93 protein-coding genes, 6 tRNA genes and 1 pseudogene (1 of these 100 running past the window's edge) are annotated in these 109,027 nt (G+C 63.8%); 61 read left to right on the top strand and 39 right to left on the bottom strand.

From position 1 onward, the window contains the following. Positions 1-299: 299 nt before the first annotated feature. From imuA to NCT32_RS08430, 3 genes are all read left to right on the top strand, one after another. The gene (gene imuA, locus NCT32_RS08440; protein WP_061121059.1) at positions 300-1,163 is read left to right on the top strand and encodes a translesion DNA synthesis-associated protein ImuA; all 864 of its coding nucleotides are present in this window, start codon (positions 300-302) and stop codon (positions 1,161-1,163) included. Beyond that, on the top strand, positions 1,108-2,715 hold the full coding sequence (locus tag NCT32_RS08435; RefSeq protein ID WP_061121060.1) for a DNA polymerase Y family protein: 1,608 nt from the start codon (positions 1,108-1,110) through the stop codon (positions 2,713-2,715). The genes imuA and NCT32_RS08435 overlap by 56 nt, the downstream gene beginning before the upstream one ends. An 82-nt stretch (positions 2,716-2,797) precedes the next feature. Further along, a complete protein-coding gene (locus NCT32_RS08430) occupies positions 2,798-6,193 on the top strand; it encodes an error-prone DNA polymerase (RefSeq protein ID WP_250490094.1) in 3,396 nt (1,131 codons plus the stop codon). Here the strand turns inward: NCT32_RS08430 and NCT32_RS08425 are convergent. After that, the gene (locus NCT32_RS08425; RefSeq protein WP_061121061.1) at positions 6,187-7,125 is read right to left on the bottom strand and encodes an SDR family oxidoreductase; all 939 of its coding nucleotides are present in this window, start codon (positions 7,123-7,125) and stop codon (positions 6,187-6,189) included. The genes NCT32_RS08430 and NCT32_RS08425 overlap by 7 nt on opposite strands. Next, positions 7,122-7,328 carry a heavy-metal-associated domain-containing protein gene (locus NCT32_RS08420; RefSeq protein ID WP_061121062.1) on the bottom strand — a complete coding sequence of 69 codons (207 nt, stop codon included), beginning with the start codon at positions 7,326-7,328 and terminating at the stop codon, positions 7,122-7,124. Before NCT32_RS08420 ends, NCT32_RS08425 begins: the two co-directional genes overlap by 4 nt. Positions 7,329-7,425: 97 nt before the next feature. Between NCT32_RS08420 and cueR the strand changes: the two genes are divergently transcribed. Together cueR and NCT32_RS08410 are read left to right on the top strand one after the other, a co-directional pair. Continuing rightward, the gene (cueR, locus tag NCT32_RS08415; protein WP_061121063.1) at positions 7,426-7,812 is read left to right on the top strand and encodes a Cu(I)-responsive transcriptional regulator; all 387 of its coding nucleotides are present in this window, start codon (positions 7,426-7,428) and stop codon (positions 7,810-7,812) included. 234 nt (positions 7,813-8,046) lie between these two features. Then, positions 8,047-8,193: a DUF3563 family protein gene (locus NCT32_RS08410; protein WP_075644455.1), complete on the top strand. Its 147-nt coding sequence runs from the start codon at positions 8,047-8,049 to the stop codon at positions 8,191-8,193. Positions 8,194-8,288: 95 nt separating this feature from the next. On the opposite strand, the gene NCT32_RS08405 is transcribed toward NCT32_RS08410, so the two are convergent. Continuing rightward, entirely contained in the window at positions 8,289-8,687 is a 399-nt protein-coding gene (locus NCT32_RS08405; RefSeq protein WP_061121064.1) for a DUF305 domain-containing protein, read from the bottom strand. A gap of 112 nt (positions 8,688-8,799) precedes the next feature. On the opposite strand from NCT32_RS08405, the gene NCT32_RS08400 reads away from it, so the two are divergent. Next, complete coding sequence (locus tag NCT32_RS08400) at positions 8,800-9,168, top strand: hypothetical protein (RefSeq protein ID WP_061121065.1); 369 nt, start codon at positions 8,800-8,802, stop codon at positions 9,166-9,168. 12 nt (positions 9,169-9,180) lie between these two features. On the opposite strand, the gene NCT32_RS08395 is transcribed toward NCT32_RS08400, so the two are convergent. Next, positions 9,181-10,026, bottom strand: coding sequence for a 23S rRNA (adenine(2030)-N(6))-methyltransferase RlmJ (locus NCT32_RS08395; protein ID WP_061121066.1), 846 nt, complete (start codon positions 10,024-10,026; stop codon positions 9,181-9,183). 289 nt (positions 10,027-10,315) lie between these two features. On the opposite strand from NCT32_RS08395, the gene NCT32_RS08390 reads away from it, so the two are divergent. From NCT32_RS08390 to NCT32_RS08325, 14 genes and pseudogenes are all read left to right on the top strand, one after another. Next, on the top strand, positions 10,316-11,110 hold the full coding sequence (locus NCT32_RS08390; protein WP_061121067.1) for a 3-hydroxybutyrate dehydrogenase: 795 nt from the start codon (positions 10,316-10,318) through the stop codon (positions 11,108-11,110). Between the two features lie 15 nt (positions 11,111-11,125). Beyond that, entirely contained in the window at positions 11,126-12,370 is a 1,245-nt protein-coding gene (locus tag NCT32_RS08385; RefSeq protein ID WP_061121068.1) for a patatin-like phospholipase family protein, read from the top strand. A 117-nt stretch (positions 12,371-12,487) separates the two neighbouring features. Beyond that, a complete protein-coding gene (locus NCT32_RS08380; RefSeq protein ID WP_061121069.1) occupies positions 12,488-12,970 on the top strand; it encodes a low molecular weight protein-tyrosine-phosphatase in 483 nt (160 codons plus the stop codon). Positions 12,971-13,110: 140 nt separating this feature from the next. After that, positions 13,111-13,638 carry a Fe-S cluster assembly transcriptional regulator IscR gene (gene iscR / locus NCT32_RS08375; protein WP_061121070.1) on the top strand — a complete coding sequence of 176 codons (528 nt, stop codon included), beginning with the start codon at positions 13,111-13,113 and terminating at the stop codon, positions 13,636-13,638. A gap of 86 nt (positions 13,639-13,724) precedes the next feature. Beyond that, positions 13,725-14,948 (top strand): IscS subfamily cysteine desulfurase, encoded by a 1,224-nt coding sequence (locus NCT32_RS08370; protein WP_061121071.1) that lies wholly within the window; start codon positions 13,725-13,727, stop codon positions 14,946-14,948. A gap of 36 nt (positions 14,949-14,984) precedes the next feature. Beyond that, positions 14,985-15,413, top strand: coding sequence for a Fe-S cluster assembly scaffold IscU (gene iscU / locus NCT32_RS08365; RefSeq protein WP_061121072.1), 429 nt, complete (start codon positions 14,985-14,987; stop codon positions 15,411-15,413). 80 nt (positions 15,414-15,493) lie between these two features. Next, entirely contained in the window at positions 15,494-15,817 is a 324-nt protein-coding gene (gene iscA, locus NCT32_RS08360) for an iron-sulfur cluster assembly protein IscA (RefSeq protein WP_061121073.1), read from the top strand. An 81-nt stretch (positions 15,818-15,898) separates the two neighbouring features. Then, entirely contained in the window at positions 15,899-16,429 is a 531-nt protein-coding gene (gene hscB / locus NCT32_RS08355) for a Fe-S protein assembly co-chaperone HscB (RefSeq protein ID WP_061121074.1), read from the top strand. Between the two features lie 36 nt (positions 16,430-16,465). Continuing rightward, complete coding sequence (gene hscA / locus NCT32_RS08350) at positions 16,466-18,331, top strand: Fe-S protein assembly chaperone HscA (RefSeq protein ID WP_250490093.1); 1,866 nt, start codon at positions 16,466-16,468, stop codon at positions 18,329-18,331. 48 nt (positions 18,332-18,379) lie between these two features. Continuing rightward, the gene (gene fdx / locus NCT32_RS08345) at positions 18,380-18,721 is read left to right on the top strand and encodes an ISC system 2Fe-2S type ferredoxin (protein ID WP_061121076.1); all 342 of its coding nucleotides are present in this window, start codon (positions 18,380-18,382) and stop codon (positions 18,719-18,721) included. A 14-nt stretch (positions 18,722-18,735) separates the two neighbouring features. Further along, positions 18,736-18,933 carry a Fe-S cluster assembly protein IscX gene (gene iscX / locus NCT32_RS08340; RefSeq protein WP_061121077.1) on the top strand — a complete coding sequence of 66 codons (198 nt, stop codon included), beginning with the start codon at positions 18,736-18,738 and terminating at the stop codon, positions 18,931-18,933. Positions 18,934-19,254: 321 nt separating this feature from the next. Next, a complete protein-coding gene (locus NCT32_RS08335; RefSeq protein ID WP_061121078.1) occupies positions 19,255-22,077 on the top strand; it encodes a xanthine dehydrogenase family protein molybdopterin-binding subunit in 2,823 nt (940 codons plus the stop codon). Next, positions 22,074-22,646, top strand: coding sequence for a (2Fe-2S)-binding protein (locus NCT32_RS08330; protein ID WP_061121079.1), 573 nt, complete (start codon positions 22,074-22,076; stop codon positions 22,644-22,646). Before NCT32_RS08335 ends, NCT32_RS08330 begins: the two co-directional genes overlap by 4 nt. After that, a pseudogene (locus tag NCT32_RS08325) lies at positions 22,643-23,876 on the top strand (c-type cytochrome). The gene NCT32_RS08330 and the pseudogene NCT32_RS08325 overlap by 4 nt, the downstream one beginning before the upstream one ends. 74 nt (positions 23,877-23,950) lie before the next feature. Here NCT32_RS08325 and NCT32_RS08320 read toward each other — a convergent pair. Then, a complete protein-coding gene (locus NCT32_RS08320) occupies positions 23,951-24,895 on the bottom strand; it encodes a patatin-like phospholipase family protein (protein WP_061121117.1) in 945 nt (314 codons plus the stop codon). 205 nt (positions 24,896-25,100) lie between these two features. Between NCT32_RS08320 and gltX the strand changes: the two genes are divergently transcribed. The 7 genes from gltX to NCT32_RS08285 all read left to right on the top strand — a co-directional run bounded on the left by gltX (position 25,101) and on the right by NCT32_RS08285 (position 28,043). Beyond that, positions 25,101-26,510, top strand: coding sequence for a glutamate--tRNA ligase (gene gltX, locus NCT32_RS08315; RefSeq protein ID WP_061121081.1), 1,410 nt, complete (start codon positions 25,101-25,103; stop codon positions 26,508-26,510). 148 nt (positions 26,511-26,658) lie between these two features. Then, positions 26,659-26,734 (top strand) — tRNA-Ala (locus tag NCT32_RS08310). Between the two features lie 161 nt (positions 26,735-26,895). Further along, positions 26,896-26,971: transfer RNA gene (locus NCT32_RS08305), tRNA-Glu, on the top strand. 71 nt (positions 26,972-27,042) lie between these two features. After that, positions 27,043-27,119 (top strand) — tRNA-Asp (locus tag NCT32_RS08300). A 72-nt stretch (positions 27,120-27,191) separates the two neighbouring features. Next, a tRNA-Glu gene (locus NCT32_RS08295) sits at positions 27,192-27,267 on the top strand. A gap of 71 nt (positions 27,268-27,338) precedes the next feature. Next, positions 27,339-27,415: transfer RNA gene (locus tag NCT32_RS08290), tRNA-Asp, on the top strand. Positions 27,416-27,578: 163 nt separating this feature from the next. Then, a complete protein-coding gene (locus NCT32_RS08285) occupies positions 27,579-28,043 on the top strand; it encodes a GNAT family N-acetyltransferase (protein ID WP_061121082.1) in 465 nt (154 codons plus the stop codon). Positions 28,044-28,061: 18 nt separating this feature from the next. Here NCT32_RS08285 and NCT32_RS08280 read toward each other — a convergent pair whose 3' ends face one another. After that, positions 28,062-28,904, bottom strand: a complete 843-nt coding sequence (locus NCT32_RS08280; RefSeq protein WP_061121083.1) for a helix-turn-helix domain-containing protein — start codon at positions 28,902-28,904, stop codon at positions 28,062-28,064. A gap of 150 nt (positions 28,905-29,054) precedes the next feature. Here NCT32_RS08280 and NCT32_RS08275 point away from each other — a divergent pair, with 150 nt between their 5' ends. Beyond that, on the top strand, positions 29,055-29,471 hold the full coding sequence (locus NCT32_RS08275; RefSeq protein ID WP_061121118.1) for a gamma-glutamylcyclotransferase: 417 nt from the start codon (positions 29,055-29,057) through the stop codon (positions 29,469-29,471). A gap of 102 nt (positions 29,472-29,573) precedes the next feature. Here the strand turns inward: NCT32_RS08275 and NCT32_RS08270 are convergent, their stop codons facing one another. Beyond that, positions 29,574-29,819: a hypothetical protein gene (locus tag NCT32_RS08270; RefSeq protein ID WP_250490092.1), complete on the bottom strand. Its 246-nt coding sequence runs from the start codon at positions 29,817-29,819 to the stop codon at positions 29,574-29,576. 234 nt (positions 29,820-30,053) lie between these two features. Beyond that, the gene (locus NCT32_RS08265) at positions 30,054-30,689 is read right to left on the bottom strand and encodes a YdcF family protein (RefSeq protein WP_250490091.1); all 636 of its coding nucleotides are present in this window, start codon (positions 30,687-30,689) and stop codon (positions 30,054-30,056) included. Between the two features lie 353 nt (positions 30,690-31,042). Here NCT32_RS08265 and NCT32_RS08260 point away from each other — a divergent pair, with 353 nt between their 5' ends. After that, positions 31,043-31,354, top strand: coding sequence for a hypothetical protein (locus tag NCT32_RS08260; protein WP_061121086.1), 312 nt, complete (start codon positions 31,043-31,045; stop codon positions 31,352-31,354). A gap of 237 nt (positions 31,355-31,591) precedes the next feature. On the opposite strand, the gene NCT32_RS08255 is transcribed toward NCT32_RS08260, so the two are convergent. Next, on the bottom strand, positions 31,592-31,849 hold the full coding sequence (locus NCT32_RS08255; protein WP_061121087.1) for a hypothetical protein: 258 nt from the start codon (positions 31,847-31,849) through the stop codon (positions 31,592-31,594). Between the two features lie 264 nt (positions 31,850-32,113). Continuing rightward, positions 32,114-32,515, bottom strand: a complete 402-nt coding sequence (locus NCT32_RS08250) for a transposase (RefSeq protein WP_014191699.1) — start codon at positions 32,513-32,515, stop codon at positions 32,114-32,116. A 422-nt stretch (positions 32,516-32,937) separates the two neighbouring features. Here NCT32_RS08250 and NCT32_RS08245 point away from each other — a divergent pair, with 422 nt between their 5' ends. The 9 genes from NCT32_RS08245 to truB all read left to right on the top strand — a co-directional run bounded on the left by NCT32_RS08245 (position 32,938) and on the right by truB (position 45,288). Next, positions 32,938-33,840 carry a LysR family transcriptional regulator gene (locus NCT32_RS08245; RefSeq protein ID WP_061121119.1) on the top strand — a complete coding sequence of 301 codons (903 nt, stop codon included), beginning with the start codon at positions 32,938-32,940 and terminating at the stop codon, positions 33,838-33,840. Positions 33,841-33,913: 73 nt separating this feature from the next. Next, complete coding sequence (locus NCT32_RS08240; protein ID WP_061121088.1) at positions 33,914-35,149, top strand: pyridoxal phosphate-dependent aminotransferase; 1,236 nt, start codon at positions 33,914-33,916, stop codon at positions 35,147-35,149. A 356-nt stretch (positions 35,150-35,505) separates the two neighbouring features. Further along, positions 35,506-36,468, top strand: a complete 963-nt coding sequence (gene scpB, locus NCT32_RS08235) for an SMC-Scp complex subunit ScpB (protein ID WP_061121089.1) — start codon at positions 35,506-35,508, stop codon at positions 36,466-36,468. Between the two features lie 129 nt (positions 36,469-36,597). Next, the gene (gene rluB / locus NCT32_RS08230) at positions 36,598-38,478 is read left to right on the top strand and encodes a 23S rRNA pseudouridine(2605) synthase RluB (RefSeq protein ID WP_061121090.1); all 1,881 of its coding nucleotides are present in this window, start codon (positions 36,598-36,600) and stop codon (positions 38,476-38,478) included. 377 nt (positions 38,479-38,855) lie between these two features. Further along, on the top strand, positions 38,856-39,314 hold the full coding sequence (gene rimP, locus NCT32_RS08225) for a ribosome maturation factor RimP (RefSeq protein ID WP_061121091.1): 459 nt from the start codon (positions 38,856-38,858) through the stop codon (positions 39,312-39,314). Beyond that, entirely contained in the window at positions 39,311-40,786 is a 1,476-nt protein-coding gene (gene nusA / locus NCT32_RS08220) for a transcription termination factor NusA (protein ID WP_061121092.1), read from the top strand. Before rimP ends, nusA begins: the two co-directional genes overlap by 4 nt. A gap of 93 nt (positions 40,787-40,879) precedes the next feature. After that, positions 40,880-43,864: a translation initiation factor IF-2 gene (gene infB, locus NCT32_RS08215; RefSeq protein ID WP_061121093.1), complete on the top strand. Its 2,985-nt coding sequence runs from the start codon at positions 40,880-40,882 to the stop codon at positions 43,862-43,864. Between the two features lie 95 nt (positions 43,865-43,959). After that, positions 43,960-44,346 carry a 30S ribosome-binding factor RbfA gene (gene rbfA / locus NCT32_RS08210; RefSeq protein WP_061121094.1) on the top strand — a complete coding sequence of 129 codons (387 nt, stop codon included), beginning with the start codon at positions 43,960-43,962 and terminating at the stop codon, positions 44,344-44,346. A 3-nt stretch (positions 44,347-44,349) separates the two neighbouring features. Beyond that, a complete protein-coding gene (gene truB / locus NCT32_RS08205; protein WP_061121095.1) occupies positions 44,350-45,288 on the top strand; it encodes a tRNA pseudouridine(55) synthase TruB in 939 nt (312 codons plus the stop codon). 57 nt (positions 45,289-45,345) lie between these two features. Here truB and NCT32_RS08200 read toward each other — a convergent pair whose 3' ends face one another. From NCT32_RS08200 to NCT32_RS08185, 4 genes are all read right to left on the bottom strand, one after another. Next, positions 45,346-46,905: a DHA2 family efflux MFS transporter permease subunit gene (locus NCT32_RS08200; RefSeq protein WP_061121096.1), complete on the bottom strand. Its 1,560-nt coding sequence runs from the start codon at positions 46,903-46,905 to the stop codon at positions 45,346-45,348. Between the two features lie 13 nt (positions 46,906-46,918). Next, positions 46,919-48,166, bottom strand: coding sequence for an efflux RND transporter periplasmic adaptor subunit (locus NCT32_RS08195; protein WP_061121097.1), 1,248 nt, complete (start codon positions 48,164-48,166; stop codon positions 46,919-46,921). 51 nt (positions 48,167-48,217) lie between these two features. Further along, positions 48,218-49,744: an efflux transporter outer membrane subunit gene (locus NCT32_RS08190; RefSeq protein WP_061121098.1), complete on the bottom strand. Its 1,527-nt coding sequence runs from the start codon at positions 49,742-49,744 to the stop codon at positions 48,218-48,220. A 75-nt stretch (positions 49,745-49,819) separates the two neighbouring features. Beyond that, a complete protein-coding gene (locus NCT32_RS08185) occupies positions 49,820-50,335 on the bottom strand; it encodes a MarR family winged helix-turn-helix transcriptional regulator (protein WP_061121099.1) in 516 nt (171 codons plus the stop codon). Between the two features lie 310 nt (positions 50,336-50,645). Between NCT32_RS08185 and typA the strand changes: the two genes are divergently transcribed. From typA to NCT32_RS08155, 6 genes are all read left to right on the top strand, one after another. Continuing rightward, positions 50,646-52,472 carry a translational GTPase TypA gene (gene typA / locus NCT32_RS08180; protein ID WP_061121100.1) on the top strand — a complete coding sequence of 609 codons (1,827 nt, stop codon included), beginning with the start codon at positions 50,646-50,648 and terminating at the stop codon, positions 52,470-52,472. Between the two features lie 318 nt (positions 52,473-52,790). After that, positions 52,791-55,649: a 2-oxoglutarate dehydrogenase E1 component gene (locus NCT32_RS08175; RefSeq protein WP_061121101.1), complete on the top strand. Its 2,859-nt coding sequence runs from the start codon at positions 52,791-52,793 to the stop codon at positions 55,647-55,649. Positions 55,650-55,732: 83 nt separating this feature from the next. After that, on the top strand, positions 55,733-57,031 hold the full coding sequence (odhB, locus tag NCT32_RS08170; protein ID WP_061121102.1) for a 2-oxoglutarate dehydrogenase complex dihydrolipoyllysine-residue succinyltransferase: 1,299 nt from the start codon (positions 55,733-55,735) through the stop codon (positions 57,029-57,031). An 86-nt stretch (positions 57,032-57,117) separates the two neighbouring features. Next, complete coding sequence (gene lpdA / locus NCT32_RS08165) at positions 57,118-58,548, top strand: dihydrolipoyl dehydrogenase (protein ID WP_061121103.1); 1,431 nt, start codon at positions 57,118-57,120, stop codon at positions 58,546-58,548. 84 nt (positions 58,549-58,632) lie between these two features. Next, positions 58,633-59,730 (top strand): cell division protein ZapE, encoded by a 1,098-nt coding sequence (gene zapE / locus NCT32_RS08160; protein ID WP_250490090.1) that lies wholly within the window; start codon positions 58,633-58,635, stop codon positions 59,728-59,730. A 143-nt stretch (positions 59,731-59,873) separates the two neighbouring features. Beyond that, entirely contained in the window at positions 59,874-60,266 is a 393-nt protein-coding gene (locus NCT32_RS08155; RefSeq protein ID WP_061121120.1) for a transposase, read from the top strand. Positions 60,267-60,344: 78 nt separating this feature from the next. On the opposite strand, the gene NCT32_RS08150 is transcribed toward NCT32_RS08155, so the two are convergent. The 9 genes from NCT32_RS08150 to NCT32_RS08110 form a co-directional block, all read right to left on the bottom strand. After that, positions 60,345-60,809 carry a DUF2147 domain-containing protein gene (locus NCT32_RS08150; protein ID WP_061121105.1) on the bottom strand — a complete coding sequence of 155 codons (465 nt, stop codon included), beginning with the start codon at positions 60,807-60,809 and terminating at the stop codon, positions 60,345-60,347. A gap of 88 nt (positions 60,810-60,897) precedes the next feature. Continuing rightward, positions 60,898-61,686, bottom strand: a complete 789-nt coding sequence (surE, locus tag NCT32_RS08145; protein WP_250490089.1) for a 5'/3'-nucleotidase SurE — start codon at positions 61,684-61,686, stop codon at positions 60,898-60,900. An 82-nt stretch (positions 61,687-61,768) separates the two neighbouring features. Further along, entirely contained in the window at positions 61,769-62,011 is a 243-nt protein-coding gene (locus NCT32_RS08140; RefSeq protein ID WP_061121107.1) for a hypothetical protein, read from the bottom strand. Between the two features lie 194 nt (positions 62,012-62,205). Further along, entirely contained in the window at positions 62,206-63,105 is a 900-nt protein-coding gene (locus NCT32_RS08135) for a DUF1571 domain-containing protein (protein WP_250490088.1), read from the bottom strand. Between the two features lie 16 nt (positions 63,106-63,121). Continuing rightward, on the bottom strand, positions 63,122-64,873 hold the full coding sequence (locus NCT32_RS08130) for an AMP-binding protein (RefSeq protein ID WP_250490087.1): 1,752 nt from the start codon (positions 64,871-64,873) through the stop codon (positions 63,122-63,124). A gap of 64 nt (positions 64,874-64,937) precedes the next feature. After that, complete coding sequence (locus tag NCT32_RS08125; protein ID WP_250490086.1) at positions 64,938-66,257, bottom strand: acetyl-CoA C-acetyltransferase; 1,320 nt, start codon at positions 66,255-66,257, stop codon at positions 64,938-64,940. Beyond that, positions 66,254-67,159 (bottom strand): MaoC family dehydratase, encoded by a 906-nt coding sequence (locus NCT32_RS08120; protein WP_250490085.1) that lies wholly within the window; start codon positions 67,157-67,159, stop codon positions 66,254-66,256. Before NCT32_RS08120 ends, NCT32_RS08125 begins: the two co-directional genes overlap by 4 nt. Before the next feature lie 12 nt (positions 67,160-67,171). Further along, on the bottom strand, positions 67,172-68,599 hold the full coding sequence (locus tag NCT32_RS08115; RefSeq protein ID WP_250490084.1) for a 3-oxoacyl-ACP reductase: 1,428 nt from the start codon (positions 68,597-68,599) through the stop codon (positions 67,172-67,174). 67 nt (positions 68,600-68,666) lie between these two features. Next, positions 68,667-71,171 carry an acyl-CoA dehydrogenase gene (locus NCT32_RS08110; RefSeq protein ID WP_250490083.1) on the bottom strand — a complete coding sequence of 835 codons (2,505 nt, stop codon included), beginning with the start codon at positions 71,169-71,171 and terminating at the stop codon, positions 68,667-68,669. Between the two features lie 382 nt (positions 71,172-71,553). Here NCT32_RS08110 and NCT32_RS08105 point away from each other — a divergent pair, with 382 nt between their 5' ends. Together NCT32_RS08105 and NCT32_RS08100 are read left to right on the top strand one after the other, a co-directional pair. Next, a complete protein-coding gene (locus NCT32_RS08105; RefSeq protein WP_061121113.1) occupies positions 71,554-71,976 on the top strand; it encodes a hypothetical protein in 423 nt (140 codons plus the stop codon). A 193-nt stretch (positions 71,977-72,169) separates the two neighbouring features. Next, positions 72,170-72,640: a helix-turn-helix domain-containing protein gene (locus NCT32_RS08100; protein ID WP_143756429.1), complete on the top strand. Its 471-nt coding sequence runs from the start codon at positions 72,170-72,172 to the stop codon at positions 72,638-72,640. A 45-nt stretch (positions 72,641-72,685) separates the two neighbouring features. Here NCT32_RS08100 and NCT32_RS08095 read toward each other — a convergent pair whose 3' ends face one another. Continuing rightward, entirely contained in the window at positions 72,686-73,906 is a 1,221-nt protein-coding gene (locus NCT32_RS08095; protein WP_061121115.1) for an MFS transporter, read from the bottom strand. 353 nt (positions 73,907-74,259) lie between these two features. Beyond that, positions 74,260-74,346: transfer RNA gene (locus NCT32_RS08090), tRNA-Leu, on the bottom strand. 243 nt (positions 74,347-74,589) lie between these two features. Between NCT32_RS08090 and rnr the strand changes: the two genes are divergently transcribed. The 6 genes from rnr (at position 74,590) to rpiA (ending at position 80,856) form a co-directional block, all read left to right on the top strand. Beyond that, on the top strand, positions 74,590-77,055 hold the full coding sequence (gene rnr / locus NCT32_RS08085; RefSeq protein ID WP_061120394.1) for a ribonuclease R: 2,466 nt from the start codon (positions 74,590-74,592) through the stop codon (positions 77,053-77,055). Positions 77,056-77,157: 102 nt separating this feature from the next. Further along, entirely contained in the window at positions 77,158-77,901 is a 744-nt protein-coding gene (gene rlmB, locus NCT32_RS08080; RefSeq protein ID WP_061120393.1) for a 23S rRNA (guanosine(2251)-2'-O)-methyltransferase RlmB, read from the top strand. A gap of 51 nt (positions 77,902-77,952) precedes the next feature. Further along, positions 77,953-78,852, top strand: a complete 900-nt coding sequence (locus NCT32_RS08075) for an HNH endonuclease (RefSeq protein WP_086961402.1) — start codon at positions 77,953-77,955, stop codon at positions 78,850-78,852. 41 nt (positions 78,853-78,893) lie between these two features. Beyond that, positions 78,894-79,694, top strand: coding sequence for an N-acetylmuramoyl-L-alanine amidase (locus NCT32_RS08070; protein WP_061120392.1), 801 nt, complete (start codon positions 78,894-78,896; stop codon positions 79,692-79,694). A gap of 11 nt (positions 79,695-79,705) precedes the next feature. Further along, positions 79,706-80,101: a SirB2 family protein gene (locus NCT32_RS08065; protein WP_061120391.1), complete on the top strand. Its 396-nt coding sequence runs from the start codon at positions 79,706-79,708 to the stop codon at positions 80,099-80,101. Between the two features lie 65 nt (positions 80,102-80,166). Continuing rightward, positions 80,167-80,856: a ribose-5-phosphate isomerase RpiA gene (gene rpiA / locus NCT32_RS08060; RefSeq protein ID WP_061120390.1), complete on the top strand. Its 690-nt coding sequence runs from the start codon at positions 80,167-80,169 to the stop codon at positions 80,854-80,856. A gap of 57 nt (positions 80,857-80,913) precedes the next feature. On the opposite strand, the gene NCT32_RS08055 is transcribed toward rpiA, so the two are convergent. From NCT32_RS08055 to NCT32_RS08045, 3 genes are all read right to left on the bottom strand, one after another. Next, a complete protein-coding gene (locus NCT32_RS08055; protein ID WP_061120402.1) occupies positions 80,914-82,335 on the bottom strand; it encodes an undecaprenyl-phosphate glucose phosphotransferase in 1,422 nt (473 codons plus the stop codon). A 33-nt stretch (positions 82,336-82,368) separates the two neighbouring features. After that, a complete protein-coding gene (locus NCT32_RS08050) occupies positions 82,369-83,115 on the bottom strand; it encodes a Crp/Fnr family transcriptional regulator (RefSeq protein WP_014191659.1) in 747 nt (248 codons plus the stop codon). A 1,014-nt stretch (positions 83,116-84,129) separates the two neighbouring features. After that, positions 84,130-85,158 (bottom strand): DUF1839 family protein, encoded by a 1,029-nt coding sequence (locus NCT32_RS08045; protein ID WP_061120389.1) that lies wholly within the window; start codon positions 85,156-85,158, stop codon positions 84,130-84,132. Positions 85,159-85,535: 377 nt separating this feature from the next. Here NCT32_RS08045 and NCT32_RS08040 point away from each other — a divergent pair, with 377 nt between their 5' ends. The 4 genes from NCT32_RS08040 to NCT32_RS08025 all read left to right on the top strand — a co-directional run bounded on the left by NCT32_RS08040 (position 85,536) and on the right by NCT32_RS08025 (position 89,774). Next, positions 85,536-86,069 (top strand): GNAT family N-acetyltransferase, encoded by a 534-nt coding sequence (locus tag NCT32_RS08040; RefSeq protein ID WP_061120388.1) that lies wholly within the window; start codon positions 85,536-85,538, stop codon positions 86,067-86,069. A 181-nt stretch (positions 86,070-86,250) separates the two neighbouring features. Beyond that, positions 86,251-87,402 (top strand): glycosyltransferase family 4 protein, encoded by a 1,152-nt coding sequence (locus NCT32_RS08035; RefSeq protein ID WP_061120387.1) that lies wholly within the window; start codon positions 86,251-86,253, stop codon positions 87,400-87,402. Positions 87,403-87,873: 471 nt separating this feature from the next. Continuing rightward, positions 87,874-88,626, top strand: coding sequence for a FadR/GntR family transcriptional regulator (locus tag NCT32_RS08030; protein WP_061120386.1), 753 nt, complete (start codon positions 87,874-87,876; stop codon positions 88,624-88,626). A 143-nt stretch (positions 88,627-88,769) separates the two neighbouring features. Next, on the top strand, positions 88,770-89,774 hold the full coding sequence (locus NCT32_RS08025; protein WP_061120385.1) for a Gfo/Idh/MocA family protein: 1,005 nt from the start codon (positions 88,770-88,772) through the stop codon (positions 89,772-89,774). A 44-nt stretch (positions 89,775-89,818) separates the two neighbouring features. Here NCT32_RS08025 and NCT32_RS08020 read toward each other — a convergent pair whose 3' ends face one another. From NCT32_RS08020 to NCT32_RS07995, 6 genes are all read right to left on the bottom strand, one after another. Further along, entirely contained in the window at positions 89,819-90,478 is a 660-nt protein-coding gene (locus NCT32_RS08020; protein ID WP_061120384.1) for an amino acid ABC transporter permease, read from the bottom strand. Positions 90,479-90,602: 124 nt separating this feature from the next. After that, a complete protein-coding gene (locus tag NCT32_RS08015) occupies positions 90,603-91,403 on the bottom strand; it encodes a transporter substrate-binding domain-containing protein (protein WP_250490082.1) in 801 nt (266 codons plus the stop codon). Positions 91,404-91,516: 113 nt separating this feature from the next. Then, positions 91,517-92,539, bottom strand: coding sequence for a quinone-dependent dihydroorotate dehydrogenase (locus tag NCT32_RS08010; RefSeq protein WP_061120382.1), 1,023 nt, complete (start codon positions 92,537-92,539; stop codon positions 91,517-91,519). A 94-nt stretch (positions 92,540-92,633) separates the two neighbouring features. Beyond that, the gene (locus tag NCT32_RS08005) at positions 92,634-93,461 is read right to left on the bottom strand and encodes an arginyltransferase (protein ID WP_061120381.1); all 828 of its coding nucleotides are present in this window, start codon (positions 93,459-93,461) and stop codon (positions 92,634-92,636) included. Between the two features lie 115 nt (positions 93,462-93,576). Continuing rightward, positions 93,577-94,308, bottom strand: coding sequence for a leucyl/phenylalanyl-tRNA--protein transferase (gene aat / locus NCT32_RS08000; protein WP_061120380.1), 732 nt, complete (start codon positions 94,306-94,308; stop codon positions 93,577-93,579). 44 nt (positions 94,309-94,352) lie between these two features. Beyond that, entirely contained in the window at positions 94,353-94,898 is a 546-nt protein-coding gene (locus tag NCT32_RS07995) for an NUDIX hydrolase (RefSeq protein ID WP_035501055.1), read from the bottom strand. Between the two features lie 244 nt (positions 94,899-95,142). On the opposite strand from NCT32_RS07995, the gene glp reads away from it, so the two are divergent. The 3 genes from glp to moaE are packed head-to-tail and all read left to right on the top strand — an operon-like array spanning position 95,143 to position 97,095. Next, complete coding sequence (gene glp, locus NCT32_RS07990) at positions 95,143-96,366, top strand: gephyrin-like molybdotransferase Glp (protein WP_409219272.1); 1,224 nt, start codon at positions 95,143-95,145, stop codon at positions 96,364-96,366. Next, positions 96,363-96,620: a molybdopterin converting factor subunit 1 gene (gene moaD / locus NCT32_RS07985; RefSeq protein WP_061120378.1), complete on the top strand. Its 258-nt coding sequence runs from the start codon at positions 96,363-96,365 to the stop codon at positions 96,618-96,620. Before glp ends, moaD begins: the two co-directional genes overlap by 4 nt. 1 nt (position 96,621) lies before the next feature. After that, entirely contained in the window at positions 96,622-97,095 is a 474-nt protein-coding gene (moaE, locus tag NCT32_RS07980; RefSeq protein WP_061120377.1) for a molybdopterin synthase catalytic subunit MoaE, read from the top strand. A gap of 6 nt (positions 97,096-97,101) precedes the next feature. Here the strand turns inward: moaE and NCT32_RS07975 are convergent, their stop codons facing one another. After that, positions 97,102-97,644: a group III truncated hemoglobin gene (locus NCT32_RS07975; protein WP_061120376.1), complete on the bottom strand. Its 543-nt coding sequence runs from the start codon at positions 97,642-97,644 to the stop codon at positions 97,102-97,104. 301 nt (positions 97,645-97,945) lie between these two features. On the opposite strand from NCT32_RS07975, the gene NCT32_RS07970 reads away from it, so the two are divergent. Next, positions 97,946-98,443 carry an Rrf2 family transcriptional regulator gene (locus NCT32_RS07970; protein ID WP_061120375.1) on the top strand — a complete coding sequence of 166 codons (498 nt, stop codon included), beginning with the start codon at positions 97,946-97,948 and terminating at the stop codon, positions 98,441-98,443. A gap of 179 nt (positions 98,444-98,622) precedes the next feature. Next, positions 98,623-101,220, top strand: a complete 2,598-nt coding sequence (clpB, locus tag NCT32_RS07965) for an ATP-dependent chaperone ClpB (protein WP_250476718.1) — start codon at positions 98,623-98,625, stop codon at positions 101,218-101,220. Positions 101,221-101,389: 169 nt separating this feature from the next. On the opposite strand, the gene NCT32_RS07960 is transcribed toward clpB, so the two are convergent. The 4 genes from NCT32_RS07960 to NCT32_RS07945 all read right to left on the bottom strand — a co-directional run. Beyond that, a complete protein-coding gene (locus tag NCT32_RS07960; RefSeq protein ID WP_061120373.1) occupies positions 101,390-101,851 on the bottom strand; it encodes a YidB family protein in 462 nt (153 codons plus the stop codon). Between the two features lie 153 nt (positions 101,852-102,004). Further along, complete coding sequence (locus NCT32_RS07955; RefSeq protein WP_061120372.1) at positions 102,005-102,589, bottom strand: helix-hairpin-helix domain-containing protein; 585 nt, start codon at positions 102,587-102,589, stop codon at positions 102,005-102,007. A gap of 207 nt (positions 102,590-102,796) precedes the next feature. Continuing rightward, positions 102,797-105,007, bottom strand: coding sequence for a penicillin-binding protein 1C (gene pbpC, locus NCT32_RS07950; protein WP_061120371.1), 2,211 nt, complete (start codon positions 105,005-105,007; stop codon positions 102,797-102,799). Positions 105,008-105,011: 4 nt separating this feature from the next. Continuing rightward, a protein-coding gene (locus NCT32_RS07945) for an Ig-like domain-containing alpha-2-macroglobulin family protein (RefSeq protein WP_061120370.1) crosses the window boundary here: on the bottom strand, positions 105,012-109,027 show its 3' portion. The gene runs 2,020 nt beyond the window's last position; the window shows 4,016 of its 6,036 coding nt (coding positions 2,021-6,036); its start codon lies off the right edge, out of view — the gene reads right to left on this strand; it ends in the stop codon at positions 105,012-105,014.

The following is a 109,027-nucleotide window of genomic DNA, read 5'->3' as shown; positions in this document are numbered from 1 at the left end:
GCCGATGATAGTGCGGATACCCGTGTGAAAGTAGGTAATCGTCAGGCTCCTCATGCGATAAACAAAAACCCCACCCCGCAAAGGTGGGGTTTTTGCGTTTGGAAGCGCGAAAACGCTGGTAATCCCATCGCAATTTCCTGTCTTATTCTTCGCCCTTGTGCTTCGTAACGAGCCTTCGGCACCTCCAGATGTTTACCCGCCCTCAAAAAAATACTGTATAAATATACAGTAAAACCAAAGACCGCCGAGTGCTCGCACCGTGAGCAGGCCCTTGCATTCGCGCTGGACGGGGAAAACTCATGGGTGCAGCACTTTCATTGCTCGACATCGGGCTGACATCGCATCTGCAGCGTCAGATCTGGCAGGGCAGTCCGATCAACGATCCCGAGTCGAACATCATCTCGAGCGGATTCCGGACGCTTGATCTGGCCTTGCCCGGCGCTGGCTGGATGCCCGGCACAGTCACCGAGTTACTGATCGAAGAGAGCGGCGTGGGCGAAATCAGATTGCTCGCGCGCACGCTTCGAGAACTGACAGGGGGCAAAGATCGCTCCGTCATCTTCATCGCGCCACCGTGGAAGCCCAATCTGGCCGCGCTTCGGGCGATGAAAATCGCGGTCGATAAACTGGTCTGGGTCAAGGCGCCCGAAGATCAGGTGCTCTGGGCCGCAGAGCAGTCGCTGAAGCAGGAAGGCATCGGCGCTGTGCTGATCTGGCTGCCTCAAGTGCGTCCGGAAGCACTGCGGAGGCTGCAAGTCGCCGCTCAGGAAGCGCAGTCGCTGGCGTTCCTGTTCCGCCCGCTCAAAGCGGCGAAGCAATCATCCGCCGCGCCATTGCGCATGGTCTGCAAACCGATACTCCCCGCCAGCGCACAGACGATGAACCGTCGCGAATGGATGCAAGCCGTCATGCTCGAAATCGACATCATCAAGCGGCGTGGCCCACTGTTGGGCAAGCCGCTGCGATTGAGCTTGCCGCTGCAGATGCCTGCTCTGCCCGAACATATTCGTCGTGCGCATCAGGCAAGGAAAGCACGAGAGGTCAAACATGTTGTGGATAGCGGTGACATTGCCGCTTTTATCGCTCGAAGCAGTCAGGCCGCCCTCGATGCCCTCGACATCGGGGAATTCGATCTCGCCTGGAGCAACATCGACGCCGAATGACATTCGCGCCAGCGATATCGATCAGCCATGCTTCGCGCTCGCGGATCACGCGCGCATCCTGATGCCCGATCTCGTCGCGTTTCGGCTCGGCGTGCGGCCCGGCAGCACGCGCTCGCATGCGTTCGCGCTGGCGCCGCAACTGACGCTGCTCGCCATCGACATGCGTGAAGAGCAAAACGCGCTCGAAGCTGTTGCGCTGGCGTTGCTCGCGTTTTCGCCCAAAGTCGTGCTGGCCCATGCGAATACGGTGCTGCTCGAAGTTGGCGCGAGCATGCGGCTCTTCGGCGGCTTGCGCGCATTGCTGTCCAAGGTGACATCGACGGTAAAAGGATGCGGTTTCACCTCGCGCATGGGCTGCGCGCCGACGGCGTGGGGCGCATGGCTGCTGGCTCACGCGCGCACGCGTCGTGTTACGCGGCGCGTACGCATCGTGAAAGAGACGACGCTCGTCCATGTGCTCGATGCGTTGCCCGTATCGCTCATCCCGTCGGCGCATTCGCACGGCAACGTGTTCGAGCAGATCGGCTGCGCAACGCTCGCCGATTTGCGTCGTCTGCCGCGCAAGGGCGTCGCGCGACGGTTCGGTCAGGGCATCCTGCAATGGCTCGCGCAAGCATATGGACAGGCACCCGATCCGCGCGAGGCGTTCTGCGCGCCGGCGTCGTTCGAGGCTCGGCTCGAATTGCAGGCGCGCGTGGAAAGCGCCGAGGCGTTGCTGTTCGCCGCCCGCCGGCTTGTGTTGCAACTCGCCGGCTGGCTGAGCGCGCATCATGCGGCGGTCAGTGAATTTTCGCTCTTGCTCGAGCACGAGTTGGCTGCCCGTCACGCGCCGAAAACGTCGACATTCAAGGTAGCCTGGGCCGTGCCGACGCGCGAAGCCGATCACATCCTCTGGCTGCTGCGCGAGAAACTGAATCAGACGACGCTCGCAGCGCCCGTGATCGAGATGAAGCTTCTTGCCGACAAGGTCAGCGAGCATGCGCCGCCGGCCGAGACCTTGTTTCCGATGCCCGGTTCCGACAGCGAATCGATGGCGCAACTGCTCGAACGTCTGAGCGCGCGGCTCGGCGCCGAGAACGTCGTGCAGCTGGTCGCGCGAGACGATCATCGGCCCGAAGCGGCGATGACAGTCGAAGCTTATAAGCCTGCAAGCGAGACGAAGCCGAAGCGCGGGAAGAAATCGTCAAAGACGCAAGTGGCAAAAGCAGATACGCCGACCGAAACCGAACCCGAGGCGCAAATCGAGGCGCAAACCGAGGCGCAAACCGAATCCGGCGGGCCGCTCGAGCTTCCCGATCGGGCCGTTCCCTCGCAGCCGCGCCCGTCGTGGATACTCGAGACACCGCAAAAGCTGATCTTGCGCAACGAGCGCCCGTTTTACCGACGCCCGCTGAAGCTGATCAGCCGGACCGAGCGCATCGAGGCGGGATGGTGGGACGGCAATGGTGTCCAGCGCGATTACTACGTCGCCGCCGACGATCGCGGCCGCATGTTCTGGCTTTATCGCGAACGTCTCACCGGCAGTTGGTTCCTGCACGGTTTTTTCGGATGATGCCGCCGTGGATGATTTGAACGACATCATCGGCCTCGATGAAGATGACGAAGGCGACGACAAGGCCGCGGTTCTCGGCGCGATGTCGGCCTCGGCGCTGTTGCCCGGTTATGCCGAACTGCATTGCCTGAGCAACTTTTCGTTTCTGCGCGGCGCATCGCATCCGCAGGAACTGGCCGCGGCAGCGCTCGAGCACGGCTATACCGCGCTCGCGATCACGGACGAATGCTCGCTCGCGGGCGTCGTGCGTGCGCATGCCGCGATCAAGGACATCGAAGCGAAGGCGCGCGCCGACGCCGAAGCCGCGCAGCTTGCAGGCGAGCCGCCGCCCAAAAAGCAGGATCTGAAACTGATCATCGGCAGCGAACTGCATCTCACCGATGCCGACGGCGAGCCGTTCTGCACGCTCATCGCGCTTGCGACGAATCGGGCGGGCTACGGCAACCTGTCGGAGCTCATTTCGCACGCGCGCGCTCGTTCGCCCAAGGGCAGTTACAAGATAGGCCCGGAGGACTTCACGGACCCCGCCGCGTCATCCAACGCGGCGGATCTGCGCGGCGATATTGCGCATCTGAAGCACTTGCCGGATTGCATCCTGATTCTCGTGCCGCAGAGATCGGCGACGCTCGCCGATACGCTCGACCGCGCGCACTGGCTGGCCGGCTTTGCCGCGAGGCGTGCGTGGCTCGCGCTTGAGCTCTGGCAGGACGGTAGCGACGACGAGCGTCTTGCTTCCTGTCGTGTGATCGCCGAAGCGAGCGGATTGCCGCTCGTCGCGGCGAGCGGCGCGCTGATGCACGCGCGCTCCCGCAAGCCTTTGCAGGACACGCTGACCGCGATCCGCCTGAACCGGCCTCTTGCCGAATGCGGCTACGCGCTCGAAGCGAACGCGGAGCGACATCTGCGCACGCGGTTGCGCATCGGCGCGCTGTATCCAAAAGAGGCGATCCGGGAAACGCTGAAGGTGGCGGCCCGCTGCACCTTCAATCTCGAGGAACTCAAATACGAATACCCCGAAGAGCTGGTGCCGCCCGGCGAGACGCCCGCGAGCTATCTGCGCAAACGCGTGATCGCGGGCGCGCTGCAACGCTGGCCGAACGGCATGGATGCCGAGACGATCGGTCTCATCGATAAAGAGCTGGCGCTCGTCGCCAGGCTGGAATACGAGAAGTACTTCCTGACTGTCTATGACATCGTCGCCTTTGCGCGCAGCAAGGGCATTTTGTGTCAGGGGCGAGGCTCGGCGGCGAACTCGATCATTTGCTATTGCCTGTTCATCACCGAACTCGATCCGGTCCGGATGGGCTTGCTGATCGAGCGCTTCATCTCGCAAGCGCGCAACGAGCCGCCCGATATCGACGTCGATTTCGAGCACCAGCGGCGCGAGGAAGTCATCCAGTACATCTATCAGAAGTATGGGCGGCATCGCGCGTCGCTGGCGGCGTCGCTCATCACGTATCACACGCGCAGCGCGCTGAAGGATGTCGGCAAGGCGCTCGGGCTCGATGCGTCGCTGATCGAGCGCATCGGGAAGTCGCAGCAGTGGTGGGACGGACCGTCCGCGGTGGCGGGTTATCTCAGGGAAGCGGGCTTCAGCGACGATTCCCACGTCACGAAGCATCTCATCCGTTTGACGCGCGAACTGCGAGGCTTTCCGCGGCATCTGTCGCAGCACGTCGGCGGTTTCGTGATCGCGCGGGAACGCTTGTCGCGGCTCGTGCCGATCGAAAACGCCGCGATGAAAGACCGCTGCGTGATTCAGTGGGACAAGGACGACATCGATCAGCTGAAGCTCCTGAAAGTGGACGTGCTCGCGCTCGGCATGCTGTCGGCGATCCGGCGCGCCCTCGAATTCGTCGCGCTGCGGCGCGGCGTGCCGGGTTTCGGGCTGTCGCATATTCGCCGCGAGGACAAGGCCGTCTACGAGATGTGCTGCCGCGCGGACACCATCGGCGTGTTTCAGATCGAATCGCGCGCACAGCAAAGCATGCTGCCGCGCTTGCGGCCGCAGAAGTACTACGACCTCGTGATCGAAGTGGCGATCGTGCGGCCCGGCCCGATTCAGGGCGGCATGGTGCATCCGTATCTGCGCCGCAAACAGGGACTGGAAGAGGAGGAGTATCCGAAAGAGGAGCTACGGCCGGTGCTCGGCCGCACGCTCGGCGTGCCGATCTTTCAGGAGCAGGTGATGAAGCTCGCGATGGTTGCGGCGGGCTACACGGCGGAACAGGCCGATCAATTGCGCCGGGCGATGGCCGCGTGGCGTCGCGGCAGTCATCTGGAGAAATATCAGGCCGATCTCATGAAGAAGATGCTTGCGCGCGGCTACGAGCACGATTTCGCCGCGCGTGTGTGCAAGCAGATCGAGGGATTCGGCGAATATGGCTTTCCGGAGAGTCACTCGGCGAGCTTCGCGCTGCTTGTTTATTTCAGCGCGTGGATCAAGCGTTACGAGCCCGCCGCGTTTCTGGCCGGTTTGCTGAACAGCCAGCCGCTCGGGTTCTATTCGCCGTCGCAACTCGTGCAGGACGCACGGCGTCACGGCGTGCCGGTGTTCGCGCCCGATGTTTCCCTGAGCGATTGGGAATCGGTGCTGGAAGCGCGGTCCGGTAACGGCGAGCGCGTCGTGTTCGATGCCGGCAAGGAGCGGCGGCGTCAGCAGTTCTATGGCGCGGCCGCGTCGGATCGCGTGTTTCGGAAGACCGTGCGACGAGCGGCGCGCAGCTTTAGAAAGCGCGTCGAGCTGGATGGACGGCAATACGGCGCGAAAGGGCCGGGCGTGCGGATCGGCCTGCAACTGATCAAGGGTCTTCCGCAAGCGGCGGCCGAGCGGATCATGGCAGCGCGCGCGCAGGCGCCCTTCGTCGATGTCGACGATCTCACGCGCCGTGCCGCCTTGTCGCGACGCGAACTCGAAGCGCTCGCGGCGGCCAATGCGCTCGCGAGCATCGCGGGGCATCGGCGTCAGGCGTGGTGGGCGGTCACGGCGCAACAGCGCGCGCCGGAATTGCTGCGAGATGCGCCGATGAGCGAGACGCCGCTCATGCTGCCGGAAGCATCGGAAGGCCGCGAAATCGTCGACGACTACGCGAGTCTCGGACTCACGCTCAATCGTCATCCGCTCGCGCTGTTGCGCGGCAAGCTTGCGCGCCTGCGTTTCAAGACCGCCGCCGAACTCGCGGAAATCAGAAACGGACGCGTCGTGCGGGCGTGCGGCATCGTGACGGTGCGGCAAAGGCCAGGCACGGCGAACGGCACGATCTTCGTGTCGATCGAGGACGAAACCGGTGCGATCAACGTGATCGTCTGGCCGGGCCTCGTCGAGAAACAGCGCAAAGTGCTGCTAGGGGCGTCGCTGCTCGGCGTGCACGGCGTCTGGCAAATGGACGGCGACGTGCGTCATCTCGTGGCGCAACGGCTCGAAGACCATAGCGCGCTGCTCGGCCGCCTCGCCGCCCCCAGCCGCGATTTTCACTGATCCGGCATGCCCGGATAGTTCTCGAGCAGTCTGGCAATCGCGCTATCGAACGGCGTACGCCGGCCGATGCCCAGCGCATCCAGCCGGCCGGAATCGAGATGACAGTCGCGCGGGCGCGGCGTCGTGTCAGCAGGCGTGCGTTGCGCGACGAGTTTTGCGTCCACTTTCAATGCCCGCGCGATGCGTTGGGCGATGTCGAACTTCGTCATCGGTTCGTCGCCGGACCATTGCGTGATGCCGGAGATCGTCGCGCCCTTCGCGTGATGTTCGAGCATGCCGCGAATCACCGCGGCGACATCGGGCGTGAAAGTCGGATAGCGCGTCGCCCAGGCGTCCATCGACGCGGGCGGGCTCGCCGGATCGGCTGATTTGACGATGGCGGGCGTGAGGCTCGTCACGGCCGATTCGTTCCAGTCCGTGAACGGACCATAAAGCAGCGGCAGGCGCAGCACGCAGGACGCCGGGTCGCTCGCGAGCAACGCGCGTTCGCCGTCCAGCTTGCTCTGTCCGTAGGCGTTGAGCGGCGCGGGCGCATCGTCGGGAAAATAGGGCGGGGCGGTGCCGTCGAACACGTAATCGGTCGAGATCGACAGGACCCACGCACCGAGCGCGCGCGCTTCGCTCGCGATCACGCTCAACGCATCGACGTTCAGTGCGCGTGCACGCGCCGGATCGTTTTCGCAGATGTCCGGACGCCGTTCCGCCGCCGCGACCACGATTGCATCGGGCGCGAACTCACGAAAGAAGGCGGACACGGCGTCTCGGTCGAGCAGATCGAGTTGCGCGTTCTGTGCGTCGGCGCGGCTGTGGGCCGTGCGCACGATGCGCCATTGTCTCGCGCCGGTCGCGCTTGCCAGTTCGCCGGCGATGGCGCGTCCCAGCAATCCGGACGCGCCGATAAGCGCGACGGTGAAATCCTCGCTCCTTCTCATGCCGACGCGACGCCGACGACGGTATAGCCGGCCTCGTCGATGGCTTCCTTCAGCGCGTCGTTCGACTGCCCGGACTCGACGGCGACCGTGCCGCGCTCCAGATCGACGCGAACCTGCGCCTGCGGATCGATTTCCTGGATCGAGCGCGTGACGGCCGCGACGCAGTGCTGGCAACTCATGCCCTGAACTTCGAACTCGGTCATTGCGATTTCCTCTTTAAAAAGCCTGGATTAACGTCATCGTATACCTTCCCATCATGGGAAGGTGTAGAGTCGGGATGACATTTTTTCAGGAGCGAACATGAACATCGGTGAAGCGGCCCGTGCCTCGGGCGTGACGGCGAAGATGATCCGCTACTACGAGAGTGTCGGCTTGCTGAATCCGGTCGGGCGGACGTCGTCGGGATATCGCGTGTACGGTGATCAGGAGGTGCATGCGCTGCGCTTTGTACGACAGGCGCGCCGGCTTGGCTTTCTCGTCGAAGACATCCGTAAGCTACTTGCTTTATGGCAGGACCGCTCGCGGGCGAGCGCCGAAGTGAAGTCGATCGCACTGGAACATGTCGCGGAACTGGACCGGCGAATCGCCGAATTGACGGAAATGCGCGACACGCTGTCGCACTTGGCGGCCCACTGCCACGGCGATACACGACCGGACTGCCCGATCTTGGACAATCTGTCGCAGTAGACGCACCAATTCGGTGCGTAAATAGGCGCCTGATTTTCAAGACCTGGTAATTGTCCGAAAAATCAGAACCTTAGGCAATAATTTACACTGCACCATTCCGAAACTGAATGCACAGTATTCAAGCATTTCACTACCCGGGCGCGGACGTTCTCCTCTATAATCCGGGTATTCCCTAGTGCGGGTAATCCCTGACCCGAAAATGCCAGGGATCTTTTAAAGACCTTGGAGAACACCATGTTTGCATTCCTGATCGAAAAACTGAGCTTTTGGTTCGAAGCCGCCGAGCAGCGTCGCCGTGAAGCGTACCTTGCTCAATCCACGGACATCGTCCAGCTCGAACAGCGTATCCGATCGCTCGAAACGAACGGCTATAACGCGTAAGCGTTCCGTTCTGGCGTGGAAAAACGCCAACGTGAAAGTTGGAAAGCCCCGCATTGCGGGGCTTTTGCTTTTCTGCTCGATGCGCGTCGCAGAGTTCAATGCTTCGTCGGGTGCTGCTCCACCCACTGCTTCATGAACGCGATTTCCTTTTCCTGCGCGGCGATGATGTCTTTCGCCAGCTTGCGGAGCTTCGCGTCCTTGCCGTACTTCAATTCGACCTTCGCCATTTCCACCGCACCCTGATGATGCGGAATCATGTGCGCGACGAAATCGCGGTCGGCGTCTCCCGTGTACTCGACGCCAGTCATGCCCGACATCATTTTCTGATCGGCGGCCTGGAAGGCGGCGGTCGACGAGACGTCCGTGGGCTTCGGCGCGTGCTGTTCCATGTTCATGCCGGGCATCGCATCGCTCGACGGCGCGGCGGGCTGTGCTATCGCGCATGCGCTAGAGAGGGCGGTGAAGATGGCAAGCGCGATTCGTTTTGATTTCATCGTATCTCCTGTGAAGAGGGCGATTGCGAACTGCATATGAGTCGGAACGCCTAGCCTAAAGCTTGCCACCGGGGTAAGGTAAAGCAGTTTCGTCTACATAAAAGAGCGCGCGATGCCAGGCCACATCAACACGACGAATATTCGCATTCAGGATCGCGTCGCAAGAGCCGCATGGGTTTGCGGCCTGCTCGCCGCAGCGTTGCTCGGCTCGCAATCGACGTTCGCCAAGCCAGGCGGCGAGCCTCTCGTGCTCGATACGCAAACCGGCATCCATAGCGGCGTGAGCGGAACCGTGCTTCAGAGCGGACCGCTCGGCGGTCCCGGCATGGTGCCGATGGCAACATTGCCCGGGCCGCCGCAGGAAGCGGAGCCGCCGATCGTGGTTTCGCCCTACGTCGAGTACTCGACCGGGCAGAGCACTGTGCCCGCGCCGCCCGGGGGAAGCCCCCGCCCACGCGTTCCGCGCACGCCTCGTCCCTGACGATCGCCCGGTTCAGTCCGCGCGATGCTCCAGCTTGAACGACGCGTGCTCGTCCTCGCCGAGCGCGTTGACGAGATAGGGCAGTGCACCCTTCAATTCTTTCGCCAGCGTGTACGGCGGATTGATCACGAACATGCCGCTGCCGAAGAGGCCGAAGCCGTCCGTCGGCGGTTTTTTCACAATCAAGGCGGCATGCAGCCAACCCTTCGGCTGGATGGCCTTCAACTGATCGGCGAAGCGCTGCGACTCGATGCGCGTGACGATCGGATACCAGACCGCGTATGTCCCTGTCGCAAAGCGCTTGATGCTCTCCTCGAGACACGTGAGCGTCCGAGCGTAGTCGCGCTTGTCCTCATATGACGGGTCGATCAGCACGAGCGCGCGGCGCGGCGGTGGCGGCAGGAGCGCCTTGATGCCGTCGAAGCCGTCGCCTTCATAGATCATCGCGCGCCGGCCGGCGTCCCGGAAATTGTGGCGCAGCACGTCGATCTCCGTGCTGTGCAACTCGAAAAGCCGCATGCGATCCTGCTCGCGCATCGTGCGCCAGGCGAGATAGGGCGAGCCGGGATAAAACTGCAGGCCACCGTCGGGATTCAGTGCATTGACTTCATCGACGTAGTCGGCGAGGAGCGGCGGCAGGTCGTCCCGATCCCGAAGTTTCCCGATCCCCGTTTGGAACTCCGCGTTTTTCGTCGCGAAGCCTTCAGTGAGCGAGTAGACGCCGGCGCCGGCGTGCGTGTCGATATACCAATACGATTTGTCCTTCATGCCGAGATGGCGAAGCATCTGAATGACGATTGCGTGTTTCAGCACATCGGCGTGATTGCCCGCATGAAAGGCGTGACGATAACTGAGCATGACAAGAGGCCTGCGCGGGGCGCGAAAAAAACCGGAATGAAAAGGGGCGGGGAAGGGAGCCTATTCTAGCCGACGCCGCCCGGCGCACGAGTCGTGACGCCCCGCTTACGCTGCGGCGCACTGCATCCTTCATGCACAATAGCCGCTCCCGGACATTCATGAACAGTCGACCGAACGGCATAGGCATTCTCATGTTTCGCAGGCGTTTTCCTATGCCGAACGGCCAGCTTGATGGTCGTGCCGATGGATGTTGTCATTCCTGATGTCTTCCACTGGATAGGAGGTTCGCATGTCATCAAACGGAAAGCTCGACGGCAAAACCGCGGTCGTGACGGGCGCAGCGAGCGGCATCGGCCGGGCGATCGCATTCACGCTCGCGGGCGCGGGCGCTGCGGTTGCCATCGCAGACCTGAATCAGGCGGGCGCCGACGCCGTCGCCGCGGAAATTCGCGGCAACGGCGGCAAGGCCATCGGTATCGCGATGGACGTGACGAACGAAGACGCGGTCAATCAGGGCATCGATCGCGTCGCGTCGGAACTCGGCTCGGTGGACATCCTTGTGTCGAATGCGGGCATCCAGATCGTCAATCCGATCGAAAACTACGCATACGCCGACTGGAAGAAGATGATGGCGATTCATGTCGATGGCGCGTTCCTCACCACCAAAGCCGCGCTGAGACACATGTACAAGGACGATCGCGGCGGCGTCGTGATCTACATGGGTTCCGTGCATTCGCACGAGGCGTCGCCGCTCAAGTCGGCGTATGTCACCGCGAAGCACGGCTTGCTCGGCCTCGCGCGCGTGCTCGCCAAGGAGGGCGCGAAGCATAACGTGCGTTCGCACGTCGTCTGTCCGGGCTTCGTGCGCACGCCGCTCGTCGACAAGCAGATTCCCGAGCAGGCGAAGGAACTGAAGATCAGCGAAGAGGAAGTCGTCAAGCGCGTGATGCTGGGCGGCACCGTGGACGGCGTGTTCACCACCGTCGAGGACGTCGCGCAGACCGTGCTCTTTCTGTCCGCGTTCGAAACGGCGGCGCTGACGGGGCAATCGTTCGTCGTGAGCCACGGCTGGTTCATGCAATAAGGGAGACGACGGGCAATGTCGGAAATCGAGAACGAAGACACGCTACGTCGGGGCAATGCCAGGAAAGCAACGAACGATGCCGCGTCCGCATCCGTCGTGGAACGCGCGCCGTCCCGCATCCACTTGCCGCCCTACGAGACGATCGCGCTGATGCTGCAGGGCGGAGGCGCGCTCGGCGCCTATCAGGCGGGCGTCTATCAAGGGCTCCACGAGGCGGATATTCATCCGAACTGGATCGCCGGCATCTCGATCGGCTCGCTCAACACGGCGATCATCGCGGGTAATGCGCCGGAGCATCGCGTGACGCGTCTCCTGGAATTCTGGGAGACGATCTGTCAGCCGGCATACGGTTTTCCTTTGCCAGCCTTCGTCGAGCGCGCGCTTTTCGATTCCGCCGATGAGATTCGCAAGGCGTTCACCGCGATGCAGGCATTCGGCGCGGTCGTCGAAGGGCAGAAGGGTTTTTTCGTTCCGCGCTTTCCGCCGCCGTCGCCGATCGCGTCGAGCTCGCCGCAAACCGCGAGCTACTACGACACGACGCCGCTCAAGGCCACGCTCGAGCGTCTTTGCGATTTCGATCGGATCAACTCCGGCGAGACCCGCGTCTCGGTCGGCGCCGTGAACGTCGCGACCGGCAATTTCGCCTATTTCGACAACACGCAGGTCGAGTTGCGCGCCGAGCATTTCATCGCATCGGGCGCCTTGCCGCCGGGTTTCGCCGCAGTCGAGATCGATGGCCAGTTCTACTGGGACGGCGGCCTCATGTCGAACACGCCGCTCTACGAGATCGCGCAGGCAACGCCGCGGCGCGACACGCTCGCCTTCCAGGTCGATCTGTGGAGCGCGCGCGGGCCGGTGCCGGACAGCATCGTCGATGTCATGGGACGCGTGAAGGACGTGCAGTTTTCGAGCCGCACGCGCCTCGTCACGGATCAGATGCAGCGCTCGCAGCGCTACCGCAATGTCCTGCAGCACGTGCTCGACCTCGTGCCCGAAGAGGTTCGCAAGAATGATGAATGGTGCAGGCTTGCCGCCGAACTGGCGTGCTCGAAGCGCTACAACATCGTTCATCTGATCTACCGGCAAAAGGAATACGAGGGCCATTACAAGGACTACCAGTTCGGCCTCTCGACGATGCGGGAACACTGGGAAAGCGGTCTCGCCGATATGCGCCGCACGCTTGCGCATCGCGACTGGCTCGACATGCCTAACGGCGAATCGCGTTTCATCACACACGACATCCATCGCGACGAGCAATGAATGCGTTCCGCACCGCCCGATTGGGCGGGAAAGTGTGCCACTTTGTATAATCGCGCACGCATTCCGGCGGCTTGCCTCGGCGACGTCGCCGGGCGTCACGACTCTTTCCGGCTTTAGATGAACTCGATCGCGATCTGCTTCGTCTGTCTCGGCAACATCTGCCGCTCGCCCAGCGCCGAAGCGGTGATGCGTGATCTCGTCGAGCGCGCGAAGCTGGCCGGGCGCATCGTCGTCGATTCGGCCGGCACGGGCGACTGGCACATCGGCGAGCCGCCCGACGAGCGCGCCCAGAAGGCCGCGAAGAAGCGCGGCTACGATCTCTCGACACTGCGCGGACGTCAGGTCGCCGCCGCCGATTTCGCGCGTTTCGATCTGTTCATCGTCATGGACGACGCCAACGCCGCCGCCTTGACGGCGATCTGCCCGCCCGAACATCGCGGCAAGATCCGCCTGCTCATGGAGTTCGCCACAGGCGATGACAGCCGCGTCGTCGTCGATCCCTATTTCGGCGGCGAAGATGGTTTCGAAAAAGTGCTCGATCAGTGCGAGAACGCGTGCCAAGGTTTGCTGAACGCCTTGCGTGCCCAATTGAGGGCTTGACGGCCATCGCCCGACGGCCCGCCGTGCGAGTGCGAAAAAACCAATTAAAAAGCTACTTATCTCGTCCGGGATACTTGACTAAAACTGTGGGATATTTATACTTGACGAAAATCATCGAGTATTAGCGGTAGCCCCCAATTATGAGACTCACCACGAAAGGCCGTTTCGCCGTAACGGCGATGATCGACCTGGCGTTGCGCCAGGAGCAGGGCCCGGTGACGCTGGCAGGCATCAGTCAGCGCCAGCGCATCTCGCTTTCATATCTCGAACAGCTCTTCGGCAAGCTGCGGCGGCATGAGATCGTCGAATCGGTTCGCGGACCGGGCGGCGGTTACAACCTTGCGCGCCGTGCGGAGAACGTCACGGTGGCCGACATCATCATCGCGGTCGACGAGCCGATCGACGCCACGCAATGCGGCGGCAAGGGCACGTGTGAAGGCACGAAGCAGCACGACGGCCACTGCATGACGCACGAGCTCTGGGCGACGCTCAACCAGAAGATGGTCGAGTATCTCGATTCCGTCTCGTTGAAGGATCTGGTCGACCAGCAGCGCGCACGCGAAGGTTCGTCGGCGGTCCTGCGCGACCGGCGCGCCGAGTCGGCTGGCGTCGAGGCCGCGCGCGTCGCGCCCAAGGGGCCGAATTCCATTTTCAACCTGGCCGGATGACATTGAACGCTGCGCCGGCACGAGAGCCGGGCGCGCAGATAGAAGCATCACAGCCAAGAGCTTTGACCGATTTCCCGGAGCGACTGATGAACAACGATATTCCCCACCTGCCCATTTACATGGACTACAGCGCGACGACCCCCGTCGATCCGCGCGTGGTGGACAAGATGATCCCGTATCTTCGCGAGCAGTTCGGCAATCCGGCCTCGCGCAGCCACCAGTACGGCTGGGATGCGGAGCGTGCGGTCGAGGAAGCGCGCGAGAACGTCGCGGCGCTCGTCAACTGCGACCCGCGCGAAATCATCTGGACGTCGGGTGCAACGGAATCGGACAACCTCGCGATCAAGGGCGCCGCGCACTTCTACAAGAGCAAGGGCAAGCACATCATCACCGTGAAGACCGAGCACAAGGCCGTGCTCGACACCACGCGTGAGCTGGAGCGAGAAGGTTACGAAGTCACGTATCTCGACGTGAAGGACGACGGTCTCATCGATCTGGACAAGTTCAAGGCGGCGATCCGCCCGGACACGATCCTCGTCTCGGTGATGAGCGTGAACAACGAGATCGGCGTGATTCAGGACATCGAGGCGATCGGCGAGATCACGCGTGAGAAGGGCATCATTTTCCACGTCGATGCGGCGCAGGCCACCGGCAAGATCGAAATCGACCTGCAAAAGCTCAAGGTCGACCTGATGTCGTTCTCGGCGCACAAGACGTACGGCCCGAAGGGCATCGGCGCGCTGTACGTGCGCCGCAAGCCGCGCGTGCGCATCGAGGCGCAGATGCACGGCGGCGGTCACGAGCGCGGCATGCGTTCGGGCACGCTCGCGACGCATCAGATCGTCGGCATGGGCGAGGCGTTTCGCATCGCGCGTGAAGAAATGGCAACGGAAAACGAGCGCATCCGCATGTTGCGCGACCGTCTGCTGAGAGGCCTGAAGGACATGGAAGAGGTGTACGTCAACGGCGACATGGAACGCCGTGTGCCGCACAACCTCAATATCAGCTTCAATTTCGTCGAGGGTGAATCGTTGATCATGGCGGTGAAGGATGTCGCGGTGTCGTCGGGATCGGCGTGCACGTCGGCATCGCTGGAGCCGTCGTATGTGCTGCGTGCGCTCGGTCGCAACGACGAACTCGCGCACAGCTCGATCCGCTTCACGGTCGGCCGCTTCACCACCGAGCAGGATGTCGACTACGTGATCAACCTGCTGAAGACCAAGATCGCAAAGCTGCGCGATCTGTCGCCGCTCTGGGAAATGCACAAGGACGGCATCGACATCTCGACCATCCAGTGGGCCGCGCACTGAGCGACGCGCGTCACCGAATAAAGGAGAGTTTGAATCATGGCTTATAGCGACAAGGTTCTGGACCACTACGAAAACCCGCGTAACGTTGGCTCGTTCTCGAAGGACGACGACACCGTCGGCACCGGCATGGTCGGCGCGCCGGCGTGCGGCGACGTGATGAAGCTGCAGATCCGCGTGGGCGCGGATGGCGTGATCGAGGACGCGAAGTTCAAGACCTACGGCTGCGGCTCGGCGATCGCATCGAGTTCGCTCGTCACCGAATGGGTGAAGGGCAAGACGCTGGATCAGGCACTGACGATCAAGAACACGCAGATCGCCGAGGAACTGGCGCTGCCGCCTGTGAAGATCCACTGCTCGATTCTCGCGGAAGACGCGATCAAGGCAGCGGTTGCCGATTACAAGCAGCGTCATGGCGTCGCGGCGCCCGAAGCGCAGGCAGTGGAAGCGAAACAGCACGCGGCGTAACGACTGAAGCGAGCGCCGCGCATGAGCGCGGCGCCGCGATGAGCCGGCGAAGCACGGTAAAGCGAAGAGAAGCGAAGACTATGGCAATCACGTTGACGGATAAAGCGGCACAGCACGTGCAGAAGTATCTGATGCGGCGCGGCAAGGGCGTCGGCCTGCGGCTGGGCGTGCGCACGACGGGCTGTTCGGGTCTGGCGTACAAGCTCGAATATGTCGATGAACTCGCGCCCGAAGACACCGTGTTCGAGACGGCGGGCGTGAAGATCGTGATCGATCCGAAAAGTCTTCCGTATCTCGACGGCACCGAGCTGGACTTCGCCCGCGAAGGTCTGAACGAAGGCTTCAAGTTCAACAACCCGAACGCGAAGGACGAGTGCGGCTGCGGCGAATCGTTCCGCGTTTGACGCGAATCACGCCGGCGGTATCGGCAAAAGAGGCGGCGCGTGCCGCCTTTTTCATTCGCACACTGAAACCATAGACATAGCATGGCCTCGCTCACCGACAGTCACTTCGATCTCTTCGATCTGCCGCGAACCTTCGCCGTCGATCCGCAGAAGCTCGACGACGCATATCGCACCGTGCAGGCGCAAGTGCATCCGGATCGTTTCGCCGCGGCGGGCGACGCGCAGAAACGTATCGCGATGCAATGGGCCACGCACGCGAACGAGGCCTATCAGACGCTGCGCGATCCCCTCAGGCGCGCGCGCTATATGCTGTCGCAGCGCGGCATCGACGTCGGCGCGGAGAACAACACTGCGATGGAGCCCGCCTTCCTCATGCAGCAGATGGAATGGCGCGAAAATATCGAGGATGCCGCGAACGCGAAGAACATCGGCGCGCTCGAAGCGCTGCTCGACGAATTGCGTGAGGAAGAGCGCGTGCGTTTCACGAAGCTCGAGGCGCTGATCGACAGCGGTTCCGATCAGGCCGCGGGCGAGGCGGTACGGCAGTTGATGTTCATCGAACGCGTGGCTCATGAAATCGGCACGCAAATCGAACGGCTGGAACACGCGTAAGACGAGTCAGCCGCACCCAACCCCATAAGACCAAAGATGGCTTTACTGCAAATCTCAGAACCCGGCATGGCGCCGGCGCCGCATCAACGGCGCGTGGCGGTCGGTATCGATCTCGGCACGACGAACTCGCTCGTCGCGGCCGTGCGCAGCAGCGTGCCCGAAGCGCTGCCGGACGAGGGCGGCCATGTGCTGCTGCCGTCGGTCGTGCGCTATCTGGAGAAGGGCGGGCGGCGCATCGGCCGGACCGCGAAGGAAGAAGCCGTCACCGATCCGCACAACACGATCGTATCGGTCAAGCGCTTCATGGGCCGCGGCAAGAGCGAGGTCGAGGGCGCGGAGAACGCGCCGTACGATTTCATCGACGCGCCCGGCATGGTGCAGATCCGCACGATCGACGGCGTGAAGAGCCCGGTCGAAGTATCGGCGGAAATTCTCGCGACGCTGCGGCACCGCGCGGAAGATACGCTCGGCGAGGATATCGTCGGCGCGGTGATCACGGTGCCCGCCTATTTCGACGAAGCCCAGCGGCAGGCGACCAAGGACGCGGCGAAGCTCGCCGGCCTGAACGTGCTGCGGCTCCTGAACGAGCCGACCGCGGCCGCGATCGCCTACGGTCTCGATAACGGCTCCGAAGGCCTCTTCGCCGTCTACGACCTCGGCGGCGGCACCTTCGACCTGTCGATCCTGAAGCTCACGAAAGGCGTCTTCGAAGTGCTCGCGGCGGGCGGCGATTCCGCCCTCGGCGGTGACGATTTCGACCACGCGCTGTATCGCCATGTGCTGGAGCAGGCGGGCGTCACGCTCGATGTGCCGGAGGACGTGCGCCTCATGCTCGATCGCGTGCGCTCGGCCAAGGAAGCGCTCTCGGACGTGCCCGAGACGCGCGTGCAGGCGACGCTGTCCACGGGCGTCGAAATCGACGTCGCCGTGAGCGAAGCGCAATTTGCCGCGCTGGCCGAATCGCTCGTCGCACGCACGCTCGGGCCGACGAAAAAAGCGCTGCGCGACGCGAAGGTCACGCCCAAGGACATCAAGGGCGTCGTGCTGGTCGGCGGCGCGACGCGCATGCCGGTCATCCGCCGCGCGGTCGAGGCGTTCTTCGGCCAGCCGCCGCTCGTCAATCTCGATCCGGATCAGGTCGTCGCGCTCGGCGCCGCGATCCAGGCCGACCTGCTCGCCGGCAACCGCCGGGGCGAAGGCGACGACTGGCTGCTGCTCGACGTGATTCCGCTGTCGCTCGGCGTCGAAACGATGGGCGGCCTCACCGAAAAGATCATCCCGCGCAACTCGACGATTCCCACCGCGCGCGCGCAGGATTTCACGACCTTCAAGGACGGCCAGACCGCGATGGCGATTCACGTCGTCCAGGGCGAGCGCGAGCTCGTGTCCGACTGCCGTTCGCTCGCGCGCTTCGAGCTGCGCGGCATTCCGCCGATGGCGGCCGGCGCCGCGCGCATTCGTGTGACCTATCAGGTGGACGCGGACGGCCTGCTTTCCGTGTTCGCGCGCGAGCAGGCGTCGGGCGTGGAGGCGTCGGTGGTGGTGAAGCCGTCGTACGGTCTTGCCGACGACGAAGTCGCCCGCATGCTCGAAGAGAGCTTCAAGACCGCCGAAACGGACATGCACGCGCGTGCGTTGCGCGAGGCGCAGGTCGAAGCGGAGCGTCTCATCGAAGCGACGCACGCCGCGCTCGAGACCGATGGCGAACTGCTCGACGACGAAGAGCGCGCCGAGATCCTGACGCTCGTGACCGCGCTTGCGGCGCTTGCGAACGGCGATTCGGTCGAGAAGATCGAAGAGGCCACGAAAGCGCTCGCGACCGGCACCGACGAGTTCGCCGCGCGCCGCATGAACAAGAGCATCCGCCGCGCGCTCGCGGGCCGCAAGCTCGACGACGTCTGATCGTCGCGCAGTTATTGAACAAAGAAGCATTTACGGAAAATCAGCCCCATGCCTCAAATCGTTGTGCTGCCTCACGTGGAGCTATGTCCGGACGGCGCGGTGATCGACGCCGACGTGAGCAAGAGCATCTGCGACAACCTGCTGGAACACGGCATCGAGATCGAGCACGCCTGCGAGAAATCGTGCGCGTGCACGACGTGCCACGTCATCATCCGGGAAGGATTCAACGCGCTCGAGCCGTCCGAGGAGGACGAGGACGATCTGCTCGACAAAGCGTGGGGTCTCGAACCGACATCGCGGTTATCATGTCAGGCAATGGTGCCTGCCGACGAGGATCTGGTGATCGAGATCCCGCGGTACTCCATCAATCACGCCAAAGAAAATCACTGACAGGAGGCTCGCCCATGAAGTGGACAGATACTCAGGAGATCGCGATGGCACTCACCGACGCGCATCAGGATATCGATCCCCAATATGTGCGTTTCACTGACCTGCATCGCTGGATTACTGAACTGGACGGTTTCGACGACGATCCGGAAAAATCCAACGAGAAGATTCTGGAGGCGATCCAGGCGGCGTGGATCGAGGACGCGGATTACTGACCCGGTCCTGCCTGCATTTCTCGAAAGGCGGCTCTTGCGAGCCGCCGTTTTTGTTTTCATCCGCGACTTTCCAAACATCCGCAACGCATTTCATGTTTGACAGAACTTGACGTTGCGCGCGTTGTTGCCCCTTCCCCTGCGACTTAAAATCGCCCCCGCTGCGCGTCGGCAACTAATGTCGATGCGCTGAATCACGCGTCCGGAAAGGAATCGCCCGCGTGGCAGTGCTTCGCATTGCAAACAAATTTCACATTGCCGAACTGGCGGCGGGCCACGGTCCCGCTGCGGACGATCCGCTGGCGATCACTTGGGGAGAAGTAAATGGGGAAACTCGGCCTGTCGAGGCGCGGTTTTCTGAAGGCGAGTGCGCTCGCTGGCGTGTCGGTGTTCGTAGCGCCGCTCGGCAGCCGTGCGTTCGCCGCGTTGTTCGAAGAAAAGATTCTGACTCCCGTTCAGTGGGATGCGACGAGCGGCGGCGCGAAGTTTCGCATCGACGGTATTGCGAAGGTGACGGGCGCGAAAGTATTCGCGCGCGATGTCCGCGCCGCGGACATGCCGCATTGGCCGAAAGAGCAATCGCACGCAATGATCCTGCGCACGACGCGCGCCGATTGCATCTATGAAGGTTTCGATCTCTCGATGCTCGACGGCGGCCTCGCGCCCGATCGCATCGTCACGGCGGACGATCTCGCGCGCGACAAGCTCGCGTTCCCCGCCTTCTACGGCGATGACATGCTGCTGCCCGCCGGCAAGACGCCGGCGTATCTCGGGCAGGCGGTCGCGATCCTGATCTATCGCGATTTCGCGCGCTTTCGCTTCGCGAAGGACAAGCTCCAGTTCCGCGAAGGCGTCATCCGTTACGGCGCGACGACCGGCCCGCTCGAGCGCGACCCGTGGGCGGCGTTCCGCTTCCTGCGCGTCGGCGGCAAGACGCCTTACGACGACGATACCTTCTCGAGTCTGAAGGACACGCCGCTCTTCCCGCACATGATGAAGAAGCGCGAGCCGGTCTGGGCGAGCGCCGCCGAGCACGGCAAGCTCGACGAGCAGGGCGTGTTCCATGCGAACGCAATCGCCGAAGCGCTCGATCACCCACCGGCGGAATGGCTCGTCGTCGATCGCGATTACCGCACGCAATCCGTCGACACTGCTGCGCTCGAACCCGACAACGCGAATTGCTGGTACGACGCGGCGACGCAATCGCTGCACATGGTCATCCCGACGCAAGGCCCGCATGAAGTGGCCGAAAGCGCGATCGAGATGACGGCGAAGTCGCATTTTCCGGTGAAGAACCTGTTCCTGCATCCGTGCTATACGGTCGGCTACGGTTCGAAGGACCACTACAACATGCCGTTCTACGGCCTCCTCGCGTCGCTGTACGGCGACGGCCGGCCGGTGCGTCTCGCCAACGACCGCTTCGAGCAGTTCCAGTGCTCGCTCAAGCGGCACGCGTTCGACATGCGCTATCGCATGGCGATCGACCGGAAATCGGGGCTGATTCAGGCGTTCAAGGGCGATTTCGTCGCCAACGGTGGCGGGCGCTGCAACTTCTCGCCGTCGGTCGCGATGGTCGGGGCGACGGCGGCCCAGTCCATCTACTACATCCCGAAGAGCGATCTGACCGCCACCGCGATCGCATCGCGCGCGGTGGACGCCGGCTCGGCGCGCGGCTACGGCACGCTGCAGAGCATGGCGGCGACCGAGATGATGATCGACGACATCGCGCAGACGCTCGACATGGACCCAATCGAGCTGCGCCTGAAGAACGTGATGCGCACCGGCATGAAGAACACGCAGGGCGCGATTCCGGCGGGCGCCGTGCGCGCCGAGGACGTGCTTCGGCGCGCGCAGGCGCATCCGCTCTGGACCGAGCGCAAGAAGCGCAAGACGGAATACGAAGGGACGCACCCAGGCAAGCGCTACGGTGTCGGTTTCGCGTGTACGCAGAAGGACTTCGGCACCGGCGCGGAGAGCGCGTTCGCGAAGATCGAATTCACCGCCGATGGCCGCATCGCGCTGCATCACTCGGGCGCGGAGATCGGCACCGGTGCGTCGACATCGCAGGCGCTCGCCTGCGCGAAATGGCTCGGCAATCCCGCGGCCGACGTTCACATGGCGACGATCGACTGGACGGACCTGCCTGTCGTCACGAGCGGCGATCCGTACATCATGTCGCAGGCCGAGCAGGATCGCCTGAGCGCGAATCCGCGCTGGTCGCCCACGTACATGTCGCCGGCGAGCGCGACGAATTCGGCGTTCTATTTCACGCACGCGACGCGCGAAGCGGCGCGCGTGGTCTTCCGTCACGGCATCTGGCCCGCGGCGCTCGCGATCTGGGGGCAGGGCATCGGCGGCGGTCAGGCGATGTCGTTCGTCGTGCGCATCGAAGACGCGCGCTGGACGGACGGCAAGCTGTCCGCCGACGGACTCGAGCCGATTCCTTTCGAGCAGCTCGCGAAGAAGGCGTACGAGCTTGGGCTCGTCACGGGCGCGGCCGTGCACACGTTCAATCGCTGGCAATGGAGCGAGGCGCAGTTCGACATCGCGGGCGAAGTCGAGCGGCTTCCGATCGACGGCCTTTCGCTGCGCTTCGGCGGCGGTAAGGCTAAAAGCGCGGCGAAAGCCACGGGGAACGGCTACACGGTCCTCGACCGCAAGCGCGTCTTCATCCCGCCCGTGCAACGCAACAACGCGGCGGTCACGTACTACAGCGCGCTTGGCACGCTCGTCGAACTCGCCGTGACCGAATCGAGCGGCGAGGTCGAACTGCTTTCGCATCATTCGATCATGGAGTGCGGCAATCAGATCGCGCCGCAACTCGTGTCGGGCCAGTTGCAGGGCGGCATCGCGATGGGCATCGGGCACGCGCTGCACGAGTATCTGCCGCTCTACGAAGACGGCCCGAGCAACGGCACCTGGAACTTCAACCGCTATCACCTGCCGCTCGCGAGCGATGTCGCCGTGTGGAAGCAAACGGGCGAAGTGCTGCCGCCGCTGTCCGAAACCGATCCGCCGAAGGGCATCGCCGAAGTGGTGATGATTCCGGTGGTCGGCGCCATCGTCAACGCGATCGCGCACGCGATCGGCCATCGCTTCACCGATCTGCCGGTGACGCCGCAAAACATTCAGGAGGTGCTCGCATGACGGCCATCCAATCCGCCGCGGGCGTTGAATCGCGCGCACTCTCGATGACGATCAACGGCGAAAAGGTCGGCCCAATGCAGGTGCCCGCCGGTCTGTCGATGATCGATTTTCTGCACGAGTACGCCGGGCTCACCGGCTCGCGTCTCGGATGCGGTCAGGGCATCTGCCACGCGTGCGTGGTGATCGTCGACCACGCCGACGGAACCAGCGAGGAAGTGCGCACGTGCATCAACGGCGCGCATTTCTTCGACGGCAAGACCGTGCGCACGGTCGAAGGGCACGCCAAGCGCAACGAGCAAGGCGAAGTCGTCGAAATGTCGGCGGTGCAGCAGAAGTTCCTCGAGCACTTCAGCTTCCAGTGCGGCTATTGCACGCCGGGCTTCGTCAACGCGACGACCGTGCTGATCGAAAGGCTCAAGCGCAATCCGATCGCGAAGGAGCAGATCGAAGCGACGATCATGGAGGCGCTGAACGAGCACATCTGCCGCTGCACCGGCTACGTGCGCTACTACGAAGCGGTCAAGGATCTCGTGCTTGCCACGCCCGGACTCGTGAAGGACGCCGCATGATGAGATCGATCCTGACCCGTCTCGTTGCGCCGCTAGCGGCGGCATCCTTCGTGCTCGCCGGTTGCGGCGGTCAGAACGATGTCGCGGCGCCGCCGAAAACCTCGCCCGAGCAGATCGCGCGCGGACGCTATCTCGCGCATGCCGCCGATTGCGCCGCGTGCCACACGGCGCATGGCGGCGCGCCGTTCGCGGGCGGCGTGAAGCTCGAATCGCAATTCGGCACGTTCTACGGCACGAACATCACGCCTGATCCGAAGCACGGCATCGGCATGTGGAGTTCCGATGAATTTTTCCGCGCGCTGCATGACGGCGTGACGGCGAAGCACAAGCTCTCCCGCGATGCCGTACACGTCGTATCGGCAGATGTCGCGCGAGGACAGCGACGCGACCTACGCGTACCTGATGACGCAAAAGCCCGCGGCGGTGCCGAACATCGATCCCGATCTGAAGTTTCCGTACAACGTGCGCTTCGCCGTGCGCTTCTGGGACATGCTGTTCCTGAAGGACACGCTGCCGGATGCATCGTCGGGACAATCGGCCGACTGGACGCGAGGGCGCTATCTGGCCAACGCACTCGGCCACTGCGCGGAATGTCACACGCCGCGTGGCGCGTTCGGGCAGATGCAGGACGCGAAGACCTTGCAGGGCGGCGGGGTCGGACGCATCGGCGCACCTGACATCACGCCGTCCGCGCTCGCCGCGCGCGGCTGGACGGGCGCGGATCTGCAGGCGTTCTTCGCAACCGGCGTGGCGAAGCAAGGCTCCGCGTTCGGTGAGATGCATCCCGTGGTCTATCTGAGCACGCAGCATCTGAGCTCGGAGGACTTGCGCGCGCTCGCGACCTATCTGCTCGGCGACGCGCCGCCGGAAGCCGCACCGCGCGCCACCGTGAAGATCGACGACACGGCGAAAGTGTCGGCGGGCCGCGGTCTCTACCTCGATTCGTGCGCGGGCTGTCACGGGATCGACGGTCAGGGCAAGCCGCATGTCGCGGTGGGCATGGACGGCAACTCGACCTTGCGCGAGGCCGACCCGCGCAACGTCATCACGTCGATTCTCGATGGCCTCGAGGCGCAGCGCTTTCCGGGCGTGGAGAACATGCAGGCCATGCCGGGTTTCGCCGGAACCTATGGCGATGAGCAGATCGCGCAGCTCACGAACTATCTTCGCGTGACGTGGGGCGGACAGCCCGGCGATGTGACCGCCGACAAGGTCAAGTCGCTGCGCTAACTCCAGACGCTCCAAAAAAAACGAGGCCACGCGATATTGCGTGGCCTCGTTGCATTGGGCGCGCGACGAAGGGATCAGACTCGCGCGCCGCGCTCCGCAAGCTGGCGCTGCAGCGTCGGCCACATTTTGGCGACCGCTTCCTCGCCCGCGAGAATCGACGCGTTGCGCTGGCTGAAATCGCTGCTGCTCATCGCCATGAGATTCGGGCGAATCACCGCGTTCGCGTATTTGTCGAGTTCATAGGCCTTGATGGTCTGGCCCATGATCGTGAAGGTCTGCATCAGCACGTCGAACGAGCTGGACGTGAGCCCGGTTTCCGGCCGCGCCGAGATGTCGACCGCGATCACGAAGTCGGCACCCATCTTGTGCGCGAACGCTGCCGGCACGGGACTCACGAGCCCGCCGTCGACATACTCGCGATCGCCGATCTTCACCGGTTCGAAAATCGACGGCACGCTGCACGACGCCCGCACCGCGATGCCCGTGTTGCCGCGCTGGAAAAGAATCGGCTGACCGCTCTTCAGATCCGTGGCGACGATGCCGAGCGGCTTCGCCATCTTTTCGATCGGACGGTTGTCGAGCGTCTTGTTCAGGTAGTTTTGCAGCGCGACGCCCTGCAGGATGCCGCGCGTGCGAAAGGGCATCGCCCAGTCGCTGATCGAGGCTTCGTCCATGGTCAGCGCGAGCTTGTTGATCGCGATGCCGCTCATCCCCGATGCGTACAGCGCCGCGATCACCGAACCCGCGCTCGTGCCCGCGACGAGATCGACGCGCACGTTGCGCGCTTCCAGCGCCTTGATCACGCCGATATGCGCGAAGCCGCGCGCGGCGCCGCCGCCGAGCGCGAGACCGATGCGCATCGGGCGCTGCGGCTCCGTGTTCGCCGGCGGCGCGACCGGTGTGCCGGAGGCGGTCTCGCCTGACACGCCGCCCTTCGTGGTCGTACAGGCGGCGAGAATGGACGATGCGGCCGCGAGCGAGAACGCGCGCCGCGAAAGACGGGGTGACGATGAATTCAAGGTGTGCTCCGGCGATGCAGCGGGTCCCGGGCGGCCCGTCCGTGCGGGCGTTGCACACGGGCGTTGCGGGAGATCGAAAAAAGCGCGCACATCATAAAACAAAAGGCGCGCGGACCGGCGCAAAGCGGTCGGCGAGTATAATTTCGTCTCATTTTGAGCGGAATCCGAGCGCGAGCGCGCACCGCCATTCATCGAGCAAACAGCAATGACCACCCAAGTCCGTACCCGCTTCGCACCGAGCCCCACCGGCTTCATCCATCTCGGCAACATCCGCTCCGCGCTCTATCCGTGGGCGTTCGCGCGCAAGATGAAGGGCACCTTCGTGCTGCGCATCGAGGACACCGATCTGGAGCGCTCCACCGATGCATCGGTCGATGCGATTCTCGAAGGCATGGCGTGGCTCGGACTCGATTACGATGAAGGCCCGTTCTATCAGATGCAGCGCATGGACCGTTATCGCGAGGTCGTCGCGCAGATGATGGAGAAAGGGCTCGCTTACCACTGCTACATGTCGACGGAAGAACTTGACGCGCTGCGCGAGCGGCAGCGCGCCGCCGGCGAAAAGCCGCGCTACGACGGCACGTGGCGTCCCGAGCCGGGCAAGGTGCTGCCGCCGATTCCGGAGGGCGTCAAGCCGGTCGTGCGCTTTCGCAATCCGCTGACCGGCGCGGTCGCCTGGGACGACGCGGTGAAAGGCCACATTGAAATCTCGAACGAGGAACTCGACGATCTCGTGATCGCGCGTCCCGATGGCACGCCGACCTATAACTTCTGCGTGGTCGTCGACGATCTCGACATGAAAATCACGCACGTCATCCGCGGCGACGATCACGTGAATAACACGCCGCGTCAGATCAACATCCTGCGCGCGCTGGGCGGCGAAGTGCCGGTGTACGCGCACCTCCCGACCGTGCTGAACGAGCAGGGCGAGAAGATGAGCAAGCGCCACGGCGCGATGAGCGTGACGGGCTATCGCGACAACGGCTATTTGCCCGAGGCGGTGGTGAACTATCTCGCGCGCCTCGGCTGGTCGCACGGCGATGCCGAGATTTTCTCGCGTGAGCAGTTCGTCGAATGGTTCGATCTCGAGCATCTCGGCAAGTCGCCGGCTCAGTACGACCACGACAAGCTCAACTGGCTCAACGCGCATTACATCAAGGAAGCGGACAACGCGCGGCTCGCGGAGCTGACCCGGCCGTTCCTGCTGCAGGCGGGCATCGATGCGGCTGCCATCGACGGCGGCGCGCCCCTCGATCAGGCGATCGCGCTCCTGAAGGATCGCGCATCGACGGTGAAAGAGATCGCCGATAACGCCGCAATGTTCTATCGCGAGCCTGCCATCGATCCGGACGCGTTCGCGCAGCACGTCACCGATGCTGTGCGTCCGGCCATCGCAGACTTGCGTGCGGCGCTCGCGGACGTCGAGTGGAGCAAGGAGGCGATCGCGGCGGCGCTCAAGGCGACGCTCACGGCGCACAAGCTCAAGATGCCGCAACTCGCGATGCCGGTGCGCTTGCTGGTCGCGGGCACGACCCATACGCCATCGATCGACGCGGTCCTGATGCTCTTCGGTCGTGAGACCGTGTTGAAGCGTCTGGAGAAGGCGAACGGCTGACGCGCAACGGCGGATGGCTCGCGGCGGCCGCCGCGCGCCATCCATTGCGCGCATCGGCGTCAGGCGAGACAAAAAAGTTTCACTTAAGTCGTCAGAAGGTATTTACAGCTTAAAAAACGCCCTATACAATCTCGTTTCTGTTCTGCAAGGGGGTATAGCTCAGCTGGGAGAGCGCTTGCATGGCATGCAAGAGGTCAGCGGTTCGATCCCGCTTACCTCCACCAAAGAACAGGTGAAGTAACGCGAAGCTGGTTGTCCGAAAACGGAAGTCGCAAAAAATACTTCACAAGCAACGCGAAGTTGTTTAGAATCTCGGTCTTCGCTGATTGGCGGCAGTAAGTGAGTCAATAAGCGGAGCGTGGTAAAGACAGAATCACAAGTTTCTGTCCCCTTCGTCTAGAGGCCTAGGACATCACCCTTTCACGGTGAGTACAGGGGTTCGAATCCCCTAGGGGACGCCAGAACATCGGCGGCTGCTAGTAGAAAGCGCTGCAAGGCTCGCAGGTGACACGGCGGGTCGATGAAGAGAAGTGGAGCGGTAGTTCAGTTGGTTAGAATACCGGCCTGTCACGCCGGGGGTCGCGGGTTCGAGCCCCGTCCGCTCCGCCAACACTTGCGAGCAGGAACACTCCGGCTAATGAGAGCCGGTTTTTTTTCGCCGCAGGCTGCGTAGAAGTTGAAGTCCCCTTCGTCTAGAGGCCTAGGACATCACCCTTTCACGGTGAGTACAGGGGTTCGAATCCCCTAGGGGACGCCAGAACATCGGCGGCTGCTAGTAGAAGCGCTGCAAGATTCGCAGGGTCACGCCGCGAATCGATGAAAAGAAGTGGAGCGGTAGTTCAGTTGGTTAGAATACCGGCCTGTCACGCCGGGGGTCGCGGGTTCGAGTCCCGTCCGCTCCGCCAAATCGTTGTGCGAAAAATCCAGCCTGTCGGCTGGATTTTTTTTGCCTGCTCGCCGGGACGATCCCTCAAGTACGCGTTCGATCCGCACTCGACCGTAATAATGGCCATTGCCAGCCCGCGCGCACTGTCTTAGTGTTTAGGCACTTGTTCTCGTGCCCGTGCGATGCTCGATCCGACCGAAGACCTCTCGCTCTATCAACTGCGCCAGGCGACCATGGCGGACTTCGCCTTCGCCGAAGCGCTCACGCACGACAACATGGTCGGTTATTACCGGCGTCATAACCTCGTGTGGCGCGGCGATCTCTTCCTCTCGAGCTGGCGCGAGTCAGAGAATTTCATCCTGCAGGCGGACGGCATTCCGATCGGCGTCATGCGCGTCACCGAGGAAGACAATTCGCTGCATATTCGCGACGTTCAAATTGCACCGGGTTATCGCGGGCGCGGAGCCGGAACGTTCCTGCTCAACACGGCGCATCGCTGGGCGAGAGCGCGCGGGCTCGCCGAATGTCAGTTGCGCGTGTTCGTCGATAACCCGGCGGCGCGTCTCTACAGTCGTCTCGGCTACCGGCCGGCCGGCTCGCGTCTCGCGCAGCTCGGCGCGATCCGGCACATGGTGCGGCGCGTCTGACGCGGGAGCGTCCGTGTCCTATGCACCGTCGATGTCGCGCGTATCGCGATCATCGCGGCTATCGCGCGCGAAAAATGCGCGCGGGCTCTCGCCAAACGCGCGACGGAACATCGCGGAGAACGCGCTCTGGCTCTGATAGCCCAGTTCGCGCGCAACCAGCGCGAGCGGGCGGCCCTGGCTCAGCAAAGGGATCGCGCGTGCGAGAACGGCCTGCTGGCGCCACTGCGAAAAACTCACCCCAAGCTCGCGTCTGAAGAGCCGCGCGATGGTGCGCGAACTCGCGCCCGCTTCGGACGACCAACGCTCCAGATCCGAATGCGACGGGTCGGCCAGCACGGCGTTGCACAAGGCGCGCAGACGCTTCTCGCTCGGCATCGGCACAGAAAGCGGCAACGGCTGCGAACGGATGATTTCATCGAGTGCGAGCGTGCCGAGCAGCCGCTCGCGCTGACGGGAAATCGCTTCTTCGTCGAGAGCGGCGATGACTTCGCGCAAGAGCGCCGACACTTCGACGACCCGGCAGGCGCCGAGTCCGGCCGGCACGACGCTCGCATCGACATACAGCGTGCGCAGATAGGCATCCTCCACGATCACGACTTCATGCGTGACATTGGGCGGCACCCAGATCGCGCGCGAGGGCGGCACCATCCAGGTGGAATCGGCGGTTGCGACGCGCAGCACGCCGCGCGAGGTGTACGCGACCTGAGCCCAAGGATGCGTATGCAGCGCGATACGCACGCCATAAGGAACCGGCCGCGACCGCACGCGAATCGGATGATCGAGCGTCGGTGAATGCTCAACGGGAATGTCGAGATGCTCGACTTCCTCGCTCGACGTTCTCGATTCGACTAACGTAGCCATGTTCGCTCAGGTTGGAGTGTGATCGGGCGTGCGGAGTCATCAGGGGGCACGCGCCGATGGTAGCCGAAAGCGCTTACCGGAGCGCGCCGCGATTTTGCGCGGCGCATAATGGCCGTCGATCATCTTCCGACGACAGGAGCGGGCTTTTCGATGCAATACGTTTTCGTTTACGGCACGTTGCGCGCTGGCGAGGTCAACGATATCAACCGGGCGGCCGGGCGCAACGGCATCGCCATGCCGGAATGGATCGGCGCCGCGCATGTTCAGGGGCGGCTTTTCGACTTCGGCAGCTATCCGGGGCTTGTGATCGACGAAGAGGGCGCGCCGATTCGCGGCGACGTCTATCGCATCGACGACGCGCTTGTACCTGTGCTCGATGAAATCGAAGAAGTGTATCCGGGCGTCGAAGGGTTATTCCGCTCGCATCGCCTGCATGTGGACGTGAATGTCGAAGGCAGACCGGATCGGATCGATTGCCTGATCTATCCGGTCGCGGCTGCCGCCGTTGCCGGACGGCCGCGCATTGAAAGCGGCGACTGGGTTTCGCACCGCGCTAACCGCGCATGAGCGTTGGCGAATACGACGTGCACATACTCTCGCGCCGCCTTCGCGCCGACGGGTCGACTGAAGGCGGCGCGTGAATGGCCCCGTGCCTGAGGCGCGCCGGGCTTACTGACTCGAGCCAGCCGCCGGCTTGTTAGGCGATTTCTTGTGATGCATCGACTTGTGCGAAGGTGTCTGCGAGCGCATGTTTTGCATGTTGTCTTGCTGCGACTGCAAATATTGCGCACGCGATTCGATATCGGAAATCTTCGCAGGATCGGTGCTCATGGTCACGCCCTGATCGCCCTGGGCGTAAGCGCCCGATGCGACCGCGCTGAGGGACAACAGAACAGCCAGGGACACTTTCTTCATTGTTACCTCCTAGTAGCAGTTGAACCCGGGAATCGTCTGTCCGATCCGGTGGAATGACGCTTGCATCCGAGCAAAAATCGCTCCCGCCGCATCGCGGGACGTCAGCCGCGAACTTCACGCGCCTAACGTTCAGACAATGTGAATCATAAGCCCGGAATCGGGCAACGGTGTGGCGCGTGTCATCGTCGAACTGTTCCAGAGTCCTTAGCATCCGTCGCGCTGGGTGCGTCGCCGCTAGTAGAGATGCAGCCAGCGATACACATCGAAGCGCGCGAGCCCGACAAGTTCGTGCATGGCGAGTTCACTGTTCGCAAAGCCTCGGATGCGCGGAAACAACGTGACGCGATTGGGCCGCACATCCGACACGTAGGGTACCGGCGCGTAGCCGAACGCCTCGAAGGCACGCAACGCACGCCGCATGTGATACGCAGATGTGACGACGATCAAACGGTTGTCATGTGCGGGGCCCAGGATGTCGGCCACGTTGCGCGCGTTCTGGTAAGTGTTGAGGCTTTGATTCTCGCGCACGAGATCATCCGGCGCGACGCCCTGCGCGAGCACGTAAGGCGCGTAATTGTCCGCTTCGGCCTGCCCGTGGCGTTGCGGGTCGCCGCCGCTCAGGATCACCTTGCAGGACGCGCCGGTCTCGCGGCACTCGCGATACAACATGCCGATCGCGTCGATACGCCGCATCGCATTGAACTGCGGAACAAGTCCCCCTTCGCTGCGGGCCGTTCCGCCGCCCATGAGCACCATCGTCGTCCGGGGAGCGAAGGTCGGCACATCGGTATGACGATAGCCGTGCTGGGCGAGATCGAGCAGCGGAGTCGCGAGCCAGCCGGAGCCGACTGCCCACGCGAGCGCAGCCACGATGATCGCGATCTGAAAGCGGCGGCGCCGCCACAGCGCAAATAATGCAAAAAAAAGCAGCAATAAAGTGAATAGAACCAATTTGATTGGGGTAACGTATTGGTTTGAGGACAATTCGTTCCGTCATCGCGTGCTTTGGAACGCATCGGCGGTTGTCGCAGTAAAGCGCGTGATTAGCGCGCTCTCAACGGGGGCTTGTAATAGAAAGCAGCACCTAACGCAAGCGGCGGCCAAACATTCAGCTGCGAATCGCCATCGCAGACGAGATTCGGCGCGCCGCGTTTAGTCGACGTCGCGAACCGTCTTGCGACCGTCACGAGCGTCGTCATGGCTGCACAGGAAGAAAGAACGAGATGACCACGTATTCCAACGAAGTTGTACTCGAAGCACTTCGCCGAGCGCAGTATCGTCAGGTTCCCTGGGCAAAACGTCCCAACGTTTTCGACCTCCTGCGCGCGCTAGGTTTGCTCGAACTCACCCGGCAGCGCACCGTGGCACCCGCGCCCGGATTTCATGCTCCCGTCGATATCGCGGTCGTCACCGAGCGCGGCAAGCACGAATTCCTGCGCCTTTCACGTGATGAACGCTCGAGCGACTGGGATCTGCGTCGTGCGGAGCCTTACACGTTCGGTGGACAGGAAGCAGTTCTGGAGGCGCGCGTCTAGCCTGCCGGATACGCCGGAAGCGGTGGACAGTCGACGCATGGGTCGAGGGCACGTTGTCGTCGGACAAAAGACCCGGCAATCGACCTGCAGTCGGCGCTCCAGTCAAAAAAGCGCCCGTGCCGCGAACGACACGGGCAGACCGGATATCACTGTTGCCACGCGCTGTTCATGGCATGGGGTGTGACTGACGCGCGCCGAAGTGGTTCCGCGAAGCGCGCATCATTGATGCAGGCGCATTCAGCGATGTTGGACATGCGGATCGCGGTCCGAATCCGGGCGAGGGCGCGCGTTGCTCGCAATGTCGCCGCGCAGATCGCCGCGCGGCGCGGGCGGCGCGGCGTCGCGATTCCGGCTGGCGCTCTGCGACGCGGCCACCGAGGCCTTCGTGCCCACATGGAAATCGGAAGCAGGCGGCGGGGGCTGGGCCTGGCTCATCGCCGCGGTGCTCGTCAGCGCGACAACGGCGCCGTGCACGAGCAGAGTCGATGCCTTCATGATGAAATCCTCGAAGCCTTCGTGGGGCCTGTTCGATCATTCACCAAGCTATGCTGTGTTCCGCAGTGGCGCTGTAAGGAATAGTAAAGAGTTGTTTCGTCGCGACGGCGCGCCGTGCGACCGTCGACACGGGCAGATGCGGTCCATCGATGCCGCTAGTCGAATTCGGAAGAGAGTGGAGATCGCGAAGGCCGTGACCTGCGCGAGAGTCAGAATATCTGCGCGAGGCCGGCGGTTACCGGCCTCGAATTGAAGCAAATCCGATCAGGCCATCTTCGCCGGAGCGCGCCACGATTCCGGGTTCGTCCAGAACGCGCCGCGCAGACGATCGCGACTCGGCGGCGCCGGGGGTTTCGCGGCGCTCGACCCTATGCGTCCGCGCAGCGACACTTCACGGCCGTTGCTGGAAAGACGTTTCACGATCTCGGCGAGCGTACCGTCCGCTTGCCATTCATCGAAGCGGCGGCGGCAGGTCGGCGGGGACGGGTAGCGTCCGGGCAGCTTCGACCAGCCTTCGCCAGTCGACAGCACCCACAAAACCGCGTTCACCACGGCTCGCGCCTCGACGCGCGGACGTCCGCGCCGTTCGCTACGTGCCGGCTCGGCACAAAACAACGCCTCGACCAGCGCCCACTCGTTATCTCTCAAATCGTCGAACAGCACCATATCTCACCTCAGCGAAGCTAACCCCGGTGCGCTGCCCCGCGCCGCGCACTCTGGGCGGAATCCGATAAACGAATGCCTGGGAAGGTCAAAGCGGTGGCGGCGGACAACGTTCAATGACCGCCTGTCGCTCCGACCTCTGTGCGCAAAGAAATGCGAGAACCGTGCCATGCATGTTGCGAAATCCGGGAAACCCGCATGGCAGTAGGCTGACGCGATGCCAGCATGGCCCGTATCAGACCCGAAACAGACTGATTAAGAAATCGGGACAATCACCAATCAAGTGCAATAGGCCCATCCAGCGTGCGTTTCAGTAATTTGCTGCACCGCAGCGTAACGTACGTTCGCGCATGAAATCATACGAACCGCCGTTATACTCGCGCATGAAATCGGCTAATTGATGAGCAATTCGAATGAGTGCGCCATTGAACGTGACGTTGCGGCAACTGCGCGTCTTTATCGAGGTATCGAGGCTGCGCAGCTTCAGCCGCGCGGGTGATGAGATCGGCCTGACGCAGTCGGCGGTCAGCCGTTGCGTGCGCGAACTGGAAGGGGAAATCGGCCTCAAGCTGATCGATCGGACGACGCGTGAGGTGCTCTTGACCGACGTCGGCGCGAACCTCGTCGGCACTGTGTCGCGTCTCCTGGCGGATCTCGACGAGGCGCTGCGTGAAGTGCGCGATCTCGGGGAGCAGCGTCGCGGACGAGTGATCGTCGCGGCGAGCCCGACTGTCGCTTGCCGGCTGATGCCGCGCGTGATCGCTTCGTGCCTGCAGCAATTTCCGCTGATCACGCTGAGTCTGCGCGATGACGTTCAGTCCGATGTCCTGCGAAAGGTCAAGTCCGGCGAAGTCGATTTCGGCGTGGTGATCGGACCATTTTCCTCCGACGATCTGCATGGCGAGCCCGTAATGACCGATTCGTTCTGTCTCGTCGCGCGGCGAGATCATCCGCTCGGACGCGAGACGGCCGTGCCATGGGAGGCGCTCGCGGGCGAGCGGCTCGTCATGCTCGACTACGCGTCCGGGAGCCGGCCGATCATCGACGCCGTGATGCAGGAGCACGGCGTCGAAGCGCAAGTGGTGCAGGAACTCGGCCATTCGGCGACGGTGTTCGGCCTCGTGGAGGCGGGCGTCGGCGTGAGCGTATTGCCGTGGCTGGCATTGCCGCTGCCGGCGGACTCGTCGCTCGTTGCGTTGCCGCTCGAGCCGCGCGCCGAGCGCACCGTGGAACTCGTGCGCCGGCGCGATCGTTCGCTGTCGCCAGCGGCGGAGTCGGTCTGGTCGCTGATCGCATCGCTGCCGCGGCGTGCGGAAGACCTCGTATAAGCCGGTCTGCCGTCTCGAAAACGCGGCGCGCGCGTTAGACTTCATTTTTTTAGACAAGACGACGGGGCGAGCGATGAGTGAGTCGGAAGGAGCGGTGGTCAGCGAACTGAGTCAATTGGCCGGCCTGCACGGGTCCGGTGCGCCGAATGCCCGCGACGCGGTACGTGCGTTGAGGCCGTCGCAGATCCGCGAGGTTGCGAACGCCGGCTTCGGCGTACCCGACGTGCTTCCGTTCTGGTTCGGCGAATCGGACCGCGTGACGCCGCAGTTCATTCGCGACGCCGCGAGCCGCGCGCTCACCGATGGCGCCACCTTCTACACGCACAATCTCGGCATCGCGCCGCTGCGCGAGTCGCTCAGCCGCTACGTGAGCGCGCTGCATGGCGCGACGGCGCCGGCGCATATCGCCGTCACGAGCGCCGGCGTGAATGCGCTGATGCTCGCGGCGCAGCTCGTCGTCGGAGCGGGCGATCGCGTCGTCGCGGTGACGCCGCTCTGGCCGAATCTCGTCGAGATTCCGAAAATTCTCGGCGCGAGTGTCGACACGGTCTCGCTGACCTATGGCGCGCGCGGCTGGACGCTCGATCTCGACCGCCTGCTCGCGGCGCTCACGCCGGACACGCGCATGCTGATGATCAACTCGCCGAACAACCCGACCGGCTGGACGATGACGCGCGAGCAGCAACGCACCGTGCTGGAGCATTGCCGCCGTCACGGCATCTGGATCGTCGCGGACGAAGTCTACGAGCGTCTGTATTACGGCGATGGCGCGCGCGTCGCGCCTTCTTTCCTCGATCTCGCCGCGCGCGACGAGCGCGTGATCGCGGTGAATTCGTTTTCGAAGGCCTGGCTGATGACCGGCTGGCGGCTCGGCTGGCTCGTCGCGCCGACGCAACTGATGGACGATCTCGGCAAGCTCGTGGAATACAACACTTCGTGCGCGCCGTCGTTCGTGCAGCAGGCGGGCATCGTCGCGGTCGAAGAGGGCGAACGCTTCACTCAGGCGCTCGTCGCCGATTTGCGCGCGAGCCGCGATCATCTGGTGAGGGCGCTGAAGACGATCCAAGGCGTCGATGTTCGCGCGCCCGACGGCGCGATGTATCTGTTCTTCTCGCTGCCGGGCGCGTCCAGCAGTCTCGATCTGTGCAAGTCGCTCGTGCGCGAAGCCGGCCTCGGGCTCGCGCCGGGTAGCGCGTTCGGCCCGGAAGGCGAAGGCTTCGTGCGCTGGTGCTACGCGTGCGATCCGGCGCGGCTCGACGCGGGTGTCGAGCGTTTGCAGCGTTTTCTGGCGGCGCGCGCCGTCGCCTGAGTCGTGCCGGCGCACGCCGGTCGGTCAGGACCGGCGTCGAGTGAGTTCGGCCGACGATCAAGCGATCACCTTTACGCCCCGGTTGTTTTTGCGTAATATGGCGCTCAGTCACGCGCTTTCGCCTAGGAAAGCGCCACCTCGTCCGGCTGGGATGGCCCGGCGATTCGCTCACCGATCGCCCTTTACCGCCTCTCCCCGGTGCGTGCTCCCAATCAATATGACCGATTACAATCGGGCGAGCGCGTCTTGAAACTCCGCGTCCAGCTTTATCGTTCGCACCAGTTTGGTGGCGTTCGGTCCTGCGCAAGCCCGATTTTGAATTGAATCATTGACCATACAGGGTTGACCCAAGCTGCATGAATACCCAAGAGGCGAAGATCGTCCTCGAGACTGCCTTGATCTGCGCGCAGGAACCGCTGAGGCTGAATGAATTGCGCAAGCTGTTCGCCGACGACATTTCGGCGGATACCGTTCGCACGTTGCTCGAAGCGCTCAAGGCCGACTGGTCGGGACGCGGCGTCGAGCTGGTAGCGCTTGCCTCGGGCTGGCGTTTTCAGAGCAAGCCTGCCATGCGGGGCTATCTCGACCGGCTGCACCCGGAAAAGCCGCCCAGGTATTCGCGGGCCGTACTCGAAACGCTGGCAATCATTGCGTATCGGCAGCCTGTAACGCGGGGCGATATCGAAGAGATTCGCGGCGTGACGGTGAACACGCAGGTCGTCAAGCAGCTGGAAGACCGTGGCTGGATCGAAGTGATCGGTCATCGCGATGTGCCGGGCCGCCCGGCGCTGTACGCGACGACCAAGCAGTTTCTCGACGACCTCGGCCTGAGCGCGCTCGACGAGCTGCCTGCGCTGGACAATCCGGCGGCGCAACTCGAGGCATCGCTGCTCGCGCAGCATTCCATCGAATTCCCCGACAGCATTGCCGGGGACGCGCAGCCGGCTAGCGCCCAGGCGCACGGCGTGCCGGACGCAATGAATAACGGGGAAGACGATGCGTTCGCGCCGGTCAACGCCGTTGAAGCGATGCAATCGGCTGAAACCGTCGAAACCGAAGTGCCCGGCGGCGATGAGAGCGCAGCCGATGTCTCGGTGAAGCAAGAACAGGCAGAAGAACAGCAGGAAACACTCGGAGCGAAACATTTCGATGCGCGAGATGAGCGCGTCGCATTGCCGCCCGGGATTCACGCGCAGCCGCTGAGCAGCGCGCACGACGCACCCGCGTCGTTGCCGCGTGAAGAGGAACGAGACGCGAGTCCATCGAACGACGCAGAACTGGACGACGACTCCGAAGAACCGAAGGCGCGCCGCGCCTGACGCAAATTGCAAGGCCCCTGATCTCGCAACCCGGCTCTCCATAAAGATCATTTCGAGACGACCAGCCGGACCGATCAGCGGATTTTTAGACGCGCCCGCGACGGGCGCGCTTCGACATTTGAGGTTGTTTTGACACACTCCCACGACAGCGATTCGCCTGAATCCGCGCGCCCGGCGCATGCCGCGGACGCACCCGAGTCGGCCGATGCCGGCGAACGCACGCGCGCCGACCGCGCCGATGAAGGCAGCGAGGGCGAAGATCGTCCGCGTCGCGGACTGCGCCGCGGGCCGCGCAGCCTGATCGCACGGCGTCGCGCTGTCGCGAAGACCAAGGACGCCGAAGGCGCGCCGGATGCCGTGAACGAGACGCCGCCCGATGGCGTCGTCGCCGCACCGGTCCGCACCCCGCGCAGGGACCCAAGCGCAAAGCCGCGCAAGAGCGAAGGGGCCAGCCCGCGCGGTCGCAAGAACGTGCGCGCCGCGACGGATGAGGCCAGTGTCGACGCGGCGGACGAACCGGTCGCGCAGGCCGCCGTGCCCGCACCGCGTGAAGGCGGGCGGCGCAAGAACCCGCCGCAGCAAAAGCGCGGCAAGCGCAACGACTCGGGCCCCGCGACCGTCGAGAGCGCAGCCGCTGCCGCCGTCGACGACGTGTTCGCCTACGTGACTTCCCCGGCTTTCGACGCCGACAACGGTTCGGGCGGCGTGCGTGCACCTATGCTGCGACGCGGCCGCAACGCCCCGCAGCAAAAGCGCGTGCTGGAACCGGACGACGATGCGCCGAAGCTGCACAAGGTGCTCGCCGATGCGGGCATGGGTTCGCGCCGCGACATGGAAGAACTGATCATCGCCGGCCGCGTGTCGGTGAACGGCGAGCCGGCGCATATCGGCCAGCGCATCATGCCGTCCGATCAGGTGCGCATCAACGGCAAGCCGCTCAAGCGCAAGCTCGCGAGCAAGCCGCCGCGCATCCTGCTCTATCACAAGCCGACGGGCGAGATCGTCAGTCACGCGGATCCGGAAGGCCGTCCGTCCGTGTTCGACAAGCTGCCGTCGATGAAAACCGCGAAATGGCTCGCGGTCGGCCGTCTCGACTTCAACACGGAAGGCCTGCTGCTGCTGACGACGTCGGGCGATCTGGCGAACCGCTTCATGCATCCGCGCTACAGCGTCGAGCGTGAATACGCGGTGCGTGTGGTCGGCCAGTTGTCGGAGGCGATGAAGCAGAAGCTGCTGAAGGGCGTCGAACTCGACGACGGTCCGGCCAACTTCCTGCGCATTCAGGACGGCGGCGGCGAAGGCACGAATCATTGGTATCACGTCGCGCTGGCTGAAGGCCGCAATCGCGAAGTGCGCCGCATGTTCGAGGCGGCGGGTCTGATGGTGAGCCGCCTGATCCGTACGCGTCACGGTCCGATCGCGCTTCCGCGAGGCCTGAAGCGCGGCCGCTGGGAGGAACTCGAAGACAATCAGGTGCGCAGCCTGATGGAGTCGGTCGGCCTGAAGCTGCCGACAGCCGAGAAGGGCGGCCGCAATGCGGCGCCGCGCGTGCAACCCGATCCGATGCAGACGTCGATGGGATTCATCACGCGCGAGCCCGCGCTGAGCTCGCACGCGCGCATGACGCAGCAGCAGACGCCGGGACGCGGCGGGCGACGAGGTCAGCCGGGCGGCATGGCAGGCGGCTTCGGGCTCGGCGGCATGGGCGGATTCGGCGGCAACGCGGGCACGGGCAACGCCGGTGGCATGGGCCGTCGCGGCGGGCGCGAAGCGAACGGCAATCGCGTCGGCAACGAGCCGAACGGCAATCGTGGCAACGGCGGCCGGCAGGGTCCGCGCGGCGCTCGTCCGCAAGGCGCGACGCAGGGCATGGGCGGCGCGGGCAAGCGCGCCGCGGGCGCAAATGCGCCGCGTGGCAATCGCCAGGGCGGTGCGCAGCAGGGTTCGGGGCAGGGCAAGGCCGGCGGCAGCGCCAACCGGGGCGGGCGTAACCGCTCGCGCGGTCGCTGACCGCGGTAAAGCGCAAAGAATGCACATATACGTCGCCGCGAATCGGGTGCGATGACTCGCGCCTGCTTCCGGTGACGAAAAACATGTGGCTGACGCTTCGGGATCGCGCAGCCAGATCAACGTGAACTTGGGCTCAACAGGGCTGAAAGAGCGCGTTACGTTTGCGTTTATCCTGAAAAATGGCTAAAATCACAAAGTCGCTGGGCACGTAGTTTTTTCGCTGCCCGGGTGCGACCTCGGTTGAAGAAGATGGGCGTTGCGCCCATTTTTTTTTGGCTTTTCGGTTCGGCATCTCGGGAGCAGGGGTGCGCGCCCGCATGAAGGCGCTCGCCCGCAGGTGTTTTGGCGTGGAGCGCGCGAAACACCTTGGAGTTACTGTGCAACTGACGGAATTGATAGAAACCACGGTCTCGGGCTTAGGCTACGAGCTTGTCGATCTCGAACGTTCGGGAGGCGGCATGTTGCGTGTCTATATCGACCAGCCGGCTGGTATCGCCATCGAAGACTGCGAGAAGGTCACGCGCCAGCTCCAATACTTGCTCGAAGTCGAGAACATCGATTACGACCGGCTCGAAGTATCGTCGCCGGGGCTCGACCGCCCGCTCAAGAAACTGGCGGATTTCGAGCGCTTCGCGGGGAGCGAAGTCTCCATCACGTTGAAAAAGCCGCTGGACGGGCGCAAATCGTTCCGTGGCATCTTGCACGCGCCTGACGGCGAAAAGATCGGATTGGAATTTGAAGGGAAGGACGGCGCTGCGATGCTCGATTTCACGCTCGCGGACCTCGATAAAGCACGTCTCGTCCCCAAGGTTGATTTTAGGAGCCGCAAACAATGAGTCGCGAAGTATTGATGCTGGCGGATGCGCTGGCACGCGAAAAGAACGTCAACAAGGACGTCGTGTACGCAGCGCTGGAAGCTGCGCTTGCTTCCGCAACGAAGAAGCTCTTCGAAGAAGACGTAGATATCCGCGTCGCCATCGACCGTGAGAGCGGCGAGCATGAAACCTTCCGCCGCTGGCGCGTCGTGCCGGACGAGGCCGGCCTGCAAGAGCCGGATCAGGAAATCCTGTTGTTCGAAGCGAAGGAGCAGAAGCCCGACGCGGAGGTGGACGACTTCATCGAGGAGCCGATTCCGTCGATCGAGTTCGGCCGCATCGGCGCGCAGGCCGCCAAGCAGGTCATTCTGCAGAAGGTGCGTGACGCGGAGCGCGAGCAGATCCTGAACGACTTCCTCGAGCGCGGGGAAAAAATTATGACCGGCTCGGTGAAGCGCCTGGACAAGGGCAATTTCATCGTCGAGTCGGGCCGGGTCGAGGCGCTGCTGCGCCGTGATCAGCTGATTCCGAAGGAAAATTTGCGCGTGGGCGACCGCGTGCGCGCATATATCGCGAAGGTGGACCGCACCGCGCGCGGTCCGCAGATCGAGCTCTCGCGCACCGCGCCCGAGTTTCTGATGAAGCTCTTCGAACTGGAAGTACCGGAAATCGAACAGGGGCTGCTGGAGATCAAGGCGGCCGCGCGCGATCCCGGTGTGCGTGCGAAAATCGGGGTGATCGCCTACGACAAGCGCATCGACCCGATCGGCACGTGCGTCGGCATCCGCGGTTCGCGAGTACAGGCCGTGCGCAACGAGCTCGGTGGCGAGAACGTCGACATCGTGCTATGGTCGGAAGACCCCGCGCAGTTCGTTATCGGCGCCCTCGCGCCGGCAGCCGTGCAGTCGATCGTCGTCGATGAAGAAAAACACTCGATGGACGTCGTCGTGGACGAGAACGAGCTCGCCGTCGCCATCGGCCGTGCCGGCCAGAACGTGAGACTCGCGAGCGAACTCACCGGCTGGCAAATCAATATCATGACGCCGGACGAGTCGGCGTTGAAACAGAACGAAGAGCGTGGCAAGTTGCGCGACCTGTTCATGGCGCGTCTGGATGTGGACGAGGAAGTCGCCGACATCCTTATCGACGAAGGCTTTACGAGCCTCGAAGAAATCGCCTACGTGCCGCTCAACGAAATGCTCGAAATCGAAGCCTTCGACGAAGACACCGTGCACGAACTGCGCAACCGCTCACGCGACGCGCTGCTCACGATGGCGATCGCCAACGAAGAGAAAGTGGAAGGCGTCGCGCTCGATCTGAAGAGCCTCGATGGCATGGACAACGAGCTGCTTGCAAAGCTCGCGGAGCACCAGATTCAGACCCGCGACGAACTCGCGGAGCTGGCAGTCGATGAACTGGTCGAAATGACCGGTATGGAAGAGGATGCCGCTAAGGCGTTGATCATGAAAGCACGTGAACACTGGTTCCAGTGAGAAATGACCATGGCGCACTGATATTTGGCGGCCTGTTTGGCCGCGTGACCCCGATCTAACCGCAAGGATCTGTCCTTGCATCAAGAGGAATGAATGGCGAGTAACAACGTAGCCCAATTTGCCGCGGAACTCAAAATGCCTGCGGGCGTCCTGCTCGAGCAGTTGCAGGCGGCTGGCGTCCAGAAAGCGAGCGCGAATGACGACCTGTCCGAAACAGACAAGGCGCGTCTGCTCGATCATTTGCGCAAGTCGCACGGTTCCGCCGACGCCGACAAGCGCAAGATCACTTTGACCCGCCGGCATACGTCGGAAATCAAGCAATCCGACGCAACGGGTAAAGCTCGTACCATTCAGGTCGAGGTGCGCAAGAAGCGTGTTTTCGTGAAGCGTGACGAACCCGGTCTCGAGCAGGCCGAGGCGGCGTCGAATCACGTCGAAGAGCCGGAAGTCGACGAGGCCGAACTGCAGCGTCGCGAGGAAGAAGCGCGCCACGCCGCCGAGCAGCTCGAGCGCGAAGAGCGCGAACTGAAGGAGCAACAGGCGAAGCTCGAACGCGAAGAGGCCGAGCGCCGCGCCCGCGAGGAAGCGGCGGAAGCCGAGCGCAAGAAGCAAGAAGCGGAAGCGGCGCGCCGTGCGGCGGCCGCGGCTCAGGCCGCGGAAATCTCGCGTTCGGCGCAGTCCGCGCGTCAGGAAACGCGCACGCAACCGGCAGTCGAAGCGAAGCCGGAACCGAAGCAGGACGATACCGCTCGACGCGAAGCCGCGGAAAAGGCAGCGGAAGAGAAGGCTGCGAGCGAGCGTGCTGCTCAGCGTGAAGCCGCGAAGAAGGCGGAAGAAGACGCGAAAGCCAAGGCTGAAAAGACGCGTCTGGAGCAGGAAGCCATCGCGAAGCGCCGTGCAGCGGCGGAAGCCGAAGCGCGCGCGATCCGCGAAATGATGAACACCCCGCGCAAGGCGCAGGTGAAGGCGCCGGAACCCGCGCCCGCACCGAAGCCGGTGGAAGCGGCGAAGGCCGCCGAAGCAAAGGGCACGCTGCACAAGCCCGCGAAGCCGGAAGGCGCGCAGGCGGCACGTCCGGCGGCGAAGAAGCCGGCTGCAGGCGGTGCGACGACTCCCGCGTCGACGGCTCCGGCAGGCGCTGGCGACAAGAAGAAGGCCGGCAAGGGCGGCTGGCAGCAAGACGACGCCTCGAAGCGCCGCGGCATGAAGACACGCGGCGATTCGAGCGGCGGCGTCGATCGCGGCTGGCGCGGCGGTCCGAAGGGTCGCGGCAAGCATCAGGACCAGTCGACGTCCTTCCAGGCGCCGACCGAGCCGATCATCCGTGAAGTGCATGTGCCGGAAACCGTCTCCGTGGCCGACCTCGCGCACAAGATGTCGGTGAAGGCTTCGGAAGTCATCAAGGTGATGATGAAGCTCGGCCAGATGGTCACGATCAACCAGGTGCTGGATCAGGAAACGGCGATGATCGTCGTCGAGGAACTGGGCCATCGCGCGGTTGCGGCGAAGCTGGACGATCCGGAAGCGCTGCTCGTCGAAGGCGAAGCCACGGAAGACACGGCAGAGAAGCTGCCGCGTCCGCCGGTCGTCACCGTCATGGGCCACGTAGACCACGGCAAGACCTCGCTGCTGGACTACATCCGTCGCGCGAAAGTGGCGGCGGGCGAAGCGGGCGGCATCACGCAGCATATCGGCGCATATCACGTCGAAACGCCGCGCGGCGTCATCACCTTCCTCGACACGCCGGGTCACGAAGCCTTTACGGCAATGCGTGCGCGCGGCGCGAAAGCGACCGACATCGTCATTCTGGTGGTCGCGGCGGATGACGGCGTGATGCCGCAGACGAAGGAAGCGATCGCCCACGCGAAGGCGGGCGGCGTGCCGATCGTCGTCGCGATCAACAAGATCGACAAGCCGGAAGCCAACCCGGACCGCGTGAAGCAAGAGCTCGTCGCGGAAGGCGTGGTGCCGGAAGAGTACGGCGGCGATTCGCCGTTCATCGAAGTGTCGGCGAAGACTGGCCGCGGCATCGACGACCTGCTGGAAAACGTGTCGCTGCAAGCCGAAGTGCTGGAGCTGACCGCGCCGGTCGAGGCCGCTGCGAAGGGTCTCGTCATCGAAGCCAAGCTCGACAAGGGCAAGGGTCCGGTCGCGACCATTCTGGTGCAGTCGGGCACGCTGAATCGCGGCGATGTGGTTCTCGCGGGCAGCGCCTACGGCCGTGTGCGCGCGATGCTTGACGAAACCGGCAAGCCGACGAAATCGGCCGGTCCGTCGATCCCGGTGGAAATCCAGGGTCTGTCGGAAGTGCCGGCGGCGGGCGAGGAAGTCATCGTGCTGCCGGACGAACGCAAGGCGCGCGAAATCGCGCTGTTCCGTCAAGGCAAGTTCCGCGACGTCAAGCTGGCGAAGCAGCAGGCCGCCAAGCTCGAGAACATGCTCGAACAGATGGGCGAAGGCGAAGTGCAGAACTTGCCGCTTATCGTCAAGGCAGACGTGCAAGGCTCGCAGGAAGCGCTGGTTCAGTCGCTGCAGAAGCTGTCGACCAACGAAGTGCGCGTGCAGATCGTGCACAGCGCGGTCGGCGCGATCAGCGAATCGGACGTCAACCTGGCGACGGCGTCGAAGGCGGTCATCATCGGCTTCAACACGCGGGCGGATGCGCAAGCCCGCAAGCTGGCCGAGTCGAACGGCATCGACATCCGCTACTACAACATCATCTACGACGCAGTGGATGAGGTGAAGGCGGCGATGTCCGGCATGCTTGCGCCGGAGAAGCGCGAGACGGTGACGGGCATGGTCGAGGTGCGTCAGGTCATCCGCGTGCCGAAGGTCGGCCTGATCGCAGGTTGTATGGTGACGGACGGTGTCGTCAAGCGCTCCTCGTCGGTGCGCGTGATCCGCAACAACGTCGTGATCCACACCGGCGAGCTCGATTCGCTCAAGCGCTTCAAGGACGACGTGAAGGAAGTGCGTCAGGGCTTCGAGTGCGGTATGTCGATCAAGAACTTCAGCGACATCGTGGAAGGCGACCAGTTCGAAGTCTTCGAAGTGACGGAAGTGGCTCGCACACTGTAATGCGCTAGCCGCCGAGAAAAGGGCGGGGTGAGCCTGGCGGCTCGCTCCGCCCTTTTTGCTTCAGGCGGCGCGAAAAGAAACACGGAAACGACATCATGGCTAAAAGACGGACATCCACGAACCGCAACGTGCAGATTGCGGACCAGATTCAGCGCGATCTTTCGGAGCTCATGCGCGAGGTCAAAGACCCGCGCGTGGGTCTCGTGACGATTCAGAGCGTCGAGCTCACGCCCGACTACGCCCACGCGAAGGTCTATTTCACGACGCTCACCGGCGATCCGAAACAGACCGAGCAGGGTCTGAATCACGCCGCGGGACATCTTCACAATATGCTGTTCAAGCGCCTGCATATCCACACGGTGCCGACGCTGCATTTCCACTATGACCAGACGATCGAGAAGGCCGTCGAAATGTCGCGCCTGATCGACGAAGCGAACGCTTCGCGTGCGAAGGATGCCGACGACGGTCAGGAAGGCGCCTGAGCGATGAGCGGTTCGAAGAACGAGGCGCGGCCGAAGATTGCGCGCCGCGCGCTGGATGGCGTGCTGTTGCTCGACAAGCCGCTCGGGCTGTCGAGCAACGACGCGCTCATCAAGGCGAAGCGGATTTATCTCGCGAAAAAGGCGGGCCACACGGGCACGCTCGATCCGCTTGCGACGGGCTTGCTGCCGCTGTGCTTCGGCGAAGCGACGAAGTTTTCGCAAGATCTGCTCGATGCCGACAAAGCATATGAAGCGACCATGCGACTGGGGATTCGCACGACGACCGGCGATGCCGAAGGCGAGGCCATCGACACGCGTGACGTTACGTGCGACGAGGCGGCGGTTTCCGAAGCGATGGCGAAGTTTCTCGGCGACATCATGCAGGTCCCGCCGATGTACTCCGCTCTGAAGCGTGACGGCAAGCCGCTTTACGAATACGCGCGTGCGGGTCAGACGGTGGAACGCGCAGGTCGCCAGGTGACGATTCACGCGTTGCGGCTGCTCGCATGCGCATTGCCGCTCGTGACGTTTCGCGTAACGTGCAGCAAGGGCACGTATGTGCGCACGCTGGCGGAAGATATCGGCGAGGCGCTCGGATGCGGCGCGCATCTGACGGCGCTGCGGCGCACGGGCGTCGGCGCGTTGACTCTGGAGCACGCGGTCACGCTGGACGAACTGACCGGCATGAACGAAGCAGAGCGCGATGCACGGCTTCAGCCCGTCGATGCGCTTCTTTCGACCTTTCCCGCGGTCCAGTTGAACGATGAAGCGACGAAGCGCTTCCTGCACGGCCAACGCCTGCGTTTGGCTGACGTCGTCGAAACTCGTCTCGAAGAAGGCCGCGTGCGCGTCTATGCGCAGGGCGGCGGTCGCTTGCTCGGCGTGGCGCGCGCGGGCGAAGGTGTGCTTGCGCCCGAGCGGCTGATCGTTACAGCGCAATGAAAAAGAGCCCGATTGATCGATCAATCGGGCTCTTTTCTTTCTACAGCGACAATTCGGTCAATGCGCCGCCGACGCCGCCGCTGCCGAATCCCCGCCGCCCGAACGCTCGGGCCGTGTGATCCAGATCAGCGCGATCAGCGCGACGAAAATCCCCGCCGAGATATAAAACATGTCGTTCACGCCGAGTTGCGCGGCCTGCTGTGTCGCCATGCTGTTGTACAGGCCGTAGGACTGTTCCTTCGAGAAGCCGAGCGTGCCCATCTGCTGCATCGAGTTTGCGAAGACGGGGTTATACGAGTTGGCCTGCTCGACGAGTTGCGCGTGATGCACGATCGAGCGATGCTCCCACGCCGTCGAAAAGATCGACGTGCCGATGCCGCCGCACATGATCCGCACGAAGTTCGACAAGCCCGACGCCGCAGGAATCCGATGCCCAGGCAAGCCCGACAGCGTGATCGACACGAGCGGAATGAAGAAGCCCGCCATGCCGATGCCTTGAATCACCGTCGGCAACGTGAGCGCCCACGTATCGACGCCGGTCGTATAGCGCGAGCGCATCCAGAAGCACAACGCGAACACGAGAAACGCCGCAGTCGCGATATAGCGCGGATCGGTTCGAGGCAGGAACTTCCCGGTGATCGGTGAAAGCAGGATCGCGAACAGGCCGACTGGCGCCATCACGAGGCCGGCGTTCGTCGCGGTGTAGCCGATATCGGTTTGCAGCCATAGCGGCAGCAGCACCAGGTTGCCGAAATAGAGCCCGTAGCCGATCGACAGCGCGATCGTCCCGCCGGTGAAATTGCGCAGTTCGAACAGCGACAGGTCCACGACCGGATGCTCCGCCGTCAGCTCCCACACGATGAAGAAGGCGAATGAGATCACCGCGATCAGCGCGAGCACGACGATCGTCGTCGAATTGAACCAGTCGAGATCCTTGCCCTTGTCTAGCATGACCTGCAGCGAGCCCACCCAGATTACCAGCAGCGCGAGCCCGACGGTGTCGATCGGCGACTTGCGGATCGCGGAGTCACGATCCCGGAAGATCGCGAACGTGGCGATCGCCGCGGCGATTCCGACCGGAATGTTCACGTAGAAGATCCAGGGCCACGAGATGTTGTCCGAGATCCAGCCGCCGAGCACCGGGCCGGCGACAGGTGCGATGAGCGTGGTCATCGACCACATCGAGAGCGCCATCGGCGCTTTTTCGCGCGGATAACTCGCGAGCAGGAGTGTCTGCGACAGCGGGATCATCGGGCCGGCGACCGCGCCTTGCAGCACGCGCGCGGCAAGCAGAAACGGCAGCGTCGGCGCAAGGCCGCAGAGCCACGACGCGAGCACGAACAGGATGATCGAGCCGAGGAAGAGCCGCACCTGGCCGATGCGCTGCGTGAGCCAGCCCGTGAGCGGCACCGAGATCGCATTGGCGACCGCGAACGACGTGATGACCCACGTGCCCTGATCCGATGACACGCCGAGGTCGCCGGATATCGATGGAATCGAGACGTTCGCGATCGACGTGTCGAGCACGTTCATGAACACCGCGAGCGATACGGCAATCGTCCCGATGACGAGTTTTCCGCCCGACAGCGGGGGATGAACGACGTTTTGCGAAGACATTGGGCGAGTCCGCTTACATCAGCTTGGCGGCCGATGCGGACTTCGTCGCCTTGCCGCGCGCCGACGATGTGCTCTGCGCCGACGAACCCGTGCCCGTGCCCGCATTCTGCTGGATGATGCGCGCGATTTCCTGATCGGCCTGCGCGCCGTAGTTGTCGAACACGTTGGTCTGGTACACCGTGTTCCGCGCGTTGCCGAGCTGGCCGCCTTCCTCGTTCTTGATCGTCACGTCGACGTTCATCGAGAGGCCGATACGCAGCGGATGCTGCTCCAGTTCCTTCGGATCCAGCTCGATACGCACCGGCAGGCGCTGCACGACCTTGATCCAGTTGCCCGTCGCGTTCTGCGCGGGCAGCAGCGAGAACGCCGAGCCCGTGCCGGCCGAGAAGCCGATGACCTTGCCGTGATACACGACGCTCGAACCGTACAGATCGGCAGTCAGTTCCACCGGCTGGCCGATGCGCATGTGCTTAAGTTGGACTTCCTTGAAGTTCGCATCGACCCACACGGCGTTGAGCGGCACGATCGCCATCAGCGGATTGCCCGGCGCGACGCGCTGGCCGACCTGCACCGAACGCTTCGCGACGTAGCCCGTCACCGGCGCCGGCAGCGTGTTGCGCGCGAAGTTGATGTACGAGTCGCGGACCTTGGCGGCGGCCGCAAGCACATTAGGATGCTCGGCGATCGTCGTGTTTGCCGTAAGCGAGCGGTTCGACGCGAGTTCCTGCTCGGCGGCGTCGAGCGCGGCCTGCGTGCTACGGACGGCGTCGCGTGCGTGCGAGATTTCTTCCTGCGACACCGCGCCCGTCTGTGCGACCTGCATGCGGCGCTTCAGATCGTCCTGCGCGCGCGACAGATCCGATCTGCGCAATGCGATCTGCGCTTCGTACTGGTTGTTGTTGACGAAGAACGTGCGGACCTGACGCACCGTCTGCGCGAGATTCGCTTCGGCCTGGTCGAGCGCGACCTTCGAATCGGCCGGATCGAGCGCGACGAGCGGGTCGCCCACTTTCACAGTCTGCGTGTCGTCCGCGTTCACCGAGATCACCGTACCGACGACCTGCGGCGTGATCTGCACGACGTTGCCGTTGACGTACGCATCGTCGGTGGCTTCGTGAAAGCGCGCGACGAGGAAGTAATACAGCCCGTACGCGACAGCGGCGATGACGATGACCAGCACGATCAGCGTCATCAGCCGGCGGCGTTTGCCGTTGTTTTGCTTCGGCGCTGGCGCGGCCGCGGTTTGTTGAGGGTCGCTCATGAAAGACTCCGAATATTCCGTATTGGTCTGATGCGTGTTCTTGTGCGCGGCTTACTTCGATGGCGTGGCCTGATTTGCCGCTTGCGTGTTCGCCTGATTCTGCCCGCTGCCGTCGATCGCGAGATTCGTGCTCGTCGCGTCGAAGCCGCCGCCGAGCGATTTGATCAGCGCGATTTGCAGATCGGTGCGCTTCAGGCGCAGGTTCGTTACGGTCTGCTCGTTGGCGAGACGGTTTTCGTCGGCGTTGAGCACCTGCAACTGCGGCGACAGGCCGGCCTTGTAGCGGATTACCGCGAGCTGATACGCGCTCGTCGCCGCCGCGAGCGCGCGCTGCGCATCCGCCATCTGTTTGTCGAGCGAGCGGATTGCGGAAATGTTGGTCGCGACATCGTTCATCGCATTGATGAGCGTCTGATTGTAGTTCGCGACATTGCCCTCGAAGTCGGCGTAACGGCCCTTCAACTGGGCGCGCAGGGCGCCGGCATCGAAGATCGGCAGATGCACCGCCGGCCCGATCTGGATCTGGCGGCTGCTCGCCTGCAGGAAGCGGCTCCAGCCGAACGCGTCGAAACCGAAGGCCGCCGCAAGGTTGATGTCCGGGAAGAACTCGGCTTTCGCTTCCTTGATGTTGTGCGTCGCGGCTTCTACCTGCCAGCGCGCGGCGACGATATCCGGGCGGCGCGCGATGAGGTCGGCGGGAACGTTGTCCGGCAGCGTCATGTTGACGTTCGGATCGATCACGGGCTTGGCGATCTGCAGACCGCGGTCCGGGCCCTTGCCAAGCAGCGCGGCGAGCTGATAGCGGACGGTTTCGATTTGTCCGTCGAGCTCGGTCATATTGGTCTGGCTCGTCGCGACGTTGCCTTCCGCCGTGCGGCTCTCGACCCTGGTGTCGAGCCCGGCCGCGACCCGTCCGTTCGTGATGCGCCCGACGTCCTGCCGGTTCGCGATCTCGCGCTGGGCGACGTCACGCAGCGCGTAGAGCAGCGCGAGCTGGTTGTACGTACGCGCAACCGATGCCGCCAGCGTCACACGCGCCTGCTGCATGTCCGCTTCGGCGGCCTTCTCCTGCGACACCGCCATGTTCAGCCGCGAGCGATTCTTGCCCCACAGATCGAGTTCCCACGACGCGCTCGCGAGCACGTTGTTCTCGCTGAACCAGGTGCCGCCGTAGGGTGGCGGGAAGAGGGCGTTGGCCGAATACAATTCGCGCGTCCACGAATACGATCCGTTGACCTTCGGATAGAGCGCCGAGCGTGACGTTTCGATATATGACGACGCCTTCGCGATCCGCGACTGCGCCTGCGCGATGGTGGGATTGTCCGCGAGCGCCTCGTCGATCAGTCGCGGCAACTGCGGATCGCCGAACTGCTTCGCCCAATCGAGCGCCGGCCATCGGCCGCCTTGTCCCGGCAGGCTTTGCGTAGCCTCGAAGTTTTCAGGCGCGACAATCTGCTTGTCGCTCGAGATGCCTGCGTAGTTCGCGCAACCGGCAAGCGCGAGCGCGGCTATTGCGGCGACCACGGCGCTATTGACACGGCGCTCGCCGCGCAGCGCGGACAGGGAAAGCTGTTTCATATCTCGTTTCTTGAGATGAGACTTAAAGATGGACGTTGCAATCATTTTGTAGGCTGCCGACGACAAATTTGCTTGTCATCGCAATGACGTACCAGGCTTATCGTTTCCTGCGAGCAACGATGCCACGGAGGGATCACAGGAGTTGGCCAGAATCCGGCGCAGCATGCTCTTCAGGAAGCCCACTTCTTCGGGCGTGAAGCCCGCCAGGAGGTTGTCCAGCACGCGCGTAAAGATGGCGGGAATCTTCTCGGCCGTTGCCTGGCCTTCGTCCGTCAGCGCGAGGCGCACGACGCGCCGGTCTTCCTCGCTGCGTACGCGCGAAAGCAAGTCACGTTTTTCCAGCCGGTCGATGAGGCGCGTCACGGCGCTCGCGTCTATGCCGTATTCACGAGCGATGTCCGCGGCCGTCAGGCACTTGCCGACCGCGAGCATGAAGAGGATGCTCGCCTGTGTGCTCGTGATGCCCAGTTCGGAGGTCGTGTGTTGCGTGACCATGTTCCACATGGTCGAGCGGACCCGGCTGATCAGGTAGCCGACGCTCTCGGCGAGCACGTAATCGCCGATCGCCGCAGATTTCGGAGCGTCGCTCATGGAAAATTTATGCGGTTGCAATAGTTGACTAGGCAGGATTATAGGGGGGCATTTCAGTCGCTGCAAGAAGCTTTTCTGAATCTGCTTAACAATGCAATCCATGCGGGTGCGATGGGGGCTCCTGCCTGGCCGTCTTACGGGTTGCGTCCTATTGCAAGGGAAGGACATCCATGCGTGCTATAATTTACGGTTCTCACCGCGCCGGGCCCGCGTAGTCATGCTTGCATGACGGTTTCAAGGGGGGCTTGCCGAGCCATGAAGTCTCACTGAAGAGACTCGCTCCGACGGCGCACAACCAAGACATCTCTATATGACTCGCGCCCTCCGCAATATCGCCATCATTGCCCACGTCGACCACGGCAAGACCACGCTCGTCGACCAGTTGCTCCGTCAGTCGGGCACGTTCCGGGAAAACCAGCAGGTCGCCGAGCGCGTCATGGACTCGAACGACATCGAAAAGGAACGTGGCATCACGATCCTGGCGAAGAACTGCGCTGTCGAATACGAAGGCACGCACATCAATATCGTCGATACGCCGGGACACGCCGACTTCGGCGGTGAAGTGGAGCGCGTGCTGTCGATGGTCGACTCCGTGCTGCTGCTCGTCGACGCAGTCGAAGGCCCGATGCCGCAAACGCGGTTCGTGACGAAAAAGGCGCTCGCGCTGGGTCTCAAGCCGATCGTCGTCATCAACAAGGTGGACCGTCCGGGCGCGCGTATCGACTGGGTGATCAACCAGACCTTCGATCTGTTCGACAAGCTCGGCGCGACCGAAGAGCAGCTCGACTTCCCGGTGGTGTATGCGTCGGGTCTGAACGGCTACGCCGGCCTCGACCCCGAAGTGCGCGAGGGCACGATGCGCCCGCTCTTCGAAGCCATTCTCGAACACGTGCCGGTGCGTCCGGCCGATCCTGACGGTCCGCTGCAACTGCAGATCACGTCGCTCGACTACAACTCGTACGTCGGACGTATCGGCGTGGGCCGTGTCGCGCGTGGTCGCATTCGTCCTGGCATGCAGGTGGCGGTGCGGTCGGGTCCGGACGGCGCGATCATCAATCGCAAGATCAATCAAGTGCTGTCGTTCCACGGTCTCGAGCGGGTGCAGGTCGAAGAAGCGCAGGCCGGCGATATCGTGCTGATCAACGGTATCGAGGAAATCGGCATCGGCGTGACGATCTGCTCGCCGGATAACCCCGAAGCGCTGCCGATGATCACCGTAGACGAACCGACGCTCACGATGAACTTCCTCGTGAACTCGTCGCCGCTCGCGGGCAAGGAAGGCAAGTTCGTGACGAGCCGCCAGATTCGCGACCGTCTCACCAAGGAACTGAACCATAACGTGGCGCTGCGTGTGAAAGACACGGGCGACGAAACCACGTTCGAAGTGTCGGGCCGTGGCGAACTGCATCTGACGATTCTCGTCGAGAACATGCGCCGTGAAGGCTATGAGCTCGCGGTGTCGCGTCCGCGCGTCGTGCTGCAGGAAATCGATGGCGTGAAGTGCGAGCCGTATGAAAACCTGACGGTCGATATCGAAGACCAGCATCAGGGCGGCGTGATGGAAGAACTCGGCCGCCGCAAGGGCGAAATGCTCGATATGACCTCCGACGGCCGTGGCCGCACGCGTCTCGAGTACAAGATCTCGGCGCGCGGTCTGATCGGCTTTCAGAGCGAGTTCCTGACGCTCACGCGCGGCACCGGTCTGATGAGCCACACGTTCGATTCGTACGCGCCGGTAAAGGAAGGCTCGGTCGGCGAGCGTCGCAACGGCGTGCTGATCTCGCAGGACGATGGCGCCGCCGTGGCGTATGCACTGTGGAAGCTGCAGGATCGCGGCCGCATGTTCGTGTCGCCTGGGGATGCGCTCTATGAAGGTATGATCATCGGCATTCATAGCCGTGACAACGACCTCGTCGTGAACCCGATCAAGGGCAAGCAGTTGACCAACGTGCGCGCGTCGGGCACCGACGAAGCCGTGCGCCTCGTGCCGCCGATCCAGCTGTCGCTGGAGTACGCGGTCGAGTTCATCGACGACGACGAACTCGTTGAAGTCACGCCGCAATCGATCCGCCTGCGCAAGCGTCATCTGAAGGAGCACGAGCGCCGCCGCGCGAGCCGCGAGGCGAACGCCGAGTAAGCTTCAGGCGTCGGTTCGCATTGACAGGGCAAAAGCCGCCTTCGGGCGGCTTTTCCTTTTTCGACGGCGTGCAAGAGTCCCTTGCTTATCTCGTGAAAGCCCGCACATGCTTGTTGCATAAAGGATGACGAGGTCGAGCGCATGCGGCGATCGGTCATATGACGATTGGTTCTGTGCTATGCTTCTCAGATTAGCTGTCGCTTTTTAGGTCCTTCCAAGCAGACTTGATTCGCGCAATCCGCTAAACGGTCAGGCCGTGGCGCGGAAGGTTTCGTAACCCGCACTTCCTCGAGAAACTCGAAGAAAGGTGAGCGTAAAATGATGAAGCAATTCCAGTCGAACTCCTATCTGTTCGGCGGTAATGCTCCGTACGTCGAAGAGTTGTACGAGCAATATCTCGATAATCCCGCGTCAGTGCCCGAGACCTGGCGAGCCTACTTCGACGCGTTGCAGAACGTGCCCGCTTCGGACGGCACGGCTCACAACGACGTGGCCCACGGCCCGATCGTCGAGTCTTTTGCCCAGCGCGCGAAGGCGAATGCCTTTCTGCCGCGTGAAAGCACTGGCGACCTCACCACCGCACGCAAGCAAGTCTACGTTCAATCGCTGATCGGGGCGTATCGCTTCCTCGGCACGCAATGGGCCAACCTCGATCCGCTCAAGCGCCGCGAGCGTCCGGCCATCCCCGAACTCGAACCCGGTTTCTACGACTTCACCGAAGCCGACATGGATCAGGTGTTCAACGCGAACAACCTGTACTTCGGTTTCGAGCAGGCATCGCTGCGTGACATCGTGAAGGCGCTGCGCGATACGTACTGCGGCACGATCGGCGCCGAATTCATGTACATCAGCGATCCGGAACAAAAGCGCTGGTGGAAGGAGAAGCTCGAGTCGATCCGCTCGACGCCGAACTTCTCCAATGAAAAGAAGAAGCACATCCTGAATCGCCTGACGGCGGCCGAAGGCCTCGAGCGTTTCCTTCACACCAAGTACGTCGGTCAGAAGCGCTTCTCGCTGGAAGGCGGCGAGAGCTTCATCGCGTCGATGGACGAAGTCGTGCGCCACGCCGGCAAGAGCGGCGTGCAGGAAATCGTCATCGGCATGGCGCACCGTGGGCGTCTGAACGTGCTGGTCAATACGCTCGGCAAGATGCCGGCGGACCTCTTCGCCGAATTCGAAGGCAAGCACGTCGATGACCTGCCGGCCGGCGATGTGAAGTACCACAAGGGCTTCTCGTCGGACGTGTCGACCGAAGGCGGCCCGGTTCACCTGTCGCTCGCGTTCAATCCGTCGCACCTGGAAATCGTGAATCCGGTGGTCGAAGGTTCGGCCAAGGCGCGTATGGACCGCCGCGGCGACGAAGAAGGTCTGCAAGTGCTGCCGGTGCAAGTGCACGGCGACGCGGCCTTCGCGGGCCAGGGCGTCGTGATGGAAACGCTGAATCTCGCGCAGACGCGCGGCTACGGCACGCACGGCACGCTGCACATCGTCATCAATAACCAGATCGGCTTCACCACGTCGGACCCGCGCGATGCGCGCTCGACGCTGTACTGCTCGGACGTCGTCAAGATGATCGAAGCGCCGGTGCTGCACGTGAACGGCGACGATCCCGAAGCCGTCGTACTCGCCACGCAGCTCGCCATCGACTTCCGCATGAAGTTCCACAAGGACGTGGTCGTCGACATCATCTGCTTCCGCAAGCTCGGCCACAACGAGCAGGACACCCCCGCGGTCACGCAGCCGCTGATGTACAAGACCATCGCGAAGCATCCGGGCACGCGCGCCGTCTACGCGGAAAAGCTCGTGCAGCAAGGCGTGATCACGGCCGACGACGCGGACAAGTACGTCAAGGAATATCGTCAGGCGATGGACGAAGGCCATCACACGATCGATCCTGTGCTCTCGAACTACAAGAGCAAGTACGCGGTCGACTGGGTGCCGTTCCTGAACCGCAAGTGGACGGACGCGGCCGACACCGCCGTGCCGCTCGCCGAACTGAAGCGTCTCGCCGAGCGCATCACGACGATTCCCGAGAACTTCAAGGTTCACCCGCTCGTCGAGCGCGTGATCAACGACCGCCGCGCGATGGGTCTCGGCGAAGCCAAGCTCGACTGGGGCATGGGCGAGCATCTCGCGTTCGCGTCGCTGGTCGCATCGGGCTACGCCGTGCGTCTGACGGGCCAGGACTCGGGCCGCGGCACGTTCACGCACCGTCACGCCGTGCTGCACGATCAGAACCGCGAGCGCTGGAACGACGGCACGTACATTCCGCTGCAGAACATCGCGGAAGGCCAGGCCAAGTTCACGGTGATCGATTCCGTGCTGTCCGAAGAAGCGGTGCTCGGTTTCGAGTACGGCTATTCGACGGCCGAGCCGAACACGTTCGTCGCGTGGGAAGCGCAGTTCGGCGACTTCGTGAACGGCGCGCAAGTCGTGATCGACCAGTTCATCTCGTCGGGCGAAGTGAAGTGGGGCCGCGTCTCCGGTCTCACGATGATGCTGCCGCACGGCTACGAAGGTCAGGGTCCGGAGCACTCGTCGGCGCGTATCGAGCGCTTCCTGCAACTGTGCGCGGATCACAACATGCAAGTGGTCCAGCCGACGACGCCGGCGCAGGTCTTCCATCTGCTGCGCCGTCAGATGATCCGCCTGTTCCGCAAGCCGCTCATCATCTTCACGCCGAAGTCGCTGCTGCGCCACAAGGAAGCCGTGTCGGATCTGGCGGAACTGTCGAAGGGCTCGTTCCAGCCGGTCATCGGCGAAGTGGAAGAAGGGATCGAGGCGAAGAAGGTCAAGCGTGTGATCGTGTGCTCGGGCCGCGTGTACTACGACCTCATCGCGCATCGCCGCGAAGCGAAGAGCAACGATGTCGCCATCGTGCGTATCGAGCAGCTGTATCCGTTCGCGCACAAGCAGTTCGACGCGGAACTCAAGAAATATGAGAATGCGACCGAAGTGGTCTGGGTGCAGGACGAGCCGCAAAACCAGGGCGCCTGGTTCTACGTCGAGCACCATCTGCGCGAAGGCATGCGCGAAGGCATGAAGCTGGCCTACAGCGGCCGTCCGGCTTCGGCTTCGCCGGCGGTCGGCTACTACGCGAAGCACTACGAGCAGCAGAAGGCGCTCGTGGAAGGCGCGTTCGGCCGCCTGAAGGGCGCGCAGGTCATCGCGAAGTAATCAACGCTTGAGAGACCGGGCGCGCGCGCCGCAGCCCGGTCCCGACGCTCGAACACACAGACACGCATTAGGACAATACAGAAATGGCTATCGTAGAAGTCAAGGTTCCCCAGCTTTCCGAGTCGGTCTCGGAAGCGACCATGCTGCAATGGAAGAAGAAGCCGGGCGAAGCTGTCGCCCAGGACGAAATCCTCATCGAAATCGAAACCGACAAGGTCGTGCTCGAAGTGCCCGCGCCGTCCGCTGGCGTGCTCGCGCAAGTGATCAAGCACGACGGCGATATCGTCGCCGCCGACGAAATCATCGCGAAGATCGACACCGAAGCGAAAGCGGGCGAAGCCGTCGCCGCTGCCGGCGACTCCGAAGTGAAACCCGCGCCCGTAGCTGAAGCGGCCGCCGCGACGGCAGCTCCCGCAGTCGCGCAGGCATCGGCGGGTTCGACCGGTGGTGCAGCATCGCCCGCGGCGACGAAGATTCTGGCCGAGAAGGGCGTGTCGGCGGATCAGGTTTCCGGCTCGGGTCGTGACGGCCGCATCACGAAGGGCGACGCGCTCGCCGCTTCGGCGTCCGCACCCGCCGCCAAGGCTGCCGCGCCGGCTCCGGCCGCCGCGCCCGCGCGCGCCGCCAAGCCCTCGCTGCCGCAAGTTTCGGCGCCGGCATCGGCGGATCAATGGCTCAAGGACCGTCCGGAACAGCGCGTGCCGATGTCGCGTCTGCGCGCGCGTATCGCCGAGCGTCTGCTCGAATCGCAGCAAACCAACGCCATCCTGACGACGTTCAACGAAGTCAACATGGCGCCCGTCATGGATCTGCGCAACAAGTACAAGGATCGCTTCGAGAAGGAACACGGCGTGAAGCTCGGCTTCATGTCGTTCTTCGTGAAGGCCGCCGTGCACGCGCTGAAGAAGTTCCCGCTCGTGAACGCTTCGATCGACGGTAACGACATCGTTTATCACGGCTACTTCGACATCGGTATCGCGGTCGGTTCGCCGCGCGGTCTGGTGGTGCCGATCCTGCGTAATGCCGATCAAATGAGCCTCGCCGACATCGAGAAGAAGATCGCCGAATTCGGCCAGAAAGCGAAGGACGGCAAGCTGTCGATCGAAGAAATGACCGGCGGCACGTTCTCCATCTCGAACGGCGGCGTGTTCGGCTCCATGCTGTCGACGCCGATCATCAACCCGCCGCAGTCCGCGATTCTCGGCGTGCATGCCACGAAGGAACGCGCGGTCGTGGAGAACGGCCAGATCGTGATCCGCCCGATGAACTACCTCGCGCTGTCGTACGACCACCGCATCATCGACGGCCGCGAAGCCGTGCTGTCGCTCGTCGCGATGAAGGACGCGCTGGAAGATCCGGCCCGTCTGCTGTTGGACCTGTAAGAACTCAGTGCCTTCGATGCGCGCGATAGGCTCGCGCGCATCGCATGAGGCTGCTCCGCATGAGCGGAGATAGACCAAGGAAAGTCATGTCCAAAGAATTTGATGTCGTCGTGATCGGCGCGGGCCCTGGCGGCTATATCGCGGCGATTCGCGCAGCGCAGCTCGGCAAGACGGTTGCGTGTATCGAGAAGTGGAAGAATCCGGCCGGCGCGCTGAAGCTCGGCGGAACGTGCCTGAACGTGGGCTGCATTCCGTCGAAGGCGCTGCTCGCGTCGTCGGAAGAATTCGAGAATGCGTCGAAGCATCTGGCCGATCACGGCATCAGCGTGTCGGATGTGAAGCTCGATGTGTCGAAGATGCTCGCCCGCAAGGACGGCATCGTCGAGAAGATGACGAAGGGCATCGAGTTCCTGTTCCGCAAGAACAAGATCACGTGGCTCAAGGGCCACGGCAAGTTCACGGGCAAGAACAACGCCGGCGTGCAGATCGAAGTCTCGGGCGAAGGCGCGACGGAAGTCGTTACGGCGAAGAACGTCATCATCGCGACGGGCTCGAAGGCACGTCATCTGCCGAACATTCCGGTGGACAACACGTTGATCGCCGACAACGAAGGCGCGCTCTCGTTCGACTCGGTGCCGAAGAAGCTCGCCGTGATCGGCGCGGGCGTGATCGGTCTGGAACTCGGCTCGGTGTGGCGTCGTCTGGGTGCGGACGTGACCGTGCTCGAAGCGCTGCCGCAATTTCTCGGCGCCGCCGACGAAGCCCTCGCCAAGGAAGCTGCGAAGCAGTTCAAGAAGCAGGGCCTCGACATTCACCTCGGCGTGAAAATCGGCGATGTGAAGACGACGGGCAACGGCGTGTCGATCGCTTACACGGATAACGCGGGCAACGCGCAAACGCTGGAAGCGGACCGCCTGATCGTGTCGATCGGCCGCGTGCCGAACACCGATAACCTCGGTCTGGAAGCGATCGGCCTGAAGGCCAACGAGCGCGGTTTCATCGACGTCGACGATCATTGCGCGACGAGCGTGCCGAACGTGTACGCAATCGGCGACGTCGTGCGCGGCCCGATGCTCGCGCACAAGGCGGAAGACGAGGGCGTGGCGGTGGCGGAGATCATCGATGGTCAGAAGCCGCACATCGACTACAACTGCGTTCCGTGGGTCATCTACACGGAACCGGAAATCGCGTGGGTCGGCAAGACCGAACAGCAGCTCAAGGCCGAAGGCCGCGAGTACAAGACCGGCCAGTTCCCGATGATGGCCAACGGCCGCGCATTGGGCATCGGCAAGGCTGAAGGCTTCGTCAAGATGATCGCGGACGCGAAGACCGACGAAATCCTCGGCGTGCACGTGATCGCCGCCGACGCGTCGGATCTGATCGCGGAAGCGGTCGTCGCGATGGAGTTCAAGGCGGCGTCGGAAGACATCGGCCGTATTTGCCATCCGCATCCGTCGCTGTCGGAAGTGATGCGCGAAGCGGCGCTGGCCGTCGACAAGCGCGCGCTGAACATGTAAGAAGCTCGGCTTCGGGCAGTAAGGCATCGCACACGAAGGCGAGCGGATGAAACCGCTCGCCTTCGTCACTTCATACGGCAGAAGATGAACGTCACCGAATACTACGAAAGCGAACTGCGCACGCGGGGTTATCAATCGGATGAGGCGCAGCTCGCGGCGGTCGCGCGCCTGCAGCGCTGCTACGAGGAGTGGGTCGCCTACAAGGGCCGCCGCTCCAACGCGCTCAAGAAGTTTCTCGTGCGTCCGGACCTGCCGCGCGGTGTCTACCTGTGGGGCGGCGTCGGGCGCGGCAAGAGCTTTTTGATGGACAGCTTCTATGCCGTCGTGCCCGTGCAGCGCAAAACGCGCCTGCATTTTCACGAGTTCATGCGCGAGGTGCATCGCGAGCTGGAAGAGCTGAAAGGGCAGGCCGATCCGCTCGACGAACTCGCGAAACGCATCGCCAAGCGTTTCAGATTGATCTGCTTCGACGAATTCCATGTCTCGGATATCGCCGACGCGATGATTCTCTATCGCCTGCTCGACCGCCTCTTCAAGAACGGCGTGCAGTTCGTGATGACGTCCAATTACCAGCCGGACACGCTGTATCCGGAAGGGCTGCATCGCGATCGTCTTCTGCCTGCGATCGAGCTCATCAAGGAACATCTCGACGTGCTCAACGTCGACGCCGGCACCGACTACCGCAAGCGCACGCTGTCGCATGTGAAGGCGTATCACACGCCGCTCGGGGCGGCGGCGAGCGAGGCGTTGCGCGCGGACTACGCAAAGCTCGCGGCCGTCCCCGACGAAAGCCCGATCCTGCACATCGAAAAGCGCGAGATCAAGGCGCTGCGCCGTGCCGACGGCGTCGTGTGGTTCGACTTCGCGACGCTCTGCGGCGGGCCGCGCTCGCAGAACGACTATCTGGAACTGTCGAACCGGTTTCATGCGGTGATCTTGTCGGACGTACCGCAGATGACGCCACGCATGGCGTCCGAGGCGCGTCGCTTCACGTGGCTCATCGATGTGTTCTATGACCACAAGGTGAAGCTGCTGATGTCGGCAGCCGTGCCCGCGGAAGAGCTGTACGTGGAAGGGCCCATGGCCAACGAATTCGCGCGCACGGTGTCGCGCATCATCGAGATGCAGTCGAAGGAGTATCTCGAGGCGCCACGGCGCGTCGCGGATATTTCGCTTACCTAATACGAGTATCAAAAATCTGCGATAGGCCAATCGGCATAAGGCTTTGGTGGCTATTTCAAGATTCGGATCACTCCGATTTGCCGGCTTTCGGGTACTCGGTATCGTCGATGCCGGTTATGAGTGAGCAAATTGGAGAAATTACCGTGAAGCCCTACCGCGACATGTCCGACGAAGAATGGCAGATGGTCGCACCGCTGCTTCCCGAACTGCGCCCCCGTCTGGAACTGCGGGGCCGGCCGCTCGCCAACACCCGCGCCGTGCTCAACGGTGTGCTCTGGGTGATGTACAGCGGTGCGTCGTGGTCCACGCTGCCACGCAAGTATCCGTCGTATCAGACGTGCCACCGGCGTTTCAAGACATGGCACGAATCGGGCGTCCTGTTGCGCGTGATGACACAGTTGTTCGGGCCGGCCGGAGAATCGCTTTATGCGTTGATGACATCCCGCATGCGCGTGCCGCCGGAGTTCAAGCTCGAGAGCGCTGAGTTGCCTGTAGTAGTGCAAGCGGACGAGGCGCACCAGCGTCGCGCCGCATGATCGACTCGGGCGCACGCGCGAAATGAACAAAGCCGGTCGCAGACACACCTCTTCGAGCGGCTTTGTGCTTTTTGAAACCTATTGCTGACGCAGCCAGGTCTGCGAACGCCCCAGTAACGACACGCCGATATACCCTCGTACGACGAGCTTCTGCCCGCCGTCTTCCATCTTCATCCTGCACTTGTAGAGCTTGCCGCTCTCGGGGTCGAGAATCTGGCCGCCGTCCCACGCATCGCCGTTCTGCCGCATGCCGGTGATGATCGTCATTCCCTTGACCAACTGATCCTTGCGCTCGTCGGTGCAGGCCGTGCAGCGGCGGTCGGGATGATCGAACTCGCCGATACCGCGCACGACTTTGCCGGACAACTGGCCGCTGCCGTCGTCGACGATCTGGATGATCGCTTTCGGCTTGCCGGTCTGATCGTCGATGGTTTGCCAGGTGCCGACGGGCGTTGCCGCTTGTGCAAAAACGCTCATGGCAAAGATGGCGCAAAGCGCGCCGAGCGTCACCCGCGCGCCGCGCGAGCCGATGGAACGGGTCATGTCGTCTCCTTGTCGTGATCGCCCGAGCATACGAGAAAGCGATCGATCCCGTCTGGGAGGAAACGTTCTAGCGGCGCGCGTTCACCACTCAGGCGCCGCCTTTCAGACCCGCTTCGAGTGTTGCGAAAGTGCGCTCGTCGGTGCGATCGAAATGCAGCGGCGTGACCGAGACGCGGCCGGACGCGACCACCGCGGTTTCGCTATCGGGCGAATTCGGGCGCGGGCCGCGCTCAAAGCGCAGCCAGTGATATTCGATGCCGCGCGGATCGACGAGCGGCAGCACATCGATGCCTTCCACGAGGCCGACGCCTTGCCGCGTCACGGTGAGCGGACCGGCGGCGGACGCGTCGCAATCGGGGAAGTTGACGTTCAGGCAGGTGGGCGCATCGTGGGAGATCGCGAGCAACTGGCGGATCACGCCCGGCGCGAGCGCGCGCGCCGTATCCCAGCGCACGTTCTCGCGATCGGTGAAGGCCTGGCTGAGCGCGATCGACGGCAGGCCGAGCAGCAGGCCCGTCATGGCGGCGCCCACGGTGCCGGAGAACATCGTCTCCACGCCGAGATTCGCGCCGCGGTTGATGCCGGAGAGCACGAGCGTCGGCGGCGCGTCTTTCATGATATGACGCGCGCCCATGACGACGCAGTCGCCCGGCGTGCCCTGCACGCCGTAGCGCCGCTCGCCCTGGCGCGACACGCGCAATGGCGAATGCAGGCTGATGGAGTGCGACGTGCCGCTCTGATCGTGCTCGGGTGCGATGACCCAGACTTCGTGCGCGAGTTCGGCGGCGACCGCTTCCAGCACGGCGAGGCCGGGCGCGTCGATGCCGTCGTCGTTGGTGATGAGGACACGCTGCACGATGGGTGAGAGGGCGGACATCGCGAATCACTCCTTGGTCGATGATGAAAAGTATCGACCGATTATTACAGAGTTCGCGTGGTCGGGTCCGCGGCCCGACGCCTTACCTGACGCCCAGGCCGCGCAGCACGGCGTTGCCGTCCTCGGTGAGACGCACTTTCGGCGCACCGGTATCCGGCGACACGATCTCGACATAGCCGTATTCCTGCAACGAAGCAACGTCGGGCGTCGCGGCCATCGCGTCGATAGGCGCGTGCAACAGCAACAGCAGTGTGGCGATTTCGTGATGGCTCAGAAGCCTTTTGATGGCTCGCACGGGTGCGGAGGCCGGACGGCGGAGGTTCATGAAAGATGTCCTCAGGTTTGCATGACGATGTGCGGCGCTCCCGGCTATTGCCTGCGCGCGGATCTTGATGTCGATGGAGTGCGGGCAGGTTATCGGCCGACTCTTAGGCGAAACTTAAAAATGGGCGGCGCGCGGTGCGACGCGTTGTTACATTCGATGTCACGAAATCAGCGGGCATTTCATTGGCATGCCGCTCAGAAGCGATAGTCGGGATTCTTCGGGTCGAACGTCAGATCATCGAAGGGTTTGACTTCGATGCGCTCGAACACGACGCTTTCGAAAATATTGCCTTCGTTGTCGTACGACTCCAGCGTGCGGAAAACCGGCCGTTCGAGGTCGAGTCCGAGCACTTCCTTTTTCGCGTAGAAACCGGGCTGTCCCTCGGGCGTTTCATACGTGAGCGCGACGACGCGCAGTCCGTCGACGGTCTTCACCTCGATATTCGCCGGCTTCGTAATCCCCGCTTCGGCGAATCTGCGCCCCTCGTCGATGAAGCGCTGCGTGACCGCTTCGATACCGAGCTCGCGAATCGAATGATTCGACTGCGCACGGGCGAGGGCGCCGTTCACCGACGCCCACATCGGCACGACGCCCAGAAAGCCGCCGAGATGACCGTAGAGCTCGTCGGGGCGCTTGGAATGGTCGTAGATGACTTCCTGGCCCGCATGCGCGCCATCGGGCAGCCATTTCGCGTAGATGCGCAACGGCTCGCGCGTGACGCGCACGAGCATGTGATCCGCGCGCCTCGGCCACTTTCCCTTGATGCGCTCGCGCCGGCGCATCGTGAACTCGCAGGACTGGAACTCGTGCAGGCCTTCCTGCAAGTAGCGCGGCAGCGTGCGCGCGTCGAGCGAGTGAAAGAGGGCGACGAGTTGCGCGTCGTCGAGTTTCGCGAGCGCGCCGCTTTCGGCCGCGTGCGACAGCCATTGCGCCTGCTGCTCGACGCCCAGATCGCCGACGCGCGCGGCGTCCTCCGTCGTGTCGGCGCGCGCGGGCGCGGGCACGAACACGGCCGCGAACGCGATGAAGAAACACAACAGGCCCGCGCACGCGAGCCGCAAGTCCGAAGCCCGGCGGCATCGCGCACGCGGCATGAACATCTCCTAAAAGTCAGTCCTGCGATTTCCGTGCTTGCCATTCGGCGTCGCGCAGTTCGCGCCTGAGCACCTTGCCGATCGTCGTGAGCGGCAGCGCGTCGCGAAACTCGACGCAGGAAGGCACCTTGTAGCCGGTCAGGTGTAAACGGGCGAACTTCAACAGTTCTTCCACCGTGAGCGCGTCGTCGCGACGCACGACGAACGCCTTCACGCGTTCACCCGTCACCGGATCGGGCACACCGACCGCGGCCACCGCGCGCACTTTCGGATGCGCGGCGAGCACTTCCTCGATCTCGTTCGGATACACATTGAAGCCCGACACGATCATCATGTCCTTCTTGCGGTCGATAAGCCGGATGATGCCGCGTCCATCCATCACGCCGATGTCGCCGGTCGCGAGCCAGCCCTCCGCGTCGATGGCTTTCGCCGTATCTTCGGGACGGTTCCAGTAGCCTTTCATCACTTGCGGGCCCTGCACGCAGAGCTCGCCCGGTTCGTCGACGTTCGCCCATGTGCCGTCGTCGCGGCGCATGCGCACGAGTGTCGACGGCACAGGCACGCCGATGGTTCCGTCGAATTCGCTCGCGCCGCGGGCATCGAGCGGCGTCGCGGCGACGAGCGGCGAACACTCCGTGAGGCCGTAGCCTTCGACGAGCGTCTGGCCCGTCATCGCCCGGAAGCGCTCGGCGATCACGCGCTGGGTCGCCATGCCGCCCGCCATCGCGAGCTTGAGCGCGGAGAAGTCGCGCCGGCGGAATGCGTCGTTGTCGATGAGCGCGCTGTAGAGCGTGTTGAGCGCGGTGATCGCCGTGAAGTTTTCGTGACGCAGCGCGCGCATGAGTGCGCCGATGTCGCGCGGATTGACGATCAGCACATTGCGCGCGCCGATCGCGAGAAACGCGAGCGCGTTCACGGTCAGCGAATAGATGTGATAGAGCGGCAGCGGCGTGACGATGATCTCCTCGCCGTCGACGAGCCGTCCGCCCGCCCAGGCGAGCGCCTGCAGCAGATTGGCGATGACATTGCGATGCGTGAGCATCGCGCCCTTCGCGACGCCCGTCGTGCCGCCGGTGTATTGAATGAACGCGATGTCGCCGTGACCGACTCTCACCGGCTCGAACTTCTGCCGCGCGCCGCGCGCGAGCGCCTGCGGCAGGCGGACCGCATCGGGCAGCGCGTAAGCGGGCACCTGCTTTTTCACGTGACGCAGGAACAGATCGATCGCGCGGCCTTTCACATTGAGCCCGCTGCCCAGCAGATCGCCGAGCCCGGTTACGACGATATGCCGCACGCGCGTGCCCGGCTGCGCGTCCTGCACGGTCTTCGCGAATTTCTCGAACACGACCACCGTCTGCGCGCCGCTGTCCTTGAGTTGATGGCTGAGTTCGCGCACCGTGTAGAGCGGATTCACGTTGACGACGATCGCGCCCGCGATCAGCGTGCCGAAAAGCGCGACGGGATAGACGAGCGTGTTGGGCATCATCAGCGCGACGCGATCGCCGGGCTTCACGCCGATGCTCTGCAGATATGACGCGAATGCGCGCGCCTTCTCGCCGAGCGCGGCGAATGTCAGCTCGGAGCCGAGACTCACGAAGGCGACGCGATCCCGAAAGCGCTCGACGCACTCATCGAAGAAATGCGCAAGCGAGCGATAGCGCGAGGGATCGATTTCGTGCGCGACATCGCGCGGATACGACGCGTACCAGATGCCGTCCGTCGCGTGCGGCTTGGACGCCCCGCGCGGCGCTGTCTGTCCCGGGCTCATGTGGTGTCTCCGTTGGCGCGATCCGTTTTCGTCGAACAGCGCGCCTTATTTTTGCTTCCGCTCCTTACCGCTCCAGTATCGCGACGACGCCCTGGCCGCCCGCCGCGCAGATCGAGATCAGTCCGCGCAACGGCTTGCCGTCGCTGCGTTCGGGCGCTTTCGCCAGCATCTTCGCCAGCGTCCCGACGATGCGCCCGCCCGTCGCCGCGAACGGATGTCCGGTCGCGAGCGACCCGCCGTTCACGTTGAGGCGCGCGCGGTCGATCGGGCCGAGCGGGCCGTTCAGGCCGAGCGCGGTACGGCAGTATTCCTCGTCTTCCCATGCGGCGAGCGTGCACAGCACCTGCGCGGCGAACGCTTCGTGAATCTCGTAGAAGTCGAAGTCCTGCAACGCGAGCCCGGCGCGCGCGAGCATCGACGGAACCGCGTAGGCGGGCGCCATCAGGAGGCCTTCGCGCTTGTCGAAGAAATCGACGGCGGCGGCCGCGCAGAATGTCAGGAACGCCTGCACCGGCAGGCCGCGCTCGGCCGCCCATTGCTCGGACGCGAGCAGCACCGCCGATGCGCCGTCGGTGAGCGGCGTCGAGTTGCCCGCCGTGAGCGTGCCGGCGTCGCGATCGAAGACCGGTTTGAGCTGCGCGAGCTGATCGAGCGTGACATCGGGACGCAGGTTGTTGTCGCGTGCGAGCCCTTTGTACGGCGTCATCAGATCGTTGAAGAAACCGCGCCCATAGGCGGACGCGAGCTTGAGATGGCTTTCCTGCGCGAGCATGTCCTGCGACTCGCGCGAAATCTTCCAGCGCTTGGCCATCAGTTCGCAGTGCTCGCCCATCGAGAGGCCCGTGCGCGGCTCCGCGTTACGCGGCAGGAGCGGGCGAAAGAACATGCCGGGACGCAGTTTCGCGAGCGCACCGACGCGTTGACCCGCCGAGCGTCCGCGATTCGCTTCGAGCAGGATCTTGCGCATGCGCTCGTTCACGGCGATGGGCGCATCCGATGCCGTATCGACGCCGCCCGCGATGCCCACGTCGATCTGCCCGAGCGCGATCTTGTTGGCGACGAGAATCGCCGTTTCGAGGCCGGTGCCGCATGCCTGCTGCACGTCGTAGGCGGGCGTTTCCTTCGCGAGCGTGGTCGAGAGCGCGGCCTCGCGCGTCAGGTTGAAGTCGCGCGAATGCTTGACGACCGCGCCCGCGGCCACTTCGCCGAGACGCATGCCATGCAGGTCGAAGCGATCGACGAGACCTTGCAGCGTAAAGCTCAGCATGTCCTGATTCGACGCGCTCGCGTACGCCGTGTTCGAGCGCGCGAACGGAATCCGGTTGCTGCCGATGATCGCAATCCGACGAACCTCGCGCCGTATCTCGCGCCGCGCTTCGCTCATGGCAGCTCCCATTCGAAATGGCCGCGCAGATGCGGCCGGTCGCCCGCAAGATCGCGCACTTCGAAATCACGCGCGGTGGGCGAGGGCGCGGCGCTCCAGAGCGTGGCGTCGCCGGGCAGATACAGCGGCGATTTGAAATCGCCATGCGCGTATCCGGAGGCGAGCGGCTTGATTGGATGCAGCGCCGCGAGCGTGCGCGCGAGCGTCCACATGCCATGCGCGATCGCGCGTGGAAAGCCGAACGCTTTCGCGCTCAGCGTATGCAGATGGATCGGATTGAAGTCGCCCGATGCCTTCGCGTAATCGCGTCCGAGCTGCGGCGGAAGCTGCCAGCGCGCTTCGCGTCCGAGGAGCGGCACGCGCGCATCGGATGCTTCGGCCATTTCGATCGAAGGCGCTGCGCTTTCGCTGCGCACGCCGCGCTTCAGATAGACGCTGTCGCCGTCCCATACGGCCTCGCCGCGCCGGTAGATGCGCGTATGCAGCGTGAACGCCTGACCTTTTTGATGCGGCATCAGCGGACCGCACTCGACTTCGATGCGCAAGCCCTGGCCCGCCGCGAGCGGACGACGCAGCCGCACGCTGTTGGACAGATGCACGACGCCGAGCGCGGACCAGGGAAACGACGGATCGGTGAGCATCATCAGATGCAAGGGGAACGCGAGCACGTGCGGGAACGTGAGCGGCACGCCATGTTCGGGGATGAATCCGCACACGCGCGCGTAGCGGCCGACCTGCTCCGCGTCGAGCCTGACATCGGGGCGCACGAGCCGCAGCGCGGGCAACTCGGGCGAGCGCGCGCGCCTGAAGAGCGCGGGCAGCGCGCGCCCGTAGAGCTTTGCGGGCGGCGGCAAGGTGTCGATGACGACGGTGCGGGCGCGCGGCATGGTCGGTGCGTGCATGCAGTCGCCTCCCTACGCGCCGATGAGGCTCTGGCCGCACACGCGCACGACGTTGCCCGTGATGCCCGCGCTGCCCGGACTCGCGAGCCACGCGACGGTCTCGGCGACATCGACGGGCAAGCCGCCTTGTCCCATCGAATTGAGCCGTCTGCCGGCCTCGCGCACGCCGAACGGCATGCGCGCGGTCATGTGCGTTTCGATGAAGCCGGGCGCGACCGCGTTGATCGTGATGCCGCGGCCCCGCAGCGACGGCGCCATCGCGCGCACGCGGCCGATCACGCCCGCCTTCGAGGTCGCGTAATTGGTCTGCCCGCGATTGCCCGCGATGCCGCTGATCGACGAAACAGCAACGATGCGTCCGTGTTCGCGCAACACGTTCTGCGCGAGCAGCGCGTCGTCGATGCGCGCCTGCGCGAGCAGATTGATGTCGATCACGCTATCCCACATGTCCGGGCTCATGCGCGCGATGGTCTTGTCGCGCGTGATGCCCGCGTTGTGCACGACGATATCGATTCCGCCCGACGCGGCAAGCGTGGCGGCGATCTCGCCGGGCGCTTCGGGCGCGGCGATGTCCGCGACGAGCGCTGCATGCGCGCCGCCCGAGGGCGAGCCGTCTTCGATCGAGAGCATGGTCTGATCGAGCGCGTCGCGGGCGGCGTCGACATCGAGCCCGGTGACGATCGCACCGTGTTGCGCGAGCACCGCCGCGATCGACGCGCCGATGCCGCGCGCCGCGCCCGTCACGATCGCGCGCTTGCCCGCGAGCGGTTTCGTCCAGCTTTCGGGCGCGGCGGCGGGTGCGTCGAGGGTCACGACCTGGCCCGACACGTAGGCCGAGCGAGGCGAAAGGAAGAAGCGCAGTGCGGACTCGAGGTCCGCGCCATCGGCCACGCGCAGCAGATTCGACGTGATGCCGTTGCGCGCTTCCTTGCCGAGCGAGCGAGTCATGCCTTCGAGCGCATGCTGCGCGGTGGCGGCGGCAACGCTCGCGCGCGTGGCGGGCGGACGCCCGATCACGACGATGCGTCCGTTCTTCGCGAGCGAGCGCAGCGCGTCGTGGAAGAAGGCGTAGAGCGAATGCAGTTGCGCGCTTTCGCCGATGCCGGTCGCATCGAAGATCAGCGCCTCGACGCGATCGCCGGGGGATGCGTCGCGCGCGCGCGGCTCGAAGCGGCCGCTCATCGCGCCGTGGCGCGCGGCGACGGGCAGCCAGCCGGTCGCGCTTTCGTGGGCGATGCCCGTCATGCCGATGGCGGACAGCACGCCCATCAGTTCATCGAAGAGCGCGGGCGACGGACCCGCGCCGATAGCGGCCATGCCGCCGAATTCGGCCTGATCCGCGCGATGGCGGCGCAACACCTCGGGACGCGGCAGGCCGAGCGAGCGCGCGATGCTCGTGCCGAAGGGCGAATTGACGAAGTCGAGATAGCGGTCTTTCATCGATTGGCGATCGGTCGTCGGGAGGCGCGCGGCGTGGCCTCGGGCCTGCGTGCTTCAGGCGACGGCTTCAGGCGACGGTTTCGGGCCATTGCCGCTCGAGTGCCGCGCTGCGCTTTTGCAATGCTTCGAGGATACCGAAGTCTGCGGAAAAATCATCGACTTTCACGGCTTCGCGCGCATGAGCCGCCCATTCGGCCAGCAACGCGCGCTCGCTTTCGTCGATGACGCCGGACGCCCAAGCCGTCTGCGCCCATGCTTCGACGTCTTGCGGGCTTTGCGGCAGCGGATCGGTCTGGCCCGCTTTGACGGCATCGCGCACACGCATTTCCAGCGCCGCGACGGCGGGCGTGAGCGCGAGCAGCTTCTCGCCGCGGGCGATCGGATCGGTTTCGACGGTCGAAACGTGCGAACCCGCGACGAGGCGTTCGCGCGCCGCGCCGGGCGTTTGCATCAGCATCGCGACCTCGTTGCCGAGCGCATCGCTGCCCGGTGCGTGCGGCAGGCCGAACGGGAACGCGAGCGCGCGCAGCAGCGCGGCGGCGGCGCGGTTCGGAAAGTTCGCGAGCAAGCCTTCGAACGCGATGCTCGCCTGATCGAGCGCGTCTTCGGCGCCCCAGCGCACGAGCGGCAAGTCGCTCTCGGGACGGCCTTCGTCTTCGAAGCGCTTGAGCGTCGCGGATAGCAGGTACAACTGCGAGAGGATGTCGCCGAGCCGCGCCGACAGACGCTCGCGGCGCTTGAGCTCGCCGCCGAGCGCGAGCATCGACACGTCGGCGAACAACGCGAACGCGCTCGACAGGCGCGTGGCTGCGCGGTAGTAGGGCAGAAGACGCGCATCGGCGCGCGCGGGCTTGCGCATGAGCGCGCTGCCGCCGAAGGCATACACGAGGCTGCGTACCGCGTTGGACGCGAGAAAGCTCGCGTGGCCGAAAAACGCGTCGTCGAAATCGCGCAGCGCCCGGCGCGGATCGGCTTCTCGCGTCGCAGCCATCTCCCTGAGCACGTAGGGATGACAACGGATCGCGCCTTGTCCGAAGATGATGAGGCAGCGCGTCAGGATGTTCGCCCCTTCGACGGTGATCGAGATCGGCATCTGCTGATACGCGCGCGCGAGAAAGTTCGACGGCCCCATGCAGATGCCCTTGCCGGCGACGACGTCCATGCCGTCGTTGATCACCTTGCGCGCCCGTTCCGTGATGTGATACTTCGCGATCGCCGAAATGACCGAAGGTTTCTCGCCGAGATCGACCGCCTGCGCGGACAGGCGGCGCGCCGCGTCCATCACGTACAGGTTGCCGCCCATGCGACCGAGCGCTTCCTGAATGCCCTCGAAGCGGCCGATCGACGTGCGGAACTGCCGGCGCGCGGCGGCGTATGCGCCCGTGCCGCGCACGGCGAGCTTGGCCATGCCGACGTTCGACGAAGGCAGCGAGATCGCACGCCCGGCGGCGAGGCATTCCATCAGCATGCGCCAGCCGTTGCCCACCTGTGCGCGCCCGCCGATGACCCAGTCCATCGGGATGAACACATCCTTGCCCCGGTTCGGGCCGTTCTGGAACACGGCGTTGAGCGGCCAGTGCCGCCGTCCGATGTCGACGCCGGGATGGTTCGTCGGAATGAGCGCGCAGGTGATGCCCGGTGTGGCGTCGTCACCGAGCAGTTGGTCGGGGTCGAGCGCGCGAAAGGCGAGGCCGAGCACGGTCGCGATCGGCCCAAGCGTGATGTAGCGTTTTTCCCAGGTAACGCGAAAGCCGAGCGTCTCGCGGCCCTCGTGGATGCCGCGGCACACGACGCCGACATCCGGGATCGCAGCGGCGTCCGATCCCGCGTAAGGGCTGGTGAGCGCGAAGCACGGAATGTCGTCGCCGCGCGCGAGACGCGGCAGATAGTGGTTCTTCTGTACCTCGGTGCCGTAGTGCAGCAGCAGTTCGGCGGGGCCGAGCGAATTCGGCACCATCACCGATACAGCCGCCGCCGATGAATGCGTCGCGAGCTTCATGATCACCTGCGAGTGCGCGTACGCGGAGAACGCCTTTCCGCCGTAACGCTTCGGAATGATCATGCCGAGAAAGCCCTGTTCCTTGATGTAGGCCCACGCTTGCGGCGACAAGTCCTGCCAGATCGCAGTCGTGTCCCAGTCGTTCGACAACTCGCACAGCCGCGCGCATTCGTTGTCGATGAAGCTTTGCTCCTCCTGCGTCAGCTTCGGCGCGCCGTGTTCGAGCAGGCTGTCCCATCGCGGGCGCCCCGAAAAAAGTTCGGCGTCCCACCAGACGGTGCCGGCTTCTATGGCGTCACGCTCCGTCGACGACATCTCCGGCAGGATCTTGCGAAACGTCGCCAGCACGCGGCGGCTCAAGAATGCGCGGCGCAGCGGTGTGATGGCAAGCATGAGCGCCGGAAGCACGAAGGCAATCGCGAGCAGAGTGACGCCGACTGTGCCCGTCACGCCGATGAGCGGCCCGACGGCCACCCAGAGCGCCAGCCCGACGAGCCAGACGAGAGCGGGCGCCTGGAGAAATGTGAGCGTAACGGCTACCAGGAAGAAGGCGATGACATATAGCGCGAGCATCAAGGTCTCCGGCGTTTTCAGAGAAGAAGCACGCTTCATGCCACGGGGTCGACGTTGGGCGGCGTCGCCGATAAGAACCGGCACCGGTGTCATGAGCCGAACCTGAGTGTTCACTCTAGTCCTGTTCGGATTAGGACGTGTCCACTTCAAAGCCCAATATTCGGGAGCTATTCTTTTGCCTCACATCAAGACCGACAAAAGCGAATGATTCGTTCGAACGACTAAACAATGAGGAGGGAACTTTTCTTGACTCCCCGCCGAAGCGGGAGCGTCAAAGGGCGCTGTGGGCGAATCTTGGGGGATAAGCCACAGCAGGTCACAACGCCGGGCTCTGTTGCGACCACCTGCCACGCGCATGGTGGCCACGGGAGCATATTCATAAATGGAGACGTGGGATCAATTAGTCAGGCTAAACATCGGCGCGATACCTGAAGAACTCGATATTTCAGACTGGGTTCTTATTCTGGGTGACTTGCTTTACATGCTGATGCGCTCCGACGGGGAAGTGAGCTATGTGCACGTCCCGCTGGACATGGAGATGATCATGAGCATACGGGAGTCGAGCGAATGCAAGGGAGGTGGCCTCTATCGGGATATCAGAGGCGAACCGACACAACTGGCGACGTATCTGGCGCTGGTTTTTCTGGACCGCAATGTGCCCGCGTCGGCTATCAGGCGCGAACTCGGAATGGCCGAAGCGACGATGAACTGGCTGCTCGAAGTCTGGCAATGCGTTGCCGGCATCATCGATCGAAACAAGCGATTGCGACTCATTCGTCTGCTGGCGGCCGATGGAAACGGGTAACAGTGGGCGCGCGACGATCTGGCCGGTCGGGGCGCGCGCGTGGTGTCGATCCCGGGTCCGCTAGCGCGGAGCCGGGACCCGTAGGACATGTCGTGAGTGAGTTGGCAGACCCGCTCACGACGATCGCAAAACTACAGAACTCCTCCTGTAGGCAGCAATCACCTGCCCTGAACAAGCAGCAACAGGAGAATAAGTGTTCCTAAACAAATGTGTTTACCCGGTGGAGCTAAAAATCAACTCGCTATTTCGAGAGATCGCGGCGATCGACCAAAGCTACATCTACGACAACAGGCTTTATGTGTTCGGCAACGAAGATGGTGGCTATGCTTATCGCTCCACGTCGCTGGAGGGGGCCGCGCTCGAAATGCTGCACAAGGATATTCGCGTGATCGAAGTATCACCGAGCGCCGCCGCCGGAGGACGGATCGATCCCAAACGGAAATTTCAGGCGCTGGCGCTGTTGCAGCACGGCGCGTCGGTCGCGGCGGTTTCGCGCGGCGTGAACGTGTCGGAGGCGACGGTCTACCGGTATCGAAAGGGACTGCAAGGCGTCGTTGCGCTGCGTCCGCGGAATACGAATTCCCTGTTGCGGATGCTCGCCTTTCCGGCACCTCGCGTTCATGAGCGTGGCACCACGGGATTGCATTCCGAATCGCGCGGTTGAATGCGTCGCCCCCGCGCAATGCGAGGCAGTCTCCGTTGGGCACGGCTATCCCGTGGCGCCTGCTTCGCGCGCGGAGCGCGTCATATCGATGCCTCTGCGCTCGTGGCTGAAGAAAATCAGCGCCGCGATCACCACGGCGACGACGCCCGCGACGATCGCCATCGCCATGCCGTAGTTGTTGCCGTGCGATGCGGCGAGCGACGCCTGCATCGTCGCGTTCACCGCCGCGAGCAAGTTGCCGAGCTGGTACACGAGTCCCGGGAAGGTCGCGCGAATCTCATCGGGCGAGATTTCGTTCAAATGGACCGGAATCACGCCCCACGCGCCTTGCACCGAGATCTGCATGAGGAACGCGCCGATCGCGAGCATGAGAGGCGTCGTCGAGAATGCCCACAGATACAGCACCGGCAACGCGATCAACGCGGCGATGAAAATCGTCACTCGCCGGCCGATCTTCTCAGACAGCGCCCCGAAAAACAGCCCGCCGACGATCGCGCCGACATTCAGCGTGATCGTAATGAGCGACACGGTATGCGGATCGAAATGATGCTGCTCGCGCAGAAAGGTCGGATAAAGATCCTGCGTGCCGTGCGAGAAGAAATTGAACGCGGTCATCAGCACGATCGCGTAGAGCGAGAGCGTCCAGTTTTGCTTGAGCGTGGCGATGAGGCCGGGGCGCGGGCGCTTTTCCATCGCACGCCACGCCGGCGATTCAGGCACGTGCGCACGCACGTACATCACGAGCAGGGCAGGCGCGACGCCGATGAAGAACATCCCGCGCCACCCGACGAACGGGTACACCACGCCGAAAGCGATCGACGCAAGCAAATAGCCGCTCGGATAGCCCGCCTGCAAAAGCCCCGAAACGACGCCGCGTGCGGCGGTCGGCACGGTTTCCATCGTCAGTGCCGATCCGACGCCCCACTCACCGCCCATCGCGATGCCGAAGAGTGCGCGCAGGATGAGCAGCGTCGTGAGATTCGGGGAGAGGCCGGAAAGCAACTCGAGCAGCGAGTAGCACGCGATGTTGATCATCAGCGTAGGGCGGCGGCCGAATTTGTCCGCGAGCCGGCCGAAGAGCAGGGCGCCCAGCGGGCGCATCGCCAGCGTGAGCGTGATCGCGAAGGCGACGTCCGGGATCTTCGTATTGAATTCCGCGGCAATATCCTTCAATACGAAGACCATCAGAAAGAAATCGAATGCGTCGAGGGTCCAGCCCAAATAGGCGGCAATCGTCACGTTTCTTTGTTCGCGCGTCCAGCTCATTGCCAGTTTCTCCGATTCGATAATCGATTGGCGAGGGTTGCTTGTGCGGTTTTAGCAATTAGCGAAACGGCCGCAGGCGCGTGGACTGGGCGTTGCGGGGTTTCGTCCGTGCGAGTGTACGCCGTCGATTAATCGATTGCTTAAGCGAGCGGGCGAATCCGCGTTCGCGCGTGAGCGATATGAATCGGAGAATACGGATTCGATTCAGTTTCAATTCGGTATGGAGAGAGCCGAATCAGAAACGAAAGAAAATCGAATAGAAAATGAAGGCGGGGAAACAAAAAACCCCACGACGATGCGTGGGGCTTTTGCGTGCGATGCGCTTGAATCAGCGTATCGCAAAAGAGGGACCTTGGTGCCCAAGAGAGGACTCGAACCTCCACGGTGTTGCCACCGCTAGGACCTGAACCTAGTGCGTCTACCAATTCCGCCACCTGGGCAAGGGTGCGTGTGCTGCAAAATTTGCTTTGCGTCCAGCAAAGAACGCCATTATAGCGACCCCAATGTGCCTGTCAAGCGTTTCGTAACAATGCGCGTAACGACGCGCCGGGCGCGCCGTATCGGCTTGCCAGCCCCGTGAGGCTGAAAAGACGGGTGTTAGAATGACCCGCAACGATGACCGCATTATTGGTTGCAAAGCACCGCAAAAGTCCCGTCCAACGAGAAAAATCACGACTACGCCCTTGAGCAAATATCCGTATCCGATTCCGAGCCGCGAAGAAATTCTCGGCGTGCTGCGCACGAGCGAGACACCGCATGCCGCGAACGACATTGCCGAGGCACTGTCGATCAAGCGCCAGGAGCGCGAAGGATTTTTCAAGCGACTGGCGGCAATGGAACGCGACGGGCAAATCCGCCTCGACAAGCGCGGCCACTATCAACTCACGCATCCGTCGAATTTTGTGGCGGGCCGCGTACAAGGACATCGCGACGGCTTCGGCTTCCTGATCCGCGACGACGGTCAGGACGATCTGTTCTTGCCCAACGGCGAAATGCAGAAGGTCATGCACAACGACCGCGTGCTCGCGCGCATCGTCGGATATGACCGGCGCGGGCGGCCGGAAGGGCATATCGTCGAGGTGACCGATCGCGCGAACAAGCGCATCATCGGACGCCTCGTCAACGAGAACGGCGCGCTCATTCTGGTGCCGGAAGACAAGCGCATCGGTCACGACATCCTCATCACGCAAAATCCGAAGAAGGCGAAGGTCGGACAAGTGGTGTCCGTCGATCTGACGGATTTCCCGAGCCGTCACTCGCAGCCGCTCGGGCGCGTGGCCGAAGTGATCGGCGATATCGACGATCCCGGCATGGAGATCGAGATCGCGGTGCGCAAATACGGCGTGCCGCATGAGTTCAGTGACGCCGCGCTGAGCTCGGCCGCCAAGCTGCCCGACGAAGTGCGCCCGGTGGATATCCGCCATCGCGTCGATCTGCGCGACGTGCCGCTCGTCACCATCGATGGCGAGGACGCGCGCGACTTCGACGACGCCGTCTATTGCGAGCCGGTGGCGGTCGGGCGCGGTCAGGGATTCCGCCTGCTGGTCGCGATCGCGGACGTGTCGCATTATGTGCGGCCCGGCGAGCCGCTCGACGTCGATGCGCTCGATCGCAGCACGTCGGTGTACTTCCCGCGCCGCGTGATTCCGATGCTGCCGGAAAAGCTGTCGAACGGACTGTGTTCGCTAAATCCGAATGTCGACCGCTGCGTGCTCGTGTGCGATATGGTCATCACGGCGCGCGGCGAAATCAAGGCGTATCAGTTCTATCCGGGCGTGATGCATTCGGCGGCGCGTCTTACGTACACCGAAGTCGCGGCCGTGCTCACCAATACGAAGGGTCCGGAAGCGGCGAAGCGCGCCGATATCCTGCCGCAGTTGCAGGATCTCTACGGCGTGTACAAGTCGCTGCATGCCGCGCGCCAGAAACGCGGCGCGATCGATTTCGATACGACCGAGACCTACATCGTCGTGAACTCGCAGGGCAAGATCGAGCAGATCGTGCCGCGTCATCGCAACGACGCGCATCGGCTGATCGAGGAATGCATGCTGGCCGCGAACGTCTGCGCGGCCGACTTCCTGAAGCGCAACAAGCATCCGGGTTTGTATCGCGTGCATGCCGGGCCGACGGAAGAGAAGCTGGAGAATCTGCGCACGTTCCTGCGCGGCGTCGGCCTCACGCTGACCGGCGGCGCCAAGCCCCACGCGAGCGATTACGCCGCGCTGATCGCACAGATCCGCGACCGGCCCGATGCCCAGATGCTGCAATCGATGGTATTGCGCTCGATGCAGCAAGCCGTGTACAGCCCGGACAATATCGGCCATTTCGGACTCGCGTATGAGGCGTACGCGCACTTCACGAGCCCGATTCGACGCTATCCCGACCTGCTCACACATCGCGCGATCTACGCGATTTTGCAGGGCAAGAAGTATCTGCCGGACATCGGTCACGATGTATCGCTGAGCACCGGCCTCACCAAAGCGGCGCGCGAGATGCAGAAAGCCGACGACACCGCGCGAGGCCGCGCGCGCAACAGCGTCGCGATCTGGGAGGAGCTCGGTCTGCATTGCTCGTCGAACGAACGCCGCGCCGATGAAGCCTCGCGCGATGTCGAGGCGTGGCTCAAGTGCTACTTCATGCGCGACAAGCTCGGCGAGGAATACGGCGGCATGGTGAACGGCGTGACGTCGTTCGGCATCTTCGTGCAGCTGGATTCCCTTTTCATCGAAGGTCTCGTGCACGTGACCGAACTCGGCTCGGATTATTTCCAGTACGACGAGATCAAGAACGAACTGCGCGGCGAGCGCACGGGCATCCGCTACCGGATGTCGGATCGCGTGCGTGTGCAGGTGGGCCGCGTCGATCTCGATGCGCGCAAGATCGATTTCCGGCTCGTCCGCGATACGCCGGTGAAGCCGCCGGCGCCGCGTCCGCCGGTGGTTGCGGGCGAGACCGCGAACGTCGGCAATGGCGGGGCGGGACCGCGTATCCGCCCGTTCGGCGACGACGACCTGCCGGGCACGCGCGCCCGTGGCGGCACGAAAAAGGGTGCGCCGATTTCAACAAACCCGCGCGCTGGCGCGGCGAAGAAACGCGGTGCGGCGTCGAAGTCGGCGCCGCAGGGGCGGCCGGCGCGCAAGAAGCGTTAGGGCGGGGCGCAATACTGTCGCCATCGAATACGCGCGGTCCGATGCTTCGTGCTTCGGACCGCGTCGTGCTTTTCAAGTTTTCACCGAAGGTTCGAATCAGTCATGTCACGTCTCAAGGTTCTATACGGATTTCACGCAGTGACCGCACGTTTGCGCGCGGACGCATCCTCGATCGAGGAGGTGCTGTACGACCCCACACGCAAGGACCGGCGCATGCAGGACTTTCTGCGGACCGCGAAGGAAGCGGGCGTGCGGCTGATCGCGGCGGACGAATCGCGCCTGTGGGGGCTCGCGGGCAACATCCAGCATCAGGGCATCGTCGCGCGCGCGAACGATCTTCCGCTCGCGCAGAACCTGGCGGAACTGCTCGACGGCATCTCGGGCACGCCGTTGCTGCTGGTGCTCGACGGCGTCACCGATCCGCATAACCTCGGCGCGTGCCTGCGCGTCGCGGATGCGGCCGGCGCGCATGCGGTGATCGCGCCGCGCGACCGCTCCGCCGGGTTGAACGCGACGGCGGCAAAGGTGGCGAGTGGGGCGGCCGAGAGCGTGCCGTACATCACCGTGACGAATCTGGCGCGCGCCCTGCGCGAGCTCAAGGACGCGGGCGTGTGGGTGATCGGAACGGCGGGCGAGGCGACGGCTTCGCTCTATGAGACGAAGCTGGACGGCCCGGTGGCGATCGTCGTTGGCGCGGAAGGCGAGGGTATGCGCAGGCTCACGCGCGAGACGTGCGACGAGGTCATGAATATCCCGATGGCGGGGACGGTCGAGAGTTTGAATGTGTCGGTGGCGAGCGGGGTTTGCTTGTTCGAGGCGGTGAGGCAGAGGCAGGTGAAGAAGTAACGGCCGGCGTCCACTAGTCACATCGGCAATTCGAAGCTTCGAACATCAGTCATGGCGTTAAACCGACTTAGTGATCTGCTCGCCGCAAAAAGCGTGTACACGCGCGAGCAGTTGAAGGGTGTTCTCGATACCCAGGACGCGACGATCAATACGGGCGTGTTCCGCCCAGCGGGTTTCGATTCGGTTCTGCTGTTCGTCACCGAGACGAAAACGCCGGACCGTGTTCAGTATGTCGATAAGCTCGAAGGCGACGTCCTGCACTGGCAAGGGCAGAACGCTGGACGTTCAGACTCGTTGATCGTCGAACATCGGCTTCGTGGCATCGAGCTTCTGCTGTTTTATCGCACGAGAAAGTACGAGTACCCGGGCGCTGGATTCAAGTACGAAGGTTCCTTCGAATACGTCTCGCACCAAGGCTCGATGCCCACGAGTTTCACGTTGCGGCGCGAAGCCGAGAGGCCCGCGCAGGCCGAAATCAAGGCCGAAACCGAGGCGGGGGCGCAAGTCGAAGCAAGCGGAGCTTTCAATCCCTCGAGTATCGAAGATGCCCGCAAAAAGACACTCTCCGCCATCGTCATGCGTCAAGGGCAGCCCGCGTTCCGCAAGGCCTTGCTCAATGCCTATGAACAGCGTTGCGCGCTAACGGGCTGCGATGTCCCACAGGTTCTCGAAGCCGCTCACATCTGCGGCTACATGGGCCCGGAAACCAACGACGTCCGAAATGGACTCTTGCTGCGCGCCGACTTGCACACACTCTACGACCGCGCGTTGATCGCGATCGATCCGTTGACTCACGAAGTGTCGATCGCTCCAGCGCTGCGAGAAAGCGAATACGCCTCGCTCGAAGGACGTTTGCTTCGTTTGCCGAAGCATCCTCAGCAACGACCAAGTCGCGAAGCGCTGCAGATTCACTGGATGCACGTGCGATCGATCCGGGAAGGGCAATCGTGATAGGCATAAGAAAAGCGCTCGGCTTAGCCGCATCGATATCGATGTGCATCCTCACCGCCTGCACCACCACCCAGATCGACCGCGGCACCTACATCGCCGACACCCGGTATCACGCCAAAAACGCCGACTCCCGCGTCCGTTTCCTCGTGATGCACTACACGGAGATCGACGAGACACGATCGCTCGCGGTGCTCACGGGCGATCAGGTCAGCGTGCATTACGTGGTCCCCGACGCCCCCCGCATCGAAAAGGGCGAGCCTGTCGTCTATCAGCTGGTGCCCGAAGACAAGCGCGCCTGGCACGCCGGCGTGAGTTCCTGGCAAGGCGCGACGGAACTGAACGCTTCCTCGATCGGCATCGAGAATGTGAACCTCGGGCCTATCGGTGAACAAGGCGGCGACCGCAAGTGGCAGCCGTATCCGCCCGAGCAGATCGACGCGCTCATCAAACTCTCGCGCGATATCGTCGCGCGCTGCCGGATCCCGCCGACGCGAGTCGTCGGCCATAGCGATATCGCACCCCAACGCAAGATCGACCCGGGCCCGCTTTTTCCGTGGCGAGCGCTATACGATGCCGGCGTGGGCGCATGGCCCGACGACGCAACCGTGGCCGCACATCTCGCCGGACGCGATCCCAAAGCGCCGAGCGACGTGCGCGCGCTGCAGGAAAAGCTGAAGCGCTACGGTTACGACATCGCGACCGACGGCGTGCTTGACGAGAAGACACGCCGCGTTTTCAGCGCCTTCCAGATGCACTTCCGTCCGTCGGACTACGCGGGCAATGCGGACGCGGAAAGCGACGCCATCGCCCAAGCCTTGCTCGACAAGTACTTCTCCAACTAAAAGGAAGCCCGATGAGCGACTATTTTCTGCCGCTGCGCGCGCTCCACATGATCTGCGCGGGCGTGTCCATCGCCGGTTTCGTGCTGCGCTGGATCTGGATGCTGACGAATTCGCGGCTCCTCACGACGCGCGCGACGAAAATCCTCCCGCACATCGTCGACACGCTGTTGCTCGCAAGCGCCATCGCGCTGGTCGCGATCATCGGCTTCTCCGCGAACGCCGCGTGGCTCGGCGCAAAAATCGCGGGCCTCGTCGTCTATGTCGTGCTCGGCACGTTTGCGCTCAAGCGCGGTCGCACGAAGGGCGCGCGCGCCGTGTATGGCGTTCTGGCGATTATCGTGTTCGCGTTCATCGCATCGGTCGCGCGCTCGCACGATCCGCTCGGCTTCCTGCGCGCGATGGCATGATCGGAGGATGCGCCTCGCGCGCTCCGATAAAATTCCGTTTTTCACCGATAAGCAGCACCGCTCCCATGACTCAAGACGAACTCAAGCAACTCGTCGGCCAGGCCGCAGCCGACTACGTGAACGCGAACGTGCCGGAAGGCGCGATCGTCGGCGTCGGCACCGGATCGACGGCCAACTGTTTCATCGACGCCATCGCGAAGTCGAAGGCGCGTTATCGCGGCGCGGTGTCGAGTTCGCTCGCGACGACTGCGCGACTGGAATCGCACGGCTTCAAGGTGTTCGATCTGAACGACATCGAGACGCTCTCGATCTACGTCGACGGTGCCGATGAAATCGACGCGAGCGGCGCGATGATCAAGGGCGGCGGCGGCGCGCTCACACGCGAGAAAATCGTCGCGTCCGTGGCGGACGTGTTCGTGTGCATCGCCGATTCGAGCAAGCGCGTGCCGGTGATGGGCACGTTCCCGCTGCCCGTGGAAGTCGTGCCGATGGCCCGCACCGCGATCGGCCGCAAGCTCGCGGCGCTCGGCGGCGTGCCGATCGTGCGTGTGACGAAGGACGGCTCGCCGTTCATCACCGACAACGGCAACGAAATCATCGACGTGAAGGGCCTGTCGATCACCGATCCGCGCGCGCTCGAAGCACGGATCAATGCGTGGCCCGGCGTCGTCACGGTCGGGCTGTTCGCCGCGCGCGGCGCGGACATCTGTCTGCTCGGCACCGAAACGGGCGTCGAGCGGATCGACTACAAGTAAAGACAAAAAGCGCGGCAGCCCGACGTGGGCGTGCCGCGCTTTCTGCTGCTGAATCGATCAGTACGCGTTGCGTCCGATGAATCCCTTGAACATCGTCATCGCGACGATCTTGATGTCGAACCAGAACGACCAGTTCTGGATGTAGAAGAGGTCGAACTTCACGCGGCTCTGCATCTGCTCCACTTTTTCCGTCGCGCCGCGATAGCCGTTCACTTGCGCCCAACCCGTGATGCCAGGCTTGATGCGGTAGCGGAACATGTAGCCGTAGACGAGGTCCTTGTAGAGATCGTCGTGCTCGAGCGCGTGCGGGCGCGGACCGACGACCGACATGTGCCCGAACAGCACATTCAGGAACTGCGGCAGCTCGTCGAGACTCGTGCGCCGCAGAATCGCGCCGACCTTCGTCACACGCGGATCGTTGCGCGTCGCCTGCGTCACGTGACCCTTGTGCTCCCGATGCACGCCCATCGAGCGGAATTTGTAGATACGAAACGGCCGTCCGTCCGCGCCCTTGCGATGTTGCGTGAAGAACACCGGACCCTTCGACGTCGTCTTCACGGCGATCGCGATCGCAATCAGCAGAGGGGACAGCGCGAGGAGCGCCGTCGCCGCGAAGAGGCGGTCGAAGAGCATCTTCGGCCACATCTGCAACGAATTGACGGGCGACGCCGTCAGGTCGATGGTCGCGAGTCCGGCGACATCCGTCATCGAATGATTGAAGAGCGAGATGCTGCGCGTATCCGGAATCAGCCGCAGATTCACGAAGTCGTGCCGCAGCGCGTGCACGAACCGGTAGATCGTGTGCTCCTGCGACAGCGGCAGCGCGAGCCACACTTCGTCGATGCCTTCGGCGCGCACTTTGTCCACGAGATCGTCGAAGTCGTTCAGCACGGGCAAACGATTGCCTCCCATGCCGATTGCCGTCGTCGGGGCGTTCACGCCGCCTGCGCCGGTCGCATGCAGTTCCGCGTCCCCGGTCGTGTCCAGCACGCACACGGGCGTGAAGCCCTGCTCGGGCGTGCTGCACAGATGCGCGAGCAAGGTGCGCGAGAAGCCTTGCGCGCCGACGATCGCCACGGTGCGCTGGTTCAGGCCGCGCCCGCGCATCAGGCGCAAGGCTGAATACGCCAGCAGTTTCGCCGCGATGATGAGCGCGCCGGAAATGAGCGTGGAATACGCGAACCACAGCCGCGACACGGTATCCATGCGATGCAGCGTGAACGCGAGCAGAAGGCCCGCGGCGACCACCGCCATCCACGCCAGCGTGACGCGCGCCAGCATCATGGCGAACGGCTTGCCGCGCCAGGTCTCGTACACGCCGAAAGCCGGGAAAAGCAGAAGAGCGAGTGCGGAGTTGAACGCGATCAGAAGCCTTTCGATATCGCTGAAATCGAGCGAGGAAAAGCGTACGTCATGCGCGATCAATCCGCCCGCGATGATGAGACAGACATCAAGACAACGTGCCAGCCATGAAAACAAGTCGTGATTTTTTTCTTGCATTAATCCAAGCCGTTAAACACTGGAGGCAGAGGCCGCCTCGGTTGCACGAAGACGCGGGAGCAGTCGGTCGAACTCTCGCTTGACGAGCCCATAGCACTCGCAGGCGCGGGCTTCGAGTCCCTCGCGATCCACGACCTTGATGCAGCCGCGGCTGTGATGAATGAGACCCGCGTCGTGAAGCTTGCCGGCCGCTTCGGTTACGCCTTCGCGGCGCACGCCGAGCATGTCGGCGATCAGTTGCTGCGTGACTTGCAGCTCGTTGGACGCGGTGCGATCGATTTCGATCAGCAGCCAGCGGCAAAGTTGCTTGTTCAACGAGTGATGCCGGTTGCACGCGGCCGTCTGCGCGACCTGCGTGAGAAGCGCTTGCATATAGAGCAGCATCAGGCGGCGCAGGAAGTCCGAGCGGCCGAACTGTTCGCGCAGGGCCTGCGCGCTCATGCGATAGGCGAAGCCCGGGCACTGCACCTGCACGCGCGTCGGCATCGTTTCGCCCCCCGTCAGCACGGGCACGCCCGTCATGCCTTCGCGGCCCACCGCGGCGATCTCGACCGAGCCGCCGTCTTCCATCGTATGCAGCAGCGAGATGATCGCCGTCGTCGGGAAATAAACGTGGTGAATACGTTGGCCCGAGTCGCACAGCAGTTGCTCGGTGCGCAGTTGCACGAGTTCGAGATGCGGCGTGAGCGCCTGCCATTCGTGGGCCGGAAGTGCGCCAAGCAGATGGTTGCCGTGCAGGTCGGACTGGAGGGTCAGCATGATTTGTTCTCTCTCGTAACTTCGCGCGTTGCGCTTCAGTTTTTATTTACTGGCGTGATCGTTTTCGACTGTGGTCTCGTAGCGAACCCGTCGATGAAGCATCTCGCCAGCCCCGTAGCCGCCCGTTCACGCGTGGATTGAATTTGTTGTTTCGCGTTTTTTCGGGTTGCGCGACTCTATTAGCGAGGACCGTGCCAATGCGCGCAATCGCAATGCTGGCGGGGCCTCATAAATAAGGCAGTTTTTGTATTGCAGCGCAGCGCGGCGTTTTTGTTTCAGTCTTGAACATCGGTGGTCTTAGGAATGGGCGCGGGCACCGATACGTTTCATCAGCGCAATCCCCCCGTTTGGCGGTTCAGGGTTTTGCAATCACCGTGCGACAGGCCTCACAGGTCGACATCCCCTCGACAGCACACCTTCTTTCGTAGGGACAATTGAAAATGATTCATTCATGTTCCATCGCCCTTGCGGGCTTGCTAACGCCCGGCATTTTCGCCAGCGCTCGATTGTCCCCGGAGCCTTGCCAGACGGGGCATCGCGGGCGATCGGAAAAGTCTGCCGCGAGGCGCTTCATGAAGCGGAAAGGATGCGTCGCTTGCACGAAGTGAAAAACCGCTGCGCGGGGACTCGCATGTGCACGCGCACCGAGCGCTCAACCGCACGCGGAATGGCTCACACAGGGCTTGCGCTAACCTGTCAGGCGCCGCGAGCGACGGCGTTTCTTCGTCAAACGTTTGCGCGCATTTCGTCGGATCGATACTTTGAGATACATCTGGACCATGCGAGGCGCGGTGCCCGGAAATGTTTCATCGCGGACAATTTCATGCGGCACCGATTTAAGCATGCAAAAAGCCCATCGCCCGAATTGCAGTGAAGACATAACGACGTCACGAACCGACTTCACAATTCAGGTAAGCGAGTGAAAAACCCCTTGAATTAGCGGTTCGAATATGTTTAAGCGGCAAGCGTTTGCTTATACAAATCGGCGCGTAATGCGATTGCGCCCGCATTCGGTCAACACACGATATTCGCGAGCGGAGGAATAACGCGTTCATACGCGTCCTCGATGGCGTCGAACGATGCCTCGCAAAGCTCGTGACGTCCGCGCGACAGCGCACGCGCGAGCCGGCATTGCATGACCATCGTTTCGCTTGCGATCTTTCGTGCGCCCGCGTGCGTCTGAACGGGAATGTCGAAGCCTTGTTCGCGCATCCATTGCAGGTAATGCGCGAGCAATTCGAAGTTGGCCCCAAGCGGTCTCATCACATTGAACGCGTAAAGGCGCGCGTACGATTCGCCGCGCGCGATCATCGTATCGACATGCTCGGGAAAGGCAGCGCGCCAGCGCGCGATGGGGTTGTGCATCGGACGCCGTAACAGATGCGCGCACAGCGCGTCGGCGGAGGCCTCGGCGAGCGGCGTGCCGCACACCGGTTCCCGTACCCGCTTGACGAATTCGACGTGCGGAAAGAGTGCGGGCTGCGGCGTCGCCTGAGAACGCAGTACGCCGTCGTAATCGTCACCGTCGAGCAGGTGATAACCCGTGTGATGAAAGTAGCCGAGACGCCGCGCGTCGGGATCGATCACATCGATGCCGATGGTCGTTTTCGCATGTTCGCGGTGATACGACGCCGTGCGCATGTCGGGCAAAAAGAACGCATCCACTTCGACGAGCACGATGTTCGCGCGGCGCGTCTGCACGAGTGCGCGCTCTTCGAGCGAATCGAACACGGAAAGCTCCTGCACTTGCAGGCCATAGAGCGTTTCGATGTCGTCCAGCGGCAGCTTGCCGAGCGTGAACTGATCGGCTTCGAAGTCCTGAGCAACGGTGAAGGCCAGCGCGGCGCGCGGTTCGAGCCCGTTGCCGTGCAGGATTTCAATCCACAGATCGACGGGCGCGACGGCCTCGCGCCAGATGCGCTCGCCGCGATGCAGCGCATGCGCATGATGGCGCCGCGCACGCATGCGTAAAGGATCGAGCGATACGACGCGGGAACGACTTGCGCCTGAATCCGTCACACCGCTCGTATGGAACGCGCTCATGCCGTGACCTCGGGCCGGCAGGGCCGGCGTTCGATACCGCGTGCGCGTCCGAGCGAGTGTCCTTTTCGTTGTGCGTCTCTGTCGCGTTCGATGGCGGTATGCATTGTGATTTTCCCATGAAGGTGCCGTATTACGCGAGCGCTATCGACGCCATGCGAACGCGCGCGGCCGCCCGCATCGAAGGGCTGTTGCGTGGTCGTGTCGATCGTCGGGCAGGCGTCTTTTTCCCCGGGACGCCTTTTTGCGTGTGGTCGAGCTTATTTGAAAGGCGCGCGAGGCGTGGGTCGGTGCGATGGCGCACTGATTCCGGGCGGGCCGGCACGTAACGTTCAATCGTCGTAACGCCGGCAATTACCGGTAAAGCATGGAGATAATCGATGAACTGGAAAACCCTGGATTTCGAACAACTCACTGCGCGTGAGCTTTATTTGATTTTGCGCGCGCGCAGTGCGGTGTTCGTCGTCGAACAGTCGCATGTCCATCTCGATCCGGATGGCCGCGACGAAACCGGTACGCATGTATTCGCCGCCGAAGACATGAGCCGCTCGATGCCCGTGCTCGCCTATGCACGCATTCACGAAGGCGATGCGGAAGATCCAGAGGTCGTGGTGGACAAGATCTTGACGAGCCCGCTGCGTCGTGGCGATGGCACCGCGCACGCTCTGATCGAACGCGTGCTGGCGGTGGCCGCCGAGCGCTGGCCCGGCCGCGGCGTGCGCCTGAGCGCGCCCGTGAGTCTGCGAGGCTTCTATGAGGCGTTCGGCTTTCGCAAGACCGAAGGCCCGTTCCTCGAGCATGGCATGCCCTACATCGGTCTGACGAGAAAGAGCCGTCAGCCGCGCGAGACGTCCGGCACGGGCAAGGCGCGGTTCGCGCCGAGCGAGCGCGCCACCACGTACGAGTTGCTGTAAGCGCCACGAGCGACGCAAAGGAACGCACCAGTCGGCGGCATCGAAGGCGTAGACCATCCGGGCATCGAGGCAAGGAAGGCGCAATAGCGACGAAATAGCGGCGCAATAACCAAGCGTGTCCTCGAAACAATAAGATCGACGCAGCCGGCCAGCGCCGGCGAGCGCAAAAACAGCCTATCTCATGCGAATAGTCCATCTCGCCAATCACGCGCAGACGATCGGCAACGGCACCGTCAACATGATGGTCGATCTCGCCTGCATGCAGGCGAGCATGGGTCAGGATGTCGTGATCGCGTCGTCCGGCGGCGGGTTCGAGCCGCTCCTGCGCCGTCACGGCATCCTGCATATTCCGCTGCAGCAATCGCGGCAGCCCTGGCGCGTGCCGTCAATGATCGCGGGCTTCAATCGTCTCATCGATCGTTTCGATCCCGACATCGTGCATGCGCACATGATGACCGGTGCGCTCATCTCGCGTTTTTCCAGCATGCGGCGCCGTTTCGCGCTCGTGACGACGGTTCATCATGAACTGCAGAAAAGCGCATCGCTCGTGCGCGCGGGCGATCGCATGGTCGCCGTGAGCCGCGCGCTCGCGCTGGATCTGGAGGCGCGCGGCATCGATCCCGGGCGCATGTCGATCGTGCTCAACGGCGCCGTGGGCGCGCCGCGCCTCGTGTGCCGGCCCGCCGCGAAGCCGCTGCGCCTTAGGCATCCGAACATCGTCTGCGTGGCGGGCATGTATCGCAGGAAAGGCATCGCGGATCTGCTGCAAGCGTTCGCGCTCGTGCGCGAGCAGTCGGAGAGCGAGCGGGAGTTCATGGCCGAGCCGCATCTGTATCTCGTCGGCGATGGCCCCGAGCGAGCATCGATGGAAGCACTCGCGGCAGAGCTCGGCATCGCGGAGATCACGCACTTCGCCGGCTTTGTCGCCGATCCGCGGCCCTATTTCGCGAGCGCGGATATTTTCGCGCTCCTGTCGCGTCAGGATCCGGGGCCGCTCGTGATCGCCGAGGCGCGCGAGGCGGGCTGCGCGATCGTCGCGACACGCGTGGGCGGCATTCCGGAAATGCTCGACGACGGTGCGGCAGGCGTGCTCGTGCCCGCAGGCGATATCGAACAGGCGGCGGCGAAACTGCGCTGGCTCCTGCTCGACGGGCAGGCGCGCGGCCAGTTCGCGGCGCGTGCGCGGCTAAACCTGCAGCCGCTCTCGGTCGAGAGAGTAAGCAGCGACTACATGGCGGTCTATCAGCACACGCTCACGGAACGCGAAGCGATGCAGCGCCAGCGGCTCGCGCTCGATGCGCGAAGGCCTCGAGCAACGGATGGCGCGATTTAAGCATAGGGCTGACGAATCGCCGCGCTCGCACCGCGCCACGGTGCTTTCGTTCAAACCGTCCGATCATACAAAAGGCCCATGCCAGCGGCCTTCCGTTCGCGTTCGCACAGAACGCCTACGAGATGCTTGCTCAAATGAGTGCATGATCGGTCCGAGGACATAAGGGACCGAAAAACGCACCCGCCGCGCTGCGACGCCGCCATTCTTCAGTTTCCCTGATGAATGCCTGCGCGCGCGCGGCGCGAGTGCAGCGGATACACGCGAAGCGGTAAGAATCGACGAAATATCGACGTCAGAGGGATTACCCTGTCAGGTGTTTCCCAACTGGCATTCGAAGCAACGAAGACGCAACGTATCTAGCACGACGAATGGGCCTGTCGGGAACTCGTCGTGCCTTTCGCAGCCCGGGGAAAGCGAAAGCGATGCGCTCATACATACGGCTACGGAACAGGCGAGAAGGGGAGAAGCGAGATGGATGACAACAAAGAGCGATCGCTGGTGGCGAAGGTCATGGACGGACTGGTCTCCGGCATCGTCGAGCAAAAATATGGCGCGATACTGCCACCGCAGGACATCCTCTCGAAGGAGTTCGACGTGAGCCGCACCGTCATGCGCGAGGCGCTCTCGATGCTGCTCGCGCGGCACATGCTGGACGTGCGGCCGAAAACGGGCACACGTATTCGTCCGATGAGCGACTGGCGTCTCATCGACGAGGACGTGGTGAGCTGGAGATTTCGCGCCAAGCCCGATCAGACATTTTTGCGCGATGTAATCGAATTCCGAATGCTGATCGAGCCGCGCGCGGCAGCGCTGGCCGCCGCACGGGCGACGCCGGACGAGATCGCCGGCATCCGCGACGCGTTCGACACGCTCTCGCGCCTGCAGGTCGGCGAGCCGGAGTATCAGGCGGCCGACGAGGTGCTGCACACGCGCATCGTCGCGGCGAGCGGCAACCAGTTCTTTCGCCAGATGACGGCGATCGTGCGCGGCGCGCTGGTGACGGTCAATCCTATCGTGGACGGCATCGAGTCCGTGCGTGAGGCGACGCTCGCGGCGCAGAAGAGCGTCGTCGAGGCGATCGAGGCGAAGGATTCCGCCGCCGCCGAATCCGCGACGCGCGCGCTCGTCGATCTGGCCGCGGAAGAAGTGGGCCGCGCGTTCTCGCTGGAGCGGGTGAACAGTCAGCCCGCCTCGCCGAATGTGAATGCGTCCGCGGGAGTGTGACGTCCTCAAATAGCGCGACGTAGGAGACCATCGGGCCGCAAGCATGGAGCCGGGACATGTCCCGGCTTTTTGCCGTCTGCGCGCCGTGCGAATTCGACATGCGATGCAATCAGGCACAATGCGTCGCACGACGAACATGGCGCATGGAGGCAGGATTGACCGACACGAACATCAACGCAGCAACGATACGCTGGGGCATCGTCGGCGCGGGACGCATCGCGCGGCGCTTCGCCGAAAGCCTCGCGCATGTCGATGGCGCGCGCCTCGCGGCCGTCTGGTCGCGCCGCGCGGAACCGGCGCGCGCATTGGCCGACGCATTCGATGCACGCGCGTTCGACGAATTCGACGCGATGCTCGACCATGTCGACGCGCTCTACATCGCGACCTTGCAGGACAGTCACCCGGAATACGCGTTGCGCGCCTTCGCGGCGGGCAAACCCGTGCTGTGCGAAAAGCCCGCCGCCGTGAGCGCGCGCGATCTGCAGCGCATGATCGACGCGGCGCGCGCGGCGAAGCTGCTCTTCATGGAAGCGATGAAGCCGCCGTTTTATCCGCTGTATCGCCGCCTGCGCGCGCATCTGGAGCACGATTCCATCGGCGAAATCGGGCTCGTGCGCGCGGGTTGCTCGATCGCGCACGTGCCGCTCGATCACCCGTCGTTCTCGCTCGAAGCGGGCGGCGGCGCGCTGCTCGACATCGGTATCTACGAGGCGTTTCTTGCGGTCGACTGGCTCGGCGAGGCGCTCGACGTGCAGACTATCGGCCGCCTCGGCGCCTCCGGCGTCGACGTGTTCGCGAGCCTGAACGTGCGCCACGAACGCGGCATCGCGCAATTGTTCTGCGGCCTCGATCTGCAAGGCCGCGGCGATGCGCTCATCGGCGGCACGCTCGGCACGGTGACGATTCACGAAAACTGGTGGAATCCGGCGCGCGCGACGATTGCGTACACCGACGGACGCAAGATCGAACTCGACGAGCCTTTCACGGGCGGCGGCCTCAACTACGAAACCGCGCATTTTTGCGAGTTGCTGCGCGCGGGCGAAACGGAAAGCCCGGTGATGCCGCACGCGATGTCGATGCGCATGATCGCGATCATCGACGCCGCGCGGCGCGATCTGAAGCTGCGCTTTCCCTTCGAGACCGACTGATACGAAAGAGCCGCTTTTCAGCGGCTCTTTTTCGTCGATGTCGCTCAGTGTCGTCCCGGCAGCGCGAGACGCCGTTCGAAAATCCGCTGCACGAATTCGAGCACGCTGCACAGAATCCAGTAGACGAACGCCGCCGCGAGATAGAGCGGCAGCGGCTGATAGGTCGCCGCGATCACTTCCTGCGCGCTTCGCAACAGCTCGGTCACGGTGATGACCGAGACGAGCGACGTGTCCTTGATCAGACTGATGAGACTGTTCGACAAGCTCGGCACCGCGATGCGCAGCGCCTGCGGCCCGATCACGTAGCGCAGCGTCTGCGTGCGCGACAACCCGAGGCTATAGGCCGCGAGCCACTGTCCGGTGTGGATGCCGAGGATCGCGCCGCGCATGCTTTCCGACAGATACGCGGCGACGTTCGCCGACAGCGCGATCACGCCCGCGGGTGTGGGCTCGAGCGAGATGCCGAGGCTCGGCAGGCCATAGTAGATGACGAAAATCTGCACGAGCAGCGGCGTGCCGCGCATCACGCTCACATAGCAGCGACCGATCGCGACGAGCGCGCGATTCTGGCTGATGCCCATCAACGCCAGCACGACGGCCGCGATGAGGCCGAAGAACATCGAATAGAGCGCGAACTTGATTGTCAGCAGCGCGCCTTGCGCCAGCACGGGCGCCGATTGAACGAGCAGGGATGTCGTGGACATGGACGGGGGAACGTGAAAGAACCGGCGTGGCGAGTCAGAAGATTCGGCACATCATAACCGGCGAGGAAAAAGCGAAGGGCGGCACCGTCGAACGATGCCGCCCTGAAGCGCCAGAAGCGCAGACTTACTTCGCGGGCTTCGTCACGTCGATGCCGAACCACTTGTCCGAAATCTTCGTGAACGTGCCGTCCGCTTCGAGCTGGTTCATCGCGTCGTCGATTGCCTTCGCGAACTTCGGATTGCCCTTCTTGAACGGAATGCCCGACGGATTGCCCGCGCCGACATTCGCGCCCGTGCGCAGCGCCAACTGCGAATTCTTCAGCAGATACGCGAGCATCAGGCGGTCGTTGAGCGCCGCGTCGAGACGGCCGGCGGCGAGGTCACGCAGATACTCGGGCGCGCCCGGATAGGTCTTCACGTCGATGCCCGGCACCGACTTCGCCATGTCCATGTAGTTCGTGCCGAGTCCGACGCCGAGCTTCTTGCCCTTCAGTTCTTCGAGCGTCTTGAACTCGCGCTTGTCGTCCGAACGCTGGATCAATTGCGCGTTCGAATACGTGTACGCCGGCGAGAAGTCGAGCGTCTGCTTGCGCGCGTCGGTGATGCCGACCTGGTTCACGATCACATCGAACTTGCCTGCCTGCAGGCCCGCGATGATGCCGCTCCATTCGGTCGTGACGAACTCGGGCTTCACGCCGAGCTTGGCGGCGACGGCTTTGGCGATATCGACATCGAAGCCGACCAGCTCGCCGTTCGGCGCTTTCGAGTTGAACGGCGGGAAGGTGCCTTCCAGGCCGACGCGCAGCGTGCCGCGCTGCTTGACCTGATCGAGCAGGTCGTCGGCGTGTGCCGCGGTGGTGACGGCGGTGAATGCCGCGCCGATCAGGCTGGCAGCGACGAGTTTCTTGAGCGTGGACAGTTTCATTGTGTTGTTTTCCTCTTGATGGGCACAGCGTTTTTTCGGATGCGGCGATCATAGTGAGAATGCAATCGCCGCGTAATACCGTTTGTTCATGTCTATATGCGGGATCGGCTCGTTCACGCGAGCGCGTCGACGCATTCGCGGACAAGCGCCGGACCGCGATAAATCAGCCCCGTGTAAAGCTGCACGAGCGACGCGCCCGCCGCGAGCTTCGCGCGCGCGTCCTCGCCCGAGAAAATCCCGCCCACGCCGATGATCGGCACCTCCGTGCCGACTTCCGCGCGCAGCTTGCGGATCACCTCGTTGGATGCGTCGAAGACTGGCCGCCCCGACAGGCCGCCCGCTTCGTCGCCGTGCTTCATGCCGGTCACGGCGGTGCGCGAGAGCGTCGTGTTCGTGGCGATCACGCCGTCGATCTTGTGAGCGAGCAGTGTGCCCGCGATCGACCTGATCTGCTCGTCGTCGAGGTCGGGCGCGATCTTGAGCGCGAGCGGCACGAGCTTGCCGTGCAGGTCGGAAAGACGCGCCTGCTTCTCCTTCAGTGCGCCCAGCAGCGAATCGAGCTCGCCCGCGCCTTGCAGCTGCCGCAGATTCTTCGTGTTCGGCGACGAAATGTTGATCGTCACATAGCTCGCGAACGGATAGACGCGCTCGAGGCAGTAAAGGTAATCCTCGGCGGCGCGCTCGATCGGCGTATCGGCGTTCTTGCCGATGTTGAGGCCCAGCACGCCGCGATAGTGCGCCGCCTTCACGTTGGCGACGAACTGATCGACGCCGCGGTTGTTGAAGCCCATCCGGTTGATGAGCGCGTCCGCCTCCGGCAGCCGGAAGATGCGCGGACGCGGATTGCCCGGCTGCGCGCGCGGCGTCACGGTGCCCACTTCGATGAAGCCGAAGCCGAGCGCGGCGAGCCCGTCGATGCACGCGCCGTCCTTGTCCAGGCCCGCAGCCAGGCCGACCGGGTTGCGGAACGTGATGCCCATGACAGTGCGGGGCGAATCGGGGCCGCGTCTCGCGAGCATGCCGGCGAGCCCGGTGCGGCCGGCGGCGCCGAGCATGCGCAGCGTCAGGTGATGAGCATCTTCCGCGTCCATCTTGAAGAGATGCGAACGCGCGATCGGGTAGAGGGAACTGAACACGAAATGAAAGCCGGCGACGGCGGATTTTTTTAAGACCGCTATTTTAGCGGCTTTGGACGGCGGGCCGGTCGCACTCTGCGGGTTGCTCCGGCGGCTATTTCGGCTGGCTCGGACCGTGGATGCGCCCAGGCATCGGCAGCGTGCCGGCGGATTGCGTGCTGGCGGGATCGAGGAGCGTCCAGCGTCCGTCGATCAGACCTTCCAGCGGCCGGAAATTCGCCTTGTAGGCCATTTTCTCGCTTTCGCGAATCCAGTAGCCGAGATAGACGTGCGGCAGGTCGAGGCTCTTCGCCTGCTCGATCTGCCAGAGGATGTTGAACGTGCCGTAGCTCGTCTTCGGCATGTCCGGCTCGAAGAACGTGTACACCGATGACAACCCGTCGCCGAGGATGTCGATCATGCTGATCATGCGCAGGACGCCGGGCGTGTCCGCGTGCGCAGGATCGGCGGGTTCGCGGAACTCGACGAGACGCGAATTGATCCGGCTCTGCAGCAGGAACTGCTCGTATTGGTCGCGGCTGTCGCGATCCATGCCGCCGCCCGCATGCCGCGCCGACTGATAACGCATGTAGAGCGCGTAGTGTTCTTCGTCGTAGTGCAGCGGCGCGACGCTCGCCACCAGATTGCCGTGCTGCTTCCACACGCGCCGCTGCGAGCGGTTCGGCACGAAACGCGCGACCGGCACGCGCACCGGCACGCAGGCGCGGCAGCCGTCGCAATACGGGCGATAGGTGAAGACGCCTGAACGCCGGAAACCGGCCTTGACGAGTTCGGTGTAGACGTCGGAGTTGATCAGATGGCTCGGCGTCGCGACCTGCGAGCGCGCGACGCGCCCTTCCAGATAACTGCAAGGGTAGGGCGCTGTTGCATAGAATTGCAGCGCGGAAAGCGGTGACAGCGGTAGCTCGTTCGGATGTGTCACGTTGGCGGCTCTCGCAGGCGTCGTCTCGTCGTTGCCGACCGGCGCGTAGATTCCACTTTTCGGGCGCGCGCGGCGGCTGCATTTCGTGTGTCGCTCGGGGCGTCGCGCGCAGCGTTCAGCGTGCCAGCACGTCGAGAAGGACGGATTTGTCGAAGCGCCAGCCGATCGCCGGTTCCGCCGTGGCCCGCCGGAGATGCGCCACGAATGCGCGGCGTGCGATCTCACGGCCGCCCAGCGACGCCAGATGCGACGTGTTCTGCTGGCAGTCTATCATCTCAATTTGATTGCGGCGCAAGTGTCCGACGAGCGCCGCAAGCGCGATTTTCGACGCATCGGTCTTGTGCGCAAACATCGATTCGCCGAAGAACATGCGCCCGAACGACACGCCGTAAAGCCCGCCGACGCGCACGCCGTCGTGCCACGTTTCGATGCTGTGCGCGCTACCCGCGCGGTGCAATGTGGTGTACGCATCCACGATGTCCGTGGTGATCCAGGTGCCGCGCTGGCCGTCGCGCGGCGTGTCGGCGCAGGCGCGCATCACGGCGGAAAAATCGTCGTCGACGCGGATTTCCCAGACCGGATCGCGCACGACGCGCTTCAAGGTCTTGCGCAGCGAATCAGATACCTTGAACTCGGCCGGAAAGAGCACCATGCGAGGGTCGGGGCTCCACCACAGCACGGGCTGGCCGTCCGAATACCACGGGAAAATGCCGCGACCGTAGGCATCGATGAGCCGTGACGGCAAAAGGTCCGCGCTTGCGGCGAGCAGGCCCGGCGCGCCGCTCGCCGCGCCGAGCGCGCGCTCGACGGGCGGAAAAGGATCGTCGTCGGCGAGCCAGGGAACCATGTTCTCGGGTGAGTGGCGTTCTGTGATGTCAGCGAGCGATGCGATCAGCCGTCGCGCAGCGTGCGGAAAATGTCGCCCGTGTGCAGCGTGAAATTGCCGGCGGCGCGGTCGGCGAAGAAAAAGCGCAGCGTCTGGCCGACCGTCGGAAACGCGATCTCGTCCCACGGAATCTCGCTTTCCTCGAAGAGCTTCACCTCCAGGCTTTCCTCGCCGGGATCGACTTCGATATCGAGCAGCCGCGCCAGATAGAAGAGATGCACCTGATGCACGTGCGGCACGTTGAGCAAGGTGAAAAGGCTCTGGATCTCGACGCGCGCGCCCGCTTCCTCGAGCGTTTCGCGCGCGGCGCCTTCGCTCGTCGTCTCCTGCATTTCCATGAAGCCGGCGGGCAAGGTCCAGTAGCCGTAGCGGGGCTCGATCGCGCGGCGGCACAGCAGCACCTTGTCGTCCCACACCGGGACGGTGCCTACGACGTTACGCGGATTTTGATAGTGAACCGTGCCGCAGTTGTTGCAGACGAAGCGCTCACGGTTGTCGCCGGGCGGAATGGCGAGGCCGACCTCGTGGCCGCAGACGGAACAGAATTTCATGGAAATGGACGTGGGAGATGTGCTGCGAGTGTATCACCGCACCGCGGCGGCTTTGAGGCACTCAAACGGTTTGCGGCATCAGTCGCGTCGCATGACTGGCTTCCCTGAAGCCGAAGGTGCGATGCCTGCCTTCTCGCTACAATAGTTGACCAGAATTGCCGTGTCCCTTTTCACGATCGGGGCGCCTCGCGCGCCTGAAGCAAACTCCATGTCAACCACGCCACCCGCTTCCAACCGTCCTCCGATGCTCGCCACCGCCGATGCGCTCGGCCGTTTGCTCGACGCCGCGCGTCAGGTGGACGGCCGCGAGCGCGTCGGCACGCTCGACGCGCTCAACCGCGTGCTCGCCGCCGATGTGACCTCGCCGCTCGACGTCCCGCCCATGCATACGAGCTCGATGGACGGCTACGCGGTCCGCGCCGCCGATCTCGCCGGCGCGAACGAAGGCGCGCCCGTCGCACTGCCGGTGTCCCAGCGCATTCCGGCGGGCCACGCGGGGAAGCCGCTCGCGGCGGGCACGGCCGCGCGCATCTTCACCGGCGCGACGGTGCCGCCCGGCGCGGATGCCGTCGTCATGCAGGAAATGGCGCGTGTTGCGGATGACGGGCGCATCGCGTTCGCGCAGACGCCCGCAGCGGGCGAGTGGATCACGCAGCAAGGCGCGGATATCAGGCGCGATTCGGTGATCCTGCCCGCGGGCACGCGCCTCACGCCGCAGGCGCTCGGGCTGGCGGCGTCGGTCGGTTGCGCAGAGCTCGATGTCGTGCGCCGCGTGCGTGTCGCGATCTTCTTCACCGGCGACGAACTGCGCATGCCCGGCGAGCCGCTCGAACCCGGCGCGATCTACAACTCCAACCGCTTCACGCTGCGAGCGCTCCTTGCGAAGTTCGGCTGCGAGGTGACCGATCTCGGCATCGTGCCGGATCGGCTGGACGCGACCCGCGAGACGCTGCGGCGTGCGGCGACCGATCACGATCTGATCCTGACGTGCGGCGGCGTGTCGGTCGGCGAGGAAGATCACGTGAAGCCGGCGGTGGAGGCCGAAGGGCGCATTTCGATGTGGCAGATCGCGATGAAACCCGGCAAGCCGCTCGCCTTCGGCGCGGTGCGGCGCGGCGATGAAGGCAGCGAGGCGTTCTTCATCGGCTTGCCGGGCAATCCGGTGTCCAGTTTCTGCACGTTCCTGCTGTTCGTGCGGCCCTTCCTGCTGCGTCTTGCGGGCGTGCAGAAGGTCACGCCGCGCGTCTACTCGATGCGCGCCGACTTCAGTCAGAAAAAAGGCGACCGTCGCAACGAATTCCTGCGCGCGCGCGTGAACGCGTCGGGCGGGCTCGATCTCTTCGAGAACCAGAGCTCGGCCGTGCTGACATCGACCGTCTGGGGCGACGGTCTCATCGACAATCCGCCGAATCATGCGATCAGCGCTGGCGAGATCGTGCGCTTCATCCCATTTTCAGAACTGATATGAAAGTCGAACTGAGGTTTTTCGCGAGCGTGCGCGAGGCGCTGGGCGTCGCGAACGAGACGGTCAGCGTGCCGGACACGGTGGTGAATGTCGGCGATGTGCGCGCCTGGCTGCGCCTGCGCGGCGGCGTGTGGGAAGAGGCGCTCGCCGAAGGCCGGGCGTTGCGCATGGCGTGCAATCACGTGATGACGAATCCGTCGCAGCGCATCACCGAGGGCTGTGAGGTTGCGTTTTTTCCGCCGGTCACGGGTGGCTGACATGTCGACGCGTTCCAAAGTCCGCGTGCAGGAAGCCGATTTCGACATCAGCGCGGAAGTCGCCGCGCTGCGTGCCGACAATCCGAAGGTCGGTGCGGTCGCGTGTTTCGTCGGCACGGTGCGCGATCTGAACGAGGGCAGCGCCGTCGAAACCATGGAGCTCGAGCATTACCCTGGCATGACGGAGAAGTCGCTCGAAGCGATCGCCGATCAGGCGCGCGAGCGCTGGCGCGGCTCGGACGTGCTCATCGTGCATCGCGTGGGCAAGCTGAAGCCGCTCGATCAGATCGTGCTCGTCGCAACGACGGCGGTGCATCGCGCAGAGGCGTTCGAATCGTGCGCTTTCGTGATGGACTATCTCAAGACGCAAGCGCCGTTCTGGAAGAAGGAAAAGACCGAAGCGGGCGAACGCTGGGTCGACGCGCGCGAATCCGACGATGCGGCGCTCGCGCGCTGGCAGGACTATCCGTCCTGATTGGCGTTACTTTTCGTCGGCGCCCGTGCCGATGAATTTCGCCGGAAACGGCTCCGCGCCCGGACGCTCGGGAAAGCGCGGCTCGGGGGCGCCGCCCGTGCGCTGGCGCTTGAGCGCCGCGAGCAATTCCTGCTGCTCGACGGGAATCTGATAATCCCAGCCGAACTTGCTGAGTTGCAGACTCTGCGCGATGCGCAGCGCCGGTTCCATGAACTGCACGGCGGCGGCCGGTTCGTAGCGCGACTCGACCGTGTTCAGAAACAGCGACAGCCAGCGCGCGAAGTGGCGCGGCTCGATATCGTCGATCGGACGATGGGCTTCCTGGACATTTCCCCGATACTGTTTCGACCCGAGCACGAGGCTCGACCAGAAAGTCGTCATTGTGGCGAGATGCTCGTCCCAACGTCCCGTGAGCGCGCGCGAGAAGATCGGCCCGAGCAGGGGATCGTCGTCGACGCGGCGATAAAAGGCTTCCACCAACGCGCGGACGTTGGCTTCGCTGGGTTCGCGCTCACGTGGCGCGTCGGTGGCCGGGTGTTCGGTGTTCATCGTCGATCTGCGAAACAAAGAGAGAGTAGATCAGATATTTTGCTGACGAAGCATATCAAGATGACGCAAAATGGTGCTTCCGTGCGCGGGCGGCATACGTGTGCCGTGAGTTGTCCGAATGTTGCCCGAGTGTTGCCCGAAACGCATGGACGTTCGTCCGTATCTTATGCGTCTCGGTTCGCTGCGCCGGTAGCACGTCAACAGCGACGATAAGAGACGTTCTTGCGCGAGGGTTTCTGACGAGACGCGCGGTCCGTCAAATCACCGATGTGCCTTCATCCAATTCTATTCGCGCGAAATCATGCGACTCACCGATTACACCGATTATTCGCTGCGCGTTCTCCTTTATCTCTGCGTTCGACCTTCGGGCCTTTCGACGATTCAGGAGATTTCGGATGCGTACGGCATCTCGAAGAATCACTTGATGAAGATCGTCCAGCAGCTCGGCGAGCTCGGCTGGGTCGAGACGGTGCGCGGCCGCAACGGCGGCCTGCGGCTTTCGTCGCGCTCGCGCGAGCTCACGATCGGTGACATCGTGCGCAAGACCGAGAGTGATTTCGCGCTCGTCGGTTGCTTCGCGGATCAGGAAGATGCAACCCGTCCGCGCTGCGTGATCCAGCCGAACTGCCGCCTGCGCGGCGTGCTCGCGGCGGCGCGCGACGCCTTTCTCGCCGAACTCGACAAGCATACGGTCGGCGAGCTCGCGCAGCCGGCGAACGAACTCGCGCGGCTGCTCGGCATCGTCAGCATTGCGCCGCTTCCGGCGGACGCCTTAGTGCCGGTCCGCGCGTCGTCCTGACGCGCGCGGACGCGTCACGCGCTGAACAAAGCTCGAACGCCGCAGTCAATCCTGAGCGTGTGGACGGTGCACGCCGTCATTGTCGGAGAGCAAAAAACGCACTTTTTGCGCCAAAGCGTGCTTGAAAGTGACAAAAAGCGCCTCATTTTGGTCGTATTCAGAATTGGAGCTTTCAAAAAATGAGAATCGACAAACTCACCACCAAATTTCAGGAAGCGCTCTCCGACGCGCAGAGCCTGGCGGTCGGTCGTGATAACCAGTACATCGAACCGGTGCACCTGCTCGCGGCGCTCATCGCGCAGCAGGACGGCTCGGCGCGCTCGCTGCTCTCGCATGCTGGCGTGCAGGTTCAGGCGCTGCAGACCTCGCTGAACGAAGCGATCAACCGTCTGCCGCAAGTTCAGGGCACGGACGGCAACGTGCAAGTGAGCCGCGAACTCGCGGGCCTGCTCAATGCCGCCGACAAGGAAGCGCAGAAACTCAACGACACCTACATCGCGAGCGAGATGTTTCTGATCGCCGTGGCCGACGACCGGGGCGAAGCGGGCCGTCTGGCGAAGCAGCACGGTCTGTCGAGAAAAGCGCTCGAAGCCGCGATCAACGCCGTGCGCGGCGGCGCGCAGGTCAATAGCCAGGACGCCGAAAGCCAGCGCGAGGCGCTCAAGAAATACACCGTCGATCTGACCGAGCGCGCTCGCGCGGGCAAGCTCGATCCGGTGATCGGCCGTGATGACGAGATTCGTCGCTCGATCCAGATCCTGCAACGTCGCACGAAGAACAATCCGGTGCTGATCGGCGAGCCGGGCGTCGGCAAGACGGCGATCGTCGAAGGGCTCGCGCAGCGTATCGTCAACGGCGAAGTGCCGGAAACGCTCAAGGGCAAACGCGTGCTGTCGCTCGATATGGCGGCGCTGCTCGCAGGCGCGAAGTATCGCGGCGAGTTCGAGGAGCGCCTGAAAGCCGTGCTGCACGACATAGCGAAGGACGAAGGCCAGACGATCGTCTTCATCGATGAAATTCACACGATGGTCGGCGCGGGCAAGGCCGAAGGCGCGATGGACGCGGGCAACATGCTCAAGCCGGCGCTCTCGCGCGGCGAGCTGCACTGCATCGGCGCAACCACCCTCGACGAATATCGCAAGTACATCGAGAAGGATGCGGCGCTCGAGCGGCGCTTCCAGAAAGTGCTCGTCGATGAACCGTCGGTGGAAGCGACCATCGCGATCCTGCGCGGCTTGCAGGAAAGGTACGAGTTGCACCACGGCGTCGAAATCACCGATCCCGCTATCGTCGCGGCCGCGGAACTGTCGCATCGCTATATCACGGACCGCTTCTTGCCGGACAAGGCCATCGATCTGATCGACGAAGCCGCGTCGCGCATCAAGATGGAAATCGATTCGAAGCCCGAAGAGATGGATAAGCTGGACCGCCGTCTCATTCAGTTGAAGATCGAGCGCGAAGCCGTGAAGAAGGAGAAGGACGAGGCGTCGCAGAAGCGTCTGCAACTGATCGAAGAGGAAATCGACCGGCTGAACCGCGAGTATTCCGATCTCGAGGAAATCTGGACTGCCGAGAAAGCGGCAGTGCAGGGCAGCGCGCAGCTGAAGGAAGAAATCGAGAAGGTGCGTGCGGACATCACGCGTTTGCAGCGCGAAGGCAAGCTCGAAAAAGTCGCCGAGTTGCAGTACGGCAAGCTGCCCGAGCTCGAAGCGCGCCTGAAGCAGGTGACGCAGGCCGAATCGCAGGAGCAGAACAATCCGACGCGTCCGCGTCTTTTGCGCACGCAAGTCGGGGCCGAGGAAATCGCGGAAGTGGTGTCGCGTTCCACCGGCATTCCCGTGTCGCGCATGATGCAGGGCGAACGCGAGAAGCTGCTGCAGATCGAGAGCAAGCTGCATGAGCGCGTCATCGGCCAGGACGAGGCAATCGGCGCGGTGGCGGATGCGATTCGCCGTTCGCGCGCGGGTCTGTCCGATCCGAACCGCCCGTATGGCTCGTTCCTGTTCCTCGGGCCGACGGGCGTCGGCAAGACCGAGTTGTGCAAGGCGCTCGCGGCCTTCCTTTTCGATTCGGAGGATCATCTCATCCGCATCGACATGAGCGAGTTCATGGAGAAGCACAGCGTCGCCCGTTTGATCGGCGCGCCGCCGGGATATGTTGGCTACGAGGAAGGCGGTTATCTGACCGAAGCCGTGCGCCGCAAGCCGTACAGCGTGATTCTGCTCGACGAGATCGAGAAGGCGCACCCGGACGTGTTCAACGTGCTGCTGCAAGTGCTCGACGATGGCCGCATGACCGATGGCCAGGGCCGCACCGTCGACTTCAAGAACACGGTGATCGTGATGACGTCGAACCTTGGTTCGCAAGTCATTCAGGGCATGGTCGGCGAGCCGCAGGAGAAGGTGAAGGATGCCGTCTGGGAAGAAGTGAAGCTGCACTTCCGGCCGGAGTTCCTGAACCGTATCGACGACGTCGTCGTGTTCCATGCGCTCGACCGCACGAACATCGAGTCGATCGCGAGGATTCAACTGCAGCGTCTGCGTGAGCGTCTCGCCAAGCTCGACATGCAACTCGAAGTGTCGGATGCGGCGCTCGGGCAGATCGGCAAGGTCGGTTACGACCCGCTGTTCGGCGCGCGGCCGCTCAAGCGTGCGATTCAGCAGGAGATCGAGAATCCGGTCGCCAAGCTCATCCTCGCCGGGCGTTTCGGGCCGAAGGACGTCATTCCGGTCGATGTGCGGGAAGGCGAGTTCGTGTTCGATCGCGTCGTGCATTGACGCGCCATGGGGCCGTCCCGCAAGCGGGGCGGCCGTTCATGCAAAAGGGCAACGAAGCGATTCGTTGCCCTTTTTTCTTTTTTGCTCGCTCGAAAGCGCTGTGCGAAAAGCAAAAGCCCCGCGCGGCGCGATGCCTGCGGGGCCTTCGATGCAAGCCGAATTAGCGCGCTTAACCCTGCTTCGGCTCTTCGCTCTTGCCGAAGAGACCGGCGAGGCCGCCGAGCGAGCCGAGCACGCCGGTCAGATCGAGCTGACCTTCGGGCGGCACTTCGCCATTGGGCGTCGCGCGATCGACGATATGCGGCAGCACTGCCGCCAGCATGCCCGAGAGTTGGTCGCCCGAAACGCCGGCCTTTTGCGCGAGTGCGCCGACATTGTCTTGGCCGAGCACGTTGGTGAGCGTGTCGGGGCTGATGGGTTTGTTCTCACCGGTGCCGATCCACGACTGGACGACATCGCCCGCGCCGTGCTGCTGGAAGCGCTGGATCAGGCCCATGATGCCGCCCGGCTGGCTGTTGACGAATGCGAGCGCCGCTGCGATCAGCGCGGCCTGGCCGGACTGGCCCTGTTGGCCGCCTGGTTGTTGCGATGAATTGCCGAGGGAGGAGGCGAGGATATCGAGTAGGCTCATGACAGTCTCACTACGAGAGGTTGCGGGGTGGGTTCGCCCGCACCGCCGCGTCCGGCTTTGAACCGGGCATGGCGTCGCGGGCATCGGCCGCGAGCGGCCGTTCAACGATGGTCATACGAAGGCAACTTTCCTTCGACATGGTTCCCCGAAGAATCACTGACTGGCAGCCGCGGCGCTGGCGGCCTTGTCTTTCTTGCTGCGCTTCGATTTGGCGGGCTTCGCGTCGCTCGCGGCGGACGGGCCCGAAGCGCTCGCCGTTTCTGCAGCCGCGCTTTCCTTCTTCGATTTCTTCGACGCCTTCGTGCCGGATGCCGGCGCGGCAGGTGCCGTAGCCGGGGTCTGCGCCGTAGTGGCCGCCGGCGACGTCGCGCCGGTGGCCGCCGCCGATGACTTCACCGTCGAGTTCGGCGCGGCGCTGCCGCCTTGCGTCGACGTGGTCGCGGGCTTCGGGGTCTTGCCCGTAGGCGGCAGCGACGAGCCGCCAATTGTCAGGCCGTTCTGCTCCAGCGTCGCCACCGACTTGGTGCCGAGCCCCTTGACGCGGGTCGCGAGATCGTCGGCGTCCTTGAACGGGCCGTTTTTCGTGCGCTCGTCGATGATCGCCTTCGACTTCACCGGCCCCAGCCCTTTCACCGCTTCCAGCGCGGCTTGGTCGGCGGTATTGACATCGACCGCGGCGAACGCCGCACCCATCGACAGCATCAACGCTATGCACAGCATCAGCAGCTTTTTCAGCATGACGGCACTCCAGCTTGAGAGAGAAAGGATGAATCGATAAGTTCGGGCCAGTCGGAAAGATGCCGTTAAGGATAGGGCAAAAACCCGGTCCCGCAACGATAACGGTTCGCATTGTGCACGACCCCGCCGCGCGCACCGCGCTTTCCGCACAATCTTTAACGTTGCAAAATGCCGGATGGATGACGTCGCGGTGTCTGCCGACCTTCATCACTTCGACGCGGCCGAGGCCGTTTTCGCGAAGGCGCCGCGAACCTCGAAACCGACCTTGTCGACGATTTCGCCTTTTGCATCGATGAGTTCGAGCACGTGACGGCCCGGCCACGGCAGCCATGCGGCGCGGGCGTCGTGGCCGTAGGGCTTTCCGTCGAGCCGCCACGCAAGGCGCGCGCCGCTGTCCGCGCGCTCGAACAACACGCGCTGGCGCGCGGGCGGAATGTCCGGGTCGAGCGCGAAGATCGTGCCGTCCGTGGGCGCACCTATGCGTGCCGCCCGTGCATCGGCATTCGTGCCGCGTGCGGTCTGCGACGCATTCGCCGTGAGGCCGATGGCGCTCATCTGCGTGCCGCGCACGAACCATTCACTGCGCGCGGGTTCGATCTCGTTCTGATACGTGACGCGCGTCTGTACGACGCCCGGCGGCGCTGGCGGCGGACGGCTATCCGATCGCCGGTTCAGATAGTTGACGATGGCGTTCCACGCCGGCGCCGCGCCCGTCACACCGGATACGTCCCACATCGGTGCGCCGTCCGCGTTCCCGACCCACACACCCACGGTGTATCGCGAAGTGAAACCGACCGCCCAGTTGTCGCGCATGTCCTTGCTCGTGCCCGTTTTGACGGCACTGAAGGTGCGTGTCGCGAGCACGCTGTCGAAGCCGAAGGTGCGCGTGCGCGCGTTGTTGTCGGCGAGGATGTCGGTGACGATGAAGCTCGCCTCGGGACTGAAGACGCGGTTTGCGGCAGATGTCGGCCGATGTTCGGCGAGATCGAAGATGGGGCGAGCGATGCCGCCGTTGGCGAGCGCGCGATAGGCGTTGGCGAGCGACGCCAATGTGACGTCGGCGCTGCCGAGCGCGAGGCTGAAGCCGTAGTAGTCGCCCGCCCGCGACAAGGGAATGCCGAGCGCGACCAGCGTCTTCGCGAATCGATGCGGCGTGACCATCACGAGCGTGCGCACCGCCGGCACGTTCAGCGAAGAGCCGAGGGCCGTACGCACGCTCACCCAGCCTTTGAAATCGTGATCATAGTTTTGCGGTATGTAGAGGCCGCCGCCGGTCGCGAGATCGAGTGGCGCGTCGTCGAGCAGCGTGGCGGCGGTGAGGCGCTTCTCGTCGAATGCCTGCGCATAGAGGAAGGGCTTGAGCGTCGAGCCCGCCTGACGCGGGGCGAGTACGGCATCGACCTCCGGCGCGTTCGACAAACCGCCTGCCGAGCCGACCCACGCGAGCACGTCGCCCGAACGGTTGTCGATCACGATGGCCGCCGCGTCGTGCACGTTGCGCGGATGCGCGCGCGCGTTCAGTTCGGCGAGCGTTCGCGCGAGCGTGTCGCGGGCGAAGCGTTGCAGGCGTGAATCGAGCGTGGAGCGCACGCGTGCGCCCGCCGCCGGATGCACCTCGCTCGCGACACGTCGCGCGAGATGCGGCGCGAGGGCGTCGTCGCCTGACGCATAGGCGGGCGCGGCGGCCGTGCGCGTGAGCGTGAGCTGAACGTAGCTGTCGAGATTGACGCATGGATCGACGCTTCGGGCGACGCCGTGCAGCGCGTGCATATCGCGCAGGATCACGCAACTGCGCGCGGCGACTTTCGCATACGGGGCGTTCGGCGCGCGCACGAGTGCAGCGGCGAGCGCGGCCTCGCGTTCGTCGAGCCCGGACGGCGCCTTGCCGAAAAGTGTCTGCGACAACGCCGACAACCCGACGATCTCGCCGCGGAACGGCACGAGATTCAGATACGCCTCGAGAATCTGATCCTTGCGCCAGGTTCGTTCGAGCCAAAGCGCGCCGATCGTCTGCCCGGCCTTTTCGCCGATCGAGCGCCGGCCGGCCGATTTATCGGCTTCGATGAGTCCGGTGAGCTGCATCGTCACCGTCGATGCGCCGCGCGTGCGCGTGTTCCACAGATTGCCCCACGCGGCTGCCGCCGCGCCGCGCCAGTCGACGCCCGCGTGTTCGTAGAAGCGCTTGTCCTCCGATACGACGATCGCTTCTCGCAATGCCGGCGATACATTCGAGAGCGCGACCCAGTCGCCGCGCCGCGCGCTTTTGTCGATGCGCGTGCGGGCAAGCGGCTCGCCGTCGCGGGCGAGCAGGACCCAGTCGGAACTGCGCCAGTTCGCGCGCACGTCGTCGAAGCCCGGCGACGCGTGCGCCGCCGCCGAAAGAACGCACGCGGTGACGAAGCCGGCGGCGCGTTTCATGACATCACTTTGCGGCAAGCGGCTTTACCACCACCGGCGCATTCGGCAACGCGCCGAACGACGAGGGGGCGTAAAGCGCTTCGACGCGCGTGGGCGGCAAGCCGAAGGTGCCGGGATTGTTAAGCCGCATGGTGTATTCGACGGTCAGCTTGCCTTTGGGCAGATAGCCGTAGTACGCGCGGTAACCATCGAAGCTGCGTTCGACGAACGCAGGCCACGCGCCGCGATCCTGTTTCTCGCCCTGGGTCGCCGCTTCGGAGTCGCGTCCGAGGCCGGAGCCGAGAATCGTCGCGCCCGCGGGAATCGGATCGTTGACGACGACCCAGGTCATGTCGCTCTGCGCGTCGATGTCGAGATGCACACGCACGATGTCGCCGCGCGAGAGCACGCCCTTCACCGCCGGATCGACCGGCGTCACGGTCTTCGCGATGCGATAGCCCGCCGCGAGTGGCGCCTTCAACGCGACGGCCGCGAGACTTTCGATCGTCGCCCACGGCTTGCCGGTGCCCTCCTGCGTCAGCGTGAGCGAAGCGCTGCTCCACGGCAGCATTACGCTGCGCACGCTGGCGGTCTTTGTGACGGACGTCGCCGATGCGGGCGCGCTCGAAGGCGGCGCGCTCCAGTTCACGCTTTGCGTCGAGGCGCCGAGTTGAATCGACGTATGACCCGTCACCGGCGTGCTTTCGAAGAGCCGCGAGAATTTGCCGACCGCGAGCGCGCCCCACAGATTGGCGGTCGTCGTCTGCCACGCGCCGTTCTTCTGCAGTGCGAGCAAGCCCGCGACGACGCGCGGCATCTCGTCCTTCCATCCGGGCGCGTCCGCGAAAATGAGCGCCGCGTGCGCGGCGTTCGTCTCGGTGCCGCTCATGAGCCACCAGAGATCGTCGTCGCGCTCGGTGGAGAAGGTGAGGCGCGTGCCCTGATACGTCAGGCGCGCACGGATGATCTGCTCGGCCTGCGCGCGCTTTTCCTCGCGATTCGGAATGCCGTCGACGTGCGACAGGATCGCGTAGTAATCGAGCACCGCCGATGTCGGCCACTGATCCGGCGCGACCGTGATCGAGTCGAGCATGCGCGCCTGCGCGAGGCCATAGCGCGACAAAGCCTCGATGGCCGCGAGCTTCTCGAAGTCGAGATCGTTGCGCGGCGCCCAGAACTTGCGATCGATCTTGCCGTCGACGACATTCGCGAGGCCCGCCGCCATCCGGTTGCGCAGATCGGCGGGCAAGGCGAAGCGGCCGTCCTGCTTCGCGGCTTCATCGGTGACGGCGAGCAGATACGCGGTGAGAGCGGGGCTGCCGGTCGGGCGCTCGTCGTCGGCGGGCGGGAAGTAGTTCGCGAGGCCGTCGCGGTCCAGATACGACGGCATCTTCGCGAGTACGGCCTGCCATTGCGCGGCGTCCATCAGGCCGAGCGCGCGCGAGGTCTGCTGCTCGAGGCAGTTGTACGGATAGCGCTCGAACCAGCGGCGCACACCGGGCAGGCCATCGGCGAGCTTCGGCTGCAGGGACACCGCGATGCCGCCGCGCACGGCGCCGTCGCTCGACTTGCTCGCATCGGCGGGCGGCGCGACGGGCAGCGTGAACGTGCCGTCGACTTGCGCGATGGTCGCCTGCTGCACGGTGACCGGAACCGCCGCGACGACTTTTTGCGCCACTTTTACGGCATCGCTTGCGCGCGGGCCGGCCTGTTCGGCGGCGCTCACCTCCCAGGCAAGACTCGCGGACGATTCCGCGCCGGGCACATCGGGCGTCGTCACATCCCAGACCACTTCCTGCGACGATTCCGGCGCGAGCTGCACCGTGCGCGCGTCGAGCGCGAGCGTGCCGGCGCGCGGCGTGACGACGACGCGCATCGTTCGCGCCGTCGTGTTGCGCAGCGTGAACTGCGCGCGAAACGCATCGCCGACGCGCACGAGCGGCGGCAATCCCGAGATCAGTTGCAGATCCTGCGCGCTTTGAATCGAAGCGCTACCGGTGCCGAACTGCCCCGCGCCGACCGCAGCGATCGCGACGATCCGAAAGCGGGTGAGCGCGTCGTTCAGCGGGACATCGACGCTGGCTTCGCCCTTGGCGTCGAGCGTGACGCGCGGATTCCACAGCAAGAGCGTGTCGAACAACTCGCGCGTCGCGCTGTGTCCGCCTCCGCCGCCCGCAGGCACCGCTTTGCGCCCGAAGTGACGCCGTCCGATGATCTCCATTTGCGCGGTCGCCGTCTCGACGCCATACGCGCGCTGCTGCAGCATCGCTTCGAGCACGTCCCAGCTTCGGTTCGGCATCAGTTCGAGCAACGCTTCGTCGACGGCCGCAACGGCGATCTGCGTGCCGGCGGGCGCGGGCTTGCCATCGGGCAGCGCGACTTTCACCTTCACGTGCGCCTTGCTCCGAACGGTGTACGACGTCGCGTCCGGGTTCACGCTCACCGCGAGCCTGTGCGGCGCCGTGCCCACCCTGATCGACGCGAGCCCGTAACGGAACGCGGGCTTCGACAGATCGACGAGCGGCGTCGGCGCCTGATACTGCCGGCCCTCGTGCCAGAACGCGCGCGCCCATTCGACCGGCGCCTTCCATCCCCACGTGAAGAACGAATACCACGGCACTTCGCGGATACGCCCGCGCAACGCGAGCACCGACACGTAGACATTCGGCCCCCACGCATTCCCGACCTTCAGCTCGACGGTCGGATCCTTGCCGTTCAGTTCGACGACCCGCGTCTCCATGATGCCTTCACGTTCGACCGCGACGAGCGCCGTCGCCGAGCGGAAGGGCATGCGCACCTGAAAGCGTGCGGTCTCGCCCGGCTCGTAGCTCGTTTTCTCCGGCAACACGTCGATGCGGTCGGTGTTCTCGCCGCCGAACCACAACTCGTCCTCGCGCGTGACCCATACTGATGTGCTCGCGTTCGCCGTGTGGCCGTCGCCGTCCTTGGCGAGCGCGATCAGATCGACGTTGCCCGGTTCCTTGAGCTTCGCCTCGCACGAGACGATGCCGTGGTCGTCGCTCTTGCCGCTGCACAGCGTGCCGAGATCCTTGCTCTCGGTGTGATTGTCGTACGCGTAGAAGCCGCCCACCATGCGCTTGCGCGAGCTCGACATCACGCGCGCGACGGCCTTGATATCGACCGATACGCCCGCGCGCGGCTTGCCCTGCAAATCGAGCGCGAGCGCCTGCACGGGCAGCGTGCCGCCGACCGACACCCAATGCCCCGCCTTCACGCCGACGGCCACCGCGGCCGGCCAGAGCAGGGTGCCGCCGCTGATCGTCTGAATCTCGCCGTTCGGATCGGCGAAGCTCGCTTCGAGCGCGAGACGCTTCGGCGATTCGACCGCCGGCAGCGGCTTTACCGTGACCTTGCCGACGCCGTCCCGATCGAGCGTGACACGCAGCTTGTCCGCGATGAGCTTCGTCGTCGCGTTGTCCTGCTGCTCGCTGTCTTCGTCCTCGGCGGGCGCGCTGGCGCCATCGTTCGCCGGTTTCCGATATGGCGCGAAGCTGAACGCCTCGTACTGCGAAGCGAAGGGCGGCGCCGTATCGCGCACGAGCGCCGACACCTGCACCGGCAGATTCGACGCCGGTCCGCCCTGCACATATTCGAGCCGCACCGCGACCGCCGCTTCCGGCGCCGCGACGAGCCCGGGCGACTTGCCGTCACCCGCGCTGATCGAGCCTTTGAACACCGGCAGGCGGAATTCCTCGACGCGGAAGCTGCCCGATTCGTACGACTGCGTGACGGCGTTGGCGTTGGCGTTGGCGTTGTCGTTGTCGTTGTCGTTGTCGTTGTCGTTGTCGTCATTCTCGGACGTCGCGCCGTTGTCGAGCGTCACGCTGTATTCGCCGAGCTTGGCCGCGACGGGCACGGTGAAGGTCGAGTCGGCACTATGGTCCGCGGCCCATTTGAGCGGCAGATGCCAGCTCTGTCCGCTGCCGACGTGCCGGATCGTCACGCGGCTCGGATAGCTCGATGCAAAGGCGAAACCGTGGAGTGTCGCGACGCGCAGCAGATGCTTCATCGACACGGTTT

This window comes from Caballeronia sp. INML2, assembly GCF_023631365.1.
In the GTDB taxonomy this organism is placed as follows: Bacteria; Pseudomonadota; Gammaproteobacteria; order Burkholderiales; family Burkholderiaceae; genus Caballeronia; species Caballeronia turbans.
This window is presented reverse-complemented; position numbering and strand designations above follow the sequence as displayed.

Bases quoted from the DNA above. Each gene is read 5' to 3' on its own strand.
- NCT32_RS08150 (WP_061121105.1), bottom strand. From the start codon at position 60,809: ATGACCCGTTCCATCGGCTCGCGCGGCGCGCGGGTGACGCTCGGCGCG.
- NCT32_RS08195 (WP_061121097.1), bottom strand. From the start codon at position 48,166: ATGAGCGACCCTCAACAAACCGCGGCCGCGCCAGCGCCGAAGCAAAAC.
- aat (WP_061120380.1), bottom strand. From the start codon at position 94,308: ATGGTTCCCTGGCTCGCCGACGACGATCCTTTTCCGCCCGTCGAGCGC.
- NCT32_RS08115 (WP_250490084.1), bottom strand. From the start codon at position 68,599: ATGAAAGACCGCTATCTCGACTTCGTCAATTCGCCCTTCGGCACGAGC.
- rlmB (WP_061120393.1), top strand. From the start codon at position 77,158: ATGTCACGTCTCAAGGTTCTATACGGATTTCACGCAGTGACCGCACGT.
- NCT32_RS08015 (WP_250490082.1), bottom strand. From the start codon at position 91,403: ATGAAACTGTCCACGCTCAAGAAACTCGTCGCTGCCAGCCTGATCGGC.
- truB (WP_061121095.1), top strand. From the start codon at position 44,350: ATGAGCGGTTCGAAGAACGAGGCGCGGCCGAAGATTGCGCGCCGCGCG.
- NCT32_RS08110 (WP_250490083.1), bottom strand. From the start codon at position 71,171: ATGCTCGCGCTATATGTCATCGCCTTCTTCCTGGTAGCCGTTACGCTC.
- NCT32_RS08125 (WP_250490086.1), bottom strand. From the start codon at position 66,257: ATGAGCGAAGCGCGGCGCGAGATACGGCGCGAGGTTCGTCGGATTGCG.
- iscA (WP_061121073.1), top strand. From the start codon at position 15,494: ATGGCAATCACGTTGACGGATAAAGCGGCACAGCACGTGCAGAAGTAT.
- hscB (WP_061121074.1), top strand. From the start codon at position 15,899: ATGGCCTCGCTCACCGACAGTCACTTCGATCTCTTCGATCTGCCGCGA.
- moaE (WP_061120377.1), top strand. From the start codon at position 96,622: ATGTCGACGCGTTCCAAAGTCCGCGTGCAGGAAGCCGATTTCGACATC.
- NCT32_RS08135 (WP_250490088.1), bottom strand. From the start codon at position 63,105: ATGCCGCGTGCGCGATGCCGCCGGGCTTCGGACTTGCGGCTCGCGTGC.
- NCT32_RS08285 (WP_061121082.1), top strand. From the start codon at position 27,579: ATGCTCGATCCGACCGAAGACCTCTCGCTCTATCAACTGCGCCAGGCG.
- NCT32_RS08420 (WP_061121062.1), bottom strand. From the start codon at position 7,328: ATGACCGAGTTCGAAGTTCAGGGCATGAGTTGCCAGCACTGCGTCGCG.
- zapE (WP_250490090.1), top strand. From the start codon at position 58,633: ATGAACGTCACCGAATACTACGAAAGCGAACTGCGCACGCGGGGTTAT.
- NCT32_RS08395 (WP_061121066.1), bottom strand. From the start codon at position 10,026: ATGCTCAGTTATCGTCACGCCTTTCATGCGGGCAATCACGCCGATGTG.
- iscU (WP_061121072.1), top strand. From the start codon at position 14,985: ATGGCTTATAGCGACAAGGTTCTGGACCACTACGAAAACCCGCGTAAC.
- NCT32_RS08270 (WP_250490092.1), bottom strand. From the start codon at position 29,819: ATGAAGAAAGTGTCCCTGGCTGTTCTGTTGTCCCTCAGCGCGGTCGCA.
- NCT32_RS08400 (WP_061121065.1), top strand. From the start codon at position 8,800: ATGCCAGGCCACATCAACACGACGAATATTCGCATTCAGGATCGCGTC.
- NCT32_RS08045 (WP_061120389.1), bottom strand. From the start codon at position 85,158: ATGAGCGCGTTCCATACGAGCGGTGTGACGGATTCAGGCGCAAGTCGT.
- NCT32_RS08130 (WP_250490087.1), bottom strand. From the start codon at position 64,873: ATGAGCCCGGGACAGACAGCGCCGCGCGGGGCGTCCAAGCCGCACGCG.
- NCT32_RS08175 (WP_061121101.1), top strand. From the start codon at position 52,791: ATGATGAAGCAATTCCAGTCGAACTCCTATCTGTTCGGCGGTAATGCT.
- NCT32_RS08030 (WP_061120386.1), top strand. From the start codon at position 87,874: ATGGATGACAACAAAGAGCGATCGCTGGTGGCGAAGGTCATGGACGGA.
- NCT32_RS08435 (WP_061121060.1), top strand. From the start codon at position 1,108: ATGCCCTCGACATCGGGGAATTCGATCTCGCCTGGAGCAACATCGACG.
- NCT32_RS08385 (WP_061121068.1), top strand. From the start codon at position 11,126: ATGTCGGAAATCGAGAACGAAGACACGCTACGTCGGGGCAATGCCAGG.
- NCT32_RS08240 (WP_061121088.1), top strand. From the start codon at position 33,914: ATGAGTGAGTCGGAAGGAGCGGTGGTCAGCGAACTGAGTCAATTGGCC.
- NCT32_RS08035 (WP_061120387.1), top strand. From the start codon at position 86,251: ATGCGAATAGTCCATCTCGCCAATCACGCGCAGACGATCGGCAACGGC.
- pbpC (WP_061120371.1), bottom strand. From the start codon at position 105,007: ATGAAACGCGCCGCCGGCTTCGTCACCGCGTGCGTTCTTTCGGCGGCG.
- infB (WP_061121093.1), top strand. From the start codon at position 40,880: ATGGCGAGTAACAACGTAGCCCAATTTGCCGCGGAACTCAAAATGCCT.
- NCT32_RS08140 (WP_061121107.1), bottom strand. From the start codon at position 62,011: ATGAACCTCCGCCGTCCGGCCTCCGCACCCGTGCGAGCCATCAAAAGG.
- cueR (WP_061121063.1), top strand. From the start codon at position 7,426: ATGAACATCGGTGAAGCGGCCCGTGCCTCGGGCGTGACGGCGAAGATG.
- NCT32_RS07960 (WP_061120373.1), bottom strand. From the start codon at position 101,851: ATGAGCCTACTCGATATCCTCGCCTCCTCCCTCGGCAATTCATCGCAA.
- NCT32_RS08380 (WP_061121069.1), top strand. From the start codon at position 12,488: ATGAACTCGATCGCGATCTGCTTCGTCTGTCTCGGCAACATCTGCCGC.
- NCT32_RS08430 (WP_250490094.1), top strand. From the start codon at position 2,798: ATGTCGGCCTCGGCGCTGTTGCCCGGTTATGCCGAACTGCATTGCCTG.
- NCT32_RS07970 (WP_061120375.1), top strand. From the start codon at position 97,946: ATGCGACTCACCGATTACACCGATTATTCGCTGCGCGTTCTCCTTTAT.
- NCT32_RS08050 (WP_014191659.1), bottom strand. From the start codon at position 83,115: ATGCTGACCCTCCAGTCCGACCTGCACGGCAACCATCTGCTTGGCGCA.
- iscR (WP_061121070.1), top strand. From the start codon at position 13,111: ATGAGACTCACCACGAAAGGCCGTTTCGCCGTAACGGCGATGATCGAC.
- NCT32_RS08065 (WP_061120391.1), top strand. From the start codon at position 79,706: ATGAGCGACTATTTTCTGCCGCTGCGCGCGCTCCACATGATCTGCGCG.
- NCT32_RS08250 (WP_014191699.1), bottom strand. From the start codon at position 32,515: ATGGTGCTGTTCGACGATTTGAGAGATAACGAGTGGGCGCTGGTCGAG.
- NCT32_RS08255 (WP_061121087.1), bottom strand. From the start codon at position 31,849: ATGAAGGCATCGACTCTGCTCGTGCACGGCGCCGTTGTCGCGCTGACG.
- NCT32_RS07975 (WP_061120376.1), bottom strand. From the start codon at position 97,644: ATGAACACCGAACACCCGGCCACCGACGCGCCACGTGAGCGCGAACCC.
- NCT32_RS08405 (WP_061121064.1), bottom strand. From the start codon at position 8,687: ATGAAATCAAAACGAATCGCGCTTGCCATCTTCACCGCCCTCTCTAGC.
- imuA (WP_061121059.1), top strand. From the start codon at position 300: ATGGGTGCAGCACTTTCATTGCTCGACATCGGGCTGACATCGCATCTG.
- rpiA (WP_061120390.1), top strand. From the start codon at position 80,167: ATGACTCAAGACGAACTCAAGCAACTCGTCGGCCAGGCCGCAGCCGAC.
- NCT32_RS08390 (WP_061121067.1), top strand. From the start codon at position 10,316: ATGTCATCAAACGGAAAGCTCGACGGCAAAACCGCGGTCGTGACGGGC.
- NCT32_RS07955 (WP_061120372.1), bottom strand. From the start codon at position 102,589: ATGCTGAAAAAGCTGCTGATGCTGTGCATAGCGTTGATGCTGTCGATG.
- NCT32_RS08425 (WP_061121061.1), bottom strand. From the start codon at position 7,125: ATGAGAAGGAGCGAGGATTTCACCGTCGCGCTTATCGGCGCGTCCGGA.
- NCT32_RS08280 (WP_061121083.1), bottom strand. From the start codon at position 28,904: ATGGCTACGTTAGTCGAATCGAGAACGTCGAGCGAGGAAGTCGAGCAT.
- NCT32_RS08075 (WP_086961402.1), top strand. From the start codon at position 77,953: ATGGCGTTAAACCGACTTAGTGATCTGCTCGCCGCAAAAAGCGTGTAC.
- NCT32_RS08095 (WP_061121115.1), bottom strand. From the start codon at position 73,906: ATGAGCTGGACGCGCGAACAAAGAAACGTGACGATTGCCGCCTATTTG.
- hscA (WP_250490093.1), top strand. From the start codon at position 16,466: ATGGCTTTACTGCAAATCTCAGAACCCGGCATGGCGCCGGCGCCGCAT.
- NCT32_RS08200 (WP_061121096.1), bottom strand. From the start codon at position 46,905: ATGTCTTCGCAAAACGTCGTTCATCCCCCGCTGTCGGGCGGAAAACTC.
- gltX (WP_061121081.1), top strand. From the start codon at position 25,101: ATGACCACCCAAGTCCGTACCCGCTTCGCACCGAGCCCCACCGGCTTC.
- NCT32_RS08330 (WP_061121079.1), top strand. From the start codon at position 22,074: ATGACGGCCATCCAATCCGCCGCGGGCGTTGAATCGCGCGCACTCTCG.
- moaD (WP_061120378.1), top strand. From the start codon at position 96,363: ATGAAAGTCGAACTGAGGTTTTTCGCGAGCGTGCGCGAGGCGCTGGGC.
- NCT32_RS08410 (WP_075644455.1), top strand. From the start codon at position 8,047: ATGTTTGCATTCCTGATCGAAAAACTGAGCTTTTGGTTCGAAGCCGCC.
- NCT32_RS08185 (WP_061121099.1), bottom strand. From the start codon at position 50,335: ATGAGCGACGCTCCGAAATCTGCGGCGATCGGCGATTACGTGCTCGCC.
- NCT32_RS08190 (WP_061121098.1), bottom strand. From the start codon at position 49,744: ATGAAACAGCTTTCCCTGTCCGCGCTGCGCGGCGAGCGCCGTGTCAAT.
- lpdA (WP_061121103.1), top strand. From the start codon at position 57,118: ATGTCCAAAGAATTTGATGTCGTCGTGATCGGCGCGGGCCCTGGCGGC.
- NCT32_RS08070 (WP_061120392.1), top strand. From the start codon at position 78,894: ATGTGCATCCTCACCGCCTGCACCACCACCCAGATCGACCGCGGCACC.
- NCT32_RS08105 (WP_061121113.1), top strand. From the start codon at position 71,554: ATGGAGACGTGGGATCAATTAGTCAGGCTAAACATCGGCGCGATACCT.
- glp (WP_409219272.1), top strand. From the start codon at position 95,143: ATGCTCGCCACCGCCGATGCGCTCGGCCGTTTGCTCGACGCCGCGCGT.
- surE (WP_250490089.1), bottom strand. From the start codon at position 61,686: ATGTCCGCCCTCTCACCCATCGTGCAGCGTGTCCTCATCACCAACGAC.
- iscX (WP_061121077.1), top strand. From the start codon at position 18,736: ATGAAGTGGACAGATACTCAGGAGATCGCGATGGCACTCACCGACGCG.
- NCT32_RS08040 (WP_061120388.1), top strand. From the start codon at position 85,536: ATGAACTGGAAAACCCTGGATTTCGAACAACTCACTGCGCGTGAGCTT.
- NCT32_RS08335 (WP_061121078.1), top strand. From the start codon at position 19,255: ATGGGGAAACTCGGCCTGTCGAGGCGCGGTTTTCTGAAGGCGAGTGCG.
- NCT32_RS08020 (WP_061120384.1), bottom strand. From the start codon at position 90,478: ATGTCCACGACATCCCTGCTCGTTCAATCGGCGCCCGTGCTGGCGCAA.
- NCT32_RS08370 (WP_061121071.1), top strand. From the start codon at position 13,725: ATGAACAACGATATTCCCCACCTGCCCATTTACATGGACTACAGCGCG.
- NCT32_RS08260 (WP_061121086.1), top strand. From the start codon at position 31,043: ATGACCACGTATTCCAACGAAGTTGTACTCGAAGCACTTCGCCGAGCG.
- scpB (WP_061121089.1), top strand. From the start codon at position 35,506: ATGAATACCCAAGAGGCGAAGATCGTCCTCGAGACTGCCTTGATCTGC.
- fdx (WP_061121076.1), top strand. From the start codon at position 18,380: ATGCCTCAAATCGTTGTGCTGCCTCACGTGGAGCTATGTCCGGACGGC.
- NCT32_RS07995 (WP_035501055.1), bottom strand. From the start codon at position 94,898: ATGAAATTCTGTTCCGTCTGCGGCCACGAGGTCGGCCTCGCCATTCCG.
- NCT32_RS08275 (WP_061121118.1), top strand. From the start codon at position 29,055: ATGCAATACGTTTTCGTTTACGGCACGTTGCGCGCTGGCGAGGTCAAC.
- NCT32_RS08025 (WP_061120385.1), top strand. From the start codon at position 88,770: ATGGAGGCAGGATTGACCGACACGAACATCAACGCAGCAACGATACGC.
- rbfA (WP_061121094.1), top strand. From the start codon at position 43,960: ATGGCTAAAAGACGGACATCCACGAACCGCAACGTGCAGATTGCGGAC.
- typA (WP_061121100.1), top strand. From the start codon at position 50,646: ATGACTCGCGCCCTCCGCAATATCGCCATCATTGCCCACGTCGACCAC.
- nusA (WP_061121092.1), top strand. From the start codon at position 39,311: ATGAGTCGCGAAGTATTGATGCTGGCGGATGCGCTGGCACGCGAAAAG.
- clpB (WP_250476718.1), top strand. From the start codon at position 98,623: ATGAGAATCGACAAACTCACCACCAAATTTCAGGAAGCGCTCTCCGAC.
- odhB (WP_061121102.1), top strand. From the start codon at position 55,733: ATGGCTATCGTAGAAGTCAAGGTTCCCCAGCTTTCCGAGTCGGTCTCG.
- NCT32_RS08120 (WP_250490085.1), bottom strand. From the start codon at position 67,159: ATGCACGCACCGACCATGCCGCGCGCCCGCACCGTCGTCATCGACACC.